Here is a 107,698-nt window from a genome sequence, read left to right on the forward strand (position 1 = left end):
GGTGGTGCGCCTCTTGGGGGTGGAGCGATATTACCTCCTGGAGTGAGAGGGGTGCGGAATGTGGGGTCCATGCTTCCTCCTTTCCCTTGGCTCCATTCTAAGGGAAGGGAGACCTTCCCGACCTAGGGCCCGTGCGCGAGGGTAGCCCCATGGGCACAAGCTGAAAGGGCTTGCCCCTGGCCTTTCCAGGACCCCCCAGTTGCGCAAGCCGCGATGGGGTGCTTCGTCCCCACCGGGCTCAACAAGCTCAGGACGTTACGCCAAGGCGAGCTCTACCAGGCGCCGCAGGAGCTCCGGGTAGGTGAGCCCCGCAGCCTCAAAGAGCCGCGGGTACATGCTGGTGGGGGTGAAGCCGGGGATGGTGTTCACCTCGTTGAGGTACACCTCCCCCTCGGCCAGGAAGAAGTCCACCCGGGCCATGCCGCGGAGGCCCAAGACCTTGTAGGCCTTAAGGGCCAGCTCCTGGATGGTTTCTTGGGTACCGGGGTCCAGGGGCGCGGGGATGAGGAGCTCAGCCCGGCCCGGGGTGTACTTGGTCTCGTAGTCGTAAAAGAGGGCCTGGTAGCGCACCTCCCCTACGGGGCTCACCTCGCCAAACACGTTGCCCAACACCCCCACCTCCAGCTCCCGCACCCCTGAAAGCGCCTTTTCCACCACCGCCTTGACGTCGTAGCGGAAGGCCTCGGCTAGGGCCTCCTCCAGCTCCGCGTAGCGCTCCACCCGGGTGATGCCGACGCTGGAGCCGGTATTGGCGGGCTTCACAAAAAAGGGCGGGTCAAAGGGGAGGAAAGGCCTTTCCCCCCGGTACAGGGCCACCCAGGGCACCACGGGTACCCCCGCCTGGGCCAGCACCCGCTTGGTAAGGTCCTTGTCCATGCAAAGGGCGCTGGCCGCCACCCCCGCCCCCACGTAGGGCTTGCCCAGGAGTTCCAAAAAGCCCTGGACCGTGCCGTCCTCCCCCCACCTTCCGTGGAGGAGGGGGAAGACCACGGTATAGCGGTTCCAGTCCACAGGCGGGGGAAAAGGGTATTCCCCGCCGGGCGCCACCCCCTGCCTCGAGGCCTCCATGGCCCTTTCCCCCAAAAGCCAGCGCCCATCTTTGGCGATCACCGCCAGCTCCGTGGGAAAGGGCATGTGCTCCAAAACCCCGCGGGCGGAAAGCAGGGAAACCTCGTGCTCGGGGCTCCTTCCCCCGGCGATGAGCAGCACTCTGGGTTCGGCCATGGCTAAAGCTTAGCCCTTTTCCCGAAGGTCCAGCCCGTTAAAGCGCCCAGCGCAGGGGGCAAGCCCTTCCTTGGCCCAGCAGAGAACCGCTTCCTTGGCCACCTCCAGGACCCTTTCCACCACCGGCCACTCCTCGGGAAGGAAGGGGGAAAGCACGTACGCCGCTCCCAGCTCGCGGCTTGGGGGCTTGCCGATCCCCAGACGCAAACGGTGGAAGGCCTCCGTGCCCAGGGCCCCGGCGATGGAGGCCACCCCCCGGTTCCCCGCCGCGCTGCCCCCGGCCTTAAAGCGCAGGCGGCCTAAGGGCAGGTCCATCTCGTCGTGCACCACCAGGAGGCGCTCCGGGGGAATATGGTAAAAGCGCACCAGCGGGGCCACCGCCTGGCCGCTCAGGTTGTAGTAGGTGAGGGGCTTGAGGAAAAGCCCCTTCTCCCCTCCCACCTCCGCCTCGGCCAGCAGGGCCTCCCCCTTCTTCCGAAACTCCAGGCCCAGCCGGTCCAGGACCATGAAGCCTAGGTTGTGCCGGGTGTTGGCGTACGGCTTTCCCGGGTTCCCCTGGCCCACCACCAAAAACATGCGCCCCTCAAAGAAGGCGGGGGGCACGGACGCACCCCCCGCCCCAAGCCGGGAGGGCTCAGGCCTCCTCTTCCTTCTTGCCCTTCTTGATGACCTCGGGCTCCGCCGGGGCCTCGAGGGCCTCCGCCGCCAACCGCTCCACGTCCTCCGGCGGCACCACGGCGGCGATGGTCTCCTCGGGGGAGATCGCCAGCTTCACCCCTTCGGGAAGCTTGAGGTCGGCGGCGTGGAGGCTATCCCCGATGCCCAAGCCGGAAACATCCACCTCGATGAACTCGGGGATGTTGCGGGGGGAAACCCGGACCAGGATGTCCCGGTGCACCTCCTGCAACACACCGCCCTCCCGCACCCCCTGGGGCGTGCCCACGAAGCGCAAGGGGATGTACATCTCCACCGGTTCGTCGGAGAGGACGTAGAAGTCCACGTGCTCGGGGCGGCGCTTGCGCTTGTCCAGGTTTACCTGGCGCACCAGGGTGGGAAGCTCCTGGCCATCCGGCAACTCCAAAACGATGACGTGGTGGATGGAGGCGTGGCGGAAGACCTTGTCAAACTCCCCCAGCTCCACGTACACCTTGCGGTTCAGCTGCTTGTTGTAGATGACGCCGGGGAGCTTTCCCGCACGGCGCAAGGCGGCGGGCTGCTCCCCCTCCCGGTACTGGGCCTTCAAACGGTACTCCATGGCTCCTCCTAAACGCAACCGCCCCCAAGGGGCACACTATGGGAAAGCTTAACACATCCCCTTGCCTTCCTTCCACCCCGTTTAGGAGAGCACCTTGTACAGGGTCACCGCCAGGATCAAGACCCCAAAGAGCTGCTTCAAGCGCTGGGAAGGCAGGTAAAGGCTGGTGAGGCGGGAACCCAGATAACTCCCCAAGGCCCCGGCCCCCACCAGGGAGAGGGTAAGGCCAAGGTCCAGCCGGGCAGTGGAAAGGTGAGGCAAAAGGGAAGAGAAGGAAGGGGGGGTCACGGCGAAGGCATTGATAGCGGCTGCCCGCTTGGGATCATGGCCGGTGAGGATCAGGGTGGGCATGAGGAGAAACCCCGGGCCCACCCCCAAAAAGCCGGAAAGCACCGAGATGGGCGCCGCCAACAATAAGGCAAGGGGAAAGTTTTCCCGGGATGCCTTGCCAGAAAGCGGCCGGAAGAGGTTATAGCCCAGGTAGGCCACCGCCCCCAGGTAAATCCACCACACATAGCGCACCTCCACCCGCTGCACCAGCCAGGCCCCCACCGGGGCAAACAAGGTGGTAACCAAGGCCAAAAGGAAGGCCTTACGCCAGTCCACCAGGCCGCTTTGAGCGAATCCGAAGACAGCAAAAAGGGCGGTCACCCCGTTAAGGAGAAGGGAAAGGGGCTGCACCTGATGGACCAGATCGGGCAGAAAGAGGCTTAAAAAAGGCACGGCGGCGAAGGCCACCCCCAGGCCCAGCATGCCGGAAACCCCCGCCAGCAAAAAGAGGCCCGAAATCACCAACAGGTTCATGTCCGCTCCCACCTTCCCGTTATGGGAATCGCCACCTTTAGGCTTTGGAACAAGGTGGAGTTTTTAAGGGTAAGCTCGTAAAGCCTTTCCAGGCGCTCAACGGGGGCAGGGCTTTCCAGGTACATAACAAAACCTATGCGGACGATCCTGGGAGGCTTGTCCTCCCGATGGGCCTCGAGGACCACCCTCGCCCCCTCCAAGGGAACCTTAGACGACTCGGCCACAAACTGGATGCCCGTAAGGAGGCAGCTTCCCAAAGCCGCCAGCAGGGTCTCCACCGGGTTAAACCCCGCCTCCATATCGGCGCGGCGGGCCCCCAGGACCAGGCTAAACCCCCGGGTCTCCGCCACCGCCCTTTGGGCATCCTGCCGCCGTACCTCCACACTGTAGGCCTGGAGCATGTTAGAAGCTATAGACCGTGGCCCCCTCGAGGGCGTAGTCCACGAAGCGGTCCCGAGCATAGGCCAGGCGAATGCCCCGGGCCTTAAAGGCCTCCTCCGCCCCCAGGGCCTTGGCGGAGTTCAAACAGGTGTACACCGGCACCCCTTGGGCCACCAGGTCATCCACCCCTTGGTTGTACTCGGCCAAGGAAGGGTCAAGAAGAGCCCGCTCGGCGGGACCGAAGATATAGACCTCCACGTCCACTCCTCGCTCCTCCTTCACCTGGCGGATGCGCTCGGCCAGGTGCACACCCGTGTTCAACGCGCTGGGCTCCCCGTGAAAAATATGGATGACCACTTTGCTCATAAAACCCTCAAAGGGTAGCTTAACCCATCTCCAGAGGACATGTGTACCTTTTCACCAGGGCTTAAATCAGGGCGCTCACCGACTGGTTGGTGTGCACGTGCTGGATGGCCTGGGCCAGGAGTTCGGCGGTGGAAAGCACGGTGTAGCCCCCGTCCTTAAGGGGAATGGTGTCGGTGAAGACCACCTCCCGGATGGCGGGGTGGGAGAGGTTCTCCCGGGCCTCCCCCACCAGGACCGGATGGGTGGCCATGACCACCATCTCCGGCAGGGCCCCCGCCTGCAACAGGGCCTCCACCCCCCGTCTTATGGTCCCCCCGGTGGAGACGATGTCGTCGATCAGCAAGGGCCTCTTCCCCGCCACCTCCCCGATCACGTAGGTGACTGCGGTCTCCTTGGGGCCGTAGCGGCGCTTGGCCAGCATGGCAAAGGGCAGGCCCAAGCGTTCGGAAAGCCTGCGGGCCTCCTCCGCCCGGCCCGCGTCCGGGGAGACCACCACGGCGTTTTCCGCGTAGCCCCTCTCCCGAAGGTAGCGGGCGAAGAGGCGCACCGCGGAGAGGTGGTCCACGGGAATGTCGAAGAAGCCCTGGATCTGGGGAGCGTGAAGGTCAATGGCGATCACCCGGTGCACCCCTACGGTTTCCAGGAGATTGGCCACCAGTTTGGCGCTCACGGGCTCGCGGCCTTGGGTCTGCTTATCCTGGCGGGCGTAGCCAAAGTAGGGGATCACGGCGTTGATGCGCCCGGCCGAGCTCCGCCTTGCGGCATCGGCCAAGAGAAGGAGCTCCATCAGGTGGTCGTTCACCGGGGGGCTGGTGGGCTGGATGAGGTACACATCATCCCCGCGCACGCTCTCCAGGAGGCGCACCCGCACCTCCCCGTCGGGGAAGCGGTCCACCACCGCCTTTCCCAAGGGAACCCCCAGGGCTTCCGCCACCCGCCGGGCCAGATCGGGGTGGGCGTTCCCCGTGAAGATCCGGATTTCCATGGACTCCTCCCCTTTCATTATGCCAAAAGGGCCTGGGCTAGGAGGCCCAGGCGCCTCGAGGCCTCCTGCAAAAAAGCCTGGAAATCCCTGGCCGCCTCCTCCCCCGCCCCATCGGTTACGGCCCGGACCAGGGCCATGGGATGGCGGAAGCGCCAGGCCACCATGAGGGCCGCGGCCCCCTCCATCTCCACCGCCTGGGCCCCGTGGAGCTGGGCCAGCCTCCGTGCTTCCTCCCTGTCCGCCAGAAACCGGTCCCCCGTGGCCACCACCCCCCGCCGGAAGGGAAAGCCCAGGGCCTGGGCCGCCCTCTCCGCCCGGGCCAAAAGCTGGGGGTCGGAGGGGAAGAAGCGCATCCCAAAGGCCGTCTCCCCGGGCTCCCGGCCAAAAGGGGTGAGGTCCACATCCCACTGCACCGCCTTCTCGGCCAAAAGGAGGTCCAGGGCACGAAGGGAGGGGTCCAAGCCCCCCGCCACCCCCAGGAAGAAGCTCTCCCTGGGGGCGAAGCGCGTGAGGACATGGGCCACCGCCGAGGCCGCCGCCACCTTCCCCACCCCGGTCTCCGCCACCAGCACCCCCTTGCCCCGGTGGAGGGGGAAGGGGGCCTCGAGGGCCTCCACCGCCCCCAAGGCCTCCCTCAAAGCTTCCGCTTCCTCGGGCTCGGCGGCGAAGAAGGCGGTCATGGCGCTAGGGGGATGGTGGGCTGGACCCTGAGGCCCGCCCTCAGGACCTTCTCCGCCCAGGCCTTGGCCCCAGGGAGGTCGTGGTCCCGGTAGTTGCCGCACTCCCGGAAGCCCGCCCCGGGCACGGGCCCCTCGTGCAGGAGGACATCCCTCAGGGCCCGCTCCAAGGCCACCAACACTTGATCCTCCTCCAGGGGGCCTTCCACCACCAGGTAAAACCCCGTGCGGCACCCCATGGGGGAGAGGTCGATGACCCCCTCCAGGTGGTCCCGCAGGTACCCCGCCAGGAGGTGCTCGAGGGTGTGCAAGGCCCCTGTGGGTAGGGCCTCCCGGTTGGGCTGGGCCAGGCGCAGGTCGTACTTTTCCACCACCCCACCCCCCAGGGGCTTTCTCCCCGCCAGCCGCACGTAGGGGGCCTTCACCTTGGTGTGGTCCAGGGCAAAGCTCTCCACCTCGGCCATGGCCCCATCCTACCCTGCTAGACTGGCCCATATGGTCCTGGTGCTGGACTTCGGCTCCCAGTACACGAGGCTCATCGCCAGAAGGCTCCGGGAGCTCCGGGCCTTCTCCCTGATCCTGCCCGGGGACACCCCCCTGGAAGAAGTCCTGAAGCACAAGCCCGAGGCCCTCATCCTCTCCGGTGGCCCCGCCAGCGTCTTTGACCCCCAGGCCCCCCGCCCCGACCCCAGGCTCCTGCGCCTCGGCCTCCCCACCCTGGGCATCTGCTACGGGATGCAGCTTCTGGCCCAGGAGCTTGGAGGCAAGGTGGAACGCGCGGGCCGGGCGGAGTACGGCAAGGCCCTCCTCACCCGCTACGCCGGCCCCCTCTTTCGGGGCCTGGAGGGGGAGGTCCAGGTCTGGATGAGCCACCAGGACGCGGTAACCGAGCTCCCCCCAGGGTGGCGGGTGGCGGCGGAAACCGAAGAGAACCCGGTGGCAGCCATAGAGGCTCCCGACGGCAGGACCTTCGCCGTCCAGTTCCACCCCGAGGTGGCCCACACCCCCAAGGGGATGCAGATCCTGGAAAACTTCCTGGAGCTTGCCGGAATCCGGCGGGACTGGACCCCGGAGCACGTCCTGGAAGACCTCCTCAAGGAGGTGCGGGAGCGGGTGGGGCAAGACCGCGTTCTGCTGGCGGTCTCCGGAGGGGTGGACTCCAGCACCCTGGCCCTCCTCCTGGCCCGGGCGGGGGTGGACCACCTGGCGGTCTTCGTGGACCACGGCCTCCTGCGCCTGGGGGAGCGGGAGGAGGTGGAAGGAGCCCTTAGGGCCCTGGGAGTGAACCTCCGGGTGGTGGACGCCAAAGAGCGCTTCCTAAAGGCCCTAAAAGGGGTGGAGGACCCGGAGGCAAAGCGCAAGATCATCGGGCGGGAGTTCGTGGAGGTCTTCAGCCAGGTGGCTCGGGAGGAGGGCCCCTTCCGCTTCCTGGCCCAGGGCACCCTCTACCCGGACGTGATCGAGTCCGCCGGCGGGCACGGGGCGGCCAAGATCAAGAGCCACCACAACGTGGGGGGCCTCCCCGAGGACCTCAAGTTTGAGCTCCTGGAGCCCTTCCGCCTCCTCTTCAAGGACGAGGTGCGGGAGCTGGCCCTGCTCCTCGGCCTGCCCGACCCCATCCGCCTGCGCCACCCCTTCCCGGGGCCGGGCCTGGCGGTGCGCATCCTGGGGGAGGTCACGGAGGAGAAGCTTTCCGTCCTGCGGCAGGCGGACGACATCTTCATCAGCCTCCTCAAGGAGTGGGGCCTCTACGGCCAGGTGGCCCAGGCCCTGGCGGTGCTGACCCCGGTGCGGAGCGTGGGGGTGGCGGGGGACGAGCGGAAGTACGGCTACGTCCTGGCCCTAAGGGCCGTCACCACCGAGGACTTCATGACCGCCGACTGGGCCAGGCTTCCCCTGGAGTTCCTGGACGAGGTGGCGAGGCGCATCCCCCGCAGGGTGCCGGAGATCGGCCGGGTGGTCTATGACCTCACCTCCAAGCCCCCGGCCACCATAGAATGGGAGTGATGGGCGAAGCCGCAAGGCGCCTCGAGCCCCTTTCCCTCGAGGCCTACCTGGAACTGGAGGCCAGGTCCCGGGTGAAGCACGAGCTGGTGGAGGGCACCCTCCACGCCATGGCCGGGGCCAGCCGAAACCACAACCTGGTGGTGAGCAACTTGCACCATCTCCTTTACCCCCTGGCCCGGCGCCGGGGCTGCCGCCTCTACGTGGCGGACATGAAGCTCAAGGTGGGGGAACGCACCGTCTACTACCCCGACCTCATGGCCGTCTGCGCCCCGCCTCCGGAAAACCCCTACTACGAGGAAGCCCCTTGCCTGGTGGTGGAGGTGCTCTCGGAGAGCACCGAAGGAGTGGACCGGCGGGAAAAGCTCTGGCGCTACCTGGCCCTGCCTTCCCTCCAGGCCTACCTTCTGGTGAGCGCCCTGGAGCGCCGGGCAGAGCTGTACTGGAAGAAAGGAGGGGAGGTCTTCTACCAGGTGCTGGAGGCGGGGGAAGTCCCCCTCCCCTGCCTGGAAGGGAGCTTCCCCTTGGAGGAGGCCTACGCCGGGGTGGACCTCGAGGGCCGCCCGGACTAAACTGGAGGGGAAAGGAGGTCAAGTATGCCCACCTTTATCGTCCTCAGCACCCTCACGGACGACGGCGCCGAAACCCTGGTGAAAAACCCCGAGCGCATCAAGGAGGTGAACCAGGAGCTGGAGCGGGACTTCGGGGTCAAGGTGGTGGCCCAGTACGCGGTCTTGGGGCCTTATGACTTCGTGAACATCGTGGAGGCAGAGGATGCCCTGGCGGTGGCCCGGGCCATGCTCCACCTCTCGGCGCGGGGCAGCGTGAAGACCACCACCCTCGAGGCCATCCCCGTGGCCGACCTCATCGCCAAGCTCAAGTAGTGGAGGTTCTGGAAACCGCCGTCTACGCCGAGGATCTGGAGAGGGCCCGGGCCTTTTACGAGGGGGTTCTGGGCCTTCCTTGCTTCCAGTTCAAGCCTCCGCGCCACGCCTTCTTCCGGGCGGGGAAGGGGGTCTTTTTGGTCTTCAACCCCCATTACACGGCAAAGGAGGAAAACCTTCCCCCCCACGGGGCCCAAGGGAGCGTCCACGTGGCCTTTAAGGTGGCGGAGGAGGAGCTTGCCTACTGGGCAGAGCGCCTCCAGGAAGCGGGCTTTCCCGTCTGGTGGGCGGACTGGCCCAGGGGGAAAAGCCTTTACACCCGCGATCCGGAAGGCAACCTGGTGGAGCTCGCCCCCGCCGCCATCTGGGGCCTAGAATGAGGCTATGGCTACCCGCTACCGCTTCGGGGTAGAAGAGTTCGAGCGCCTCTTCCAGGGGGTAAAGCACCTGGAACTCCTAAGGGGGGAGATCTACGAGATGAGCCCCATTGGTCCCAGGCATGTCTTCACCGTGGCTCGGCTGGACAAGAACCTCCAGGCCCTTTTAGGGGAGAAAGCCATCATCACCGTGCAGTCCCCCCTGCGCATCCCTCCCCACTCTGAGCCTGAACCAGACCTCTTGGTGCTGAAGCCCCCCTTAGAAGCCTACGCGGAGCGCCTTCCCGAGCCCCAGGACGTCCTCCTCCTCATCGAGGTGGCCGACACCAGCCTGGAGCACGACCGGGCCAAGCTCGCCCTCTACGCCGAGGCCGGCGTCCCCGAGGTCTGGATCGTGAACCTCCAGGAGGGCCTCCTCGAGGTCTACCGCGAACCCCAAGGCAGCCGCTACCGCCTGCGGGAGCTGGTGCCCCCTGGGGAGGCCAAAGCTCCCCTGGCCTTCCCCGACCGGCCCATCCCCTGGTCGTGAAGCGGGTGGAGCTTTTCACCGACGGGGCCTGCCTGGGCAACCCCGGGCCCGGGGGCTGGGCGGCGCTGCTACGCTACGGGGGCCGCGAGCGGCTCCTGGCGGGAGGAGCCCCCTGCACCACCAACAACCGCATGGAGCTCACCGCCCTCCTCGAGGGCCTAAGGGCCCTCAAGGAGCCCTGCGAGGTCCACCTCTTCTCCGACAGCCAGTACCTGGTGCGGGCGCTAAAGGAGTGGCTTCCCGCTTGGCAGCGGCGGGGGATGCGCAGGGCGGACGGAAAACCCGTGGAAAACCTGGACCTCTGGGAGGCCTTGCTTCTGGAGCTCGCCCGCCACCGCGTCCTCCCCACCTGGGTGCGGGGGCACGACGGCCACCCGGAGAACGAGCGGGTGGACCGGGAGGCCAGGCGGCAGGCCCAGCGGCAAAAGGCCCTGTCCCAAACCCCCTGTCCCCCCAAGGGGGCTACGCTTTTTCCCCGATAAGCAGAAAAACGTTATACTAAAGCCATGCTAGGCCAGCCCACGAGCCGCCTCGAGAGCAAGCTCCGCCCGGAGGAGCGGGAAGGTCCCGTCTACAAGGCCAATAAGGACGCCTGGGTGGCCCTGGTGCGGGACTTCAGGGAAAGCCTGGAACGGGTGCGCCAAGGGGGCGGACCCAAGGCCGTGGAGCGCCAGCACAAAAAGGGGCGCCTCACCGCCCGGGAGCGCATCGCCAAGCTCCTGGACCCAGGCACGGAGTTCCACGAGCTCATGGCCTTCGCCGGGTGGGGGATGTACGAGGAGTGGGGCGGGGCCCCGGCCGGAGGGGTCATCACCGGCCTCGGGCAGATCCAGGGCCAGACCTGGATGATCATCGCCAACGACGCCACGGTGAAGGCGGGGGCCTTCTTCCCCATCACCGCCAAGAAGGTGATCCGGGCCCAGACCATGGCCCTGGAAAACCGCATCCCCACCCTCTACCTGGTGGACTCCGCCGGGGTCTTCCTACCCCTCCAGGACGAGGTCTTCCCCGACCAGGACGACTTTGGCCGCATCTTCTACCTCAACGCCCGCATGTCCGCCCTGGGCATCCCCCAGATCTCCGCCATCATGGGGAACTGCGTGGCCGGAGGCGCCTACCTGCCGGTGATGACCGACGTCCTCATCATGACCGAGGGCAGCGGCCTCTACCTGGCAGGGCCCGCCTTGGTGAAGGCGGCCATCGGGCAGGAGGTAACGAGCGAGGAGCTGGGCGGGGCCCGCATGCACTACGAGGTCTCGGGGACCGTGGACTTCTACGAACCAAACGACGAAGCCGCCATAGAAAGGATCCGCCAGCTCATCGCCTTGTACCCGCCCCCCAGGCTCGCCCCCTGGGCAGAAGGGCGCAAGGAGCCTAAAGAACCCCTCTACCCCGCGGAGGACCTCTACGGCCTCATCGCCCCCGACGGTTCCCGCCCCTACGACCTCCGGGAGGTGATCGCCCGCCTCGTGGACGGCTCCGAGTTTCTGGAGTACAAGGGCGGGTACGGGGAGACCCTGGTCACGGGCTTCGCCCGCATCGGGGGCTTCCCCGTGGGCATCGTGGGCAACCAGCGCCTCGTGCTGAAGAAGAAGGGCCGGATTGAGGTGGGCGGGGTCATCTATGCGGAGGCCGCGGACAAGGCGGCCCGGTTCATCCTGGAGGTGAACCAGATGGGTATCCCCCTCCTCTTCCTCCAGGACGTGACGGGCTTCATGGTGGGGAAGGAGTCGGAGCAGGCGGGCATCATCCGCCGGGGGGCCAAGCTGGTGAACGCCGTTTCCAACTCCGTGGTGCCCAAGATCACCCTGATCCTGGGAGGCTCCTTCGGGGCGGGGAACTACGCCCTGGCGGGCAAGGCCTACGCCCCCAGGTTCATCTTTGCCTGGCCCAGCGCCAAGTACGCGGTGATGGGCGGGGCCCAGGCGGCCAAGACCCTCTTGGAGCTGGAGGTGGAGAAGCTGAAGCGGGAAGGCAAGGAGCCTTCGGATGAGGAGCTTAAAGAGCTCTACGAGCGCATCAAGGGCCGCTACGAGGAGACCCTGGACCCCCGCTACGCCGCCGCCCGGCTTTGGGTGGACGGCATCCTCTTCCCCCACGAAACCCGGAAGTGGCTCATCCGGGCCCTGGAGTGGGTGGCCCTGAACCCGGAGCGGGAGCCCCTCCGGGTGGGGGTGTTCCAGGTCTAAGGCCACCTCGCCCCAACAGGGTCAGGGTGGGTGCCAGGGCCAAAACAAAGAGGAGGGTCCATGGAAAAGGTGAAGTGGGTGGAATGCCCCCGGGATGCCTGGCAAGGCTTTTCCCGCTTCATCCCCACCGAGGAGAAGGTGGCTTTCCTAAAGAGGCTCCTGGAGGCGGGCTTCCGCCACCTGGACCTGACCAGCTTCGTCTCCCCCAAGTGGGTACCCCAGATGGCGGACGCGGAGGCGGTCTTGGCCGCCTTGCCGCCCCCGGAAGGGCGCACCTATTTGGCCATCGTGGCCAACGAAAAGGGCCTGGAAAGGGCGCTAAAGGCCCCAAACCTCACCCACGTGGGCTACCCCTTCTCCCTCTCGGAAACCTTCCAGCGCAAGAACACGAACCGCTCCATAGAGGACTCCTGGCCCCTGGTGGAGGCCATGGTGCGGGCGGTGGAGGGGAGGCTTGGCCTGGTGGTCTACCTCTCCATGGCCTTCGGCAACCCCTACGGGGACCCCTGGAGCCCCGAGGCCGTCCTGGAGGCCATCGGCAGGCTTAGGGAGCTGGGGGTCAAGGAGATCGCCCTGGCGGACACCTATGGGGTGGCGGAGGCCGGGCGCATCCGGGAGGTGCTCCAGCAAGCCGCGGCCCGCTTCGGAGCCGAGGGCCTGGGGGCCCACCTCCACGCCCGGCCCGAGGGGGTCTTGGAAAAGGTGGAGGCGGTCCTCGAGGCGGGGGTGCGCTGGCTGGAGGGGGCTTTGGCGGGGGTGGGGGGCTGCCCGTTTGCGGGGGACGAGCTGGTGGGCAACCTGCCCACGGAAAAGGTCCTGCCCCACCTCGAGGCCCAAGGCCTCACCACGGGGGTGGACCCGAGAGCGCTCCCCCTCTTAGCGGAGGAGGCAGCCCGGCTCCGGCTCCTCTACGGCTGAGCGCCCGAGATCATCCACGCGATTTTGTACGTCCTGGAAAACAGCATAACGGTGTCGCCGACCAGAACAGGATACCGTGGGACCCCTTGGATGTACTGGATCCACCGCAGCTTCATCTTTCCATCGCCTCCTCAGCCCGGATGGCTTTGTTGGAACCCCACCCCCCCGCTCCCCTATTGCGCACCGCGCACCCTGATGTAGAGCAAGAGCGCCGCGATGAGGGCGGTTGCCGAACCACCCAAGATCAAGAGCATTTGGACGCCGAACCTCTGGAGAACCGCACCGGCACTCAGGAACACGACCACAGGGATGACCCGTAGGGCCGCATACTGAACAGCAAAGGCCCGGCCCAGGACCTCCGAAGGCAGGGTCCGCTGCAGGATGCTGGCCGTGTAGACCGAAACCAACTCGGCCGTCAGACCGGCGAGCGCCACCGCCAGCAGCCACCCCTCCAGTCCCCCGACGAAGCCCAGGGACCCCACCAGGAAGCCGAACAGGACCGTGGCAAGTCCGGACAACCGGTGCTCGTCCATACGCCTCGCCAGTGGAGCGGCTATCAGGGTCGCAGCGATGGCCCCGAGCGCCATCGCTCCGGTGAGGAATCCATAGCCAGCGGCGCCGTGGCGCAGGACCTGTTCAGAAACAACGGGCAGGGCTATGACCAGAACCGGAATACCGACGTTGACCACCACCAGATCGGCCATGGCGAGCAAAGCCGCGCTGTGGCGGCGCAGGATACCCACCCCCCTCACGAAATCCTGCAGTACCCTTGGCCGCCGGCCCCGCACCACTAGGGATTCCCCGTCCATGCGACGGATCGGCAACAGAGCCGCCGACGCCACAGACAAGGCCGCATTCGCCATGAACGTGTACACCGGGCCTACCCAGGCTAAGAGTACGCCCGTCATAACCTTGCCAAACAGGTCGCACGCGTTGCGGCTCAACCTGAGCAGCGCGTTGGCGCGTGTCAGGTCCACCTGGTCAACGATGGTCGGGACCACAGCCCCGGCTGCGACGGTAAGAAAACTGGCGGTTACCGCATGGGCCACCACAGCAAGGTACAGGTGCCACGCCTGCAAGTTGCCCAGGAGCGACAGCCCAGCCACAGCCAGACCGAGAAGGGCCCGGAAACTTTCCGCAACGAGCATCACTTTTGTCCTTGAAGCGGCGTCCGCGTAAACACCAGCAAAGGGAGCCAGCAGCAGCGAAGGGACAACCTGGACGGCAAAGGCCAGCCCAAGTTGTAGGGCGCTGCCCGTCAGCTGAAACACCAGCCACGGGACGGCAAGGGAGAACACGTTCTCGCCAATGCGGGACGAGGTCCTGCTGAGGAAAAAGTAGGAGAAGGTGGGGTTTCGGGCGAAAAGCGCAAGCCCCAGCCTGGTCATCAAGGTGGCTATGGCTTCACGCCGTTTCATGCCGATTTCCTTATCCCAGGCTACCAGATCCCAGGCTACCAGCGAAAGAGGGTGTGCCGCTGCATCTGCCCCCCCGGGGCCGGGGGATGCGCAGAGCAACTCCTGGTTTTAACCCCTCACCGTCTCTTGCACCCAGTGGGGGCTACTCAGGGTGATCTTTGGCAAGATACTTAGCGGGGAGCCCCCACTCGGCGTGGTAGACCACCAAGAAGCGGGACCTCTCTATCGGGTCCTTGGCCTTCTTGACCCGCTGCCACAAGGCCATTAAAGGTCAGGTGGTCGGCTACGGTCATAGGCAAAGGATCCAACAAGAACGGGTATCAGGCGGCCCGCCTCAGGTAGATGCCAGGGTCGGTGGGGTTGGCGATGGCGTTCACCCGGACGAGGAGCTCCTCTGGGGGGAGGCTGAGGAGGGCGGTCATCTCCCCGGGAGAGACCACGGCCTCGTAGAACCTCCGCGCCCCCCGCTCCAGGAGGAGGGCCACCAGCTCCGAGAGGGCCGCCTCGCCCCCGGGAAAGGCCGGGCCGAAGGCGTCGGGGGTGAGGAGGTCCTTCTTGCCCCCGTGGATCACCACCGCGTAGCGGGCCTCCTCCCGCCGGTCTTGCCAGTCGGTGATGAGGTAGACCTTGGCCTCAGGAAAGCGCGCGCCCTTAAGGGCTTCCTTGAGGGCCTCGAGGGTCAGCCGGGGAGCAGCGCGCAAGCCCACGCGTTCCATGCTTCCCATCTTACGGCCGCCCCCCAGGGACAGGGGTCCTCAGCCCAGGAGCTTGCGGGCATAGATAATCTGCCCCGCATGGTGCTGGGCATGCTCCACCAGGTGGTGGAGGAGGTGGGCCCTGGGGGCCTTGAGCCCTTGGGTGCCCACGGAAACCTCCTGGGCAAGTTCCTCCTCCCTAAGCCCCCCGAAGGCGGAAAGGAGCCTGGCCCAGGCCTCCCGGAAGCGGGCCACCACCCGTTCCTTGGCCTCGGGCTCGCCCAAAAGCTCCCACTCCCGCCCCTTCTTGGCCCAGTCGGGAAGCTCCTGGGGGAAGGCGTAGGAAAGAAGCCGCAGGGAGCTTCCCGCGATGTGGCGCACCAGGCCGCCGATGGGGTTCACCCCCTCCTTGGGCCGCCACCAGAAAGCCTCCTCGCCCAGGTCAAAGGCCCACTTTTCCAGGTGGGCCTCCACCTCCTTCAGGCCCTTGATCCAGGCGGAGACCGCCGGGGGCACTCCCGGCTCCAGGGGTTCCAGAAAGGGCGCCGGCATGTTCCCATGCTACACCCCGTAAACTGACGGGCGTGGAGGCCTTGGTCCTACTGGCCCTCCTGGCCGGGGTGGCCTACTTCCTCGCCCGGCGGAGGACCCCTCCCGCCTGCCCCCGGTGTGGCCTGCCCCGGGCGTTGGCCCTGGAGGTTTCCCGCCACCGGCGCTTCTGCCCCCAGGTGGCCTTCCGCGCCTGCCCTTTTGACCCCAGGAAGGGGGTGTACCGCCAGCGGCGATGAACCCGGTGGAAGCCCATTGGCTGGCCCTCGAGGCGGGCCTCGCCGACTACCTGAGCCGAAAGGGCGTGGTCCCTTCCTGCCGGGCGGGGTGCTTCGCCTGTTGCTTCGGCCTGGTGACCCTCTCCCGCCTGGAGGGGGAGGCCCTCCTCCCCCACCTTACGGAGGCGCAAAGGGCGCGCCTTCGGGAAGAGGGCCCTAAGCGGCTGGCCCTCCTCAAGGAGGGCAAGGACGATCCCCGCTTTCCGAGTCGCTTCTTCAGGGAGCGAAGGCCCTGCCCCCTTCTGGAAGGGGGCCTCTGCGGGGTCTACCCCTTCAGGCCCCTGGCCTGCCGCGGCCTTCTCACCGCCGGGGATCCCGCCTTCTGCCAGCCGGAGGCCCAGGCCCCCGAGGGGCACTTCCTCCAGACGCCCTGGCGCATGGCCCACCGCCGCATGGAGGCGCTGTGGGAGGAGGAAGGACAGCGCTACGGCTTCGCCGTGATCGGGGAGCTTGCGGGCCTCCTCTACCTCCTCCTCGAGGGCCTGCCCGAAACGCGGAAGGAGGTGGCAGGCCTCCTGGAGGCCCTGGGCGTGCTGGGGGAGCGGTGGGGGTTCCAGGTGGTGGAATATCCCTTACCCTGATGCCACCAGGGTGGGGACCCCGATGGATGCCATCGTATGCTGAACCCTCCCCCCAGCAGGGGGCTTGGGCACCCTTTCACCGGGGCCCCCCCCCCCGGGGCCNGGCGCTCACCAGCACCAGGTCGTGGGCCTTGGCCGTGGCGGCGATCCAGAGGTCGTTGGCCCCTAGGAGCCTCCCCGCCCGCTCCAGGTCCAGGCGAAGCCAGCCGTAAGCCTCGGCCACCCGTTCGTCGATGGGCAGCACCCGCACCAAGCTGGCCAAGCGCTCCACCCGCCTTAGGTTGGCCTCCACCTTGGCGCTCTTCCTGGCCCCGTAGGAGAGTTCACCCAGGGAAACGGCGGAGATGGCCAACCGGGGCTCCCGCCAGGCCCGCTCCACCACCCGGGGATGCCCCTTGAGGTAGGCGATCCAGGCGTTGGTGTCCAAGAGGTAGAGGGTCACAGGAGGCCCTCGCGGACTTCCGGCTCCCCCTGAGGCGGACGCTCAAGCTCCCCCTCCCAGCTCCCCGCCAGGGCATAGAACTCCTCCCGGTGCGGCAGGGCGTGGCGTTCCAAAAGCTCGCGAAGGTAGGCGGAGAGACTCATTCCCCGTGCCTCCGCCTGCCGCCTCAGGGCCTCGTAGACCTCTTTGCGCAAGTAGGTGTGCACTTGGGGCATACCCTGAGTATACCTAGGCCAAATACATTGGGACCGGAAAGAGGGCGGCCCAAGAGGCCGCCTTTGGCGGAGGGGGCGGGATTCGAACCCGCGAGGCCCCTTGCGGGGCCTACCGGTTTTCGAGACCGGCCCGTTCAACCGCTCCGGCACCCCTCCCTGAGCCGGGCGAAGAAGTCCTTTAGGAGCTTAGCACACTCCCCCTCCAAGACGCCACCCCGCATCCCGCCCCCCTGGCCAAAGCGGGTGAGGGCCCCTTCCTTCAGGTTCTCCGCCCCGTAGACCACCTCCACCCCGGCCTCCCTCAGGGCGTGGTGGCACATGCGGCAGGGCTCGAGGGTCACGTAAAGCCTCCCTCCCCGCGCCCGCCTGCCCATCCGGCGCAGGAGGAGCATCTCCGCGTGGGCCGTGGGGTCTTGGGTGGCCTCCACCCGGTTGTGGTCGGCATAGACCTCCTCCCCCACCACCAGCACCGCCCCCACCGGCACCTCCCCCTCCTGGAAGGCCGCCCGGGCCTCCTCTAGGGCCAGGGCCATGAGGCGCTCCTCCTCAGGGGGCGGGAAGAGGCCCAAAACCTCCAGGACCCGCTTTCCCTCCGCCCGCACGGGCCAAAGCCCCTTGAGCTCCTTGGGCACCCCCTTCTCTGCCAGGAAGTCCAGGAGGCGCTTCCTCCCGAAGGGCCTTTCCAGGTAGTCCCCCGGCTCCGGCCGGCGGAAGCCCGGGGGCAGGGGCAGCTTGGGCTCAGGGGGGATGAGGAAGAGGGTGCCCCCCTTGCGCCTTGCGGTGTGCCCGCCCGGGAGGGCGGCAGCCTTGCCCGAAAGGGCCTCCTCCAAAAGGGCGATGAGCCTCCCCTCGGGCCTGAGGTCCAAGGCCTCCAGCACCCGCCTCAGGGCCCGCCGGCGCAGAACCGGAGGGGCCTCCAAGAGGGGCACCGCCCGGAAGGCGGGCACGAAGAAGCGGGGGTCGGGGAGGAGGCGGGCCTCGGCCTCCCCTTCCAGGTGGGCGTCCTCCGCCTCCCGCACCCCGGCGAAGCGGCAAAGGGCCTCCTTGGCCCGGGGAAAGCGCCCCTCCAGTAGGGGAAAGACCACCAGACGAAGGTAGTTCCGGTCCAGGGCCGGGTCCTGGTTGGAAGGGTCCTCCCGCCACGCTTCCCCCAGGGCCTTTAGGTACGCCCTTAACTCCTCGCGGCGAAAGGCCAAAAGGGGCCGCACCACCAGCCCCTCCTTTTCCCGGATACCCAGGCTCCGGGCCGTGCCCTGGAGGAGCTTGAGGAGCACGGTTTCCGCCTGGTCGTCCAGGGTGTGGGCGGTGAGGATGGCCTTGGCCCCCACCCCCTTGGCCACCCGGTGGAGGAAGGCGTAACGCACCTCCCGGGCCACCGCCTCCAGGTTCTCCCCCCGCCTCTCGGCGATCCTCCCCACCTCCACCCGCTCCCCGAAGAAGGGAAAGCCGAGCCGCTTCGCCAAGGCCCGCACGAAAGCCAGGTCCTCCCCGCTTTCCGGGCGCAGGGCGTGGTCCAGGTGGGCCACCACCGCCTCCCGCCCGGCCCGCCGCACCAGGTGGGCCAAGGCCACCGAGTCCCCGCCCCCGGAGACCGCCAGCACCAGGGGGTCCTTGGGAGCCAGCCGGGCGAGCCGCGCGCGAAAGGCCTCTTCCAGTTCCCCGGGAAGCGCCTCAGGCAAGCCGGGCCACCTCCGCCTTCAGGGTGGAAAGGCAACAGCGTCCCCGGGGGTTCCTCTGATCGCAGGCACAGCGCTTGGCCCTTACCCCCTCCTCCACCTGGGCCACGGGGTCCAGCCCGTGGCTTAGAGCCTCCGCCAGGCCCTCCCTGGTCCAGTCAAAGCAGTAGCAGATGAGGGAAGCCCCCTTGTCGTAGATGGGAAAGCGCACCTCCTCCAGGGTGTAAACCCCCTCCTGCCCGTAGTAGACCACGGGACAGGCGGGGTCCTGGCAGAGGTAGTGGGGGCTTTCGGGGTCCAGCCGGGCGAGGGCTTTCCCGGTGAGAAAGTTCTTCACCGTTTTCAGGGGCACCTCGAGGCCCGCCTTGCCGTCTTGCGGGCATACCATGCTTCCACTATAGCGGCGGTATCCTAACGCCATGAGGATTCGCTTCCGGGAAAACGGCCCCTACGTCCTGGACCTGCCCGAGGGAACCCCCTTCCGCCTGAACGGGGAGGAGATGCGGCTAGAAAGGGCCAAGCTGGCCCTTTGCCGCTGCGGCCACTCGGAGAGGAAGCCCTTTTGCGACGGCAGCCACAAGCGGGTGGGCTTCCAAGCGGAGGCCGGGGAGATCGTCCTTCAATAGAGGAACTCCCGGATGTCGTACCGCGCCCCCCTGAGCCCCAGGCGGCGCACGGCCCTTTGCCAGCGGCGAACCTCCCCTTCCACGTACTCCAAGGGCTCCAGCCCGAGCCGGGCGTAAGGGGTAGCGGGCTCCTCCTGGAAGGGGGAGAGGTAGACCACGTCCTCCGGACCGAGGGGAAGCTCGGCAAGGAGGCGGAGGCTCTCCCGGAAATGGGCCTCAGCGTAGGGCTTCCCCCCAGCCCCCACCATGAGGATCGCCCCCACCGAAAGCCCCGCCTCCTTCAAGGCCCGCACCAGGGAGAGGGCCTCCTTTGGGTGGCCCGGCTTGTGGAGGAGGGCCAGGAGGGAGGCGTGCCCCGTCTCTAGGCCCAGGTACACCCGCCTTAAGCCTAGGGCGCGGAGGCGCTCCCACCAGGAAGCCTCCTTCTTCAGGCCGGTGAAGAGGTCCAGAAAGCCCAGCACGGGCTCCCCAGGAAAGTGGCGCCCCACGACCTCCAGGAGGGGCAGAAGGGGCTCGGAAAGGGCTAAGGCGTTCCCGTCCGCCAGGAAGACCCCGCGCCGGAGAAGCCTCCCTCTCCCCAGAAGGGCCAGGACGTGCTCCACGTGCTCGGCAAAAGCCTCCGGGGAGCGCTTTTGGAAAGGGCGGTCCTGGTAGAAGGAACAGAAAGTACAGCGGTTCCAGGTACAGCCCGTGGTGGCCTGGAGGACCACGGAAAGGTAAGCGTCCGGAGGGAGGATGCTTATGGGCCAGATGTAGGCCAGGCGGTAGGGCGTGGGGTCCAGGAGGGCTTCCGGGATCCAGCGGAGGACCTCTTCCCGCCTCTCCCGGTCCTCCAGGTGGGCCTCCGCCAAGGCGAGGATCTCCCGGTAAACCCCAAGGGCCTCCTCTTCTGAGAGGCGCCGCCTCCGCCTCTCCCCCTCCCGGTAGCGCAGGTGCAGGCTCCCGTCCAGGGCCCGCTTGTAGGTGAGCCCCTGGCGGAAGTAGTGGTAGGGCCGCCCCTCCCGGTCCAAGGAGAGGACCCGGTCCCCCAGGGAAAGCACCGTGGCCTCAGGGCGCAGGAGCTCCACGGGCACCAGCCTACCCCAAGGGGCGTAAGCCCCGGAGCCGTGCCCTTACAATAAGGCCCGTGGCGCTTTCGGCCCTAAAGGGCCTCATCTCGCCGGAAACCTTCGCCCATCTGACCCCCCTGGGCGGCTTTGAGGCCCGGGTGTACACGGACGGGGAGCGGGTCTACAAGGTCTACCGCCCCTCCGAAGCCCACCTGGCGGCCCTCGAGGCCCGCCGCATGGCCCGGGCAGGCTTAGGAGGCTTTGTCCTGGGGGTGGAGGAGGTGGCGGGGCAGGGGGTCCTCATCACCCGGCGTTTTCCCGGAAGGCCCTTCCGCCCCGAGGCCTTCGGGCCGAAAACCCTGGCCGCCCTCTCCCACCTTTTCCTCTCCCTCCACCGCCTTCCCGAACCAGGGCACGTTTCCCGGGAAGAGCTCCTGGAGAGGCTGGAGCGTTTCGCGGAAAGCCTGTTTGACGTGCCCCAGGCCCTATCCCTGATCCAAGCCCTGAGGGGAGAGCTGGACCGGGTTGCGGGGGCGGAGAGGCGCTTTTGCCACCGGGACGCCTGGGCGGGAAACCTCCTCCTGAAGGAGCCCGGGGGAGAGGGCCCAGAGGTCTTGCTGGTGGATTGGGTGCGCTCGGGGGGCGATGACCCCGCCCGCGACCTGGCCCTCCTCAAGACGGGAAGCCTAGACCTCCTGGGGGAAGGGGCGGCCCGGGAGGCCCTCTTCCGCCTGGCCCGCTTCTACCCCAAGGAGGTGCGGGCGCGCCTGGCCTTCTACGTCCCCCTCACCTACCTCCACGACCTCCACTGGTTCCGCACCAAGGCACCCGAAGGCTTCCAAGAAGCCCTGGCGGACAAGCTTCCCCGCGCGCAAAGCTTCTTCCAGGACTGCCTTTCCCGAGGAAGCCAGACGTGTTAGGCTTTTCCGGATGAGGATCACCCTGGTGGACCATCCCCTGGTCCAGCACAAGCTGGCCCACCTAAGGGACAAGCACACCGGCGCCAAGGACTTTCGGGAACTCGCCGAGGAGCTCTCCCTCCTCATGGCCTACGAGGCCATGAGGGACCTGGAGCTCACCGAGGCCACCGTGGAAACCCCCGTGGCCCCGGCCAGGGTTAGGGTGCTCTCCGGGAAAAAGCTCGCCCTGGTGGCCATCCTCCGGGCTGGGCTCGTCATGGTGGAGGGCATCCTGAAGCTGGTGCCCCACGCCCGGGTGGGGCACATCGGCCTCTACCGCGACCCCGAGTCCCTGAAGCCCGTGCAGTACTACGCCAAGCTTCCCCCAGACATCGCCGAGAGACGGGTTTTCCTCCTGGACCCCATGCTGGCCACGGGGGGAAGCGCCAGCCTAGCCCTTTCCCTCCTTAAGGAACGGGGGGCTAAGGGGATAAAGCTCATGTGCCTCATCGCCGCCCCCGAGGGCCTGGAGCGCATCCGGAAGGGCCACCCGGACACCGAGGTGGTGGTGGCGGCCATCGACCAGCGCCTCAACGACCACGGCTACATCGTCCCTGGCCTAGGCGACGCGGGGGACCGCATCTACGGCACGAAATGACCGAGCTTCTGAAGCGCATCGGCGTGGCCGAGCCGACAGGTACGGGCTGGCTCAGCGTGGCCTTCGCCTTCCTCCTGGCCCTCTTCTTTACCTGGCGCTTCCTCCCCTACGTGCGCCGCTTCGCCCTGAAGGTGGGCTGGGCCGACCAGCCCAACGAGCGGAGGCTGAACCGGGAGCCCCTGCCCAACGCCGGGGGCCTGGCGGTTTACGCCGGGGTGGTCCTGGCCTTGGTGGTGGCCGCCTTCCTAAGGCCCATCCTGGTGGAGCAGGTCCTCATCCAAGTCCTCGCCATCCTCCTGGGGGGAGCTTGGCTGGTGCTGGTGGGCTTCATCGACGACCAGTTCGGCCTCCCCCCCCTCTTTCGCCTTTTCGTCCAGACCCTCTCGGCCCTCCTCCTCATGGCCGTGGGGGTGCGGTTTGAAGCCGCCTTCGGCACCCCTTTGGACCCCGCCTTAGGCCTCTTCCTCACCTGGCTTTGGGTGGTGGGCATCACCAACGCCCTGAACCTCATGGACGGGCTGGACGGCCTGGCGGGGGGCATCGCCTACATCAGCGCCATGAGCCTCCTCTTCGTGAGCGCCCAGTTCCCCTTCTGGGCCGCGGGCACCTTGGTCCTGGCGGCCTTAGCGGGGGCCTCCTTGGGCTTTTTGCGCCACAACCTCCACCCGAGCCGCATCATCCTGGGGGACGCGGGGGCTTACTTCCTGGGCTACACCCTGGCGGCCACCGCCCTTCTTGGCAACCTGAAGCTCACCACCTTCCTGGGCCTGTTGCCCCCGGCGCTTTTCCTCCTCCTGCCCATCCTGGACACCACCCAGGTGGTGGTGCGGAGGCTTCTCCGGGGCCAAAACCCCCTCGCCACCCCGGGCAAGGACCACATCCACCACCGCCTCCTGGCCCGGGGGCTTTCCCAGAGGCGGGTGGCCTTCGTCTTGTGGGGGCTCGCCCTCCTCTTCAACCTCTCAGCCATGGCCTACCTGGGCATGCCCCAGGAGGCCATCCTCGCCAGCCTGAGCACCACCCTGCTCGGCCTGGCCTGGGTTACCTACCGCAGGATGCGGGCCCTGGGGAAGGAGGAGTAGAATGGGTCCGTGGTCAAGCGCCTCCGCCGCTTCTCAGCTGAGGAATACCACCGCCTCGCGCAAGCGGGCGTCCTCCAGGAGGACGAGCCCGTGGAACTGATTCGGGGGGAGATCCTCGAGATGAGCCCCATCGGAAGCCGTCATGCCGCCGTGGTCAACCGCCTGGCCCGGTTCTTCATCCGCGCCCTCGAGGACGAAGCCCTCGTCAGCGTGCAAAACCCCCTCCGCCTGGGGCCCGACTCCGAACCGCAACCCGACCTGGCCCTCCTCCGGCCGAAGGAGGACGACTACGCCACCCGCCTGCCTCAAGAACAGGACGTCCTCCTCCTGGTGGAGGTGGCCGAGGCCTCCTTGGCCTATGACCTCGAGGTCAAACTCCCCCTTTACGCCTCCCACGGCATCCCCGAGGTCTGGGTGGTGGACCTGGGGCAAGGACGGGTCCGGGTCTTCCGCAACCCTAAGGGACGAGCCTACCGGGAGAGCCTGACGGCGGGCCCTGCGGACACCTTATCCCCCCTGCTCCTCCCGAACGTCGCCCTTCCCTTGGAGAAGATCCTCCTCCCATGAAGCGCGTGGTCCTCGCCTTCGGCACCCGGCCCGAGGCCACCAAGATGGCCCCTGTCTACCTGGCCCTTCAGGGGATGCCCCACCTCAAGCCCCTGGTCCTCCTCACCGGCCAGCACCGGGAGCAGCTTCGGCAGGCCCTTTCCCTCTTCGGCATCCGGGAGGACCGCAACCTGGACGTGATGCAGGAGCGCCAGGCCCTCCCCGACCTGGCGGCCCGCATCCTCCCCCAGGCGGCCCGGGCCCTCAAGGAGATGGGCGCCGACTACGTCCTGGTCCATGGGGACACCCTCACCACCTTCGCCGTGGCCTGGGCGGCCTTCCTGGAGGGCCTGCCCGTGGGCCACGTGGAGGCGGGCCTCCGGAGCGGGAGCCTCAAGGAACCCTTCCCCGAGGAGGCCAACCGCCGCCTCACCGACGTCCTCACCGACCTGGACTTCGCCCCCACCCCCTTGGCCAAGGCGAACCTCCTCCGGGAAGGCAAGGGGGAGGAGGGCATCCTGGTCACCGGCCAAACGGGGGCGGATGCGGTACTCCTGGCGGCCAAGCTGGGCCGGCTTCCCCAAGGCCTCCCCCCCGGTCCTTACGTAACCGTTACCATGCACCGCCGGGAGAACTGGCCCCTCCTCCCCGAGCTGGCCCGGGCCCTCAGGAAGGTGGCGGAAGCCTTCCCCGAACTCACCTTCGTCTACCCCGTGCACCTGAACCCCGTGGTGCGGGAGGCGGTCTTCCCCGTGCTCAAGGGGGTGGGGAACTTCGTCCTCCTGGACCCCTTGGAGTACGGCCCCATGGCGGCCCTCATGCGGGAAAGCCTCCTCCTGGTCACCGACTCCGGGGGGCTTCAGGAGGAAGGCGCCGCCCTGGGGGTGCCGGTGGTGGTGCTCAGGAACGTCACGGAAAGGCCGGAAGGCCTGGAAGCGGGCATCCTCAAGCTGGCGGGCACCGACCCCGAGCGGGTCTTCCAGGTGGTGAAGGGCCTGCTGGAAGACCACGAGGCCCTCGCCCGCATGCGCCGGGCCAAGAACCCCTACGGGGACGGCCGGGCGGGGGAGCGGGTAGCGAGGGGCGTGGCCTGGCGGCTGGGCCTTGGCCCTAGGCCCGAGGACTGGCGGCCTTAGGCCAGGAACGGAGCTGGTAAAGGCCCACGAGGAGCACCGCACTCCCCAGGGCCAAAGCCGCAGAGCGGCCACCCAAAAGCTCGAAGAGAAGCCCGGTGAGGTAGGCCCCCAAAGGCCCCGTGCCCAGCATCACCAGGCTGTAGACCGCCATCACCCGGCCCCTGAGGCGGTCGGGCACGGCAAGTTGCACCAGGGTGTTGGCGTTGATGAGCACCGAGATCATGCCAAAGCCCCCCAGAGCCAGGTAAAGGGGAACTAGGGGCGCATAGGGCAGGAAGAGGCCCAGGTGGGCCAGGGCCAAGGCAAAGACCCCGAGGAGGAGCCGGGAAGGCTTGGGCCGCCCCGTGAAGGCCATGACCAAGGCCGCCCCCAAGGCCCCCACCCCCACGCTGGACACCAGAAAGCCGTAGCCGGTGGCGGAAAGGCCCAGGACCAGCCGGGCGTAGGCCGGCACCAGGGTCTGGAAGTTCATGCCCAGGAGGCTGGCGAAGAGGACCAGGCCCACCACCCGGCGCACCAAAGGGTGCTCCAAGACGAAGCGCACCCCCTCCTGGGCCTCCCGCCACCAACGGCCGTTCCCTTCCTCGCTCCTGGGCCCCGTGGGCACGCCGCGAAGAACCAGGAGGAGGGGTAAAAAGGAGAGGGCATTGCCCAAGTAGGCTACCCCCACCCCGAAAAGGGCGATAAGGAGGCCAGCAAGGGCTGGTCCCAGGAGGCGGCTTAGGTTGAAGCCGAAGGAGTTCAAGGCGATGGCCCCGGGGTAGCGCTCCCGCCCTGCCAGCTCCACGGTGAAGCTCTGGCGCACGGGCAGGTCCATGGCGTTCAGGGCCCCGTAGAGGAAGGCAAAGGCCAGGACGTGGCCATAGCGCACCCATCCGGTGAGGATGAGGAGGGCCATGAGCATGGCCAGGAGCATCATCCCCCCTGGGTGAAGAGGAGCAGGTTCCGTTTGGGGTAGCGGTCGGCCAGCACCCCAGCGGGCAGGGAAAAGAGCAGGGAGGGAAGAAACTGAAGGGCCACCACCAGCCCAAGCCGCTCGGCGCTCCCCGTGAGGAGAAGGACCAGCCACCCCTGGGCGGCGGATTGCATCCAGGTGCCCATCTGCGAGGTGAAGAGGGCCAGCCAGTAAGCGCGGTAGCGGGGATCTCGGAGGAGGGCCAGGGCCAGCACCCCTCTATCCTACGACTGACTGACCGGTCATTACCCTTCGGGAGGCCTTCGGTCCCTATACTGAGGCATGCTCCAGCGCGGCTTTCCCCTCTTTCGGATCTTGGGGATCCCCGTGCACCTGGACCTCTCCCTGCTCCTCGTCCTGCCCCTCCTGGCCTTCCTCATTGGCAACAACCTGCCCCTCTACCTGGAGCTTTTCCGTTTGCCTCCAGATCCCGGGCTCCTGGGGGGGCCTTGGCCCTTCCTCCTGGGACTTTTGGCCGCCTTTGGGCTTTTCCTCTCCGTGCTCCTACACGAGCTGGGCCATGCCCTAGCGGCAGGCCGGCTGGGCATCGGCACCCGACGCATCACCCTCTGGCTCCTCGGGGGGGTGGCCCAGATGGAGCGCATCCCCCGGGAGCCCCTGAAGGAGCTCTGGATCGCTCTGGCAGGCCCAGCGGTGAGCTTCACCCTGGCCCTCCTCTTCCGCCTGGTCCGCACGGAGGCCGGGGCCTTGGGCTTCCTCACCCACTACCTGGCCCTGATCAACCTGATGCTGGGGCTTTTCAACCTCCTCCCCGCCCTGCCCCTGGACGGGGGGCGGGTGTACCGGGCCCTCCTCGCCCTGCGCAAGCCCTACCTCCGGGCCACCCGCCAAGCGGTGGCCCTAAGTCAAGGGGTGGCCTTGGCCCTAGGGCTTTTCGGCCTCCTGGTCTTCAACCCCTTTGTGGTCCTCATCGCCTTCTTCGTGTACATGGCCTCGAGGGCCGACGCCGAGGCTACCCTCCTGGCTCAGGCCCTCGAAGACCTCAAAGTGCGGGACCTTATGACCCCGAACCCCCTCACCGCGCCACCCCATCTGAAGGTGGAGGACGTCTTGGCCCTGGCCCTAGCGCACAAGGTGTCTGGCTTCCCCGTGGTAGACCAGGAGGGGATCTTGGGGGTAGTGGGGCTGGAGGGCCTGGAGGGGGCGGATCCCTCGGCCCCCGTGGCCCGCTACCTCCAGCCTCCCCTAGTCCTCGCTCCTGAAGACCCTGCCCTCACGGCCCTGGAGCGTATGGCCGAGCGAGGCTATTCCCGGGCTCTGGTGATAGAGGAAGGACGTCTTGTGGGCATCCTCAGCAAAACCGACCTCCTCCGGGCCTTCCAGGTGCGCCTCCTCAGCCTTGACAGGCCTACCGGGGTGGGGTAGGTTAGGGGCGCAAAAGTATACGGGAGGTGGCCATGAAGAGAATCCTTATCCTCCTAGCTTTGGCGGCCTTGGGCCTAGCCCTGGCCCAGAAGCCCAAGGTGGTCATCGGCACCGGCAGCACCGGCGGCGTCTTCTTCTACTACGGCACGGCCCTGGCCGACATCTTGAACAAGGCCGGGGTGGCCGAGGCCCAGCCGGTGCAGACCGGGGGCTCCTACGACAACCTCCAGCTCCTGCGGGACCGCACCGGGGGCGGCACCTACTACTGCGCCCTCACCACTACCGACTCCGCCTACGTGGCCTACACCGGCGAGGAACCCCGCTTCAAGGACAAGCCCGCCAAGAGCCAGCGGGTTCTCTTCTACATGTACCCTTCCTTCATCCACCTGGTAACCACGGAAAAGTCCGGCATCAAGGTGGTGCAGGACCTTAAGGGCAAGCGGGTCTCCACGGGCCAGCCCGGCTCCAGCACGGAAAACCTGGCCCTCCTGGTGCTCCAGGGGGCGGGCGTGAAGCCCGAGAGCTTCGCCAAGCGGGAGCGCCTACCCGTGGCCGAGGGGGCCAAGGCCCTGGCCGAGGGCACCCTGGACGCCTTCTTCTGGGTGGGAGGCGTGCCCACCAGCTCCATCGTGGAGCTCTCCCAGACCCTGGCCCGCAAGGGGGACCGTATCTACCTGGTGCCCATCGACCCCAAGAGCACCACCGCCCAAGTGGCCATGAAGAAGTTCCCGGGCCTAGTGGACCCCTACACCGTGCCCAAGAGCGTTTATAACACCCGCACCGATGTGCGCGGCCTGGTCACGGGCAACATCGTGGTCTGCCCGGACACCCTTCCTGCGGAGGCGGGCTACGCCATCATGAAGGCGGTGTTTGACAACCTGGACACCCTGCGCACCGCCGTGGCCGCTGCCAAGGACACCAGCCTCGAGGCCACCGCCAAGCTCTTTGGCAGGCTCCCCATCCCCTTCCACCCCGGAGCCGAGCGCTACTTGAAGGAGAAGGGCCTCATCAAGTAGGCCATGCCTGAGCCCGGGTGCCCTGGAACGCTCCAGGCCCCGGGCTCTTGTGGAGGCAAGCATGGAGCTCGAACGCCCGGTAGCCCAAACCCCCCTGGCCCGCATCGCGAACTGGATCCTGGTGTTGGGGGCGCTTTACAGCCTCTACCTGGTCCTCCACCCCTTCACCCCCCTGGCCAAGGCGGAGATCCCCATCCTGGACATTGTCCAGCTCCAGCGAAGCACCCATGTTCTCTTTCTCCTTTTAGGGGGTTATCTGGTTTCCTTTTACCTCCCCAGAAAGCGCACCCTTGGGGCTTGGGTGTACTTCCTCTTCACCCTCATCCCCCTCTACAACTTCCTCTTTCCCAGCGTCCCAGGGTTGAGCCTGCCCTTTGAGACCAAGGCGATGGGCCTCCTCTACTGGGCGGTGGCGGCCCTGCCGGCCATCCTTCCGGGCCTGAAACGCCCCGCGGACCTCCTCGCCGTCCTTCTTGCCCTCTTCCCCACCCTTTACCAACTCCGCTACTTTGAGGAGCTGGTCTACCGGGCTGTCCTTCCCGAGCCCTGGGATATGGCCATGTCCTTCGGCCTCATCATGCTGGTCCTGGGCCTGGTCTACCGCCTTCTGGGGCCGGTGATGCCGGTTTTGGTCCTCTTCTTCTTCAGCTACAACCTCTACGCCGACCTCTTCCCCGGGGCTTTCAAGGGAAGCCGCCAGGGTATCGACCTCCTCCTGGGCAAGACCTACAACGAGACCGAGGCGGGCATCTACGGCCTCATCACTGGGGTTTCCGCCAAGTACCTGGTCTACTTCACCCTGCTCTCCGGCATGATCGGGGCCCTGGGCCTGGGGAGGGTGGTGGCCAACCTGGCCTTAGCCCTGGTGGGCAAGCACCCCGCTACCCCAGGGCGGGTCACCGGTCTGGCCAGCGTGTTCATGGGGATGTTCTCCGGCTCCGGGGCCGCGGACACCCAGTTTGTGGCCGCCCTCACCAAGCCCCTCTATGAAAGGGCAGGTTATGACCGCCTGGTGGCGGCAGGCCTGGTGGCCACCGCAGGCACCATCGCCCTCATCACCCCACCGGTCATGGGTTCCATCGCCTTCATCATGGTGGAGATCCTGCAGATCCCCTACCTGAAGGTGATCGTCATGGCCCTGGGGCCGGCCCTTTTGTACCTGACCGCGGTCATCGCCTTCAACGAGTTCTACTCCCGCAAGGCGGGCTTGCCCGCGGTGGGCGCGGAGCTGGGCATGAGCCGCAGGCGCTACGCCCTGCGCTACTCCATCCTCTTCCTGCCCATCCTCCTCATCGTGGCCATGCTTTACCTGGGCTACGAGGTGCGCACCGCGGCCAGCCTGGCCCTCCTCTTCTTCATCCTCATCACCTACCTGGATCCCACCCTGCGACCCAAGGGCGCAGCCCCCATCTTCCAGGGCCTCGCCGAAGGCTTCCGCACCCTCTTGCCCATCGGCAGTGCGGTGACCGCCGCCAACCTCATCTTCGCCATGATGGTCATCAGCGGGCTTCCCTCCAAGTTCAGCCAGCTTTTGCAGCAGGTCTCCGGGGAAAGCCTCCTCCTTGCCACCCTGATCACCGCCCTCTTCAGCCTGGTCCTGGGCATGGGGGTGCCCCCCACCGCCACCTACGTGCTCACCTCGGCCCTCACCGCCCCCGCCATCATCGCCCTGGCCAAGCTAAACGGCATCCCCGACTCCGCCGCCCTCCTCGCCACCCATATGTTCCTCTTCTACTACGCCGTCCTGGCCGATGTAACCCCGCCCGTGGCCCTGTCCGCCTACGCCGCCAGCAGCGTCTTTGGCACCAACCCCCTGCAGACCGGGGTTTACGCCGCACGGGTAGCCCTTTCCAAGTACCTGGTCGGCTTCTTCTTCCTCCTCTCCTACTCGGGCACCGCCCTCCTCATCGTCCCCGTCCTGGAAAACTCCCCCCCCGCCGAAGCCTGGCCCATGATCCTGGAGCGCTTCCTCTCCGTGGCTATCGGCATCGTTTACCTCTCGGCCTCGGGGGCAGGGTACACGAGGAGGCCCTTGAAGCGCTGGGAGGCTTGGGCCTTGGGCATTCTCGCCGTGATGCTCTTCGTTCCCTTCTGGCCCCTGAACCTAGGAGCATTCCTCGCGGGGCTTTTCTTCTTCCGCAAGGGCTTGACGAAGACCAGAGGGGGAGCTTAGGGTAAAGCCGAAGGAAAGGAGGCAGGCTATGAAGAGAGCCCTTTTGGCCTTACTTTTGCTGCTGGCGTGGGGCCTGGCCCAGAAACCCAAGGTGGTGGTGGCCACCGGAGGGGTAGGGGGGGTGTACTTCTACTACGGCACTGCTTTGGCGGAGATCTGGAACAAGGCGGGAGCGGCAGAGGCCCAGGCCATCCAGACCGCAGCCTCCATCGACAACCTGCTCCTTCTGGAAAACCGCACGGGCGGGGGCACCTACTACTGCGCCACCGTGCTGCCGGATTCCGCATACCTGGCCTTCACCGGCCAGCACGACCGCTTCAAAGACAAGCCCGCCAAGAGCGCCCGCATCCTCTTCGCCATGTACCCCAACTTCCTGCATATCGTGGCCCGGGAGGGGTCGGGCATCCGGGTGATCCAGGACCTCAAGGGCAAGCGGGTGTCCACCGGGGCCCCGGGATCGGGCACCGAGGTGGAGGCCCTCTTGGTGCTCCAGGCGGCGGGGCTTTCCCCTAAGGACTTCGCCAAGCAGGAGCGCCTGGGAGCCCAGGAGAGCGCCAACGCCCTGGCAGAGGGCAACATCGACGCCTTCTTCTGGTCCGGAGGCTTGCCCACGGGGGCCATCACCGAACTCGCCGCAGGCCTGGCCCGCAAGGGGCAGCGCATCTACCTGGTGCCCCTGGACCCCAAGAGCACCGTGGTCCAGACCTTCCAAAGGCGCTTTCCTGGCCTGGCAGGCCCTGGGGTGATCCCTAAGGCCACCTACGGCGCCCGCGCCGACACCCCCACCCTCACCTTCTGGAACCTCTTCGTCTGCCCGGAAAGCCTCCCGGCGGAAGCCGCCTACGCCCTCACCAAGGCCACCTTTGAAAACCTCTCCACCCTGCGCCAGGCGGTGGCCGCCGCCCGGGATACCACCCTGGAGAACGCGGTGCGCTTCGTGGGCGGCACCATCCCCTACCACGAGGGCGCCCTGCGCTATTTCCGGGAGGTGGGGGCCCTGCGGTGAGGCCCCTCCTCGGGGGGGAACGGACCTCCCCTTGGGGGAAAGGCCCCTGGACCTGGGCAAGGGGCCCTAGCCGGCGGTGAGGGCGCGGGCTTCCCTACCCGAAGCGGCCCGGCTCCTCCTCGGGAGCTGGGCCTTTTGGCTCCTGCTGGCCCTCCTGGCCCTGGCCCGGGTGGTGGAGGTGGAGGGGGAGGGGAAACGCCACCTCCTCCTCCTCACCCCCTGGGACAGGGGACGGGTGGAGTTTGTGCACTCGGTGACGGGGAGGCCCGTGCTGCTGGAGTTCGGCCTCCCCTGGCGGTTTGCTGGTTTTCGCGCCTACGCCGATCCGGAAACGGAAGCCTACTACACCGGGGGGGAGTACGCCTGGAACCAGGCCCTGGCGGGGCAGAGGCACCGGGTCCTGGCCTATTGCTCGGAGGTGGGGGTCGTCCTGTACCTGGGGGGCGCCTGGTTCCGCGCCCAAGGGGGATGCCTGCGGGCCCGGCTCCTCTGGCCCCCCTAGCGCAGGACCTGGGGCACCACCTTCAGGGTGAGGGTGCGGCCCTGGCGCCACACCTCGAGGCTCACGGCCTCTCCCGGCTTCTTGCCGTAGAGCACCTGCCGGAGCTGGGCGATGGAGGAAAGAGGCACCCCATCGGCCTTCAGGAGCACATCCCCATCCACCCCCACCTGCAAGGCCTCACCCGTGGGAAGCTGGATGTAGGCAAAACGGCTTGGAGCCCTTAAGCCCGCCCGGGCAGCCGGGCTATTCCTCTCCACCTCCTGCACCATGAGACCAGAGGCGGGAAGCCCGTACTGCTGGCGTAGCCTTTCCGGGTAAACGGAAAGGGGAATAAGGGAAACGCCAAGCCGGGGCCGGTTTCGAATGATCTCCTCGGCGGTGAGGGTCTTGCCCGCCTTTAGCTCCGGAAGGTATTGCTTCACCAGGTTGATGGGCAGGGCAAACCCCACCCCGGCGAACTGGGCGGCCCCGAACTGGCCCGTGGGGGTGAGGATGGCGGTGTTGATGCCGATCACCTCCCCCCGGGAGTTGAGAAGGGGCCCCCCGGAGTTGCCCGGGTTGATGGCGGCGTCCGTCTGGATCACCTGGGGGACCAGGCCGGACTCGTCCCCGATGGCCCCAGGGTTTTCCCGGATGGCGGAAACGATCCCCTGGGTCACGGTGAACTCCAGGCCGAAGGGGTTCCCCATGGCAATGGCCTTCTGCCCCACCCTTATGCGGTCGGAATCCCCCAGGACCAAGGGTAGGAGCCGCTCCTTGGGAGCCTCTACCTTCAAAAGGGCCAGGTCCAGGGGTGGGGCCGCCCCCACCAGGCGGGCCCGGTACTCTTTGGGGTCGCCGTGGAACTTCACGGTGATCTGGCTGGCCCCTTCCACCACGTGGTAGTTGGTGAGGATGTGCCCTTCCTTATCAATGACAAACCCTGAGCCTGCGCCCTCCTGGGGAGGGGTCTGGAGGAAGGGGGCGAAAAACTCAAACCCCGGGGGAAGCTGGACACTCTGGGGCCGGGTCACCACCCCCACGTACACCACCCCGTCCCCGTACTTTTCCACGATCTCCACCGTGTTGCGCTCGTACTCCAAAAGCCCCCCGTCCGCGGCGGGCTGGGAAGCCTGGGGACGCTGGGTTTGGCCATTACCCAAACCCCACCAGAGCACCGCTCCGGCCATCACGGAAAGCACCAGAAAACCCAAGAAGGAACGGCCCAAGTGCATGCACCACCTCCTGCACTTACCGTACGCCCCTCGGGTTAGGTGCCGATTAGACGAAGACCACGGTCTTGTTGCCGTGGACGATGATGCGGTCTTCCAGGTGCCAACGCACCGCCCGGGCCAAGACCGTGCGTTCCAGCTCCCGCCCGAGCCTCCGCATCTCCGCCACGGAGTGGCGGTGGGATACCCTCACCACGTCCTGCTCGATGATGGGTCCTGCATCCAGCTCCTCTGTCACGTAGTGGGCGGTGGCCCCGATGAGCTTCACCCCCCGCTCGTAGGCCTGGCGGTAGGGGTCGGCCCCGGCGAAGGCAGGCAGGAAGGAGTGGTGGATGTTGAGGATGCGCATGGGGTAGCGGGCTACGAAGCTGGGGGAAAGCACCTGCATGTAGCGGGCCAGGACAACCACCTCCACCCCCTCGGCCTCGAGGAGGGCCAGGATCCTCTCCTCCGCCTCCTCCTTGCGCCCCCTTTCCACCGGCACGTGGTGGTAGGGGATGCCGAAGCGCTCCACCTCCTCCCGGTGGTCCGGGTGGTTGGAGACCACCAGGCGCAGGTCCATGGGTAGCTCCCCCACCCGGTAGCGCCAAAGGAGCTCCAAGAGGGCGTGGGCGGGCTTGGAGACCAGGATGGCCACTCGCTTCTTTTCCGAGGCGTAAGCCAGGCGCCACGCCATCTGGAAACGGCTGGCCACCACATCCTGGAAGGCCCGCTCCAGGGCCGGGCGGGACAGGTCCAGGTGGGGAGTGGTGAAGGCCAGGCGCATGAAGAAGGTGCCCCCTTCAGGGTCGGTGGAATGCTGCTGCAGATCGGTGATGTTGGCCCCGTGGGCATGGAGGAAGCCCGAAACCGCGGCCACGATGCCGGGCCGGTCCGGGCAGGTGATGAGGAGCCGCGCCTCTTCCATAGGCGCTACTATATCCCCATGGACTGGCGGACCACCGACCTATCGGACGCCCATCCCGAGGCGGAAACCCTGCCCATGGTCTTTAGAAGCTTCGGCGGCAGGTCCCGCTTCCAAGGGCGGGTGCGGACCCTGAAGGTCTTTGAGGATAACGCCCTGGTGCGCAAAGTATTGGAGCAAGAGGGCCAAGGCCAGGTGCTGGTGGTAGACGGGGAAGGCTCCCTAAGGACCGCCCTTCTGGGGGGCAACCTGGCCCGGCTGGCCTGGGAGCGAGGCTGGGCCGGGGTGGTGGTCCACGGGGCGGTGCGGGACACAGCGGAGCTCAAGGAGGTGCCCATCGGCCTCCTGGCCCTGGCCGCCACCCCCCGCAAAAGCGCCAAGGAGGGTAAGGGGGAGGTGGACGTGCCCCTCAGCCTCTTTGGGGCCCGGGTGCTTCCGGGAAGCTATCTTCTTGCCGACGAGGACGGGCTTCTTCTCCTACCCGCGCCCCCGAGCGGCGGCCAAAGCGGCGGATGAGCTCCTCCTCCTTCAGCACCAAGAAGGTGGGCCTCCCGTGGGGACAAACCCAAGGGGTTTCGCAGGCCAGAAGGGCGTCTAGGAGGGCCTGCCCCTGGGCCCCGCTCAGGGGGTGGCCCGCCTTCACCGCCGGCAAGCAGGCCAGGCGGCCCAGAAGCTCCGTCAGGCTCCTGCCCTCCCCCTTGAGGGCCTCGAGGAAGACCTGGGGAAGCAGGAGGGGGTAGGGGTGCAGGAAGGCCGGGGCGGAGAGGAGGCGAACCCGCCCCGGCCCAAAGGGCTCGTAGGCGAAGAGGGCGGAGGCTGCCTCCCCCTCCAAAAGGGCCTCCTCCTCGGGGGAAAGCTCCACCAAAACCGGGTACGGCAGGGGCTGCAGGCCCTCCTCCCTAAGGCGCCGCCGGAACTCCTCGTAGATGACCCGCTCGTGGGCCGCGTGCTGGTCCACCACGTAGAGGGCATCCCCCGCTTCCGCCAGGAGGTAGCTCTCCCGGAACTGGCCCAGGTAGCGCAGGCGGGGCAGGCCCGAAGGGGTGGGAGGGCTCAAGGGGGGAAGGGGGCTGGGCTCCGGCAGGCTCCGGGCCAGGCCGTGGCGCCGGAAGGCGCCCCGCACCGCCTCTTCCAGGGCCTCCTCCACCTCCTTGGCCACCGCCACCTCCTCCTTGCGGGCGTCCAGGCGCAGGCGGAAAAGGCTAGGCGGCAGGGAGAGGTTCACCGCCCCCACGGGGAAGTGCCCCTCGGGGAGGAGCTCTCGGTAGGCCCGGCGGAGGGCCTTAAGAAGCCCCTCGGGCCAGGCTACGGGCCGCCCGTTCACCGCCAGGAAGAGGAGGTCAGGCCGGGTGCGGGACACCTGGGGACCAGAAAGAAGCCCCCAAAGGCCCACCTCCCCCAGGGCCTCTTCCAGGGGGAAAAGCCTCTCCGAAAGCACCCGGCCGAAGGCGAGCCGGGCGGCCTCCCAAAGGCCCGCCCCGGGGAAGAGGAGCCGGGCCTCCCCCTCCACGAAAAGGGCCAAGGAGAGGCTGGGGTGGTGGAGGAGGTAGCGCCTTAGGAGCTCCAACACCCCCCGCACCTCCCGCGCCGGGTCCCTCTCCTCCCCCCGGAAGAGGCCCACCGCCTCCACCCGGGTGCCGGGGGGGGCGGGTACCTCCCGAAGCTCCAGCCTTTCCCCCTGGACCAGGAGCAGGCCCCCACCCACCTGCCCCCGGGGCCGGGAGCGCAGGCGTAGGATGGCGGCCTGGCGCAGGGCATAAAGGGCCTGGCCGCGGAAGCCCAAGGTGGCGATGCGCTCCGGGTCCTGAAGCTTGCTGGTGGCGAAGGGCTCCACCGCCAGGGGAAGCTCCTCCAGGGGGATGCCTGCGCCGTCGTCCTCCACCACCAGCCGCTCCAGCCCCCCGCCCCAAAGCTCCACCCTGACCCGCCGGGCCCCCGCGTCCAAGGCGTTCTCCAAAAGCTCCCGCACCGCGTCCCGCACCGAAAGGAGCACCTCACCCCGGGCCAAAAGGCCCCGGAGCTCCTCGGGGAGGGGGCGGATCACCCCTTCATGGTACCCAAGGGGGTGCCTAGGGCCAAGGCCTTGAGCTCGTGGAGGAGGCGGAGGGCCTCGAGGGGGGTGAGACGGTCGGGGTCCAGGGCAAGAAGCCGCTCCAACACCGCCTCCGCCGGGCCTTCCCTCCGGGCAGCCAAGGCCTGGAGCAGGGCCTTAGCCCGCTCCACCACCTCCTGGGGAAGCCCCGCCATGCGGGCCACCTCCACCCCGTAGCTCTTGGAAGCGGGCCCGGGGAGCACCTGGTGGTAGAAGGTAAGCCCCCTCTCCTCCTCCTTGGCGGCCACGTGCAGGTTCTTAAGCCGGGGCAGGGGCAAGGCGGTGAGCTCAAAGTAGTGGGTGGCGAAGAGGGCGTAGCACCGCCTTTCGTGCAGGGCCTCGGCCACGGCGGTGGCGATGGCCACCCCGTCCAGGCTGGAGGTGCCCCGGCCCACCTCGTCCAGGAGGACGAGGCTTTGCTCTGTGGCCTCCTTGAGGATCAGGGCCACCTCCTCCATCTCCACCATGAAGGTGCTCCTGCCCCCCGCCAGGTCGTCGGAGGCCCCGATGCGGGTCAGGATCCGGTCGAAGAGGGGAAGGGTAGCCTCCTCCGCGGGCACAAAGCTCCCGATCTGGGCCAGGAGGGCGATGAGGGCCGTCTGGCGCAGGTAGGTGCTCTTGCCCGCCATGTTGGGCCCCGTGACCAGGACGAGCTCGTGGGCCATCTCCAGGTCGTTGGGGACGAAGGCACTCCTGCGCTCCACCACCGGGTGCCGCCCGGCGCGGATGCGGAGGCTTTCGCCGAAGCGGGGCCGGGTGTAGCCGTAGCGCACCGCCACCTCCGCAAGGGCGGCGTAGACGTCCAGCTCCGCCAGGACCCTGGCCGCCTCCCTGAGGGCCTCCGCTTCCTTCCTGGCCCGCTCCCGCACCTCCAGGAAGACCTCCTCCTCCCGGCGGCGGATCTGGGCCTCGAGGCGGTAGAGCTCCCTTTCGCGCTCCTTGATCTCCGGCAGGGTGTAGCGCTGCCGGTCTTTGAGGGTCTGCACCGCCCGGTACTCGGGGGGCACCCGCTCGTAGTAGGGCCGGGTCACCTCCAGGTAGTAGCCGAAGACGGCGTTGTAGCCCACCTTCAGGGTGGGGATGCCGGTCCGGGCCTTTTCCCTTTCCTCCAGCTCCAGGAAGTAGGCCACCCCCTCCCCCTGGGCCCGGCGCAGGGCGTCCAGGTGGGGGTCGTACCCCTCGCGGATCAGGCCCCCTTCGGAAAGCTTCAGGGGGGGATCGTCCACCAAAGCGGCCCGGAGCTCCTCCAGAAGGCCCAAAAGGTCCGGCAGGCCCACCTCCTCCCCCAAAACGGCCCTCAGCTCGGGCAGGATCTCCAGGCTCCTGCGAAGCGCCGCCAGGTCCTTGGGGCCGGCCCGCCCCAGCTCCAGCCGGGTGGCGAGCCGCTCCAGGTCCGCCAGGCGGAAGAGGAGCCGCCGCACGCCTTCCCGCAGGGCGCCCTCCCTCACGAATCGCTCCACCTGGGAAAGCCTGGCCTCCAGGGGCCCCCGCTCCAGAAGGGGGTGGCGGAGCCAGCTTTGCAGGAGCCTGCGCCCGGGGGCGGTGCGGGTCTCGTCCAGGACCCCGAAGAGGGTGTCTTGGCCCCGGAGGGGTTCGAAGACCTCGAGGGCCCGCAAGGTGGCCTCCGGCAGGCGCATGAAGGCCCCCGGGTCGTAGAGGCGGAAGGGCCTGGGGCGGAAGCGCCCCCCCTGGGTCTCCCCCGCGTAGCGGAGCAGGGCCCCCTGGGCCCGGCGCAGGGCCAAGGGACCCTCGCCTGCGGGCTCAAAAGGCGCCTCCGAGAGCATGACGGGGAAGCGCTTCCGGAACTCCTCCACAAACTCCCCATTCTCCCGCAACTCCGGCGCCAGGAGCACCTCCGCAGGCCGGTGGCGGAAAAGCTCATCGTAGAAGGCGCTTTTGCTCTTCAAGAGCGTCCCCTTGAACTCCCCGGTGGACACGTCCAAAAAGGCCACCCCCCAACCATCCCCGGTGGCCACGGCGGCCAGGTAGTTGGCCTCCTTGGGCAGGAGGGCCTCCTGCACCAGGGTCCCAGGGGTGAGAAGCTGGGTCACTTCCCGCCGCACCAGGCCCTCCGCCTCCTCCGCAGGCTCCACCTGGTCCGCCACCGCCAGGCGGAAGCCCATCTTGAGAAGCCTTTCCGCGTAGGCGTCAAAGGCCCGGATGGGGATCCCCGCCATGGGGGTGGTGAAGTCCTTGCTGGACTTGTGGGTGAGGGCCAGGCCCAGGGCCCGGGCCAACCTCTCGGCGTCCTCGCCGAAGCACTCGTAGAAGTCCCCCACCTGGAAGAGGAGGAGGTAGTCCGGGTAGCGGTCCCGGAGCTCCACATACTGCTGGAGAAGGGGGGGCAGGGGGCCTGGGCCTTCGCCCTTGAGCATGGCCTTCATCATAACCTTCTCGTATACCCCCAGATAAGCTCGGCCAAATACGCTGATATTTATCGCAATCAATGGGACGGTACCTGAACTTGACACGGGTAAGGTGCAGCGCTTAACATGAGGCCCAATCGGTATAGGGACAAATGTCCAAAAACGCACCAACAAGGAGGGTCAGGATGGAGAAGTTGAACCGGCGCACCACGCTGAAGCTCATGGGTATGGGGGCGGCACTTCTGGCCGCAGGCGGACGGGGCTTGGCCCAACAAACCCCCACCGCCGACCAGTTGGTGAAGGGCAAAAACCCCAAGATGATCGTCCTTTCCCAGCGCCCCGTGGTGATGGAAACCCCCTATGACCTCTTGGCAAGCAACCCCGAGCGCACGCCCAAGGAAATCCTCTATATCCGCAACAACGTAGACCTCCCCGGCTACAACACCGTGGAAGGGGCCAACCTGGAGGGGTGGAAGGTGGAGGTAAGCGGCCTGGTGGACAAACCCTTCACCTTTGAGGCCAAGGAGCTCCTCTCCCTGCCCCAGCACGAGGTCACCATGGTCCTCCAGTGCTCGGGCAACGGGCGCACCCTCTATAACCCCCGCCCCTCAGGTAACCCCTGGAAGCGGGGTGGGATGGGCAACGTCACCTTCCGGGGTGTCCGCCTGAAGGACCTCCTAGCTGCCAAAGGGGTCAAGCTGGGAGAAAAGGCTTTCTACATCACCGCCCACGCCAGCCGCCAGGGCAACGCCCCCGAGTTCGTGCGCTCGGTGCCCATCCACGCCTTGGAGAACGCCCTCTTGGCCCTCTCCATGAACGGGGAGCCCCTGCCAGCGGTGCACGGGGGGCCCGTGCGCCTGGTCTTCCCCGGCTACTTTGGGGTCAACAACGTGAAGTGGGTAGAGAAGATCGAGTTCACCGAGGGAGAAAACACCACCACCGAACAGGTTCCCCGCTACCGGGTACCCACCATTCCCAACGCCGCCATCCCCTTCCTGCCGCAAGAGCCTGGGAAAACCTACCCCTACAACCTGCAGAACTCCCGCCCCAACTGGCTGGTCACCCTCAACAGCTTCATCTTTGCCCCCCTCGAGGGCCAGACGGTGGAGGGTCCCTATGTCCGCGTGGAGGGGGTCGCCTTCAACGACGGCATCGTCCCCATCGTGAGCGTGGAGGTTTCCACCAACGGCGGCCGCACCTGGCACCAGGCTCAGCTGGAACGCCAGGAGAAAAGCTTCGGCTGGATCCGCTGGCGGACCACGGTCTACCTCCGCTCCGGGGAGCACGAGATCATGGCTCGGGCTTGGGACGCCGCAGGCCGCAGCCAGCCCCTGGACGGCAACATCGCCTGGAACGAGCGGGGCTACGAGTACAGCGGGGTGATGCGGGTAAAGTTCACCGTGGCCTAAGGCTTGAGGAAGCCCCCGGAGGTCCTCCGGGGGCATACGTGTGGCGGAAACCCAAAACCTTACAGGGGTGGGGTTTAAACTCAAAGCATGAGAAAGCCTCTCTGGATACTGACTATTGCCGCGGCTAGCTTGGGGGGATACCTGGCCCTGAGCCAGTTCACCCTCCCCGAGGGCCCCGGCCAAGAGGTGGTGCTGGCCAAGTGCCAGGCTTGCCACGACATCGGCTTCGTGGCCCGCGAGCGGCTTTCGCGGGAACGCTGGGACGCCATCATCAACGAGATGGTCATACGGGGCCTGCAGGTGACCCCAGAGGAACGGGCCACCATCCTGGACTACCTGGCCACCTACCTGGGCACCGAACCGCCACCCGCCCCGCCGCCAGCCCAGGCCGCTGCCCCGAAGACCGGCGCCCAGGTCTACGCCAACTGCCAGGGGTGCCACGGACCCCAGGGCGAAGGCAACCCGCCCGCCTTCCCACCCCTCAAAGGACACGTGGAGAACCTCCTCAAGGCGGAAGGCGGCCGGGCATACCTCCTCCTGGCGGTGCTTTACGGCGTGCAAGGGGAGGTGCAGATTATGGGCCAGAACTACACGGGCATCATGCCGGGCTTCGCCTGGCTTTCCGATGACGAGCTGGCCCTGGTCCTGAACCATCTGGTGGCGTGGGGAGCCCCGGAAGGCTTTAAACCCTACACCCCCGAGGAGGTGAAGGCGGCCCGGGCCAAGGCCCTCGCCCCAGAGGAGGTTCTGAAGCTTCGGCAAGGTCTCAAGCTGCCATGAGGGGGAAGGTCGTTTCCCTCCACCTGGGGCTGGGCTCCGGTCTTCCCAAGCCCCAGGTGAAGGTTTTGGAACTGGTGGCCGGCTTCGGGGCCAAGGGGGACCGGCATGCGGGCAAGGACCCCGACCGGGCTGTCCTGGTAGCGGGCCTCCCTGCCTACGACAAGGCCAAGGAGGCGGGTATAGAACTGCCCTTGGGAGCCTTGGGGGAAAACCTCCTCCTGGACCTTGACCCCCATGCCCTACCCCCAGGTACCCGCCTAAGGATAGGGGAAGCCCTTTTGGAGTTCTCCTACGTGTGCACGGTCTGCTCCAGCCTTTCCCAGTTTGACCTGAAGCTTCCCAAGCTCCTCTACGGGGGCCGGGGGCTTTACGCCCGGGTGCTGGAAGGCGGTCTGGTGCGGGTGGGGGACCCGGTGCGCATCCTGGCCACCGCCGAATAGTCTTTCCACCAGAAGGAAGAAGGACCCCGGGGACCGGTCCCCGGGGCCTTTGCCTCTGGCCTAAACCCCCACCCGCTCGGGAACCCGGTAGGCCCAGTAGGCGGGTTTTTCCCCTTTGGGTTCGTTGAGGATCTCTATCCGCCCCTCGAGGCCCGCCTCCACCGCCTTGAGCTCCTTGAGGTAGTCCATGAAGCTCTCGGCGTCGGAAAAGCCCGTGTCCACCCGGTAGCCCTGGGCCTCCTTCAAGACGGTGAAGCCGTCCCCCCCGGCGGCGATGAAGTTGTTCACCACCACCCGGTAGGTGGCCTCGAGGTCCAGGGGCTGGTAGCCCTTCTCCGTCTTCACCTCCACCCGCACCACCCGGTCCCCGGCGGGGCGGGCCAGGTCAAAGGCGTAGCGCAGGCCGGAAACCTGCAGGAAGCGGCCCGCCGCCTGCTCCCACTGGGACACCCCGTTCTCCAGAGCCGCCTTGATCTCCTTGCCCTTCAGGTCCATGACCACCAGGGTGTTGCCGAAGGGCAGGACCTCGTAGACCTTGCCCACGGTGATGGGCCCCTTGGGGATGGAAGCCCGGATGCCGCCGCCGTTTTGCAGGGCGATCTGCACCCCGGCGTTTTTGGTCTTCCACAACATGCCGTCGGCGATGAGGTTGCCCAGGTTGCTCTCCCGCTTGCGCACGATGGCCCTTTCGCCCACCAGGTCCACCTTGGCCTCGGCGATCACCTGGCTCATAAGGGCCATCACCGGCTGGGCGTAGGCCAGGAGGGCCTCCTTGGCGAAGAAGTCCTCGGGGGAGACCTCGGGGGTCATGAAGACGGGCTCACCCTTGTAGGCCAGAAGCTCTCCCTTCTCGTTGAAGGTGACCTCCAAGAGGCCCACCACCTTCCCCCACTCCCAGGCCTGCACCACCAGGACATCCTTGCCCTCGGGGTTTTTGACCACCGTGGGGTAGGGGCCCGCCGGGGCCAGCTCCTTGTGGGGGAAGCTCCCCAAAAGGGTGTGGGAGTGGCCGCCCACGATCACCTGGGCCCCCACCAGCCTCCGGGCCAGCTTCAGGTCCTCGGCGTAGCCCAGGTGGGAGAGGACGATGATCTTGTTCACCCCCTTCCGCAGGAGCTCGTAGACCGCCTTCTGAGCGCTCTCGTAGGGGTCCAGGAAGTCCACGGTGGGCCCGGGGTTGGCGATCTCCCGGGTGTCGGGGGTGGTGAGGCCGATCACCCCCACCTTCTCCCCGCCCACCGCCACGATGGCGTAAGGGGCAAAGAGCCCCTTCAGCTTAGGCTCCCGCTCCACCCCCACGTTGGCGGCAACCACCTTGAACCGGGCTCCCTTCAAAAACTCCGCCAAGGGCCCAGGCCCCAGGTCAAACTCGTGGTTGCCCAGGGCCATTACCCGGTACAGGGCCCGGTGCATGAAGTAGCGGTCGGCCAAGCCCCGGTACTGGTTGAAGTAGAGGGTGCCCTGGAAGACGTCCCCCGCATCCAAGAAGAGGAGGTTCTTGCGGCCTGCCCGGAGGCGGTCAAAGAAGGCGATGCGCTGGGCCACGCCCCCCACCTTCACCTTCTGACCCGAAAGGGTCAGCTCTACCGGCTCCAAGTGAGCGTGGGTATCGTTGGTGTGCACCAGGGTGAGGGTGAAAGCCCCCTGGGCCCGCCCTCCTAGGCCCAGACCCATGGCTCCTAGGGCCACGCCGGTCTTCAATAACGCGCGCCGTTTCACCATAAAGACCACCAAGGCTAAGTCTATCCCACGCCCGGTCAAGGGACGGTCAAGGCCTGCTCCGGCCGCCGCAGGGGCTGATGTGAACAGACGTTCGCTTTAGGGTTGACAGCATGCATACTTTTGCCGTACACTTTGCGCAACCCGCCGGGGAAAAGTTGGGAAAACCCAGGCCGGGTTCACACAGGAGGCAAAAGATGGGGTACACCAAGGCAGAGATCCTCAAAGCGCTACAGGAGGAAAAGGTCAAGTTCCTGCGCCTGCAGATCACCGACATCCTGGGCGTGGTGAAGAACGTGGAGGTGCCGGAGTCCCAATTCGAGAAGGCCCTGGACGGGGAGATTATGTTCGACGGCTCCTCCATCGAGGGCTTCACCCGCATCGAGGAGTCGGACATGCTCCTCAAGCCGGACTACAACACCTTCGTCATCCTCCCCGAGGCCCTGGAAGACCCCGGGCGGGGCCGGGTGGCCCGGCTGATCTGCGACGTGACCTACCCCGACGGCCGCCCCTTCGAGGGGGACCCCCGGTACGTGCTGAAGCGCCAGGTGGAGCGCCTGCAGAAGCTTGGCTTTGACAACATGTATGCGGGCCCTGAGCCGGAATTTTTCCTCTTCCTGCGCACGCCTGATGGTTTGCCCACCGTGGAAACCCACGACCGGGCGGGCTACTTCGACCTGGCCCCCATTGATAAAGGGGAGGAGGCCCGTCGGGACATGGTCAACGTCTTGGTGGCCATGGGCTTTGAGATCGAGGCTGCCCACCACGAGGTGGCCCCGGGCCAGCACGAGATCGACTTCAAGTACGCCGAGGCCCTCACCACCGCGGACAACATCGCCACCTTCAAGTGGGTGGTGAAGAAGGTGGCCCTGAACCACGGCCTCCACGCCACCTTCCTGCCCAAGCCCATCCGCGGCATCAACGGCAGCGGCATGCACACCCACCTCTCCCTCTTCAAGGACGGCCAGAACGCCTTCTATGACCCCGAGGCCGAGTACCAGCTTTCCAAAACCGCCCTCCACTTCATCGCTGGCCTTCTGGAGCACGCGGAGGGCATGGTGGCCATCACCAACCCCCTGGTGAACTCCTACAAGCGCCTCACCCCTGGGTACGAAGCCCCCACCAACATCGCCTGGTCGGCAGCCAACCGCTCGGCCATGATCCGCATCCCCGCCCGCCGGGGGGTGGGCACCCGGGCGGAGCTTAGGATGCCCGACCCTTCCTCCAACCCCTACCTGGCCCTGGCGGTGATGGCGGCGGCGGCCATGGACGGCATCGAACGCAAGCTCCTGCCCCCGCCCCCCATCCAGCGGAACATCTACCAGATGAGCGTGCGGGACCGCCGCAAGCATAAGATCCGCGAGCTTCCCGGCACCCTTAGGGAGGCCCTCGAGGCCCTCAAGAAGGACCCGGTGATCCGCGAGGCCCTGGGAGAGCACGTCTACACCCACTTCCTCCAGGCCAAGCAGATGGAGTGGGACGACTACCGGGTCACGGTCCACCAGTGGGAGCTGGACCAGTACCTGGCCACATACTGAGTAGGGGTATTCGCCCCCCTGCCGCAGGGTAGGGGGGCCTGACCCACAGGTCAGGCATAAACTTTCACGGGGGCATTGACAAGGCCCGCTACCCCCCCCTTAGAATGGGGCCGCAACGCGAACGCGTGCCTTAAGGAGGTGCATATGAGGAAAATCGGCATCCTGGTAGCAGGTGTAGCCGCCCTGGGTATGGCCCTGGGCCAGGCCAACGTCATCAAGATCGCCACCCAGTCCCCCCTCTCCGGCCCCCAGGCCGCCCTGGGCGAGCAGATTAAGTTGGGGGCAGAGCTGGCGGTGGAGGAGGCCAAGGCCAAGTTCAAGGCCCTGGGCTTTGACCTGGTCCTGGTGCCCTACGATGACCAGGCCAACCCCGACGTGGGCGTGGCCAACGCCAACCGCATCATCAACGACCCCGACATCCTGGGCGTGGTGGGCCACCTGAACTCCGGCGTGGCCATCCCCTCCAGCGAGGTCTACGCCCGGGTGAACCTGGCCATGGTCTCCCCCGCCAACACCAACCCCCGGGTCACCGACCGTAGGCTCCCCAACGTGAACCGCATCTGCGGGCGGGACGACGTACAGGGGCCCGTGGGCGCCGAGTACGCCTTCAACAACCTGAAGGTGAAAAACGTCTTCATCATCCACGACAAGACCGCCTACGGCCAGGGCCTGGCAGAGGAGTTCAAGAAGCGCCTCGAGGCCCTGGGGGGCAAGGCGGTGGCCTTCGTGGGCACGGAGGAAACCTCCAACTTCGTGCCCATCATCAACCAGATCCGCGGCGCCCGGCCCACGCCTGAGCTCATCTACTTCGGCGGCATCTACAGCCAGATCGGCCCCTTCGTGAAGCAGCTCCGCGAGCGCGGCCTCAAGACCCGGCTCATGGGCGGCGACGGTCTGGACGCCAGCGAGTTCGTGCGCCTGGCAGGCAAGGAAAACGCCGCCGGCACCTTCTACACCACGGTGGCTGGCCCCGTTTCCGCCTTCCCCAAGGCCAGGGCCGTGGCCCAGCGCTTCAAACAGAAGTACGGCAAGGACATGGAGGGCTTCGGCATCTACGCCTACGACGCCGCCAACGTGATCCTTACCGCCCTGGAGAACGCCATCAAGGCCGCGGGCAACAAGAAGCCCACCCGGGAGCAGGTGGCCCAGGCGGTGCGCCAGGTCAAGATGGAGGGGCTCACCGGCACCATCGAGTTTGACGACAAGGGCGACAACAAGAAGGCCAAGTACTTCGTCATGCAGGTGGCCTCCACCGGCAACTGGGCCGACAACAAGCTGATCCGCGTCATCGAGATGGCGGCCCCAGGCGCCAAGTAGCGCCAGGGATACTCTAAAGGGGGTGGCCCCAAGGCCACCCCCTTGGTTCGGAGAAAGGAGGTAGCTTGCTGGAGCAGATCCTAACCCTGTTGCCCCAGGTGATCTTTGACGGGCTCATCCTGGGCTTCGTCTACGCCATGGTGGCCCTGGGGTACACCATGGTCTACGGCGTCTTAGAGCTCATCAACTTCGCCCACTCCGAGATCTTCATGATCGGGGCGGTGGTGGGGGTGGAGGTCTTCCGCTACCTGGCCCCTCAGGTGGAGAATGGCCTCCTCCTTCTTCTTCTCGCCCTGGTCCTGGGTGGGGCGGTGGCGGGGATCACCGCTATCCTGGTGGAGCGCTTTGCCTACCGCCCCTTGCGCAAACGGGGCACCACCAACCGGCTGGTTCCCCTCATCACCGCCATCGGGGTTTCCTTCATCCTCCAGGACCTGGTCCGCCTCATCGAGGGCCTCTGGCACAACGAGTTCTTCCTGCGCATGCGCACCGTGGAGGACCTCGAGGGCTCGGTGGAGCTCTTCGAGGGGGCCATCTTCGCCCAGAACAAGTCCTTCATCCTCATGGGCGTTTCCATCCTCATGCTGGTGGGCCTCACCTATCTGGTGAACCGCACCAAGCTGGGGGTGGCCATCCGCGCCGTGGCCCAGGACCTCTCCACCGCCAGCCTCATGGGCATTGACCCGGACCGCATCATCTCCCGCACCTTCCTCATCGGGGGTTCCCTGGGCGGGGTGGCAGGAGTGCTTTTTGCCCTGCAGTACACCACCATCACCCCGTACGTGGGCTTCCTGCCCGGCCTCAAGGCCTTCACCGCCGCCGTCTTGGGGGGCATCGGCAACATCCCCGGGGCCATGGTGGGTGGGCTGGTGCTGGGCCAGCTGGAAAACTTCTTCGGCACCTACCTGCCCATCCTGACCAACGGGAACTTCGGCACCGAGTACAAGGACGTGGTGGCCTTCTTGATCCTCATCCTCATCCTGCTCCTCAGGCCGCAAGGCCTCCTGGGGCAGGTGGTCAAGGAGAAGGTATGAGCGCCCTATCCCTCCTCCTCAGCCTGGCCTTCCTGGCCCTGGCCTTCCTGGCGCCAGGGGCCCTTGCCAACCTCTTCGGCCTGGGGGCCCTGGCGGTGGCCACCTTTGTCCGCCTCTCCCCCCAGGGGCGCACCCTAAACCTGGCCCTCCTCACCCTGGCCTTCACCCTGGGCCTCATGCGCTCAGGGAACACCTTGGGCCTCATCGGCCTGGTGGGCATCCTGGTGGCCCTCACCACCTTGCCCCGGATCCCCACCTGGGTGCGGGCCCTCCTGGGCCTAGCCATCCTCCTCCTCTCCGTACCTTTGGCGGGCTTTGCCAACACCTTCGTCTTTGAGCTGGGCATCCAGATCGGCATCTACGCGGCCATGGCCCTGGGCCTCAACGTGGTGGTGGGGATGGCGGGCCTTCTGGACCTGGGCTACGCCGCCTTCTTCGCCGTCGGAGCCTACACCTGGGCCATCTTCGGCTCCGAGCAGGCCAAGAACTTCATGCAGGGGAACTTCCCCTTGCCCGGCGAGTACATGTACCTCTTCATGGGGATCGCCATCGTCACCACCGCCCTCACCGGCCTCCTCATCGGCCTGCCCGCGCTGCGCCTCCGGGGGGACTACCTGGCCATCGTCACCCTGGGTCTGGGGGAGGTGGTGCGCATCCTGGCCAACAACCTGGACCACCCCGTCAACTTCACCAACGGCCCTCAGGGCATCACCCCTGTGCAACGCCCCCCTATCGATTGGTTCCGGGAACTTATGGCGGCCATTGGGGTGCGCCTGGACCAGACCACGGACTACCAGCTCTTCTTCTACTTCCTGGTGCTGGTGATGATCGGCCTAGTGGTGCTGGTCAACCTAAACCTGGCCAACTCCCGCTTCGGCCGGGCCTGGGTGGCCATCCGGGAGGACGAGATCGCCGCCCGCTCCATGGGCATCCCCCTCCTGCCCACCAAGCTCCTGGCCTTCATGACCGGGGCCGCCTTCTCCGGGGTGATGGGGGTCATCTTCGCCGCCCAGCGCACCTTCGTCTCGCCCGAGTCCTTCACCCTCCTGGCCTCCATCACCATCCTGGGCATGGTGATCCTGGGCGGCATGGGCTCCATCCCCGGGGCCATCCTGGGGGCCGCGGCCCTTACCATCCTCAACCTGGACATCCTCAAGACCTTCAGCGAGTTCGTGCGCACCAGCCTGCCCCAGATTCCTAGCCAGGTGGACCCCGCCAAGTACGAGCGCCTGGTCTTCGGCCTGATCCTGGTCTTGATGATGATCTTCCGCCCCGAAGGCCTCATCCCCGAAAAGCGCCACCGGGCGGAGATGGAGGAGGGAGCATGAAGGCCCTCGAGGTCACCCACGCCACCAAGCGCTTCGGGGGGCTCGTGGCGGTGAACGACGTGAGCCTTACCGTGAACCAGGGGGAAATCTTCTCCGTCATCGGTCCCAACGGGGCAGGCAAGACCACCTTCTTCAACCTCCTCACGGGCATCTACGCTCCCGACGAGGGGAGAATCCTCCTCTTCGGCAAGGACATCACCGGTTTCCCCCCAGACCGCGTGGCCAAGGAGGGGGTGGGGCGCACCTTCCAGAACATCCGCCTCTTCGGGGCCATGACCGTTCTGGAAAATCTTCTGGTGGGCATGCACATCCATATTCGCGTCCCCTACTTCCACGCGGTCTTCCGCACTCCCCTGGCCCGGCGGGAGGAGAAGAGGGCGGAGGAAGAGGCCAAGAGGCTTCTGGAGTACGTGGGCCTTCTTCACCGCAAGGACGAGCTGGCCAAAAACCTGCCCTACGGGGAGCAGCGCAAGTTGGAGATCGCCCGGGCCCTGGCCCTGAAACCCAGGCTCCTCCTCCTGGACGAGCCCGCCGCGGGCATGAACCCCAAGGAAACCGAGGAGCTGCAGGCCTTCATCCAAAAGCTGCGGGAAGAGCTCGGGGTGACCATCGTCCTCATCGAGCACGACATGCGCCTGGTGATGCGCATCTCCCACCGCATCGCCGTGCTGGAGTACGGCTCCAAGATCGCCGAGGGGACCCCGGAAGAGGTGCGTACCAACCCCAGGGTCATCGAGGCCTACCTGGGCAAGGGGGCCGCAGGGGGTGGGGCATGAGCCTCCTGGAGCTGAAGAACGTCCACACCTACTACGGCCACATCCACGCCCTGAAGGGCGTTTCCCTGAGCGTGGGCGAGGGGGAGATCGTGACCCTGATCGGTTCCAACGGGGCGGGGAAGTCCACCACCCTGCGCACCATCAGCGGGCTGGTGCGGCCTAGGCAGGGGGAGGTGCTCTTCCAGGGCAAACCCATCCACCGCCTCCCCGCCCACCAGATCGTGGCCCTGGGGGTAGGCCACGTGCCCGAGGGGCGGAAGATCTTCCCCCGCCTCACCGTGGAGGAAAACCTGGAGATCGGGGCCTACCTGGAAAACGACCGCAAGGTGGTGCAACAGCGCAAGGAGGAGGTCTTCAGCCTCTTCCCAAGGCTTTACGAGCGCCGGGCGCAGAAGGGGGGGACCCTCTCGGGGGGCGAGCAGCAGATGCTGGCCATCGGCCGGGCCCTCATGCAAAACCCCAAGATCCTCCTCATGGACGAACCCTCCATGGGCCTGGCCCCGGTCCTGGTGGACTTCATTTTTGAGATCATCCAGAAGCTCAACCGGGAGGGGCGCACCATCCTTCTGGTGGAACAAAACGCCCGCCTGGCCCTGCAGATCGCCCACCGCGGGTACGTGTTGGCCACGGGGGAGATCACCCTCTCGGGTCCTGCCCAAGAGCTGGCGCAAAACCCCGAGGTGCAGAAGGCCTACCTGGGGGAAGGTTAGACCGCCTACCCAGCCTTATACCCTATACCCAAGCTTGCGCTCCCCCATGGGAGCGCTTTATACTTGGTCCGGCACGACAAGGGGAACAACCCCGGAAAGGAGCGCTATGAAGAGAAAACTCTTACTTGGTTTTCTGGTAGCCCTGGGCCTCGGGTTGGCCCAAAAGACCCTGGTCTTCGGGTCCAACGGGGAGCCGGTGAGCCTCGAGTCGGGCAACATCACCGACGGCATCTCCATCTACGTGCAGCGGCAGATTTACGACACCCTGGTGGACTTCAAGCCGGGCTCCACCGAGGTGACCGCCGGTCTGGCCACCAGCTGGTTCAGCTCCCAAGACGGCAAGGTCTGGACCTTCCGCCTGCGTCAAGGGGTGAAGTTCCAGGACGGCACCGAGCTGGACGCGGAGGCGGTGAAGTTCAACGTGGAGCGCTGGTGGGACCCCAAGAACCCTACCCGCATTGACGCCGCCGCCCGCTACGAGATCTGGCCCGAGCTCTTCGGCGGCTTCAAGGGCGACCCTGGCTCCATCCTCAAGGAAATCCAGGTGGTGGACAAGTACACCATCCGCTTCGTCCTCACCCAACCCTTCCCCGCCTTCCCCGCCGCCATCGGCTCCGGCTACTTCGGCATCGCCAGCCCCGCGGCCATCAAGAAGGACGGGGCCAAGTACGGCTCCCCCACCGGCAGCGCCGTGGGCACCGGCCCCTTCCGCCTGGTGGAGTGGCGGCCCGGGGAGCAGGTGGTTTTGGAGAAAAACCCCACCTACTGGAAAAAGGGCTTCCCCAAGATGGACCGGGTGGTCTTCCGGGTCATCAAGGACCCCGCCGCGCGCCTGGCGGCCCTTAAGGCGGGAACCATCGACTTCACCACCGACATCCCGCCCGCCAACCTGAAGGACCTCGAGGCCGACAAGAACCTGGCCGCGGTCTTCCGCCCCTCCTTCAACGTAGGCTACCTGGCCCTGAACCCCGCCTACAAACCCCTCTCCGACCCCAAGGTGCGGCAGGCCATCGCCATGGCCATCAACAAGAAGGCCATCGTCCAAGCCTTCTGGGGCAAGCTGGGCGTCACCGACGGCCACTTCACCCCGCCCTCCATGAAGGCCTTCCAGTCCCCCAAGGTCACGGACTACGAGTTCAACCCCCAGAAGGCCAAGGCCCTCCTGGCCGAGGCCGGCTATCCCAACGGCTTTGACCTCGAGCTCTGGTACATGCCCGTCTCCCGCCCCTACTTCCCCACCCCCAAGGAGATCGCCGAGGCCATGGCTGCCGACCTTTCCGCCATCGGCATCCGGGTGAAGCTCCAGACCAAGGACTGGGCCAGCTACCTGGCGGACCGCAAGAAGGCCCCCGGGTTCCAGGCCTACATGCTGGGCTGGACCGGGGACTACGGCGATCCCCAGAACTTCTTCGACCCCCACTTCGCCTGCCCCATCGCCGACCTGTTTGACGGCACGGGGAAACCCCTCTGCGTAAAGGAGCTGGGGGATATCCTCACCAAGGCCGCCACCACCCCCAACCTGGAGGAGCGCAAGCGCCTCTACCAGCAGGCGGACGAGCTCACCTTCAGCCTGGCCCTGCGGGTGCCCATCGTACACTCCCAGCCCCTTTTGGCCAAGCGGCAAAACGTCTACGGCTGGGTACCGAGCCCCTTGGGCTCCGAGTCCTTTGAGGCCGTAGAGAAGCGCTAACCCTTTCCGCCCCGGGCCCCCTTCGGGGGGTCCGGGCTTTTTGAGGCGGACAAATGTGGAGCTATGTTCTTCGACGCCTGCTGGGCCTGGTCCCCGTCCTCTTCGGGATCACCCTTTTGGTCTTTCTGTTCCTGAAGCTCATCCCCGGCGACCCCGCCCAGGCCATTCTGGGGGAGCGGGGCACCCCGGAGCAGCTCGCCGCCCTCCGGGAAAAGCTCGGGCTCAACAAGCCCTTATACGTTCAGTACCTCACCTTTGTCAAGAACATCCTCACCGGGGACCTGGGCACCAGCGCCGTGTCCACCATTCCCGTGGCCGAGGAGTTAAAAAGGCGCTGGCCCGCCACCTTTGAGCTGGCCCTGGCCGCCATCTTGGTGGCCGTGGTCCTGGGCATCCCCATAGGCATCCTGGCGGCGGTGCGCAAAAACAGCCTCCTGGACACCCTCTCCATGAGCCTCTCCCTGGTGGGCGTTTCCATGCCCGTCTTCTGGCTGGGCCTACTCTTCGTTTACCTCTTCGCGGTGAACCTCCACTGGCTCCCCACGGGAGGACGGCTCTCCACGGACCTGGCCATCGACTTCCGCCCCATCACCGGCTTCTTGGTCCTGGATGGGCTCCTCTCCCTAAAACCCCAGGTGCTCGGGGACGCCCTCCGGCACCTCCTCCTCCCCGCCCTTACCCTGGGCACCATCCCCCTGGCCATCCTCACCCGCATCACCCGGAGCGCCATGTTGGAGGTGCTCTCCCAGGACTACGTGCGCACCGCCCGGGCCAAGGGCCTGGGTGAGAGGCAGGTCATCCTGAAGCACGCCCTCAAAAACGCCCTCCTCCCCGTGGTGACCATCGTGGGGCTCCAGTTTGGTACCCTCCTGGGCGGGGCCATCCTCACCGAAACCATTTTTTCCTGGCCCGGCATCGGCTCCTACATCTACGAGGGCATCCTGAACCGCGATTACCCCGTGGTACAGGCCGGGGTGCTGGTGGTGGCTACGGCTTTCGTCCTGGTCAACCTCCTAGTGGACCTCTCTTACGCCCTTTTGGACCCCCGCATCCAGTACCGGTGAACCCATGGAAACCCCTACCCGTCAAGCCTTAAAGCGCTTTTGGAAGTCCCCTTCCGGCAAGGTGGGGCTTCTCTTCGCCCTTTTCCTGGTACTCCTGGCGCTCTTTATCCCTATCCTGAAGCCCTACGACCCCGCCACGGACCGGGACTACCTGAACCGGCTCAAGCCCCCCACCCTGGAACACCCCTTCGGCACCGACCATCTGGGGCGGGACATCTTCACCCGGGTGCTCCATGGAAGCCGCATCTCCTTGCAGGTGGGCGTGATCTCAGTGAGCGTCGGCCTCTTCCTGGGCACCCTTCTGGGCCTCCTCGCCGGGTTTTACCGGGGAAAGACGGAGCTCTTCATCGGCTGGCTGGCCGATCTGCTCTTGGCCTTTCCGGGAACGCTTCTGGCCATTGCCATCGTGGCGGTGTCGGGACCGAGCTTGCAAAACGCCATGCTGGCCATCGGCATCGTGCAGGTGCCGGTCTACATCCGCCTGGCCCGCTCTATGGTCCTCTCCCTAAGGGAACAGGACTTCGTGCAGGCGGCCTTCGCCCTGGGGGCCAGCAACGGGCGCATCCTCTTCCGCCACATCCTCCCCGGCACCCTGGCCCCCCTGGTGGTCCAGGCCACCCTCTCCATCGGCACGGCGACCCTCGAGGCCGCCGCCTTGGGCTTCCTGGGCCTTGGCGCCCAGCCCCCCGCCCCGGAGTGGGGGGCCATGATCGCCGACAGCTTCAAGGGCGGCTACGCCATGAACGCCCCTTGGACCATGATCTTTCCCGGGCTTTTCATCATGCTCACGGTGCTGGCCTTCAACCTCCTGGGGGATGGCCTGCGGGACGCCCTGGACCCCAGAAGCCGCTAGCAAGCTCAAAGGAGCCTTAAGGCCCCGGCTCCGGCCAGGGGGTATCATGGAACCATGAGCAAAGGTTGGCTGTTCCCCTTACTCCTCCTGCCCCTTCTTGCCGCCTGCGAGGTGCTGGAAGGCTCCGGCTACCGCGTGGCCGAGGCCCAGCTCCTCTTCCCCGAGGCCACGGAGCGCTGGACCTACTTCTACGGGGAACCCCGGGAGGTGCAGCTGGGGAAAACGACCCTGCGCCTGGAAAAGGCCGCTGGCGAGAGCCTCTGGGCGGTCCCCGGAGCGCTTTGGGTGGACGGGAACCCGGTGCTGCGCGAGGTGGGGCCGGCCCTAAGGCCCCTGGCCGAGGCGGTGCGCGGGGTCCAGGGGAGCCTGGTGGAGGTGCGCACCCAGGCCAACCTCCGGGCCACCTGGCTCTACGACGGCGTGGGTTGGGTGAAGCTCACGGGAAGCCTGAAGGAAGGGGAACGCCGCGCCTTGGTCCAGCCCACGGGCTACCAGACCCCCGACCTCTACGCCTTCACCGGGCCGGAAACCCAGGTCCTCTTGCGGGAAATCCTGGCCCGGCGGGGGGGGAAGCAGGTGGCGCTCTTTGAGCTTTCCGAGCCCGTCCTGAAGCCCCTGGCCTTGGACCCTATCCCCGACGGCTACCGGGTGGGAGCCCTTCTGGTCCAGTACGGGCTTAGAGTGGAGGTGGTGACCCCGCCTCCTCCCCCCTACCGCATCCTGGACCAAGGCGCCAACGCCGCCTATCAGGAAACGGAGGCCAAGGCCTATTTGGCCAACAACCCCACCCGCTTCGCCGAGGTGTGGAACCTGGTGGTGGCCAACCGCATCCCCCGCCCCCCCGCCCCCAGCGTGGACTTCCGCAACAAGAGCGTGGCCGCCTTCTTCTGGGGGCTGAAGCCCACCGGAGGGTACAGCCTAAGCGTGGTGGGGGTTACCTATGCCGCCGGAACCGCCCGGGTGGTCCTGAACCTGCAAAGCCCCAGGCCCGGGGCCATCGTCACCCAGGCCCTCACCAGCCCCTACGTCCTCCTGGAGCTGGAGCGGGTGAGCCGGGTGGTCTTCGCCGACCCCTCGGGGCGGGTTCTGGCGGAGGCCAGGGAGTGAGGCTAAGTACCCCGTCGTGGCTTGCGCCACGACNTGCGGGTACTTGGCTTTTCCTTTATAATGCTTCTATACTGCTTCCATGGAAGAGGAAAGCCTGGGCACCCTGGCCCCGTGGGGGAAGGAAGCTCCCCTGGCCCAGGCCCGGGCCCTCCTGGAGGCGGGGCGGGAGGGGGAGGCGGAGGCCCTCCTAAAGGCCTGGAAGGGAAAGGGCCCTGAGGAGGCCGAGCGCCTGGCCCTCCTGGGCTTCGCCAAGGCCCGCCGGGGGGACCTCCAGGGGTACCGGAGGCTCGCCCTGGAGGCCGCCAGGAGGGCCCAGACCTCCTTTACCCTCTACCATCTGGGCCTCGCCTTACCCCCGCGGGAAGGGGTGGTGGCCCTGGAGGAGGCCCTCCACCGCACCCAAAGCCCTAAGGACCAAGGCCTGCTCACCCTAGCCCTGGCCCGCACGAAACGGCGCCTTGGCCGCCTGCGGGAGGCCTTGGCCCACGCCGCCCTTGCCCGCCTCAAGGCCCCGGGGGCTTTTACCACCCTGGAGTGGGCCTGGCTCACCCTCCTGGCCGAAGAGGAACCGCCCCTCCCCGACCTCCTCCGGGAGGTGGAGCCCCTGGCCCTGGAGCCGGGGCCTGGCCTCTACGCCCGCTTCCTCGTGGCCCACCTTCACCTCCTCCAGGGGGAGGAAAGGGCCGCCCGGGCCTACTGGCAGAAAGCCCTGGAGGAAGCGCCCCCCGCAGCCCTCCCCTACCTGGCCCCCGCAGGGGTGCGCCTCTTGGGCCAAGGAGCCCTTCCCCTCCTGCAAGCCGCCCGGCCCTGGGCCCAAGACCCCTATCCCAGGGCCCTGCTCCTCCTCGGGGAGGCCCTGGTGCGGGAGGATAGCCAGGGGGTGAGGGAGCTCCTCCCTTTGCTGGAAAGGGAAGGCACCGGAGAGGAGGTCTTCCGGGCCCGCCTCTTCCTGGGGGAGGAGCCCTCTTCCCTGGGGGAGGTTTCCGGGAGGGGAGGGTGGCTCCTCTGGCCCACCTCCAGGGCGAGCCCCGACCCCCACCTCCAGACCCTGGGAGAGGCCAGGCTCTTCGGGAGGCCCCTTCCCCTGCGGCAGGCAGAGCTTCTGGTCCTCCTCCTGGCCCGGCCCGAGGGGTGGAGGGGGGAGGCCCTGGCCCAAGCCCTCTACGGGGACGGGAACACCCCCGCCCTGCGCATGGAGCTCCACCGCCTACGGGAGCGGGGCCTGGTGGTGGGAAGCCGCCCCTACCGCCTGCTTTCCCCCCTAAAGGCGGACTTCCTGGAGGTGGAGGAAGCCCTGCACCAGGGGAACCTTTCCCGCGCCCTCCGCCTCTACCGGGGCCCCCTCCTGCCCAACAGCCAGGCCCCGGGGGTGGAGGAGTTGCGGTGGGAGCTGGAGGCAAGCCTGCGGAAGGCGGCCCTCAGCCAGGGAAGCCTCGAGGCCCTCTACGCTTTGGCGGAGCGGCTTAGGGATGACCTGGAGCTCTGGGAGGCTCTCCTGGAGCGCCTTTCCCCCCTGGACCCCCGGCACCCCGCGGTCCTGGCCCGGGTGGAGCGGCTCAGGCGGGAGTGGGGGCTTTAGGGGCTAAAGACCCGGACCAAACAGTGGGGACCTTGGCCGTGGGAAGCCCCCCATTCCCCCCAAACGAAGTCCAGGAGAAGCCACATGCCCTCAAAGCCCCCTAGGAAACATGGCCCCCGCATAACGCCCAAAGAGTTTTATGAGAACCCAATGAGTTACGCAGAGGTTACCTTCCCCTCTGTATCTTGATCCCAAATGGTTGGGGGAAGCCTATAGAGAAAGGCCTTGCCAGCCCGCGACCTAGAGGGGGGGTAAGCCATGCACCTTATCTTCCTTCACCAACTTAGAGCAGAGCTCCTGCTTTCCGTGCAGCAGTTGCGCGTCTACTGGTTCAACCAGCTGGCCAGCCTGGTGGCGGATACCGTCTTCTTCTTCGCCATCGCCATGGGCATCCGGGCCCTGGCCGCCGGGACAGAGGTACCGTTAAGCTTGGGCAACCTCCTCCTCCTCTACGCTGCCTTTGGAATCACCGTGGGGATGTTCCAGAGCATCGCCTTCACCCTGCACAACGAGGCCACCCGGGGCACCCTGGAACACCTGGCCTTGGCCCGGGGAGGGCTTTTGCGGCAGCTTTTCCTGCGGGCCCTGGCGGACACCTTCTTCAACGTGCTCTACAACGGGGTGGTGTTCCTCCTGCTGGTCCTCCTTCTGGGGGTGCGCCTCGAGCCCACCCCTTGGTTCCCTTTGGCCCTCCTCCCCGTGGCCCTCTCCGCCATGGGCTTCGGCTTCCTCATGGGTACCCTGGCCCTTTACTTCAAGCAGGTGATGGGCCTTTTCACCATCCTGCAGTTCCTTCTCCTCCCCTACTTCTTCACCCTCGCCGCCTGGCAGCCCTTCATGGCCTACCTCCCTTTCGCCCCGGGGGCCCACCTCCTGAAGCTGGGGCTCACGGGGGGGGCCTTTGACCCCGGGGTCTTCCTCTTGGCCCTTCTGCAGGGGGTTCTCCTCCTCTCCCTGGGGCTTTTGGCCATGGGGCGGATGTACGCCCTGGTGCGCCACAAGGGCCTTCTGGGGAGGTACTGATGCGCCTTCTGGTGCAAGGAGTCCACAAGCGCTTCGGCCCGGTGCAGGCCCTCGCCGGGGTGAGCCTGGAGCTAAGGGCGGGGGAGGTCCTGGGCCTCTTGGGCCCCAACGGGGCGGGCAAGACCACCCTGGTGAAGGTGATCCTGGGCCTCCTCCTGCCGGAGGAGGGGGAGGTCTACCTGGAGGAGGAGGGCAGGCGGCGCAGGCCCCAGGGGCACGAGTTCGGGGTCCTCCTGGAGGGGAGCCGCAACCTCTACCTCAACCTCCCCCTCCTGGCCAACGCCCTCTACTTCGGGGGGATCCGGGGGCTTAGCCCTAAGGAGGTGCGCCCCCGCTTCCTCCACTGGCTGGAGCGCTTTGGCCTGAAGGAGCGCCTCCACGCCCCTTTGGCCTCCCTCTCCCGGGGCATGCAACAGAAGGCCGCCTTGGCCCTGGCCCTCGCCCTAAGGCCCCGCTTCCTCCTCCTGGACGAGCCCACCCTGGGCCTGGACCCGGTGAGCCGGGGGGAGCTGGAGGCCATCCTCCTGAGCCTCAAGGGGGAGGGGATCGGCATCCTCCTCACCTCCCACGACCTGGCCACGGTGGAGCGGGTGAGCGACCGGGTGGCCTTCCTCCAGGGGGGAAGGCTCCTTCGGGAAGGGCCCACCCGGGCCCTCCTGCGGGAGTGGGCGGGAGAGGGGTACCTCCTCCGCCTGGCCGAGCCCGTGGCCGAGGCCCTGGCGGAGGCCCTGGGCCCGGGGTGGCTGGCGGAGGGGAAGGACCGCCTGGTCTTCCTGGGGGAGTGGGCGGCCCTCAAGGAGGCCCTGCCCCGGGTGCCCGTGGAGGTTTTGGAGATCTCCCGGGGGGAGCCCAGCCTGGAGAGCGTCTTCCTAAGGCTCTTCGGCCGGGAGGTTCCTAAGGAGCCTTCCCCTTAGGACCCCCACCAGGTACAAGGAGCCCGTGGCCAGGACGGGGAGGCCGTCCGCCCGCGCGGCCTCCACCGCGTGATGAAGGGCCTCCCAGGGCTCCTCAAAGAAGGGCCCGCCCAGCTCCGGACCCAAGGCCCCCTCCCCGGCCCGGGTGTAGCGGACGCTCCTGGCCTTGGGGAGGAGGTGGGCCAGCACCCCCCGCACGTCCTTTCGGGGGAAGGCGCCAAAGACCAGGTGGTAGGCGGCAAACTCCCGGGCCAGGGCCTGGGCCGCCGGGGGGTTGTGGGCCCCGTCCAGGTAGACCTCCACTCCCTCTACCAGGAAGCGCTCCAGCCGGCCCGGATGCCTTGCTTCCCGAAGCCCTCGGGCAATGGCCTCCTCGGGAAAGCCCAGGAGCCTCAGGGCCGCCGCCGCCAGCCGGGCGTTTGCTTCCTGGAAGGCCCCCTTCAGGGCGGGGGGCGCGGGGAGGGCGAAGAGGGGGTCTTCCGGGTCCAGGAGGTGGAGGGGGCACCCCCGCGCCGCCGCCACCCGCCGGGCCACCTCCAGGCCCACCCCTTCCGCCCCGGTGACCACGGGGACCCCGGGGCGGAAGGCCCCCGCCTTCTCCCAGGCCACGGCCTCGAGGCTCCCCCCTAAGGCCTCCAGGTGGTCCTCCCCCACGTGGGTCAGCACGGTGAGGACCACGTGGGAAAGGGCGTTGGTGGCGTCCTTCTCCCCCCCCACCCCCGCCTCCACCGCCGCCAGGGCCACCCCCTCCTCCCGGAAGTGCCGGAAGGCCAAGGCGGTGGCCAGGTCAAAAAACCCCGGGGGCTCGGGCCAGCTTTGCCCCTGGGCCCAGGCCACGAAGCGCGCCACCGCCGCCTCGGGGATGAGGCCTCGGTGGGTGCGGATCCTCTCCCGGAAGTCCAGGAGGTGGGGGCTGGTGTAGGCCCCGAAGGGGAGGCCCTGGGCGCGGAAGGCGGCCTCGAGGTAGGCCACCACGCTCCCCTTGCCGTTGGTGCCCAGGACGTGCACCGCTTGAAAGCTCTCCTCCGGATGCCCCAGGCGCTCCAGAAGGGCCCGCACCCGCCCCAGGCCCCGCGCCCCTTGGCGGCGCTGGGCGAAAAGCCAGTCCAAAGCCTCCCGGTAGCCCATCAGCTTTCCGCGTACTGCAGGCGGTAGAGGGTGGCGTAGTAGCCCCCCTTCCGCAGGAGGTCCTCGTGGGTGCCCTCCTCCACCAAACGCCCCTTGCGGAAGACCAGGATGCGGTCCACCCGGCGGATGGTGGAGAGGCGGTGGGCGATGATCACCGAGGTCCTCCCCTCCATGGCCTTATAGAGGGCTTCCTGAAGCCTCCTTTCCGTTTCCGAGTCCACGTTGGCCGTGGCCTCGTCCAGGATGAGGAGGATGTCGGGGCTGGCCAGGAGGGCCCGCACCAGGGCCAGAAGCTGCTTCTCCCCCGTGGAAAGCCCCGCCCCCCTTTCCCCCACCCGGGTGTGGTAGCCCTGGGGAAGGCGCAAAATGGCCTCGTGCACCCCCAGGAAACGGGCTACCTCCTCCACCTTTTCCTGGGGGATGGTCTCGTCAAAAAGGCGCAGGTTGTCCAGGATGGTCCCGGAGAAGAGGAAGGGGTCCTGGAGGACGATGCCCACGTGCCGCCTCAAGTCCTCCTGGCGGTAGCGGCGCACGTCCTCCCCGTCCAGGAGCACCTGGCCCCTTTGCGGGTCGTAGAAGCGGGCGATGAGGCTCACCACGCTGGTCTTGCCCGCCCCCGTGGCCCCCACCAGGGCCACCTTCTCCCCCGGGGCGATGCGGAAGGAAACGCCCTTGAGCACCCAGTCCTTCTCCGAGGGCTCCACCCCCTTGGGGGTGTAGGCCAGCCACACGTCCCTAAACTCCACCTCTCCCCGGAAGCGAAGGATGGGCTTGGGGTCCTCGGGGTCTTTCAGCTCTTCTTCTGCGTCTAAGACGCCGAAGATGCGCTCGGCGCTGGCCATGGCCCCCTGGAAGAGGTTGAACTTGTCGGAGAGGTCCTGCAGGGGCTGGAAAAGCTGGCGGGTGTAGTCCACGAAGGCCACCAGAAGCCCCAAGGAGGCCGCCCCCCGCACCACCTCGCCCCCGCCGTAGAAGAGAAGGCTGGCCACCGCGAAGTCCCCCAAAAAGCCCACCACCGGGAAGAAGAGGGCGAACCAGCGCACGATCTCCACCCAGGCCTTGAGGAGGTCCTGGCTCATGCGGTCAAACCGGGCCTCCCGCTCCTTCTCCTTCACAAAAAGCTGGATGGTTTCCACCCCGGAAAGGTTCTCCTGGAGGGCGGCATTGAGGCGGGCCAGCCTTAGGCGCATCTCCCGGTAGGCGGTGCGCATGCCGTTCCGCACCCAGGCCGTAACCCAGAGGAGCACAGGCACCACCAGGAGTACCACCAGGGTGAGCTTGGGGCTCAAGGCCAGCATGAAGGCCAGGAGGCCGAAGATGGTGAAGAAGTCGGCGATGACCCCCACCAGCCCCCCGGTGATGAACTGGTTGATGGCGTCCACGTCGGAGGTAACCCGGGTCATGAGGCGGCCCACGGGGTTCCGGTCGTAGTACCCCGGGTGCAGGCGCATGAGCTTGGCGAACAGGGCGCTCCTAAGGTCAAAGAGCACCCTTTGCCCCACCCACTGGATGAGGTAGGTCTGGCCGTAGGTGGCGGCGAAGTTCACGAAGCGCACCAAGAGGAAGCCCAGGCTCACCCAAAGGAGGAGGGCGAAGCGCTCGGCAAGGGGCTTGGCCTCCTTGGGCACCAGGGCCCCGTCGATGGCCCACTTGAAGAAGAGCGGGGTGGCGGCGGCGGTGAGGGTGGTGAGGAGGAGGAAGAGAAGGGCGAGCCCCACCTGGAGGCGGTAGGGCCTCACGTACTGCAGGATGCGGGCGAAGAGCACCCGGTCGAAGGCCTTGCTGTAGGCGTCCTCGTGCATCACCCCTCCACCTCCCGCTCCATGCGCTGGATGCGGTCCAGCTCCGCGTAGAGGCCCCCGGCTTCCAAAAGGCTCTCATGGGTGCCCTCCTCCACGATCCTCCCCCCGTCCAGGACGATGATCCAGTCGGCGTGGCGCAGGGTGGCGGTGCGGTGGGAGATGAGGAACGTGGTCTGGCGGCCGAGGACGCCCTTCAGGCCCTGGAGGATGCGGGCCTCGGTTTCGGTGTCCACGGCGCTCAAGGCATCGTCCAGGATGAGGATCTTGGGGCGTTTGGCCAGGGCGCGGGCCAGGGCCACCCGCTGGCGCTGCCCCCCGGAGAGGGTAACCCCACGCTCCCCCAAGAGGGTTTCGTAGCCCTTGGGAAAGGCGAGGATCTCCTCGTGGATGCCGGCGAGCCTGGCCGCCCACTCCACCCGCTCCCGGTCCGGCGCTTCCAAGCCGAAGGCGATGTTCTCGAAAAGGGTCTCGCTGAAGAGGAAGGGCTCCTGCGGGGCCACCCCCACCGCCTGCCGTAGAGCCGAGAGGGGGATGCGCCGGACGGAATACCCCCCCACAAAAACCTCCCCCTCCGTGGGGTCCAAAAGGCGGGGGATAAGGGCGGTGAGGAGGCTCTTGCCCGCCCCCGTGCGCCCGGTGATCCCCAGGGTCATGCCCTCGGGCACGGTGAGGGTGATGTCCTTAAGGAGCCAGCGCCCCTCCTGCCAAAGCCCCACCCCCACGAAGCGCACCTCCCCGGAGAGGTCCTCCGCCTTCAGGGGCAGGGGGTCTTCGTCGCGAAGGGCGGGCTCTTGGTCCAAAAGCTCCAAGAGGCGCTTCAGGCTGGTAAAGCCCCGCTGGTACATGGCCATCACCCAGCCCAGGCCCAGGATGGGCCAGGTGAGCTGGGCCAGGTAGGCGTTGAACTGCACCAGCTGGCCCACGGAAAGCTGCCCCTCCACCACCATCCTGCCCCCCACCCAAAGGACGAGGAGGAAGGCGAAGCCCATGAGTAAGCCCAATAGGGCGTGCATGGGCCCCTCCACCTTGGCCAGGGCCAGGCTCTTGCCCATGTAGGCCCGGTTCAGGCTCTGGAAGCGGGTGAGCATGCGGCCCTCCAGGGCGTACCCCTTCACCACCCGGATGCCGCTGAAGGCCTCCTGGGCCAGGGTGCTGATCTGGTCAAAGGCCTCCTGGGCCTCGCGGTAGCGGCGGTCGATGAGCCGGAGGAGGTAGAACATCACCCCGCCGATCAGGGGAAGGACCAGGGTCAGGTAGAAGGCCAGGCGGGCGTTTACCATATACATGGAGAGAAACGCCAAAAGCACCAGGAAGGAGAGGCGGCTCCCCATCATGATCCCCGGACCCACCATCTCCCGCACCGCGGAGAGGTCGGTGTTCAGGCGGTTCATGAGGTCGCCCACCCGGGTCTTTTGGTAAAAGCTCCGGTCCAGACGGAGCAGATGGTGGAAGAGGGCCTTCCTGAGGTCGTACTCCACCTGGCGGCTGGCCACCACCGCCAGGCGGCGCATGAAGAAGGAGAGGAGGGCGCTCACCCCGGCGGAGAGCACCAAAAAAAGGGCGTAGCGCCCATAGGGCCCCCCGTGCCCCACCGCGTCCACCCCCAGGCGCAGGAAGTAGGGGGTCAGCACAAAAAAGAAGATGGACAGGAGACCCACCAAAACGCCTAAGGTGTACCGGACCCAGTACGGGGCCAGGTAGGGCAGGAGGCGACGGAGAAGAACTGACCGACCGGTCATGCCCTAAAGTCTACCCCAACCCCGACCGCTGAAGGGGGGCTGGAGCACATCTCCTAAGGATTCGCACGCAAAGGTTGCCCCATCGGCCATAGCCGAAGCGGCGTGCTCATGGCCTCTTTGGGGCCCCCGTGGTGGCGCAAGCCACGACGGGGTGCTTAGGCCCCCTGGAGCTCCCGCTTAAGCTCCTTCACCGCCCCGCTCCAATCCTCCCCCAGGACCACCAGGCGGTGGGGCTTGCTGAGCTTCCTGGCGGCCTTGCGCAGCAGGCCGGGGATGGGCGGGCAAGCGTAGGAAACCACCAAGAGAAGCCCCCTCACCCGGCCCAGGCGGTGGAGGTAGTGGAGCATGCCCACCAGTTCCCGGTCGGTGGGAAGGTCCATGGGAAGGAGCCTATCCCCTTCCTCCCTGAGCTTCTCCGGGGGCAGGTCGGGGAAGTAGGGGATGAGCCCCTCCTGAGCCAAGGCCTCCTCCACCGCCTTGCGGAAGGATTCGTCCTCGAGGAGGTAGGGCTGGGCCACCACCCCCACGCTTCCCTGGGGGGTCTTGAGGGGTGGAAGGGGCTTCAAAAGCCCCCGCACCCGGTCCAGGGCCCGCCCCACCACCATGGGGTTTTGCGTGAGGAGGTGCCCCACCTCCGCCGCCCGGCCCAGGGTTTTGTCGGAGAGTTCGGCGGGCACCTTCAGCACCGGGGGAAGGCCTGGGAAGTAGCGGTGGAGGGTGGCCTCGAGGTCCAAAAGCCAAGGGCAAGCCCCCCCGCCCCGCTCCGACTCCACCCCCCCTTGGAGGTCGGGAAGGAGCAGGTAGTCCACCCCTTGGGCCTTCAGGGCCTCCACCTGGGCCAAAAGGCCCTGGACGGGCAGGCAGTAGGGCGGGCGCAGGTCGGGCACCACCTGCGCCCGCACCACCTCCACCTCGAGGGCCTTCAGGTAGGCCTCCCAGAACCCCAGATACCGGCGGGAAAGGAAGCCTTCGAGGACGCCCACGCGCATACGCCCTATCCTACGCCAAGGGCCTTTAAAAAGGCCAGAAGCACCTCCCGCCCCTCCCAAAGGCTTTGGGGAAGCACCCATTCCTCCGGGGTGTGGGCCCCACCCCCCCGGTACACCCCCAGGGCCAAGGCGGGGATGCCCCGTTCGATGGCGGCGCTGGCATCGGTGGAACCCGGCTGGAACTGGGGCCTTTCTCCGATCTTGGCCAGCGCCACCTCCGCCGCTTGCAGAAGCCTGGGCGTGGCGGTGCTCCCCGCAGGCCTCCTTCCCAGGACCTCCAGGGAAACCCCCACCCCGTGGAACCGGGCCGCCTCCTCCAGAACCTCCTGGGCCTTGTGGTAGAGGGTGCGAAGGGCCCCCTCCTCCAAAGCGCGGATCTCCAGCAGGGCCGAGGCCTCCTTGGGTATGGCGTTTACCGCCTCGCCCCCCCGGAGACCGCTGGCGTTCAGGCTAGCCTCACCCCCCACCTCCTTGAAAAGGGTGTGCAACCGGGAAAGCCCCTCCGCTAGGGCAAACACGGGATTGGGGGTCCCCCTGTCCCCCCAGGCGTGGCCCCCCCGACCCAGAAAGGTGATTCGGAAACGGACCGAGCCTAAAGCCCGGTCCACCACCCCCGGCAGGTACCCATCCACCGCCACCACCACCTCAGGAGCCAGGGTTTCCACCAGGGCCCGGGCCCCCTTGAGGTTCCCCAGACCCTCCTCCCCCACGGTGAAGCCCCGCACCACCCCGGGCATCTCCGGTAAGGAGAGGAGGACCGCCACCCCGCCCGAGTTGTCCCCTACCCCCGGCCCGTAGAGCCGCCCTCCCGCCCGCCGAAGGGGGGCCGGGGGAAGCACGGTGTCCAGATGGGCCAGGAGGAGCACCCGCCCCTCCCCGGCCCAAACGTTGCCCAGGCCATCCCGCTGCGCTTTGGGCAGGCGGGAGGCCACGTAAGCCCCCCGGGCCTCCTCCCCGGCCAGGGGAGCCAGCTCCAGGAGCAACCGCACCGGGTCCACTACTCTTCCGGCTCAGGCTGGGCCAGCCCCTCGCGAATGGCGTAGAGGGCCGCCTGGGTGCGGTTGTTCAGGTGAAGCTTCTGGAAAATCTCGGAAAGGCGGTTGCGCACGGTCTTTTCAGAAAGCTGGAGCTCGGCGGCGATCTCCAGGTTGGTGTAGCCTTGGGCCACCAGCTTGAGGATCTGGATCTCCCTCTCGGAAAGCTCCGCATGGAGGGGGGCGCTGGACTCCTTTTTGGCCCGGAAATCCTGGATGATGCGCCCGGCCAGCTCCGCGTCCAAAAGCACCTCCCCCGCGTGCACCCGGCGGATGGCCCCGATGAGCTCGCTGGCGTCCGTGTCCTTGAGAAGGTAGCCCCTGGCCCCCGCCTTCACCGCCTCAAACACGTAGGCGTCCTGGCGGTACATGGTGAGGATGATCACCTTGGCCTCCGGCCACTCCTTGAGGATGGCCTGGGTGGCCTGCACCCCGTCCAGGTTCGGCATCTGGATGTCCATGAGGATCACGTCCGGCTTGGCCTCGAGGGCATGCCTTAATGCCTCCCAACCGTCCTTGGCCTCCCCCACCACCCGAAAATCCCCTTCCGCCTCCAAAAGGCTTTTGAGCCCCTGGCGGAAGAGGGCATGGTCGTCCGCTAACAGTACCCGAATCACCCCTCCATCTTAGCGCTGGTGGGCTTGGTGTAGGGTGAAAGGGTGAAGGTTCTCACCGTGGAGAAGCTGGTGCCGGGGGGCTATGGCCTCGCCCGCACCGAGGAAGGAACCGTCCTCATCAAGGGGGCCCTGCCGGGGGAGGTGGTGCGGGGAAAACCTGTGCGCCGCAAGGGAACCCTTTTCCTGGAGGAGGTGGAGGTGCTCACCCCCCCCCCCCCCCCCCCCCCCCCCCCCCCCCCCCCCCCCCCCCCCCCCCCCCCCCCCCCCCCCAANTCCCGCCGACCTGCCCCTGGCCTACGAAAGCCAGCTTCCCCTGAAGGAGGGCCTGGTGCAAGACGCCCTCATGCGCATCGCTAGGCTTCCCTTCCCCTTGGCCCCCATCCACCCCTCCCCCAGGCCCCTGGGCTACCGCACCGCCGCCCAGTACGCCCGCCACCCCCTGGGAGGCCTGGCCTACCGCCTCCCGGAAAGCCACGCCCTGGTGCGGGTGGAGGAGGATCCCCTGGTGGCCGAGCCCTTGGCCTGGGCCCTGAGGGTCCTTTCCACCTGGCCCCTGCCCGTGGAGGAGGTGGCCTTAAGGGGAAGCCTCCTGGAAGGGAGGGTTCTCCTCGGGCTCATCGGGGGAAGCCCCGAGGCCCTGAAGCGCCCCGCCAAGGCCCTGGTGCGGGAGGGCTTCGCCGGGGTGGTCTGGGCCGAGCCCTCGGAGAAGGGCCGCTTCCGGGGAAGGGTGAGGCCCCTTTATGGCGAAAGAACCCTCCTGGAGCGCTTTGGCCCCCTCACCGCCAGCGTGAGCGTGGAGAGCTTCAGCCAGGTGAACCCCTTGGCGGCGGGGGAGCTTCTGGAAGAGGCCCAAGGGCTGGTGCAAGGAGGCGGGCGGGCCTTAGAGCTCTATGCGGGCAGCGGTCTCCTCTCCCTCCTCCTCGCCCCCCGCTACGGGGAGGTGGTGGCGGTGGAGATCAGCAAGGAGGCGGTGCGCCGGGGCGAGGCGGACCGGAAGCGGCTGGGCGTGGAAAACGTGCGCTTCCACCGCGGGGACGCCAAGGAAGCGGCCCAGCTCGGGGCCTTTGACCTGGTGGTCCTGGACCCGCCCCGGTCCGGCCTCTCCCCGGAGGTGCGCCGCTACCTCCTGGAATCGCGCCCCCGGGAGGTCCTCTACATCGCCTGCGACCCCGCCACCTGGGCCCGGGACGTGGGGGAGCTCTCCCGGGGAGGCTATGAGCTGGCCTTCGCCCGCCCCTACGACTTCTTCCCCTTCACCCACCACGTGGAGGTGCTCTCCCTTCTGCGCCTAGGGTAGGGGAAGGCCGGAGAAGAAGGGCGCAGGGTCCACGGGCACCCCCCTAAGGCGCACCTCCAGGTGCAGGTGGGGGCCCGTGGAAAGCCCCGTGCTCCCCAAACGCCCCAGCACCTGCCCAGGCCGCACCTCCTCCCCCACCCGCACCTGCCGTGAAGCAAGGTGCCAGTACCCGGTGCAAAGCCCCATCCCGTGGGCTACCACCACCGCCTCCCCCCGCACCTTGAGCCTTTCCGAGAGGACCACTACCCCCGCGGCCACCGCCCGCACCGGGGTGCCCAGGGGAGCGGCGAAGTCCAGGCCCTCGTGGTAGGAGGTGAAGAGGGTGCCGTACCGGCGGCGGGTGCCGAAGGCGCTGGTGGTGCGCCCCCCCTCGAGGGGGCGGACGAAAGCCCCCCAGAAGCGGAGGGGCCCTTCCTGGGAGCAGGCGGCCACCACCCGCTCCCGCTCCGCCTTCAGGCCGGGGTCCTGGAGGAGGCCCTCCAAGGTAGGGGAAAGGGCGAGGGTTTCCTGGCCGTACCCCCCGGGGACCACCCGCAGGGGAAGAACCACCTCCTCCCCCTCCAGGTGCAGGCGCAAGGGGTACTCCCCTGGCCCCTGCAAGGCCCCCACCGCCAGGAGGGCCCAAAGCCCCTCCTCCCCGGGCCAAAGGGGGTAGCGCACCCCCAAGAACTCCGCCCACCCCTCCCGGTAGCCAGCCACCCGCAGGCCGAAGGCCCGTCCCTGGACCGGGGGCGCATACCAGAGCCTCCCCCTGGGCAGGGGTACCTCCTCCCCCGGGCGCACCCGCAAGACCTGCCCCGCCCGGATGCGGTTGGGGTCGGAAAGCCCGTTGAGGCGGGCCAGGGCCTCCACCGTGGTGCCGTAGCGGCGGGCGATGGAAAAAAGCGTCTCCCCGGGGGCTACGGTGTGGGTCTGGGCCAGGGCGGAAAGGGCCAAAAGCCAAAGGGCCAGCAGCCAGCGCATGGGCTTATCCTAGGGGGAAAGGAGCCCCTATGGTGCTGATCCTGAACGGTCCCAACCTGAACCTCCTGGGCCAGCGGGAGCCGGAGGTGTACGGCCGGACAACCCTAGAGGAGCTCGAGGCCCTCTGCGAGGCCTGGGGAGCGGAACTGGGCCTGGGGATGGCCTTCCGCCAGACCAACTACGAGGGCCAGCTCATCGAGTGGGTGCAGCAGGCCCACCGGGAGGGGTTTTTGGCCATCGTGCTCAACCCCGGGGCCCTCACCCACTACTCCTACGCCCTCCTGGACGCCATCAGGGCCCAGCCCCTCCCCGTGGTGGAGGTGCACCTCACCAACCTCCACGCCCGGGAGCCCTTCCGCCAGCACTCGGTGACGGCGGGAGCCTGCCGAGGGCTCATCTCCGGCTTCGGCCCCCTCTCCTACAAGCTGGCCCTCACCTACCTGGCGGAGGTCTTGGAGGTGGGGCCACCCTAACTGCCGCAGCGCTATAGTGGCTATCCGAAAGGATAGCGAGGGGTTTGCTATACTGATAAGAGGCGTCTCAACGCCCCGAGGAGCGCTATGTCCCAGGTTCTGCCCGTAGAGATCACCGAGGAGCTAAAACAGAGTTTCATCAACTACGCCATGTCCGTCATCGTGGACCGGGCCCTCCCAGACGTGCGGGATGGGCTGAAGCCGGTCCAGCGGCGCATCCTCTATGGTGCCCACCAGGAGGGGGTGCTCCCGAGCCGCAAGCACGTGAAGAGCGCCAAGATCGTAGGCGAGGTCATGGGCAAGTACCACCCCCACGGGGATGCGGCCATCTACGACGCCCTCGCCCGTCTGGCCCAGCCCTGGAACCTGCGCTACCCCCTCATGGACGGCCAGGGGAACTTCGGCTCCATCGATGGCGACCCTCCCGCCGCCCAGCGCTACACCGAGGCCCGCCTCTCCCCCCTAGGGGCGGAGATGCTCCTGGACATCGACAAGGAAACCGTAGACTTCCGCCCCAACTACGACGGCTCCCTCAAGGAGCCCGAGGTGCTCCCCGCCGCCATCCCCAACCTCCTGGTGAACGGCGCCAGCGGCATCGCCGTGGGCATGGCCACCAGCCTCCCGCCCCACAACCTCAAGGAGGTGGTGGACGCCCTGGTGGCCATGATCGACAACCCGGGGATCACCCTGGAAGAGGTCATGCGCCACCTCCCGGGCCCCGACTTCCCCACCGGGGGAAGGCTCTCCAAGAGGGGGATCCGGGAGGCCTACGCCACGGGCCGGGGAAGCCTCAAGGTCCGGGCCAAGGTGCGCATAGAGGAAAAGGGCCAGCGCCCCATGCTGGTGGTCACGGAGATCCCCTACCAGGTCAACAAGGCGAGCCTCATTGCCCAGATCGCCGCCCTGGTCAAGGCCAAGAAGATCGAGGACATCGTGGCCCTACGGGACGAGTCCGACCGCCAGGGCCTAAGGATCGCCATCGAGCTCAAGCGGGGGGCCAACCCCCAGGTGGTCCTGAACCAGCTCTACAAGCACACCGCCCTGCAGACCTCCTTCACGGTGAACCTCCTGGCCATCGCCCACGGGGAGCCCAAGGTTCTCCCCCTCCTGGAGCTCATGCGCCACTACCTGGACCACCGCAAGGAGGTGGTGCGGCGCCGGAGCCTCTTTGAACTCAAGAAGGCCCAGGAGCGGGCCCACGTGCTGGAAGGCCTCCTCATCGCCCTGGACCACATCGACGAGGTCATCGCCCTCATCCGCGCCTCCGAGGACGCAACCCAGGCGCGCCAAGGGCTCATGGAGCGCTTCGGCCTCTCCGAGGTCCAGGCCCAGGCCATCCTGGACATGCGCCTGCAGCGCCTGGTAGCCCTGGAGCGGGAGAAGCTCTTGGAGGAGTACCGGGGGCTCATGGAGGAGATCGCCCGGCTCAAGGCCATCCTCGAGGACGAGACCCGCCTCTGGGGCGAGGTGAAAAGGGACCTCCTGCGGGTGAAGGAGAAGTACGGGGACGAGCGGCGCACCCTCATCACCGAGTTTGAGGAGAGCTTCAACCCCGAAGACCTCATCGAGGACGAGCCCATGGTCATCACCCTCACCGCCCAGGGCTTCCTGAAGCGCCTCCCCCTGGAAAGCTACCGGGCCCAGGGGAGGGGGGGTAAAGGCCTGGTGGCGGGGAAGACGAAGGAGGAGGACCAGGCCACCGAGGTCTTCGTGGCCGACGCCCACGACGATCTCCTCCTCTTCACCAACCGGGGCCGGGTGTACCGCCTCAAGGTCTACGACCTCCCGGAGATGGGCCGCCAGGCCCGGGGGGTGCACGTGAAGACCCTCCTGCCCCTCACGGAGGAGGAAGAGGTGGCCGCCCTCCTCTCCGTGCGGGGCTTGGACGGGGAGGGCTACCTGGTCTTCGTCACCGAGCGGGGCCTGGTGAAGCGCACCGCCCTAAGGGAGTACCAGAACCTGGGCGCCGCCGGCCTCATCGCCATAAGGCTCCAGGAGGGAGACCGCCTCATCGGGGTGGCCCTCTCCGACCCCGAGGACGAGGCCCTCCTGGCCACCCAGGAAGGCCAAGCCATCCGCTTCCCCCTGGAGGAGGTGCGGGCCACCGGTCGGGACAGCCAGGGGGTGGTGGGCATCCGCTTCAAGCGGCCAGGGGACCGGGTGGTCTCCCTGGTGACAGTGAAGCCAGGGGAAATGGTGGACCTTCTCTCCGTGAGCACCCGGGGCTACGGCAAGCGCACCCCCCTCGCCGAGTACCCCCTGCAGGGCCGAGGGGGCATGGGGGTGATCACCTACGCCGTTTCCATGAAGGTGGGCCGGCTGGCCGCCCTCCTCAAGGTCCGGGGGACGGAAGACCTGTTGGTGCTCTCCAAGAAGGGGCTCGCCATCCGCACCCCCGTGGCGGAGATCCGCCAGTACTCCCGGGCCACCGCCGGGGTCAAGGTGATGAACCTCCCTGAAGACGACGAGGTGGCCAGCGCCTTCGCCGTGGAGGAGGAAAAGTAGATGGAGGAGGTGGTCCTCATCACCGCACCCAGCGAGGAGGTGGGCCGTACCCTGGCCAAGGCCCTGGTGGAGGAGCGCCTGGCCGCCTGCGTGAACCTGGTGCCGGGCCTCACCTCCGTCTACCGCTGGCAGGGGGAGGTGGTGGAGGACAGGGAGGTGCTCCTCATCGTCAAGACCACCACCTTCGCCTTCCCGAGGCTGAAGGAGCGGGTGCTCGCTCTCCACCCCTACTCGGTGCCCGAGATCCTCGCCCTCCCCATCGCCGAGGGGCACGGCCCCTACCTGGACTGGCTCCGGGAGAACGTGGGATGACGGAGGACATGCTGGACTTCCTCCGGTCCCTGCACCGGGCGGGGGCCCGCTTCCTGGTCATCGGGGGCTATGCCCTGGCCTTCCTGGGCCGTCCCCGGTTCACCAAGGACCTGGACCTCTGGGTGGACGCCCAGGAGGCGGACAAGGTTCTCGCCGCCATCCGGGATTTCTTCGGCGGGGATGATCTGGGGCTAAAGGAAGAGGATCTGGCCACCCCAGGGGTGGTCCAGCTGGGCTACGCCCCCAACCGCATCGACTTGGTCATCCTGGAAACCCCACCCTTCGGGGAGGCCTTCGCCCGGGCCCTGGAGCGGGAGGTGGGCGGCGTGAAGGTTTACGTGGTCCACCCCGAGGACCTGAAGGCCCTGAAACGGGCTTTCGGTCGGCCTGTGGACCTCCGCGACCTGGAGGAGCTATGAGGACCATCCGGCCCGTGGCCCGGCGCTTTCCCTTGGACCTCCCCCCCGACGACCGCCGGGAGTGGGCGAAGGTGCCGCTGGAAGAACGCCTGCGCGCGGTCTGGGAGATGGCCCTCTTCTGGGCGGAGCTGGAACGGGAGGCGGCCAAGGCGCGGGGCGAAGAGCCGGAGGTGGCCACCGAGCGCCTCCTCCCCGTGGCCCGGAGGCGCCCCCTGGGGAAAGGGTAGCCCCGACAGCATTTTTGCAACCCTAAGGTTTACAAAATGCCCGGGGCCGTGCTAGCCTGGGGGCAAGGAGGCATGCCATGACCCAGGCCCGCGAAACCGTGAGCTTCAAGCCCGGTGAGGTGATCCTTTACCCAGGTGTCCCCGGACCCAGGGACCGGGTCTTTCGCGTCCTCCAGGGCTTGGTGCGCCTCGAGGCGGTGGACGAGGAAGGCAACGCCCTCACCCTGCGCCTGGTGCGCCCCGGCGGGTACTTTGGCGAGGAGGCCCTCTCCGGCCAGGAACGGCGCTACTTCGCCGAGGCGGTCACCGAGGTGGTGGCCGAGGTCTTGCCCAAAGACCCCCACCCGGAGGACGCACGGGAGGTCTTGGCCAGCCTCTCCCAAGCCCTGGCCGAGGCCTACCGCCGCATCGAGCGCCTGGCCACGCAAAGGCTCAAGAACCGCATGGCCGCCGCCCTTCTGGAGCTGGCGGAAACCCCCTTGGCCAAGGAAGAGGAGGGGCAGCTGGTCCTCCGGGCCACCCACGACGAGCTGGCGGCGGCGGTGGGCAGCGTGCGGGAAACCGTCACCAAGGTCATCGGGGAACTGGCCCGGGAGGGGTACATCCGCTCGGGCTACGGCAAGATTGTCCTCAAGGACATCAAGGGCCTTATGGGGCTGGCCCAAAGCCGGGGCGACGGACGCTAAGCACCCGCACGCAAAGGTGCCCCATCGGCCAAGACCAAAGCGGCTTACTTATCGCCTCTTTGGGCCCCCGTCGTGGCTTGCGCCACGACGGGGTGCTTAGGACGGACGAAAGACGGCGGCTCTATCCCCTAAACTGGTACCCATGCGGCTGCGCCAACGGCTGTTCAGCGGCCTCATCACCCTCCTACCCCTTTTGGTTACCCTCTACTTTCTGGGGTGGGTCTATACCTATTCCGGGGGATACATCCAGGGCTTCCTCCGCCTCCTGGGCCTCGAGGTGCCCCGGACCTACCAGGTGGCGCTTCCCTTCGTAGGCCTCCTTCTGGCCCTCACCCTCGTCTACTTGGTCGGCGTTCTGGCGGAGAACTACCTGGGCCGGAGGCTCATCCACTCCCTGGAGCGCTCCCTCTTGCTCCTGCCCATTGTCCGCGACATCTACAAGGCGGTGCAGCAGATCGCCCACACCCTCTTCGGGCAGAAGGAGGTGAAGTTCAGCCGGGCAGCGGTCATCGAGTACCCTAGGAAGGGGCTTTACACCCTTTGCTTCGTGGTCCAGCCTGTGGGGCATCGCCTGCCTCCCCTGCCCGAGGGGTATACCGCCGTCTTGGTCCCCACCAGCCCGGTGCCCGCCAGCGGCATGGTGATCCTGGTGCCCAGCGAGGAGGTCATCCCCTTGGAGATCAGCGTGGAAGAAGCCCTGAAGTACGTGGTCTCCGCGGGCTTCCTCCTGCCAGAGAAACCTTCAGAGCCCTTAACCTCCCTCCCACAAAGGGCCTAGAGCCCCCTCTAGAATGGGAAGATGATGCGCCCCCTTGCCCTCCTTGTCCTCCTGGGCCTGGCCCTGGCGGCCCTGCCCCCCCTGCTCGGACCCAGCCTGCCCCCGGGCACGGAGCTCAGGCTCCTCTCCCAGGACCTGCGCACCCTCCACGGGGCCTGGCGGGTGGAGGGGAAAAGGCTACTCCCCCTTTCTCCCCCCGTGCCCCCCAAGGTGGGCCAGGAGGTGCAGCTCCTCCTGGTCCTTCCCGGGGAAAGGCCCCGCCCCTTCCCCGGGGTGGCCGACCGGGGGGACGTGCTCTTGGTGCAAGACCGGGAGCGGGTGAGCCTCCTCAAGCTCCTCAAGGAGGTCTACGGCCTCACCCCTCCGGAAAGGCTCTGGCCATGAAGCGCATTCTGCTGATTGAGGACGACCCCGAGGTCGCCCGCCTGGTGGAGCTGGAGCTCAAGGAGGCGGGCTTCCAGGTGGACTGGGCCAAAAGCGGCATGGAAGGCCTGGTCAAGCACCGCGAACGGAAGCCTGATCTGGTAGTCCTGGACCTCGGCCTCCCCGACCTGGACGGGGCCGAGGTGGCCCGGCGCATCCGCGCCACCGACGACACCCCCATCCTGGTCCTCACCGCTCAGGACGCGGTGGAGCGCAAGGTCGGCCTGCTTTCCGACGGGGCCGACGACTACCTGGTGAAGCCCTTCCACCCCGCGGAGCTTCTGGCCCGCATTCAGGTCCAGCTCCGCCACCGGGAGGGGAGCGAGGTCCTAAGCGTGGGCAGGCTGGAGCTTTACCCCAAGCGGCGGCAGGTCTTCTTTGGGGAAGAGGAGGTGCGGCTCTCCCCCAAGGAGTTTGAGCTCCTCCACCTCCTCATGAGCCGTCCAGGAAGGGTTTTCCCCCGCCAGGAAATAGAGGAAAAGGTGTGGGGCAAGCCCCTGGGCCGGGACTCCAACGTCCTGGATGTGCACGTGGCCAACCTCCGGGCCAAGCTGCGGGAGGCGGGGGCCTACGGCTACCTGCGCACGGTGCGGGGCCTGGGCTACGCGGTGCGCCCCGGAAGGGGTGAGGAAGACACCTAGCCTAGCCCATGTCCTTCCGGTTTAGACTCTTCCTCTCCTTCAGCCTGCTCTGGCTCCTTTTCCTGGTGGGGGCCTTGTACCTGGCGGGTAGGGGGGTGGAAAAGGCCTTGAGGGGCCACCTCGAGGCCACCCTCTTGGAGGACGCAAAGCGGGCGGCGGAGGCTTACCGCAAGGGCCAGACGGGCACCCTCCTCACCACCGGCGGGGTCTACCTGCACCTCTACGCGGAAGACGGGGTGCCTTTGCTCCTCACCCGGGAGGACCACCGCCTGCCCCAGGAAGCCCTCCGCGGAGTAGGGGAAACCCCCAAGGCCTCGTGGCAGAAGGGCTTCGCCGCCGCCTTGGCGCGCACCCCTTTGGGCCTCCTCGCCCTCACCCAGGACACCGCTTCCATTGAGCTGGCCCTTTCCGCCCTGCGCCAAGCCCTCCTGGAGGCCTTCTTCCTCCTCTTCCCCCTAGGGGTCCTCCTGGTCTACCTCACCGCCCGCCTGGCGGCCTCGCCCCTGGAACGGGCGGCCCGGGAGATCGCGGGGCGAAGCCCCGAGCGCCTGGACCCCGTGCCCCTCCGCCTCCCCAAGGACGAGTTCGGTCGCATGGTGGAGGCGGTGAATGGCCTCCTCATGGCCCTCAAGGAGGCCAAGGAGAAGGAGCAGGCTTTCTTGGCCGAGGCCAGCCACGAGCTCAGAACCCCCCTCACCGTCCTCCTGGGCCACCTGGACCGCCTAGGGCGGAACCCTTTGGACCGGGAAGCCCTGGCCACCGCCCGCACCACTGCCGAGAGGATGCGCCGCCTAGTGGAGGACCTCCTGGCCTTGGCCCGGGGGGAGGCGGAGCGCACCCTGAACCCCCACATCGTGGACCTGAAGGCTCTGGCGGAAGAGGCCGCCAAGGAGTACGGGGTGGCCTTCCAGGGGGAGGCCCTCGAGGTCTTGGGGGATCCCGACCGCCTCCTGCAGATGCTCCGTAACCTCATTGCCAACGGGGTGCGGGCCGCAGGGAAGGAGGGGGTGGAGGTGCGCCTCCTGCGGGAAGGCCCCTATGCCCTTTTGGCGGTGGAAGACCGCGGCCCCGGCATCCCCCAAGACCTCCTCCCCCACCTCTTCCAGCGCTTCGCCCGCGGACCGGGAGGGGGCACAGGGCTCGGATTGGCCATCGCCCAGGCCATCGCCCGGGCCCACGGGGGGGAGATCCTCGTGGAAAGCCGCCCCGGCCGCACGGTCTTCCGGGTGCGCCTGCCCCTCCTTGCGTGGGAGGAAGAGGAGGCCTAGACCCCCTTCCAGGCAGAACCTCGGGGTATGCTAAGGCGCAAATGCGCGTGGCCCTCTTCATCACCTGCCTGGCGGACCAGTTCTACGCGGAGGCCGGGGTGGCGGCGGTCAGGCTCCTCCGGGCCCTGGGGGTGGAGGTGGATTTCCCCGAAGGCCAGACCTGCTGCGGCCAGCCCGCCTTCAACGCCGGCCACTGGGGCGAGGCCAGGGCCCTGGCCCGGCGCACTATAGATATTTTCCAAGACGCAGAGTACGTGGTCTTGCCCTCGGGGAGCTGCACCAGCATGGTAAAAAACCACTACCCCGAGCTCCTTCCCGGGAACAGGGAAGCCCTAGCCCTCTCAGGAAAGACCTATGAACTCTCGCAATTCTTGGTGCAGGTCCTGGGGGTGGAAAAGCTGGGGGAAGGGCTTAAGGGCAGGCGGGTGGCCTACCACCACGGCTGCCACGCCCTGAGGGAGCTTGGGGTGAAGGAGGAGCCCCTCCTCCTGCTGCAAAACGCCGGGGCCGAGCTCCTCCCCTGGGAGGCGGCGGAGGAGTGCTGCGGCTTTGGAGGGCTCTTCTCCGTGAAGCTCCCCGAGGTCTCCCTAGCCATGGCCAGCCGCAAGGTGGCCACCTTGCCCCAGGCGGAGGTCCTCACCTCCACGGACGCAGGCTGCCTCTTGCACCTGGCAGGCAGGTTGGGCCGGCTGGGAAGGCCCTTACGGGTGGCCCCCCTAGCCACCCTGCTCTGGGAGGCGTATGCGGGTCAAAGCTAAGCTCTACCCCAAGGAAGCGGCAAGGCTCCTCCAGGAGAAGCCCTCAGTGCGGGCCTCCGTCACTGGGGCCACCCTCCACTTTGAACGGAACCGCCTCCGGGCCTACGGCGAGATCGACGCCGAGGCCTGGCGCGAGCGGGCCAGGCGCATCAAGGACCACGTGCTCACCCACCTGGACCACTACCTGGAGCTGGCGGAAAAGCGGCTTCGGGAAAATGGGGTGCAGGTCCACTGGGCCGAGGGGCCGGAGGAGGCCCACCGGCTCCTGCGGGAAGTGGTGGCCCGGCACGGGGTGAAGCGGGCGGTGAAGGCTAAGAGCATGCTCACCGAAGAGCTTGGGGTGAACCCCCTCCTGGAGTCCCTGGGGGTAGAGGTATACGAGACCGACCTGGGGGAGTACCTCATCCAGCTCCTGGGGGAACCCCCAAGCCACATCGTGGGCCCGGCCATCCACCTCTCCCTACCGGAGATCCAAAGGCTCTTCCACGACCGCTTCGGCACCCCCCTGGACGCCGCTCCCGAGGCCCTGGCCCAGGTGGCGAGAGGGGTCTTGAGGGAGGCCTTCCTCACCGCGGAACTGGGCATCAGCGGGGCCAACTTTCTGGTGGCGGAGACGGGCACCTTGGCCGTCATGGAGAACGAGGGGAACATCAGGCTTTCCACCAGCCTCCCCCGGGTCCACGTGGCCTTCGTGGGGATTGAGAAGCTCCTTCCCCGCTTCCAGGACCTGGCCCTCTTCCTTCCCCTCACCGCACGGGCGGCCACGGGGCAACGCCTGGCCACCTTTGTTTCCCTCATCCAAGGCTCCGCCCAGCCGGGGGAGGAAGGCCCTGAGGAGGTGCACGTGGTCCTGGTGGACCACGGGCGCACCGCCCTTCTGGCGGACCCTGAGGCCTGGGAGGTGCTAAGGTGCGTGCGCTGCGGGGCCTGCCTCAACGCCTGCCCCGTCTACCGCCAGACGGGGGGCCACCCCTACGGCTACGTCTACTCGGGCCCCATCGGGGCGGTGCTGGACCCCGGGCTTTTGGGCCTGGAGGAGGCCCACCCCCTTCCCCATGCCTCCACCCTCTGCGGGGCCTGCCAGGAGGCTTGTCCGGTGAAGATCCCCATTCCCAAGCTCCTCCTCGCCTGGCGGCACCGGGCGGTGGAGCAGGGCCTGGCCCCCACCTGGGAGAAGGGGGCCATGCGGGCCTTCGCCCAGGTGATGGGCAGCCCCGCCCTCTACCGCCTCTTCTCCAAGGCCCTAAGGGGCCTTCCCCTACCCCAGGCCCTCCAGGATCACCTCCCCCTGCTCCGGGCTTGGACGGAAGGGCGGGGGCCCCTCAAGCCCAGCCCCAGGCCCTTCCACGAGCTGTGGCGGGAGATCAAGGAGGAAACCCATGGAGGTTAGAGCCCGAATCCTCGCCCGCATCCGCAAGGCCCTGAAGGAGCGCCCCAAGGCCCTTCTTCCCGAACACCCCCACCTGCGCCTTGGGGAAGAACCCCTGGACCTCTTCCTGAGGCGCCTGGCCGAGAACGGGGCCGAGGGCCACCTCCTGAACCAGGAAGGAGCGGTGGGGCTCCTGAAGGAGCTGGCCCACGGCCTCCCCGGGGTGGCCTACGGTAAGGGGGTACCCACCTCCTTCCGCCTTTTCCCCGAGCTTCCCCCGGAGGCGGCACCCCTCGGGGTTTCCTGGGCGCTTTTCGCCGTGGCGGAGACCTGCACCCTAGCCCTCTCCTCCGAGGACGGGCGAAAGGCCCAGCTCCTTCCCCCCACCCACCTGGTCCTGGTGGAGCGGGAGCGGGTCTACTCCACCCTTTTGGAGGCTTTCTCCGAACAGAAGGCCCTTCCCAGCGCTTTGGGCCTCCACTCCGGTCCCTCCAAGAGCGCGGACATCGGCCAGGTGATGGTGAAGGGGGTCCATGGGCCCGGAAGGCTGGTGGTGGCCGTCCTCACCTGAGGTCGTAGGCCGAAGGCGGGGCGAGGCGGCGCAGGTTGAGGCGCCACCCCCCTTCCTCCCGCACCAGGGGAGGCCACCACACGAAGTTGGCCCGCCCGGCGATGGCTTCCTGGGGCACGGGACCGAAGGTGCGGGAGTCCTCCGAGCCGCCTAAGGTGCGGTTGTCCCCCATGACGAAGTAGTAGCCCTTCTTCAGGCGGATGCGCCCCACCTCGCAGGCCTCCGTGAGGCGGCTTCTCCCCAGAACGTCGGGCGAAGGGGGAAGGAGCATCTCCTTGAGGGGCTTGAGGTAGGCGGGGAGAAGCTCCACGGGGAAATCCCCCTGCTGGGTGATGATGCGGGTCATGCGCCCGTCCTTGTAGCAGACCCCGGGAAAGGAGTCGGGCCAGGGGGAGATGTGGTCGGTGATGTGGGTTTCGGAAAGGGGCACACCGTTCACGTGCACCACCCCCCGCTCCACATAGACCTCATCCCCAGGAACCGCCACGATGCGCTTGATGAAGAAGGCGCGGAAGCTGAAGCCCAAGACGGGGAAGCGGGCCGTGGCGTAGGGGGTGCCCTCTGGGGGCTTCAGGATGGCGATCTCCCCCCGCCGCCACTCCGAAAGGCCAAAGCGCACCAGCCAGGTCTCCCACTTGGGCACCAGGACCCGCTCCCCGTTCTTCAGGGTGGGGAACATGCTCTGCCCCACCACCCCCACGGTGGTGAAGACGAAGGTGGTGACCAGAAAGGCCACCAGAAGAGCCTCCCCCACCTGCCGGAACCACTCCTTGAAAAGATACTCCCAAAAAGCCTTCATACCCCTCCTACTCTACCCGCTAACACCTGCTTGGCCGCCTGGCGACCCGCCTCCACGATTTCCTCCAGGCGGCGAAAGTCCTCGAGGCCCACCCCGGGAAGGCTGGGCCGCACGTACACCTCGGGGGCGTACAGGGTGAGGCGCACCGACGTGAGGTGAAGCTGCATGAGGTCCACAGCCCGGCGGGCCAGGGCTAAGAGCCCCTTTGGGGTTCCGTCCGCCGTGCGCTCGGGGGTCACGTCCACCGCGTAGACCTCTGTGGCCCCGAGGAGCCTGGCTGCGTCCACGGGCAGGTTGTCCAACACCCCGCCGTCAAAGAGGAGCCGCCCCTCCCGCTCCACGGGGGCCAGGAGGCCGGGGTAGGCCGCAGAGGCCAAAACGGCGCTGGGGAGGTCCCCCTGCGTGAGGAAAAGGAGCCTCCCCGAAACCACGTCCACCGCAGTGACCGCCAGGGGACGTTCGAGGTCGGCAAAGCTTGGGGGCAGGTGCTCCGCCAAAAAGTCCTTTAGCTTCCTGCGGGAAAAAATGCCTTCCCGGGGAGAAAGTCCCAAGAGGCCAAGCCAGGGGGTTTTGCGGGCGATGGCCAGCATCTCCTCCGGGGTCTTCCCCGCGGCGAAGAGGGCCCCCACGATGGCGCCCATGCTGCTACCCGCCACCACCTGGAAGTCCAACCCCGCCTCCAGGAAGACCTCGAGGGCCCCAATATGGGCAAGCCCCCTGGCCCCACCGCCGGAAAGCGCCAAGCCGCGCACGGGAAAATCCTAACGGCTTCCGGGTGAAAGAGGTGAGGGACGGGTATAGTGAAGGCGGTGAGCCTGGCCGGGAAAACCCTCCGCCAAAGGTACCGGGTGGTGCGCCCCTTGGGGCAGGGAGCCCTGGCCACCGTCTACCTGGCCTTTGACCGCTTCGGCACCCCCTACGCCCTCAAGCTCTTCCCCAAGGGGGCCGAGGCCAGGCGCAACCGGGAGTTCTGGGTGGGCCAGCGCCTCGCCCACCCCAACCTGAACCCGGTGCTGGAAAGCCTGGACCTGGACGAAGGCCCAGCCCTCCTCCTGGCCTACGCCCCGGGAGAGGAGATGGGCCGCTGGATGCTCCGCCGTCCCGGACGGGAGCGAGCCCTCTTCGTCTTCCGCCAGCTCCTCCAGGCCCTCGCCCACATGCACGGCAAGGGCCTCGTGCACCGGGACGTGAAGCCGGAAAACATCATCGTGGCAGGCACAGACGAGGCCCGGCTGGTGGACTTTGACCTGTCGGGGCCCGCCCTGGAAGCCTTCAAGAAGCCCCTGCGGGTGGGCACCCTCCCCTACCTGGCCCCGGAGCAGGTCCTGGGGCAAAGCCCCGGCCCCGAAGCGGACGTGTACGCCGCGGGGGTCATCCTCTACTGGATCCTGGCCGGGGAGCATCCCTTTGTGGGAGAGCCGGAAGAGGTCCTCCTGGGGCATCTGCGGGGGGAGGTACCCCCCATCCCGGGCCTCGAGGCCCCAGTGGAAGCCTTCCTCAGGCGGCTTTTGGCCAAGCGCCCCGAGGAGCGCTTCCCCAGCGCAGAGGCCGCCCTCGAGGCCCTTCCCTTTTAGACCCCTAGCGGGCGTAGGCCCCGTTGGCCAAAAAGGTGAGCACCCCCGCCAAAAGCCCTTGGGCCACCTTTTCCCGGTAGGCGGGGTCGGCCAGGTTCCGCCCCTCCACCGGGTGGTCCCCAAACCCGATCTCCACCAGCACCGCGGGCACCTTGGCGTAGCGCAGAACAAAGAAATCCCCCGGAAAAGCCCCCCGGTAAGGGCTGCCGGTGGTCTGGGAGAGGTGGCGGCCCAGGGTTTCCGCTAGACGCTGGCCGTAGCGCTGGTTGGCCTGGGCTACGATGTCCGAAAGGATGCGTTCCGCCACACTCTGGGCCTCCTGGGTGAGGCGCTTGCCCAGCTCTCCTCCCCCGTTCTCCCGGATCACCTGGGCCAGGACTCGAGGGTCCTGAGCCCGACCGAAGTAAAAAACCTCCACCCCGCGGGCGGTGCGGGTGGAAGAGGCGTTCACATGTATGGAAACAAAGAGGTTCACTTGGGAACTGTCGGCCAACGAAGCCCGACGGGAAAGGTCCTCTCGCTTGTCCGGGGATAGGTGCACATCCCGGTCCCGCGTGAGGCGCACCTCAATCCCCTCCTTCTCCAGGAGGCGCTTGAGGCGCAGGGCTACGTCCAGCACCACCTCCTTCTCCACCACGTACCCCACCATGCCCGGGTCCACCCCACCGTGCCCAGGGTCCAGGAGGACCACGGGTTTGGGGGGCTTGGGGGTGCGGTTGCGGGGCGGGTCGGGAGGGGACGGAGAGGCCGGCTTGCTGGGGGTCTGGGGGGCCTTACGCAAAGCCAGGTCCACCACCAAGCGCTCAGGGTCCGAGTAGCGGTGTGTGGAAACCTCCACCGACCCCTTGAGGCGCACCAGCACCCGGACCTGTCCCCCCTCAGGAACCGTTTGCACCGAGGCCACCTCGGGGGAACCCACCACCTGATCCAGGGAAGAGGCGCTGACCCCACGGAACACCAGGGTCAAAAGCCCGTTCTCCTGGGTAAGGGTGTAGGGCACCTCCTTGCTGGGCAGGTCAAAGACCAAGCGGGTGAAGCCCTCATGAACGCCCACCCGGGGAAAGGCGTAAGCCAGGCTCCATACCAACCCGAATAAGAGGGCCAACCCTCGCATCTAAGGCCATTCTAGCGGTACCCGTGAGGGCTTGGTAAAATCCAGCTCATGACGAAGAAGGTCGTGGTCTACAACCTGGTGGGGCACCGCTTCCTGGGGATGAACGAGCAGGGGGACAAGGTCATGATCGACGGGGACCAGCCCGCCACCGGGCCCCGCCCCATGGAGCTCCTCCTCATGGCCCTAGGGGCCTGCACCGCCTACGACGTGGTGGACATCATGCGCAAGAAGAAGCAGCCCCTGGCCCGCTACCGGGTGGAGGTGGAGGGGGTGCGGGCGGAAACCCACCCCAAGCGCTACACCCACATCACCATCACCCACATCGCCTCCGGTCCTGGGGTTACGCTGGAAGCCCTGGAGCGGGCCGTTCACCTCTCCCACACCAAGTACTGCTCCGTTTCCGCCAACCTGAACGCCGAGATCACCACCAAGGTGGTGCTGGAGCCCTGGGAAGGGGATACGCCCGAAGGGGCTTAGACCATGCTGCTAGCGGTTGACATCGGCAACACCTCCACCGCCTTGGGCGTCTTCGCCGGTGAGGACCTGGTGGCCCACTTCCGCATCCACACTGACCGGATGCGTATGGAAAGCGAGTACCGGGTCCTCCTGAAAAACCTCTTCTCCCTAGACGGCCTGCCCGCCCCCAAGGCCGCGTTGCTTTCCAGCGTGGTGCCTCCGGTGGAGCGGGAGATGAAGGAGGCCATAGAGAAGCTCTTCGGCGTAAGGGCCCAGGTGGTGGACGCGGAAGCCACGGGGCTGGAGGTCCTCATCGACAACCCCAAGGAGGCCGGGGCCGACCGCCTGGTGAACGCCGTGGGCGCCCTGGCCTACGAAAGCCCCACGGGCCGCTACATCGTGGTGGACTTCGGCACCGCCACCACCTTTGACCTGGTGGAGGCCCCAGGCCGCTATCTGGGCGGGGCCATCACCATCGGCCCCCAGACCGCCGCCGACGCCCTCGCCGCCCGCACCGCCAAGCTCCCCCGCATCGACCTGGTCCCGCCCAAAGGCGTGGTGGGCAAGAACACCCTGGACGCCCTCCGCTCCGGTCTGGTCTTGGGCTACGCCGCCTTGGTAGAAGGCATGGTGCGCCGCTTTAAGGAAGAGGCGGGAGAAGCCCTGGTCATCGCCACCGGCGGCTTTGCGGCCACCCTCAAAGATCTCTGCCCTTCCTTTGACGTGGTGGACGAGGACCTGACCCTGAAGGGGCTTCTTCGCATCCACCGGGCTCGAGGGTGAACCAGTACACGTACCGCCCCTCCTCGGGCAAAAGCCTGTAGGAGACGCCTACCACCCGGTAAAGGCCCAGGTCCTGCCAAAGCCCCGGCTTCTCCCGCAAGAAAACGCGGAGGGCCTTTCCTTCGGCGTAAGCCCGAAGAAGGCGCAGGTTGCCCCCTAGGGGCTCCTGGTGGCCCCGCTTCCCCTCCCCCATGTAGACGATGCGCCCATCGGGAAGCAAGCGGTTTTTATAGCCCGACTCCCCCCGGTCCACCAGAAGGCTCCGTTCCCCGATCCCCCTTCGGGTGCGGTGAACGGCGAAGACCTCGCTCCAGCTCAAGCTTGACACTTCCCCTTCCCCCGGCTATTATCCTAAGTGCCCGGTCGGACGCCCCCGACCCGGCAACAACCCAAGGCCCCGTGGTGTAGTTGGTTAACACACCCGCCTGTCACGTGGGAGATCGCGGGTTCGAGTCCCGTCGGGGCCGCCACGCCGAGGTAGCTCAGTTGGTAGAGCATGCGACTGAAAATCGCAGTGTCGGCGGTTCGATTCCGCCCCTCGGCACCACAGCACAAGCTAGCCGCTCCCTCTAGGAGCGGTTTTTTTTCTTGACCCTTTTGTCAAACCCGCATCTTTGCTAGACTGCCCCTGAAGGGGGTGGGAACCTGACGCAAACCGCCACATTCCGGGTGCGTATTTGGGGCGAAGGGTGTTTGCAGGAAACATTTGCCAGGATTTGCCCGTGAATTTTGGGGTTGAGTTTCAGCGGATCCATTTGGAAAGCCGCGTTGGGCGTCTTTGCCCTGCGGCTTTTCGCGTTTGCTTCTACTAGAGAAGATTCCCCAACCCGGTAGGTTCCCCCCTTGCCAGAAGCCCTACCCAGCTGGCCGGTGGTGTGCTAAGCTGGGTAGTAATAATCTGACCTATTCCATATATTTGTGAGCCAGTTGGCACTTTTTATCGTGGTGATACCTATTCTTCTCCTCTTGACAGTATTAACCCACCCCCCTAAAGTGAAAGACAAGCAAACGGGGCCGAACCCCCGGAAGCGGAAGAAAAGGAGGGATGAAGATGAAGAAGCTGATCGCTAAGGTTCTGGCGCTTCTCGGCTCTCTGGTGGCTCTGGGGTTGGCGGCTGGGGCCAGCGCGCACTGGCAGTAAAAACGGCCACAAGTTGGCCGTTTTTTCTTTTGGATCCCCTTTTCCAGGGGACCTTGTGCTATGCTTAGGCCGGTATGCTCCAAAAGCTCCGCCGCCTGGAACTCCCCCCGCCCCGGGTGCTGGCCTTTATCCTTGGGGTTTTTGCCAGCTTTTTAGTGCTGGAAGGCTACCTCATCGCCCGCCACGGGTTCCGCCTCCCCCCACCCGGGCTGGGCTGGTTTGACCTCCTCTTCTGGGCGGCCCTGGTCTTCTGGAGCGTGCGGGTGGAGATCCGCCTGCCCCTAAGCGCCAGCATGAGCCACCTCTTCCTCTTCGCCTTGGCGCTAGTGGCCCTCACACCCCTCTGGTTTGCCCCCCTTTGGGTTTTTCTCTTCCAATACAGCGGCAACACCTGGTACAAACAGCTCTTCAACCGCTCCCAAGACGCCTTGGCCACCCTAGCCGCCGCCCTGGTCTGGCAGTTTTTCCAGAGCAACCCTCTCTACCTGGGGACGCTCAACTTAAGCGCTGGGGTAGGCGTGGGGCTGGGAGCGGTGATGTTCTTCATCGTGAACATGGGTCTGGTCACCCTTATCATCCACCTAGCCAATGGCACCCCCTTACGGGAAGTCTGGAAAAAGAACTTTGGTTGGCTCGCCGCTAGCTACTTCCTCCTCTCCCCCGTGGCCCTCCTCCTGGCCCGAGCCTACGAGATCCCCCTCCTCGGCGGCTGGGGGGGCTGGACGGTCCTCCTTTTCCTGGTTCCCCTCTACTACAGCCGCTTCTACTGGGACGAGAAAGTGCGCCTGGAGCAGGCCTTTGACGCCACCTTGGAAGTGCTGATGCACGCCCTGGAAGCCAAGGAGCCGGAAACCCGCATGCACTCCGAGCGCGTGGCGGACATCGCCAAAGACCTGGCCCGGGCCCGCTACGGGGACGAGGCCAAGGCCATGGAGATCTACCGGGCGGCCCGCCTGCACGACATCGGCAAAATCGGCATCCCCGAGGCCCTTCTCCTCAAGCCCGACAAGCTCACGCCCAAGGAGTACGAGGTGGTGCAAAGCCACACCACCTTGGGCGCCCAGCTCCTGAAGCCCGCGGAGAAGGTGGCCTTCGGCCCCGTGGTTTACAACGTGATCCTCCACCACCACGAGCGCTGGGACGGGCGGGGCTACCCCAAGCGCCTCGCCGGACACGAAATCCCGGAGGAGGCCCGCATCGTGGGCCTGGCCGACGCCTATGAGGCCATGACCGCAGGCCGCCCTTACCGCAAGGCCAAGTCCTCGGAGGAAGCCTTGCAGGAGGTTCAGGACCTCTCCGGTATCCAGTTTGACCCCAGGCTGGTGGAGCTTTTCACCCAGCTTTGGCACCAGAACCCCCTGTGGCGCGACCGCCAAGCCTACCTGGAAGCGAAGGAGGGATCGGTATCACGCTCTACCTTGTCGCAGCCCTATTCGGCCTCGGCCTCGCCCTCGCCCTCGGAGCCAGGCCAAGAGACCTCGGAAGCATAGAGCTCAAGGCCCCCTGGGCCTTCCTCCTGGCGGCGCTGGCAGAGGGTGGCCTGGCGTACGGCACCTACCGGGGCCTCTTTCAACCCGAGTGGGCGGGTCCCCTGGCCAAGTTGCTGGTGCTGGTCCTGGTGGGCTACGGCCTCTACCAGAACCGCCACCTAAAGAGCCTCTACCTGGTGGTGCTCGGCCTCGGCCTGAACACCATGGTCATCGTGGCCAACAGCGGCCACATGCCCGTCAGCCTCTCCGCCCTGAAGCGGGCGGGGGTGGAAGGCTGGGAGGACATCCTCAAGACCCGGAGCGATGCCGTCCACAGCCTCCTGGACGAGTACACCCGCCTGCCCTTCCTGGGAGATGTCATCCCCCTGCCTCCTCTGGGCAAGGCGGTCAGCCTTGGGGACCTCTTCATCCTGGCGGGCATAGCCGGGGTGGTGGTGGAAGGAGCCCTCAGGGTAGGGGGAAGGCGGCTTCCCCTGCGCCAAGCAGCCCTGAGGGTGCTGGCCTTCCTCTTGTTGGTCTTCCTCTTACTTGCCCTTCGCCCTTGAGCCCAACACCCCCGTGGCCTGGTGTAGTGTATATTCCCAAGAGGGGAACTTACCCCTAAGTCCGGAGGCAACATGGCGTATCGCATCTGCTTGATAGAAGGAGACGGCATCGGCCACGAGGTGGTCCCCGCGGCCCGGAAGGTGCTGGAAGCCACAGGGCTGCCTTTGGAGTTTGTGGAGGCCGAAGCGGGCTGGGAAACCTTTGAGCGACGAGGCACCTCCGTCCCCGAGGAAACCGTAGAGAAAATCCTTTCCTGCCACGCCACCCTTTTCGGCGCCGCCACCAGCCCCACGAGAAAGGTGCCAGGATTCTTTGGGGCCATCCGCTACCTGCGCCGGAGGCTGGACCTTTACGCCAACGTCCGCCCTGCCAAGAGCCGCCCCGTCCCAGGAAGCCGTCCTGGGGTGGACCTCGTCATCGTGCGGGAGAACACGGAAGGCCTTTACGTGGAGCAGGAGCGGCGCTACCTGGACGTGGCCATCGCCGACGCGGTGATCTCCAAGAAGGCCAGCGAGCGCATCGGCCGCGTGGCCTTGAAGATCGCGGAAAGCCGCCCCCGCAAGACCCTGCACATCGCCCACAAGGCCAACGTTCTTCCCGTGACCCAGGGGCTCTTCTTGGACACGGTGCGAGAGGCGGCCAAAGACTATCCCCTGGTGAACGTCCAGGACATCATCGTGGACAACTGTGCCATGCAGCTGGTGATGCGCCCTGAGCGGTTCGACGTGATCGTCACCACCAACCTCCTCGGGGACATCCTCTCGGACCTCACGGCCGGGCTCGTGGGCGGGCTTGGCCTGGCCCCTTCGGCCAACATCGGGGACACCACCGCTGTGTTTGAGCCGGTGCATGGCTCCGCCCCCGACATCGCCGGCAAGGGCATCGCCAACCCCACAGCCACCATCCTCTCCGCCGCCATGATGCTGGACTACCTGGGGGAAAAGGAGGCCGCGAGGAAGGTGGAGCAAGCGGTGGACACCGTTTTGGCCAACGGGCCCCGCACCCCGGACCTCGAGGGCAATGCCAGCACCCAGGCCTTCACCGAAGCGGTGGTGCAGGCCCTGCGCGCCCTTTAGCTCAAGCTTCTGGCCCGCCCTCCCTGGCTTGTAAGGGAGGGCTTTGGGTTTTGACGCAAGCCATCTGGGGTAAGGTGAGGCTAGAGCACTTCAGGGCCCTTCCCTTTCCAAGGCCCGAATGGTATACACTACGGACAGGTTCGTTATGGCTCAGGGCGCGTTTCCCCCTTCAGGTTAGCGAGGAGGTTCAGTGTTCTCTGGTTTCAGCAGACTATTCCAACCGCGCGTGGAAGCCCTCGGGCTGGAGATCGGTGCCTCCAGCTTGAAGCTGGTGGAGCTTTCCGGCCACCCCCCGGCCCTGCGCGCCATGGCCGTCCGGCCCACGCCGCCGGGGATGCTGGCGGAAGGGGTAGTTACTGAACCCGCCGCCTTGGCCCAGGAGTTAAGGGAGCTTCTCGCCGAAGCCCGCACCCGAAAGCGCTATGTGGTGACCGCTGTACCCAACCCCAGCGTTATCCTGCGCACCATCCAGGTGCCCAAGATGCCCCTCAAGGAGATGGAGGAGGCCGTGCGCTGGGAAGCCGAGCGGTACATCCCTTTCCCCATAGACGAGGTGGTGCTGGACTTCGCCCCCCTGGACCCCTTGGCCGAGGTGGCCGAGGGGGAGCAGGTGGAGGTGATGGTGGGGGCCGCCCGGCAGGAAGCGGTGGCCTCCATAATCGAGGCCCTAAAGGGTGCGGGCCTCACCCCCGTGGTCCTGGACGTCAAGCCCTTCGCCGGCCTCTACCCCTTGGAGGAAACCTTAACCAAGGATCCGGATCACGTGGCGGTGGCCATTGAGATCGGTGCGGAAAGCACCAGCCTGGTCCTCACGCGGGGCGATCGGCCTTTGGCGGTGCGGGTGCTTACCCTTTCGGGCAAAGACTTCACCGAGGCCATCGGCAAGAGCTTTGGCCTGGACTTCCTCACCGCCGAGGAGGTAAAGCGCACTTATGGCCTCGCCACCATCCCCACTGAGGACGAGGAGCTTCTTCTGGACTTCGACGCCGAGAGGGAGCGGTACAGCCCCGCCAAGATTTACGACGCCATCCGCCCGGTCCTGGTGGAGCTCACCCAGGAAATCCGGCGCAGCCTGGAGTTCTTCCGGGTGCAGCTGGGAGACGTGCAGCCGGAAACGGGCTACCTTTATGGCGGGGGGAGCCGCCTGCGGGGCCTAGCCACCCTGCTCACCGACACCCTGGGGGTCAACTTTGTCGCCCCCGATCCCTGGCAGGGGATCCAGGTGGACCCCAAGCGGTTTGACCTGGAGAAGCTTGGGGAACAGGGCCCCGAGCTGATGGTGCCCCTGGGCCTGGCGCTGAGGGGGGTGAACCCGCTTGATTAGGCTTAACCTCCTGCCCAAGAACCTGCGCCGCCGCGTGGAGCCCGGCTGGTGGCGGCTGGCCGCCGCGGCCTTGGCCCTGGTGGTCTTCCTGGCCTTGGGTTTCCTCCACTACACCGCTTCCACCGAGCTTGCCCTAGCCAAGCAAGAGCGGGACGCCTTAAAGGCAGAGGTGGAAGCCCTGAGGCCTTTTATCCAGGAGCAAAATCGGCTCCAGCAAGAGCGGAAGACCCTCGAGGCCCTCCTGGCTATCCGGGAGGGGTTGCGTAAAAACTTTGTGCCCTGGTCGGAGTACCTGGCCGCCTTCATCCGCCAGATCCCCCAGGAAGGGGGGCGCTTCCCCGTGGCCCTGCGCTCGGTGGGCGCCCGCGCCCTCTCGGAGGAGGAGGCCAGCCAGCAGGCGCAAACGGGCGTCTTTGACGGGAAGAAGGTGCGGGTGGAGTTCACCCTGCAAGGGGAGGCCCTGAACCAAGGGGCCCTGGTGCGCTTCATCCAGGCCTTCGAGGCCTCTCCCCGCTTCGGCATCGAGTTCCAGGGCGCCTCTTTGGACCAGAACCGCGGGCTTTACACCTTCAGCGCTCGGATAGGCGTGGTGGGAGGTGAGGCCGATGTTCGCTAGGCTTGGACAGCGGGAGTGGGCCCTGATCGCCATCGCCCTCACCCTGGCGGTGGCCCTCCTCTGGTACTTCCTCCTCATCGTTCCCTTGCGGCAGGAAACGGAGCAGGTGCGCCAGGAAATAGCCCAGCTGGTCCCCCAACGGGATAGGGGCCGCCAGGCCCAGCGGGCCCTGCCGGAGCTAAGGGCCACCATCGCCGAGCTACAAGCCGAGCGCCAGGCGTTCCTTAGGGCCTTGCCCAAGGAAGAAAGGCTCGCCCAGGTGCTGAACGAGATCCTGGGCGAGGCAGTGCGGAGCGGCGTGACGGTGCGCTCCTTCACCCGTTCCCCCGCCTCAGCCCCGGTGCCGGAGGTGCGGGCGGTGAACCTGGCCCTTTCCCTCGAGGCCCCCTTCCCGGAAACCTACGCCTACCTAAGGCGGCTAGAGGGCCTTTCCCGCTTCAGCTCCCTGTCGGGCATCAACCTGAGCGTCCAGGGCCAGGACCTTAACCCCCTCCTCTCCACCAGCCTCACCCTGACCCTGTACATGCTGGCCAAGGACCTGGAGACCAATCCGGCTTCCCCCGCCACCCCTAGCCCTCAAGAACAAGGAGGTGGGCAGTGAAGGCAACTTGGGAACGCCTCGCCTCCTGGTGGCGTAGCCTGCCCCAGTCCACCAAGCTCCTCCTAGCGGGCCTCCTCCTGGTGAGCGCGGTGACCTTGTGGTACGTGGGCTTCTACCTACCCAGCCAAACCGCGGCCGTCGTTCAGACCCCGCCCACCCCCACCATGGCACCAGAAAGCCCGCAGGCCATCGAGGCACCCCCCATTCCCCCCCTGGCGGAACCCGCCCCCGAGGTCCCGGCCCAACCCCCAGCCTCACAACCCACAGCCACCCCGCCCGTCCCCAAGGAGGAAACCAGGAAGTCCACGCCTCTGCCCGTACCTCAGGCCTCCCGGGAAACCCCTCCGCCTAACCCCTTCGTCCCCCTGGTGGTGGAAACTCCGGCTCCTGTGGCCATGCCTACCCCTTCCCCCGCACCCACGCCCCAGCCGGTGCCCACCGGGGCTCCTGTGCGGGTTACCTCCGGTACCCCCCTGCCCACGCCCAGTACACCGCCCACGACCCGGCCCCTTCCTGGAACCTCGGGGGCCCTGCCCGCACCCAAAGTGCTGACTCCTGCACCCAAGGCCGAGGTGCCTCAAACCCAGACGGAACCGCAGGTAGCCCTCACGCCCCCGGTGGGCTTGGTGGAGTCCCCCCTGCCCCAAGAGAATCAGACCTCAGTGACCCCACCGCAAACCCCACCGCCTCCCCCCAGCCCCAAAACCCCCCTCGAGGCCCTGGTGGAGGAACGCGGGCTTAAGCTCTCCGGCACCCTCTTAGGCCCGGTAAGCGTGGCCATCCTGGAGAGCAAGGAGGGTTACCTGGTGCTTCCCGCGGGTAGCCCCATCCCGGGAAGCGAAGCCGTGGTGCGCAGGATAGAGGGCGACCGCGTGGTGCTGGCGCTAAAGGACGAAACCCTAGAGATCGCTCTGGCGAACTCGCAGGCTGGAGGTGGGCAATGACCTGGACGCATACCTGGAAATCCCTGATCAAGCCGCTGATTGGGGCCGCCGTGGCCCTGAGCCTTCCCGTGTTGGCGGGAAGCCTCCCCCAGGAGCCCCGCTTCGACGCCAAAGTGGACCTCAAGGTCTCCGAAAGCCAGGTGCGGGCGGGGCTGACCCTGCCTTTGGATGTGGTCCTGGAGGCCCTGGCGAGGAGCGTGGGCCTCCAGCCCCTCGTCTACCGGGCCTACGACGCCTCCGGCGACCCCGCCAAGGCCCAGCCCCCCTTGCCCAATGTGAAGCTGGACTTCCAGGGCAAGCCCTTCCGGGAGGTCTGGGATCTCCTTTTCGCCACGTACGGCACCCAGTTCAACCTGGACTACCTCTTCCTGCCTCCGGACGTGGTGGTGGTGGCCCCCACCCAGGTGATCACCGCCTTGGTGGACGCCCCAAGCCGCACCGGGGCAGCGGAGCGCAGGCCCTACCTGGTGGCCATCCCCGAGATCGCCTACCGACGCACGGAAACCGATGCCCAGGGCCAGGCCCGCACCGTGGTGAATATAGATGGGGCCAAGGCCTGGGTGCAAAACGATCTCCTGCCCTTCCTTTCCCGGGAAGCCAGCGGGCTTAGCGTGAACTGGATCGTGGTGGAGGAAGGGGGCAAACTCAGGGCCCTACTCTCTGTCCTGGCCACCCCAGAACAGCACATTCGCTTCTCGGACATCCTCCAGCGGGCAGGGATTGATTTCCGCCCGTTGCCCGCCTTAGCTTTGCCCAAGCCCCAGGTGGAGCGAACCTATACCCTCGCCCACGCCACCTTCCCCGAACTCCTGGCTTTCCTCCAAGCCCAAGTACCAGGAGCCCAGATCGCCGTGGTCCCCACCGACCCCAAGCGGGCCCTGGTGCGGGCCACCGAGGAGGACCACGCCCGCATCGCCGAACTCCTCAAGACTGCGGACGTGCCCAAGCCTACTCCCACCCTGCGACGGGTCTACGCCCTGCAAAACCTCACCTTCCCTGAGGTCCAGGAAAGGCTTAAGCTCCTCCTGGAGCGTGAGCTTTCCCAAGCCCGCCTGGAGACTGTGCCCGGCAATCCCAAGGCCCTTCTCCTGGAAGCCCCAGAGGCCGACCACGCCCTCTTCGCCGAGATCCTGAAGGCCGCCGACGTGGTGCCCCAGATAGCCCCACCCGCTCAGGAAACCACCCTCCGCAGGCTCTACCCCTTGCGCTTCGCCGACGCCGAGAAGGTAGCCCCCTTCCTGGCCAAGGAGGTGCCGGGAATCGTGGTGCAGACCGTGCCGGGGCAACCCGTCCTCTCCGTGCGGGGCACGGAGAAACAGCTTGCCGAGGTGGAAAGCCTCTTGGCCCAAATCGACCAGGCCCCTGAGCAAGGCCCCCCGGTGTTCCAGCGCTCCTACCAGCTCTCCAACGCCAAGGCCGCCGACTTGGCCAAAGTCCTCCAGGAGGCCTTGCAGGCCCGGCAGGCCCAGGGCCAGGCCCAACCCCAAGCCCCCACCCGCCAGGCCACGGTGGTGGCGGACGAGCGCACCAACACCCTGATCGTCACCGGCACGCAGGAGGACCTGGCCCTGGTGGAGGGCCTCATCCCTAGGCTGGACCAGGCGGTGCCCCAGGTGAACCTCAGGGTGCGCATCCAGGAGGTGCAGTCCAACCTGAGCCGCAACCTGGGCATCAAGTGGAACACCGTGGCCGGAGGCAACGTGGTGGCCAGCGTCCTGGACTCGGGGCTTTCCCTCATCTTCGACAGCACCCGTAGCCTGGCCGCCTTGAACATCCTGGCCACCCTCGAGGCCCTCCAGCGCCAGGGCCTCTCCCGGGCGCTAAGGGACGTGAACCAGACCGTCCTCAACAACCAGACCGCCCGCCTCCAGTCCGGCGAGACCTTCCTCATCCGCCGGGTAGTGGGGGACCGGGTGGAGCGGGTGCCCTTCGACATCGGCATCATCGTGGAGGTTACCCCCCAGATCACCGCCGACGGCCAGATCCTCCTCAACATCAAGGCCGAGGTTTCCGGCAACGTGCAGCGCAACCCTGTGGACGGGGACGTGGATCGCTTTACCAAGCAGGTGGTGACCACCACCCTAAGGGTGCGGGACGGGCAGACAGTGGTCCTGGGGGGCCTCACCTCCCAGGAGAACAACCAAACCCAGCAGGGGGTGCCCCTCCTTATGGACATCCCCCTCATCGGGGAGCTCTTCAAGCAGCGCACCAGCGAAAGCACCGACCGGGAGCTTCTGGTGGTCATCACCGCCGACATCCTGAAGGAAGCCGCAAGCCGCTAGAGAAAGCCCCCGGCGAGGGGGGGGGCCNACAATGTCCCCATGAGGTTCCTGACTGCAGGCGAGTCTCATGGCCCCGAGCTTCTGGCGATCATCGAGGGCCTACCCGCCGGCATCCCCCTCACCGAGGAGGACATCAACCCCTGGCTGGAACGGCGCCAAAAGGGGTACGGGCGGGGGCGGCGCATGGTGATAGAAACCGACCGGGTGGAGTTCCGCGCCGGGGTCAGGGCCGGGCGCACCACGGGGGCACCGGTGGCCCTGGCCATCCGGAACGCCGACCACCGCAACTGGGTGGAGATCATGGACCCCGCCCCGGGGAACGAACCCCGCAAAAAAGCCCTCACCGCCGCCCGCCCCGGCCACGCCGACCTTTCGGGGGGCATCAAGTACGGCCACAAGGACCTAAGGGACGTGCTGGAGCGGGCCAGCGCCCGGGAAACCGCCATGCGGGTGGCGGTGGGAGCGGTGGCCCTGAAGTTCCTTTCCCTCCTGGGGGTGGAAGGGGTGGGGTACGTGCCGGGGATGGCGGGGGTCTGGGCCCAGGTGCCCTTCGCCTGGGACCTCGTGCCCCGCATCGAGGCGAGCCCTTTGCGCATGACCGACCCCGAGGCCGAAGCCGAGGCCATCAACCGCATCGACCAGGCCAAGGCGGAAGGGGACACCCTGGGCGGGGTGATCGAGGCCCGCTTCCGGGGCCTGGTGCCGGGCCTGGGGAGCCACGTGCACTGGGACCGGAAGCTGGATGGCCGTCTGGCCCAGATGGCCCTCTCCATCCCCGCGGTCAAGGGGGTGGAGATCGGCCCCGCCTTTGAAAACGCCATGCGCCGGGGCTCGGAGGTGCACGACGCCATCTACTGGAGCCCGGAACGGGGGTTTTACCGCAAGACCAACCGGGCGGGGGGCCTCGAGGGGGGCATGACCACGGGGGAGGAGCTGGTGGTGCGCGCCGCCCTCAAGCCCATCGCTACCTTAATGAAACCCCTTCCTACCGTGGACGTGGTGAGCCACGAGCCCGCCGATGCCGCCCGGGAGCGCTCCGACGTCACCGCTGTTCCGGCGGCCAGCGTGATCCTCTGCGCCCTTTCCGCCATCGTCCTGGCCCAGGCCTACCTGGAGAAGTTCGGCGGGGACACCATGGAAGAAATCCAGGAGCGGGTGGAGCGGTACAAAGCCCGCGTCCTCGCCTACTGAAGCCTTGCCGGGTTAGGATAGGCCAATGGCCCGCCTCGAGGTGCCCCGCCCCGCCACCTTCGTGAGCCTCACCGGCTTCATGGGGGTGGGGAAAAGCCGCATTGGCCGGGAGCTGGCCCGCGCCCTCATGCTCCACTTCATCGACCTGGACCGCTACATCGAACGGCGCACCGGCCTCTCCATCCCCGACATCTTCCGCCACCTGGGGGAGGAGGCTTTCCGGCGCATGGAGAAGGAGGCGGTGCGGGAACTGGTCGCCAAGGACTTTCTGGTCCTCTCCCTGGGCGGGGGCACCTTCGTGGACCCGGAAAACCGGGCCCTGCTCCTGCAACGGGGCCCCGTGGTGGCCCTCTGGGCCAGCCCGGAAACCATCCTGGAGCGGGCCACCCGCAAGCCGGGGGAAAGGCCCCTTTTACAGGTGGAAAACCCCTTGGAGCGCATAAGGACCCTCCTCGAGGCCCGCAGACCCATCTACCAGGAGGCCCACGTGCACGTATCCACGGACGGCAGGAAGGTGGAGGAAGTGGTGGAGGAAGTGGTGGAGAAGCTCTGGCGCTATGCAGAGGCTAAGCGTCCGTAAGCCCTCTCCTTACCCCATCGCCATCGGCGAGGGGGTGCTGGCCCAAGTGGAGGTGCCCCAGGGCCCCAAGGCCCTCCTTTACGACCGCAAGGTGGAGGGCTTCGCCCTGGAGGTGGCCGAGGCCCTAAAGGTGCCCCACCGCCTGGGGCTGGAAGGGGGGGAGGGGGCCAAGACCCTGGAGGTCTACGGCCGGATCCTCTCCTTCCTGGCCCAAAGGGGCTTGCCCCGGAACACCACCCTGCTGGTGGTGGGCGGGGGCACCCTCACCGACCTGGGAGGCTTTGTGGCCGCCACCTACCTGAGGGGCATCCCCTACCTCTCCTTCCCCACCACCACGCTGAGCGTGGTGGACGCCAGCGTGGGGGGCAAGACCGGCCTCAACCTCCCCGAGGGGAAGAACCTGGTGGGGGCCTTCCACTTCCCCCAAGGGGTCTACGCGGAGCTCAGGGCCCTCAAGACCCTTCCCCCTTTCACCTTCAAGGAGGGCCTGGTGGAAGCCTTCAAGCACGGCCTCATCTCCGGGGACGAGGGGCTTTTAGAGGTGGAGGGCCTCACCCCGGAAAGCCCCAGGCTGGAGGCCTACCTGGCCCAGGCGGTGGCGGTGAAGGTGGCCATCACCGAGCGGGACCCCCTGGAAAGGGGGGAGCGTAGGCTTTTGAACCTGGGCCATACCCTGGGCCACGCCCTGGAAGCCGCCACCCACCACGCCCTCCCCCACGGGGCGGCGGTGGCCTACGGCCTCCTCTACGCCGCCCTTTTGGGCAGGGCCTTGGGGGGGGAGGACCTGGTCCCCCTCATCCAGCGCCTCCTCCGCTGGCTCGCCCCGCCTCCCTTGCCCCGGCTGGTCTGGGAGGACCTTCTTCCCTACCTGGCCCGGGACAAGAAAAAGGTCTCGGAAAGCCTGCACTGGGTGGTGCCCCTGGCCCCGGGGCGCCTCGAGGTCCGCCCCCTGCCGGAAGCCCTGCTGCGGGAAGCCTACGGGGCGTGGCAGGCCGAACTGGAGGCGGCAGGACTCGTCCGCCCCTAAAGCCCCAAACCCACGGGCCGCAACACCCCAGCCTTGGCCTTGCCGAAGTCCAGGGGAAAGGCCCCCAGGGGCGTTTGCAAGGCCACCAGGGCCAGGGACAGGTCCTCCCCCTCCCACCCCACCCCCTCCCCGGTGGCGAAGGCCAGGGCCCGGGGGTCTTCCGGAAGCAGGAAAACCTGGGGGAGCTTGGGCCAGGGAAGGGTCGCCCCGAAGGCCAGGGCCAGGGCCTTGGCCGGGCGGAAACGGCCCTTTTGCACCCGGCCCAGGTAGAGCCCGGGAGCGGGGGCCCTGAGGCCGGAAAGGGAAGGAAGCTCCTCCGGCACCAGGTACAGGTGGCCCGCGCGCTCCCAGATGGGCCCTTCCAGGTCTAGACCCGCCTCTTCCAGGAAACCCGCAAGGGCCTTGCGGGCCTCCTGGCTCAAGGAGGGAAGGCGCTCTTTAGGGGGCGTGCCCCAGCTACCCCCCTCCTTGCGGAAGCGGGCCAGGAAATGGCCCTCCCCCTCGAGGCGATGAGGCCAGAGGCGGGCGGTCTTCCTTAGCTCGGGGTTTCCATCCCCCCACTCCGGCACCCCGGGGGCGAAGAGGGGGTGGAAGCGGGCGTCCTCCAGGTGAAACTCGGGGTGCTCCCTCAGGAACTGGGCCACCACCCCCTCGTTCTCCTCGGGGGCAAAGGTGCAGGTGGAGTAGACCAAGACCCCCCCCGGACCCACCAGGCGGGCGGCCTGGGCCAGGAGGGCCTTCTGCACCTCGCTGGCCCTTTTGGGCGCTCCAGGCCCCCAGTGCCGGATGGCCTCCGGGTCCTTGCGGAACATCCCCTCCCCAGAGCAGGGGGCATCCAGGAGCACCCGGTGGAAGTAGGGGCCGAAGGCCTCGGCCAAGGCCCTGGGTGGGGCCTGAAGCACCCCTAGGCAGGCCCCCCAGCGCTCCACGTTCTCCATAAGGCCCCGCACCCTCCTGCTGTCCACCTCGTTGGCCAGCAAAAGGCCCCGCCCCCCCATGCGGGCCAGGAGATGGGTGGTCTTCCCCCCAGGGGCAGCCGCCAGGTCCAAAACCCGCTCTCCAGGTTGAGGGTCCACAAGCACCCCCACGGCCTGGGCGCTTGGCTCCTGGATGTAGTAAAGCCCGGCGTAGAAGAAAGGGTGAGGACCGGGACGGGCCTCCTTTGGGTAGTAGAACCCCTCTGGGCACCACGGGATGGGCCTCAAGGGCCAGGGAGCGATCCTTGTAAAGTCTTCCGGCGTTATCTTAAGGGTGTTCACCCTAAGGCCATAGCTCCTTTCCCCTTCCGTAAGGGACCTGAGGAAAAGGGGAAACTCATCCCCCAAAAGCTCCGCCATGCGGGAGAGGAAGGCCTTGGGCAACACCGGAGTACCCTAGCACAACCAACCCCCCGGGCACAAGCCGAAGGCCCCCTAGAATGGGGCCATGAACCGAGGAGGGCAGAAACCGGGATTTCCCCCTCAGGATGCCGCGGCAGGAAGCTGGCCGGAAAGCCCCCGGGGGCGGGGGGCGTGCGTCCGCCCTGACCCCCAATGATCCGGGCCCTGGGCGCCGACCTGGTGGAGATCGCCCGGGTGCGGAGGCTCCTCGCCCGCCATGGGGAGCGCGCTTTGAGGCGGCTTTTCGCGGAGGAGGAAGTGGCCTACGCCCTCCGCCACCAGGACCCCGTCCCCAGCCTGGCCGCCCGCCTGGCCGCCAAGGAGGCCTTCCAAAAGTGCTGGCCGGAAAGCCTCTCCTGGAAGGAGGTCTGGGTGGGGATGGAGGGGAAAAGGCCGGTTTTGCGCTTTGCTCCCCGGGTAAAGGCCCGCCTCGAGGCGGAAAACCTTTTCGCCCACCTCTCCCTAAGCCACGAGAAAAGCCACGCCCTGGCGGTGGTAGTGCTGGAGGCTAGGGGACCAGCCGGAGGATGAGGGCGTAGCTGTAAGTCCCTCCCCTGCCCGCCGCCAAAGCTCCCTGGACCATGTTCCAAAGGACCAGGACCAGGAGAGCCACGGCCAAGGGCACCGCCACCACGAGCCCCACCACGGTGATGGCCAAAAGGAAAAGACCGAGGCCGTAAAGGGTGTAGCTGATCTGCCCGTTTAAGGACTCCTTGGCGTGAGCCTGCACAAAGGAGCTTTTAGGACCCCAAACCAAGATAGCCAGGGGTAGGAGGATCTGGCCTATGAGGATGAAGTACCCCACCAAGGGAGCCAGGTGGGCCACCGCCGCCCAGGTGCGCTCTGCATCCGTCAAGGGGGTGGGTTGCTCCATAAAACCAGTTTACCAAAGAAGGAAAACCTGAGGCTCCCGCTTGCCTAGGCCACCCCCTCCACCTCGTCCCGGATGCGGATGGGTCCTTGTTTTTCCGGCCTAAGGCCCACCTTGTCCTGGTAGAAGGCCCGGATCTCGGCGAAGTCCCGCCTTATGTCCCCCGTGGGCCAGAGGTAGCCCCCGATGCCCACCTCCTTGCGCCGGAAGTCGGCGTAGCCCAGGGCGATGGGTACCCCCGCTTTCAGGGCCATGTAGTAAAACCCCGTGCGCCAGTAGGGGGCCTGGCTCCGGGTGCCCTCCGGGGTGATGAGGATGGCGATCTCCTCCTCCCGCTGGAAGATGGCCGCCACCTGGTCCACCAGGTTATTCTTGCGGGAGCGGTCCACGGGAATGCCCCCGAGGAGGCGGAGAAGCCAGCCCAAGGGCGGACGGAAAAGCTCCTTCTTGCCCAGCCACCTGGCCCGGATGCCTAAGGCCCAAAGGGCCAGAAGGCCCACGAAGAAGTCCCAGTTGGAAGTGTGGGGCGCCCCGATGAGCACGTACTTCTTGCTGGGAGGCTCGGGCATGTGGTAGCGCCAGCCCAGCCCGCGAAGAACCAAGCCTGCGAGGATGCGCATAACCTCGCCAGTATACCCCCTGTGGTACACTAGAAGGAAGGTGGGGTGGGGTCATCCCACCCCTCTTTTCTGGGGTGAAGATGCACAAGGTCGTGATCGTGGGAAGGCCCAACGTGGGCAAGTCCAGCCTGTTCAACCGCCTCCTGGGGAAAAGGAGCGCGGTGGTGGCCGATGTGCCCGGGGTCACCCGCGACCTCAAGGAGGGCGTGGTGGAAACGGACCAGGGCCGCTTCCTCCTGGTGGACACCGGGGGGCTCTGGTCCGGAGACAAGTGGGAGCGGAAGATCCAGGAAAAGGTGGACCGGGCCCTGGAGGACGCCGAGGTGGTTCTCTTCGCTGTGGACGGCCGCTCCGAGCTCACCCAGGCGGATTACGAGGTGGCGGAGTACCTACGCCGCAAGGGCAAGCCCGTGATCCTGGTGGCCACCAAGGTGGACGACCCTAAGCACGAACACTACCTGGGCCCCCTCTATGCCCTGGGGTTCGGCGACCCCATCCCCACCTCCAGCGAGCACGCCCGGGGCCTCGAGGACCTCCTGGAGGCCATCTGGAAGAAGCTCCCCGTGCGCCACATTGAGTCCGAGCCCGAGGTGGTGGCCATCAAGCTGGCCCTCGTGGGGCGGCCCAACGCCGGGAAGAGCAGCCTCCTCAACGCCATCCTGGGGGAGGAGCGGGTCATCGTTTCCGAAGAGCCCGGCACCACTCGGGACGCCATCGACGTGGCTTTTTCCTTCCGGGGGCAAAACTTCGTCCTGGTGGACACCGCCGGCATCCGCAAGCGCCCCGAGACCCTGGTGGAAGAGCTGGCCATAAAGCGGAGCCTCCGCGCCATCGAGGAGGCGGATGTGGTCCTCCTGGTGGTGGATCCCTTCCAGGTGGGGGACCGGGAACTGAAGCTGGCCAACCACGCCCAGGAAGCCGGCAAGCCCGTGCTCCTGGTGATCACCAAGTGGGACCTGGTGCGCAAGGAAGAGGCCCCCAAGGTGCGGCGTGAACTCAAGGACAAGCTCGCCCACTTCGAGCACCTGCCCCGGGTGTACACCTCCGCCTTCACCCGGCAAAACCTGGACAAGATCTTCGCCGAAGCGGTGCGCCTTTACGAGCTCAACCACACCCGCATCCCCACCGCCGAGCTCAACCGCTGGCTTTCCGTCTGGACGGCCAAGGTCCAGCTCCCCAACTTCAAGGGCAAGCCCCTCAAGATCCTCTACGCCACCCAAGCCGAGGTGGCCCCGCCCACCTTCGTGTTCTTCGTGAACCGCCCGGAGTTCGTCACCCGGGCCTTTGAGAACTACCTGAAAAACCGCATCGGTGAGGACCTGGGCCTAAAGGAGGTGCCCTTCCGCCTGATCTTCCGCGGACGTCGGGAAGAAGGCTAGGGGCGGCTTTCCCGGCGCGCGGAAGCCAAGAGGCCTGCGTCCACCATAAACTCCACCACCACCCCTAAAAAGCGCCTTCCATCTAGAAGAAGCATAAGAAAGGCCCAGATGACTGCTTCCCAAAAGGCCTCCGGGGCCAGTTTATGGGCGTAGTAGAAAGGGGCGAAGGTAGCCGGTACTTGCAGGAGCATGGCAAGGCTTTTCTTGGGATAGCGAAGGAGGAGGACCAGACTCCCCACCGCCCAACTCCAGGCGAAACCTTCCGGCACCAGCCCCGCCCCGACCAGATAGGCCAGGCCTGCCCAGGCAAGCCCGGCATCCACGGGATAATCCCAGGCCGCCAGGGGCGAAGGCCGCCTCGAGGCCCGGGCCAGTACCCCGTCCAATACATCCAGGGTCCAACCCAGGAGCAAAAGGCGCACCACCCCGGCCAGGGCCTCGGGTCCATCCCCCACCCGGAGGAGAACCAGGGCCACCACCCCACCCCTGGCCAAGGTGGCGAGATCAGCGAGAAGCCGGAGTATTCGCGTCGTTCCCATGCACAAGCGCCTGCAATCCCTCTATCGCCCCCATTCTTAAGGAGAGGTGGGCCAAGGGGGTGAGGGGTGTGGGTTCGGGGTTCACCTCAATCAGGTAGGCCCCTGAAGCGTAAGCGATGCGCCCCAGGGAGGCAGCGGGCTCCACCTCGGCGCTGGTGCCCACCACCAAGGCCACATCCGCCTGGGCAAAGGCCTTTTCCGCCTTCTCCCAAGCCCCCTCAGGTAAGAACTCCCCAAACCAGACCACGTCGGGCCGGGCCCTATGCCCACAAAGGGGACAGAAGGGTGGAGGGGTGAAAGGGTCGGGGAGCAAGAACCGATGCCCGCACGCCTCACAGCGGGCCCGGAGGAGGTTGCCGTGAAGCTCCACTAGGTTCCGGCTCCCCGCCAGGGCGTGGAGGCCGTCCACGTTCTGGGTAACCAGGAGGAACTCCCCCCCTCGCGCCAAAACCTCCTCCTCCAAGCGCACCAGGGCCAGGTGGGCCGGGTTGGGAAGGGCCTCCCGCACCTTGGCGATGCGCCAGGCGTACCAGGCCCAAACCTTCTCCGGGTTCCGGGCGTAGGCCTCCGGGGTGGCGTAATCCAGGGGGTTAAACTCCTTCCAAAGCCCCTCCGCATCCCGGAAGGTGGGAATCCCCGAGGGCTTGGAGATGCCCGCTCCGGTGAGGACCGCCACCCGTTGCGCCGCCTGCAGGCGGGCGCGGGCTTCCTCCAGCCGCTCCATAAGGCCATGGTAACGCAGAAGGTATCCTGGAAGCCATGAGGCTCTTCACCCCCGAGGCCATGCGGGAAGCGGACCGCAAGGCAGCCGAGATGGGCTACCCCAGCCTCCTCCTCATGGAGTGGGCGGGGTGGAAGGCGGCGAGGGTCTACCGGGAGCTTTTTGGCCAACGCCCCGCCGTGGTCCTGGCGGGCAAGGGAAATAACGGCGGCGACGGCCTGGTCCTGGCCCGGCACCTCCTCTTGGAAGGTGTAGCCGTGCGGGTCTACGCCGCGGAGGGGCAGGAGGGGGACGCCCTCTTGGCCCGGCAGGCCCTCGAGGCCCACGGGCTGGACCTGCGCCCCCTGGAGGAAGCCGCCTGGGGGCCGGGCGAGGTGCTGGTGGACGCCCTTTTCGGCACCGGGCTGAAGGGGCCCCTGGGGGGCCTTTACGCCGGGCTGGTGGACCGGGTGAACGCCTCCGGCCTCCCCGTCCTGGCCCTGGACCTGCCCTCGGGGCTTCCCTACGCCCCCCACGTGCGGGCCACGGCCACCGTGGCCTTCGCCGCCCTCAAAACCCCCCACCTCCTCCTGCGGGAGGCTTGCGGCCGGCTCTTCCTGGCGGAGATCGGCCTCCCCCGGCACCTCCTGGAGCGGGAGGACCTGCCCGAGGTGGCCACCCCGGAGGCCCTCCTGCCCCTCCTGCCCCAGCGCCCCCTCACCGCCCACAAGGGGAGCGTGGGCCGGGTGGGGGTCTTGGGGGGGTTTCGGGGGGAGGGGCTCCGCTACGCCGGGGCCCCGGTCCTGGCCGCCTTGGGCGCCTACCGCATGGGGGCGGGGCTGGTGCACCTGGTGGCCCCGGAAGGCACCCCCCTGGAGCCCCTCGAGGCCGTCTTCCACCCCGTGGAAGCCCCCGCCCTCCCGTCCATGCGGGTGGAGGCCCTGGCGGTGGGGATGGGCGGGGGGCCTTGGGGGCGGGAGTGGGCGTTGGCAGCCCTTCAGGCCCAGCTACCCACGGTGCTGGACGCCGACGCCCTCCAGCCCGAGGTGGTGGAGGCCTACCGCAAGGCCGGAGTCAAAGCCGTCCTAACCCCCCACGCAGGGGAAGCGGGCAGGCTCCTCGGGAAGGCCCCCGAGGAGGTGGCCCAAGACCCCCTGGCCTCGGCCCAGGCCCTGGCGGGGGCCACGGGGCAGGTGGTGGTGCTGAAGGGCAACCCCACGGTGGTGGCGGAAGGCAGCCGCCTCTCCGTGAACCCCACGGGCAACCCCGCCCTGGCCACCGGAGGCACGGGGGACGTGCTCGCAGGGGCCATCGCCGCCCTTTTGGCAGCTGGCCTTGCCCCCTTTGACGCCGCAAGGCTTGGGGTCTACCTCCACGGCCTCGCCGGGGACTTGCTGGCGGCGGAAAAGGGGGTTGGGCTTTTAGCCCACGAGGTGGCGGAGGCCCTCCCCCGGGCCAGGGAAGCCCTGGTGCGAGGGCAAAGCCCCCTGCCCTTCGCCTGGGTGTAACCCCGGAGCAGAGGGCCCAGCCCAAGGGCAAAGGCCACTTCAGAGGTCGGGCACCTGCTGAGAGCGACCCGTCGGCGGGTACCCGGGGCGAAACAGGAAGAGGGCCAAAAGGACGCCCGCGACGAAGGGATCGGCCACCGCCCCCTCTACCCGACGAGCCAGCTCCTCAGGGAACACGAGGCCAAGGCCAAAGTAGAGGACGGCGAGGGCAAGCAAAGGGACTTCTTCTTGTCAACACCCCAGGAAAGCCCCTGGTATGCTGGGGGCGGTATAGGCCGTATGGAACGCAAAGCCCGCCTCTATGTCCCCGCCACCCTGGCCAACCTGGGCTCGGGGTTTGACGCCCTAGGGGTAGCCTTGGACCTCTACCTGGAGGTGGAAGCCGAACCCGCAAGGGGGGACGCTTTTTTCTACGAGGGCGAAGGCTTCGTGGAGGGGACGGACAACCTCATCCACCAGGGTTACCGGGCGGGGATGCGGGCCTTGGGCCTCCCGCCTGAACCCTTGCGCATCCGGGCCTTCAACCCCATCCCCCTGGCCCGAGGGATGGGAAGCTCCTCGGCAGCCCTGGTGGCGGGGGTGGCCTTGGCGGACTGGTTCGCTGGCGGCAGACTTGGACGGGATGGGGTTTTTCGGGTAGCCGCCAGCCTGGAAGGCCACCCCGACAACGCGGCCCCCGCGGTTTACGGCGGCTTCGTGGCCGCCCTGGCCAACCCACCTCTGGCCATCCCCCTGCCTAAGCCCCAGGGGCTGCGGTTCGTCCTGGGGGTGCCGCCCTACGAGGTGCCCACCCCCCTAGCCCGGGCGGCCCTGCCGGAGAGCGTTCCCCTGCAGGACGCGGTCTTCAACCTGGCCCGGAGCGCCCTCTGGCCCGCGGCCCTTTGTTCGGGAAGGTTAGAGGCCCTCAGGGAAGCCTGTCGCGACCGCCTGCACCAGCCCCATCGGGCCCACCTGATGCCAGGGGTGCTGGAGGCCCTGGAGCGGGCCCTGGAGGCCGGGGCCGCGGCAGCCTTCGTGGGCGGGGCCGGGCCCACCCTGGCGGCTTTGGTGCGGGAGGGGGCGGAGAGGGAGGTGGCCCAGGCCCTCGAGGACTACCGGGGACAAGGGCGTACGCTAGTGTTGAACATCGGGGAGGGATACTTCTGGAAGGAAACCTGAACACCATCCCCCTTGCAGAGCTCCTGGAGCTCATCCACACCAGCCGCCGCTCGGGCGTCTTGGAAGTGAAGGTGGACTACCTGCCCCTCGCCCTGCGCTTCGCCGCCGGGGAGGTGGTGGGGGCAGCCATCCTGGACTGGGAGGGGCTGGAAGCCCTCTTCACCTTTCCCCTTCATCCCCAGGAGGGTCCCTTCCGCTTCCAGCCCGGCCCTGCTCCCCAGGAAAAGCCCCTCATGCCCTTTTCCGCCCTCCTGGGGGAGTGGGCCCGGGTCAACGACGAGTGGGACCGCTTCCGCACCCTGGTGGACTCCCCCAGCCGGGTCCTCGAGGCCATCCGCCCCAAACCGCCCCTAGAAGTTTTTCAGGGTGGCAAGAGCGTGCGGGCCGCGGCTAAAGCCTGGGGGGTGCCCCTCCTCATCGCTATGGAAAGGGCCTACATGGGGGTCAGGGAGGGGGACCTCTACCCCTTGCGCCGCTATGCCTGGTACGCCCTGCGCATCAAGTACCAGGGCCGAAGGGGCAAGACCCTCGAGGAGTTCGGCCAATTGCAGGCCCTACTGGACGGAACCCGCAACCTGGGGGAGGTGATCGCCGCAGGGGTTCCCCTGGACCTGGTGCGCCGCTACCTGGTCCAGGCCCTTTCCTCCGGAGAGCTCGCCCCCCCAGGCCGGGGCTGGCTCCTTCGGGACCTCACCTGGGAGCTGGAAAAGGCGGAGGGCGCCTGAACCGGCGCCCCCTTGCGGCAATGGCCCTTGTTTTACTTCTTCTTGCGGGGACGGTACTTGCCGAAGCTTCCCCGCCAGATTTTGCCCCTACGGGTACGACGGTCGCCCTTGCCCATCCTGGCCTCCTTTAGGCGCTCACCGCGGACAGGAGCTTCTGCACCTTGCGCATCAGCCGGGACTTCCTGCGGGCGGCGGCGTTCTTGTGCAGGGTGGAGCCCTTGGCCGCCTTGTCGATCAGGCTCTCGGCCTTGCGCATGATCTTCAAAGCCTCCTCGGCCTTACCCTCCTGGGCCAGAAGCACCGCCTTCTTGCTGAGGGTCTTGATCGCCGACTTCTTGGCCTTGTTGCGGAGCCGACGCTTCAAAGACTGCCGGTGCCGCTTCAAAGCGGAAAGGTTCCTCTTGGGCTTCTTCTGCGCCATCGTTCTCCCCTTCGTGCCCCTTAGGGGCAGACCAGGCCTAAGTGTAGCACACCCCGCCCTAAGGGGCAAACTTGGTGGCCACCCAGTCGTAGCGCACCTGGCCCTTGGCCTCCACCAGCTGGAAGCGGAGAAGGTACTCCCCTGCACTCACGGGAAAGCGCACTTCCTCCTGGAAACGCCCGGAAAAAGCCCGCTCCCCTACGGGGCGGCCGTCTTTGAAAAGGGCCACGGAAAGCCTTCCCTCCTGCAAGCTTCCCGCCACCTTCACCTTCACCACATCGTAAAGCCCACTGACCCGCAAAGGGTACTCGGCCTGGCCGCTGTAGTTCCAGTACAACACCGGGAGGAAGGGCGGGTAGCCCACCGCCAGCCCGTAGCGCTCCGCGTACCAGTACACGCCTAAGGCCACGAGGACAAGGAGGAGCAGGCTCCGCATTGCCTTAAGTATACTTGGGCTCATGGCGGACCCCAAAGGGCTTTCCCCGGAAGAGTCCCTGGCCCTCCTCAAACGGGGGGCCGAGGAGATCATCCCCGAGGAGGAATTGCTGGAAAAGCTTCGGGAAGGTAGGCCCCTCGTGGTCAAGCTGGGGGCTGACCCCACGCGGCCCGACCTGCACCTGGGCCACGCGGTGGTCCTGCGCAAGATGCGCCAGTTCCAGGAGCTGGGGCACAAGGTGATCCTCATCATCGGGGACTTCACCGGGATGATCGGCGACCCTTCGGGGCGGAGCAAAACCCGCCCGCCCCTGACCCTCGAGGAAACCCGGGAAAACGCCAAGACCTACGTGGAGCAGGCGGGCAAAATCCTCAGGCAGGAGCCCTACCTCTTTGAGCTCCGCTACAATTCCGAGTGGCTGGAAAAGCTCACCTTCAAAGAGGTGGTGCGCCTCACCTCCCTCATGACCGTGGCCCAGATGCTGGAACGGGAGGACTTCAAGCGGCGCTACGAGGAGGGCGTGCCCATCTCCCTGCACGAGTTCCTCTACCCTTTCGCCCAGGCCTACGACTCCGTGGCCATCCGGGCCGACGTGGAGATGGGGGGCACGGACCAAAGGTTCAACCTCCTGGTGGGCCGGGAGGTGCAACGGGCCTACGGGCAGACCCCCCAGGTGGCCTTCCTCATGCCCCTCTTGGTGGGCCTGGACGGGCGGGAGAAGATGAGCAAGAGCCTGGACAACTACATCGGGGTGGCCGAGCCCCCCGAGGTGATGTTCAAGAAGCTCATGCGGGTGCCCGATGCCCTTTTGGAGGGCTACTTCCGCCTCCTCACCGATCTGGAGGAGGGCGAGATCCAGACCCTCCTCAAAGCAGGCCCCGTCCCCGCCCACCGGGTCCTGGCCCGTCTTCTCACCGCCGCCTACGCCCTGCCCACCATCCCCGCCCGCATCGACCGGGTCTTTTATGAAAGCCTGGGCTACGCCTGGGAGGCCTTGGGCAAGGACAAGGAGGCGGGGCCGGAAGCCGTGCGCCAGGCGGAGGCCCGCTACGACCAGGTGGCCAAGGGGGGAATCCCCGAGGACCTCCCCGAGGTGGTCATCCCCCCTTCCGAGCTGAAGGAGGGGCGCATCTGGGTGGCGAGGCTCTTCACCCTGGCGGGCCTCACCCCCTCCAACGCCGAGGCCCGAAGGCTCATCGGAAACCGGGGCCTGCGCATCGACGGGGAGCTGGTGGAAGACCCCGGTCTGGAGGTGGAGCTCTCCCGCCCCCTGGTCTTGCAGCGGGGCAAGGACCGCTTCGTGCGGGTCCGCCTGGAAGACTAAGCACCCGCACGCAAAGGTCGCCCCATCGGCAGAAGCCAAAGCGGCTTGCTTATGGCCTCTTTGGGGCCCCCGTCGTGCCGCAAGCCACGACGGGGTACTTAGGCACCCTCCATGGGCCTGAGGGGCACCTCGTGCCCGGTGGCGTAAAGGGTATCCCCCTCCAGGGCCAGCCGCAGGCGGGGCAGGGGGTAGCGGGGAGGGCCGTAAATGGCCTTCCCGGCCTCCAGGGGGTCAAAGGCCCCGAAGTGGCAGGGACAGCCCAGGAAGGGCCGCTCGTAGCGGAAGTTGTAGAGGATGGAAGCCGCCTCAGGGTCCGGCACGTAGTTCACGGTACACCCCTGGTGGGTGCAGATGCGGCTTAGGGCCAGGTAGTGCTCCTCCCCCAGGGAAAGCCCTCCCAAAACCGGCTCGGGCAGGCGGAGGAGAAAAGCCTTCAAGGGCCCTAAGGCCAAGGGATACTGAAAGGGCTTGGCCTGCCAGACCCCAAGCTCCCCCCGCCGGGCCACGGCCACCCTTGGCCCCTCCTTCCAAATGGGCTCTCCCACCCCGGGCCTCGGGCGGAAGCGGAGGTTGTAGGTGCGCACCCCAAACCAGGCGAAGAAGCCCCCGGCCACGGCCACGGGCACGTAGAAGAAGAGGTCACGCCGCCTCATAGCCCGGAAAGGTAGTCCAGAAGAGCCCTCAGCTCCTCCTCCCCCAAGGACACCGCGGGCATCTGCCCCCGGCCCTTGAGCACGATCTCCTTCACCGCTTCCGGGGTCTTCAGGATGGGGTTGCCTTTGAGCTTGGGCCCAATCCCCCCCTGGGCCTCCGCGCCGTGGCAGACGGCACAACGGGCTTGGTAGACCGTTTGCCCATCCCCGCCGCCCTGGGCCTGGGCGCGGGCCATGGCGATGAGGCCCTCCACCCTTTCCCTGGCCTCCCCGCCCGCCTCCAGGTACCGCTCCCAGGCGGCGATGGCCTCCTGCGCCTGGCCCTTCTGGAAGTAGATGTTCCCCAGGAAGAGCCACCCCTCGGCGGCCTTGGGGTCGGCGTGCTGGGCGATCTGCAGGAACATCTCCGCCTCCTCCAGCCTCCCGCCCATGAAGAGGAGAATCCCCACCCGGCGCACCGCCTCCACGTTCCTGGGGTCCTTTTTCAACACCTCCAGGTAGGCCTCCGCCGCCTGGTCAAAGGCCTGAAGCTCGTAGGCCCGCCTTCCCCAGGCCAGAAGGTCCTCCACCGCCCCCGTCCGTTTGGCCTTGTGCTGAAGGGCCTTGAGCTCCCGGGCCTCCGCCCTTTGCGTCACCGTGGTTTCCCCAGGAAGCCTGGGCAGGGTGTAGCGCCAAAGCCCCACCCCCAGGAGGACCACCACCCCTAGGGCCAGGGCCACGGGCAGGGGGTTGAAGGGGCGGGGCTCGGGGGGGCGCCAGCCCTCCAGGGCCCTTTCCAGCTCCACCACCCGGGCTAGGGCCAGCTTCTTCTCCTCCCCCTCGAGGTTCTTTACCTCCTCCCTCAGGACCTCGAGCTCCTTGAGGAGCTCCTCCCGTCTAGGGGGTTCGGGAAAGGGCTCCTTGAGTCCCCAGAGGGGCCTTAAAGCGAGGAAGAGCCCCAGTAGGAAAAGGGCCAGGAAGATCAGGGTGGCCATCATGTGGGAGGCTCCTTTAGGCGGCGCTCCGCCTCCTCCAGAAGCTCAGGAGGCAAGGGTTTCTTGGGCCGGAAGTAGGCGAAAAGCCCCAGGCCCAAAAGGGCAAGACCCAAAACCGGAAGCACCCAGACCC

General features: G+C 67.2%; 116 protein-coding genes, 3 tRNA genes and 2 pseudogenes (1 of these 121 cut by a window edge). 74 read left to right on the forward strand and 47 right to left on the reverse strand.

Annotated elements, in window-relative coordinates; translation table 11 throughout:
• Window positions 1–255: 255 nt before the first annotated feature.
• The 9 genes from ddl to L1088_RS02855 form a co-directional block, all read right to left on the reverse strand.
• Window positions 256–1,224 (reverse strand): D-alanine--D-alanine ligase, encoded by a 969-nt coding sequence (gene ddl, locus L1088_RS02815; protein ID WP_234553635.1) that lies wholly within the window; start codon window positions 1,222–1,224, stop codon window positions 256–258.
• Between the two features lie 9 nt (window positions 1,225–1,233).
• A complete protein-coding gene (gene pth, locus L1088_RS02820) occupies window positions 1,234–1,800 on the reverse strand; it encodes an aminoacyl-tRNA hydrolase (protein WP_234553767.1) in 567 nt (188 codons plus the stop codon).
• A gap of 58 nt (window positions 1,801–1,858) precedes the next feature.
• Window positions 1,859–2,479 (reverse strand): 50S ribosomal protein L25, encoded by a 621-nt coding sequence (locus L1088_RS02825; protein WP_234553636.1) that lies wholly within the window; start codon window positions 2,477–2,479, stop codon window positions 1,859–1,861.
• A gap of 81 nt (window positions 2,480–2,560) precedes the next feature.
• On the reverse strand, window positions 2,561–3,283 hold the full coding sequence (locus L1088_RS02830) for a sulfite exporter TauE/SafE family protein (RefSeq protein WP_234553637.1): 723 nt from the start codon (window positions 3,281–3,283) through the stop codon (window positions 2,561–2,563).
• Complete coding sequence (locus tag L1088_RS02835) at window positions 3,280–3,684, reverse strand: OsmC family protein (RefSeq protein ID WP_234553638.1); 405 nt, start codon at window positions 3,682–3,684, stop codon at window positions 3,280–3,282. Before L1088_RS02835 ends, L1088_RS02830 begins: the two co-directional genes overlap by 4 nt.
• Window position 3,685: 1 nt before the next feature.
• Window positions 3,686–4,030: a hypothetical protein gene (locus L1088_RS02840; RefSeq protein WP_234553639.1), complete on the reverse strand. Its 345-nt coding sequence runs from the start codon at window positions 4,028–4,030 to the stop codon at window positions 3,686–3,688.
• Between the two features lie 61 nt (window positions 4,031–4,091).
• Entirely contained in the window at window positions 4,092–5,015 is a 924-nt protein-coding gene (locus tag L1088_RS02845; RefSeq protein ID WP_234553640.1) for a ribose-phosphate diphosphokinase, read from the reverse strand.
• A 17-nt stretch (window positions 5,016–5,032) separates the two neighbouring features.
• Window positions 5,033–5,695 (reverse strand): 5'-methylthioadenosine/S-adenosylhomocysteine nucleosidase, encoded by a 663-nt coding sequence (mtnN, locus tag L1088_RS02850; RefSeq protein ID WP_234553641.1) that lies wholly within the window; start codon window positions 5,693–5,695, stop codon window positions 5,033–5,035.
• Complete coding sequence (locus tag L1088_RS02855; RefSeq protein WP_234553642.1) at window positions 5,692–6,156, reverse strand: S-ribosylhomocysteine lyase; 465 nt, start codon at window positions 6,154–6,156, stop codon at window positions 5,692–5,694. Before L1088_RS02855 ends, mtnN begins: the two co-directional genes overlap by 4 nt.
• A 31-nt stretch (window positions 6,157–6,187) precedes the next feature.
• On the opposite strand from L1088_RS02855, the gene guaA reads away from it, so the two are divergent.
• From guaA to L1088_RS02895, 8 genes are read left to right on the forward strand one after another with little or no spacing between them, the layout of a single operon-like run.
• Window positions 6,188–7,699: a glutamine-hydrolyzing GMP synthase gene (gene guaA / locus L1088_RS02860; protein WP_234553643.1), complete on the forward strand. Its 1,512-nt coding sequence runs from the start codon at window positions 6,188–6,190 to the stop codon at window positions 7,697–7,699.
• Window positions 7,699–8,268 carry a Uma2 family endonuclease gene (locus tag L1088_RS02865; RefSeq protein WP_234553644.1) on the forward strand — a complete coding sequence of 190 codons (570 nt, stop codon included), beginning with the start codon at window positions 7,699–7,701 and terminating at the stop codon, window positions 8,266–8,268. The genes guaA and L1088_RS02865 overlap by 1 nt, the downstream gene beginning before the upstream one ends.
• Before the next feature lie 24 nt (window positions 8,269–8,292).
• Window positions 8,293–8,580, forward strand: a complete 288-nt coding sequence (locus tag L1088_RS02870; RefSeq protein WP_038041720.1) for a glutamine synthetase/cystathionine beta-lyase binding protein — start codon at window positions 8,293–8,295, stop codon at window positions 8,578–8,580.
• Window positions 8,580–8,960, forward strand: coding sequence for a VOC family protein (locus tag L1088_RS02875; protein WP_234553645.1), 381 nt, complete (start codon window positions 8,580–8,582; stop codon window positions 8,958–8,960). Before L1088_RS02870 ends, L1088_RS02875 begins: the two co-directional genes overlap by 1 nt.
• Window positions 8,961–8,964: 4 nt before the next feature.
• Window positions 8,965–9,486: a Uma2 family endonuclease gene (locus L1088_RS02880; protein WP_234553646.1), complete on the forward strand. Its 522-nt coding sequence runs from the start codon at window positions 8,965–8,967 to the stop codon at window positions 9,484–9,486.
• Window positions 9,483–9,968 (forward strand): ribonuclease HI, encoded by a 486-nt coding sequence (rnhA, locus tag L1088_RS02885; RefSeq protein ID WP_234553647.1) that lies wholly within the window; start codon window positions 9,483–9,485, stop codon window positions 9,966–9,968. The genes L1088_RS02880 and rnhA overlap by 4 nt, the downstream gene beginning before the upstream one ends.
• 24 nt (window positions 9,969–9,992) lie before the next feature.
• The gene (locus L1088_RS02890) at window positions 9,993–11,675 is read left to right on the forward strand and encodes an acyl-CoA carboxylase subunit beta (protein WP_234553648.1); all 1,683 of its coding nucleotides are present in this window, start codon (window positions 9,993–9,995) and stop codon (window positions 11,673–11,675) included.
• 60 nt (window positions 11,676–11,735) lie between these two features.
• A complete protein-coding gene (locus L1088_RS02895; RefSeq protein WP_234553649.1) occupies window positions 11,736–12,593 on the forward strand; it encodes a hydroxymethylglutaryl-CoA lyase in 858 nt (285 codons plus the stop codon).
• Window positions 12,594–12,766: 173 nt separating this feature from the next.
• Here the strand turns inward: L1088_RS02895 and L1088_RS02900 are convergent, their stop codons facing one another.
• The 3 genes from L1088_RS02900 to L1088_RS02910 all read right to left on the reverse strand — a co-directional run bounded on the left by L1088_RS02900 (window position 12,767) and on the right by L1088_RS02910 (window position 15,258).
• Window positions 12,767–14,011 carry an MFS transporter gene (locus tag L1088_RS02900; RefSeq protein ID WP_234553650.1) on the reverse strand — a complete coding sequence of 415 codons (1,245 nt, stop codon included), beginning with the start codon at window positions 14,009–14,011 and terminating at the stop codon, window positions 12,767–12,769.
• Between the two features lie 320 nt (window positions 14,012–14,331).
• Complete coding sequence (locus tag L1088_RS02905) at window positions 14,332–14,727, reverse strand: DUF3197 domain-containing protein (RefSeq protein ID WP_234553651.1); 396 nt, start codon at window positions 14,725–14,727, stop codon at window positions 14,332–14,334.
• Between the two features lie 39 nt (window positions 14,728–14,766).
• Complete coding sequence (locus L1088_RS02910; RefSeq protein ID WP_234553652.1) at window positions 14,767–15,258, reverse strand: DinB family protein; 492 nt, start codon at window positions 15,256–15,258, stop codon at window positions 14,767–14,769.
• A gap of 32 nt (window positions 15,259–15,290) precedes the next feature.
• On the opposite strand from L1088_RS02910, the gene L1088_RS02915 reads away from it, so the two are divergent.
• Window positions 15,291–15,494, forward strand: a complete 204-nt coding sequence (locus tag L1088_RS02915) for a hypothetical protein (protein ID WP_038041708.1) — start codon at window positions 15,291–15,293, stop codon at window positions 15,492–15,494.
• Entirely contained in the window at window positions 15,491–16,114 is a 624-nt protein-coding gene (locus L1088_RS02920; protein WP_234553653.1) for a YkgJ family cysteine cluster protein, read from the forward strand. Before L1088_RS02915 ends, L1088_RS02920 begins: the two co-directional genes overlap by 4 nt.
• A 76-nt stretch (window positions 16,115–16,190) precedes the next feature.
• Here the strand turns inward: L1088_RS02920 and L1088_RS02925 are convergent, their stop codons facing one another.
• The 5 genes from L1088_RS02925 to L1088_RS02945 form a co-directional block, all read right to left on the reverse strand.
• Window positions 16,191–16,556: a type II toxin-antitoxin system VapC family toxin gene (locus L1088_RS02925; protein ID WP_234553654.1), complete on the reverse strand. Its 366-nt coding sequence runs from the start codon at window positions 16,554–16,556 to the stop codon at window positions 16,191–16,193.
• The gene (locus L1088_RS02930; RefSeq protein WP_038041702.1) at window positions 16,553–16,771 is read right to left on the reverse strand and encodes a hypothetical protein; all 219 of its coding nucleotides are present in this window, start codon (window positions 16,769–16,771) and stop codon (window positions 16,553–16,555) included. Before L1088_RS02930 ends, L1088_RS02925 begins: the two co-directional genes overlap by 4 nt.
• Before the next feature lie 64 nt (window positions 16,772–16,835).
• A tRNA-Ser gene (locus L1088_RS02935) sits at window positions 16,836–16,927 on the reverse strand.
• Window positions 16,906–18,450, reverse strand: coding sequence for a tRNA lysidine(34) synthetase TilS (gene tilS / locus L1088_RS02940; protein ID WP_438948058.1), 1,545 nt, complete (start codon window positions 18,448–18,450; stop codon window positions 16,906–16,908). Before tilS ends, L1088_RS02935 begins: the two co-directional genes overlap by 22 nt.
• On the reverse strand, window positions 18,443–18,835 hold the full coding sequence (locus tag L1088_RS02945; RefSeq protein WP_135260775.1) for a copper chaperone Copz family protein: 393 nt from the start codon (window positions 18,833–18,835) through the stop codon (window positions 18,443–18,445). Before L1088_RS02945 ends, tilS begins: the two co-directional genes overlap by 8 nt.
• A gap of 31 nt (window positions 18,836–18,866) precedes the next feature.
• On the opposite strand from L1088_RS02945, the gene L1088_RS02950 reads away from it, so the two are divergent.
• Entirely contained in the window at window positions 18,867–19,073 is a 207-nt protein-coding gene (locus L1088_RS02950; protein WP_234553655.1) for a CDGSH iron-sulfur domain-containing protein, read from the forward strand.
• Here L1088_RS02950 and L1088_RS02955 read toward each other — a convergent pair.
• Window positions 19,067–20,140: a radical SAM protein gene (locus tag L1088_RS02955; RefSeq protein ID WP_234553656.1), complete on the reverse strand. Its 1,074-nt coding sequence runs from the start codon at window positions 20,138–20,140 to the stop codon at window positions 19,067–19,069. The two genes, L1088_RS02950 and L1088_RS02955, sit on opposite strands and share 7 nt — an antisense overlap.
• Before the next feature lie 59 nt (window positions 20,141–20,199).
• Between L1088_RS02955 and L1088_RS02960 the strand changes: the two genes are divergently transcribed.
• From L1088_RS02960 to wecB, 5 genes are read left to right on the forward strand one after another with little or no spacing between them, the layout of a single operon-like run.
• A complete protein-coding gene (locus L1088_RS02960) occupies window positions 20,200–21,042 on the forward strand; it encodes a phosphotransferase family protein (protein WP_234553657.1) in 843 nt (280 codons plus the stop codon).
• Between the two features lie 10 nt (window positions 21,043–21,052).
• Window positions 21,053–21,679, forward strand: a complete 627-nt coding sequence (upp, locus tag L1088_RS02965; protein ID WP_234553658.1) for a uracil phosphoribosyltransferase — start codon at window positions 21,053–21,055, stop codon at window positions 21,677–21,679.
• Window positions 21,676–22,761 (forward strand): MraY family glycosyltransferase, encoded by a 1,086-nt coding sequence (locus L1088_RS02970; protein ID WP_234553659.1) that lies wholly within the window; start codon window positions 21,676–21,678, stop codon window positions 22,759–22,761. The genes upp and L1088_RS02970 overlap by 4 nt, the downstream gene beginning before the upstream one ends.
• A 9-nt stretch (window positions 22,762–22,770) precedes the next feature.
• On the forward strand, window positions 22,771–23,328 hold the full coding sequence (locus tag L1088_RS02975) for a Uma2 family endonuclease (RefSeq protein WP_234553660.1): 558 nt from the start codon (window positions 22,771–22,773) through the stop codon (window positions 23,326–23,328).
• Window positions 23,325–24,443: a non-hydrolyzing UDP-N-acetylglucosamine 2-epimerase gene (wecB, locus tag L1088_RS02980; protein WP_234553661.1), complete on the forward strand. Its 1,119-nt coding sequence runs from the start codon at window positions 23,325–23,327 to the stop codon at window positions 24,441–24,443. The genes L1088_RS02975 and wecB overlap by 4 nt, the downstream gene beginning before the upstream one ends.
• Here wecB and L1088_RS02985 read toward each other — a convergent pair.
• Window positions 24,418–25,613 (reverse strand): annotated as a pseudogene (locus L1088_RS02985) (MFS transporter). The gene wecB and the pseudogene L1088_RS02985 sit on opposite strands and share 26 nt — an antisense overlap.
• A gap of 67 nt (window positions 25,614–25,680) precedes the next feature.
• On the opposite strand from L1088_RS02985, the gene L1088_RS02990 reads away from it, so the two are divergent.
• The 5 genes from L1088_RS02990 (at window position 25,681) to L1088_RS03010 (ending at window position 31,481) form a co-directional block, all read left to right on the forward strand.
• The gene (locus tag L1088_RS02990; protein ID WP_234553662.1) at window positions 25,681–26,784 is read left to right on the forward strand and encodes a CBS domain-containing protein; all 1,104 of its coding nucleotides are present in this window, start codon (window positions 25,681–25,683) and stop codon (window positions 26,782–26,784) included.
• A 32-nt stretch (window positions 26,785–26,816) separates the two neighbouring features.
• On the forward strand, window positions 26,817–27,800 hold the full coding sequence (locus tag L1088_RS02995) for a TAXI family TRAP transporter solute-binding subunit (protein WP_234553663.1): 984 nt from the start codon (window positions 26,817–26,819) through the stop codon (window positions 27,798–27,800).
• A gap of 61 nt (window positions 27,801–27,861) precedes the next feature.
• A complete protein-coding gene (locus L1088_RS03000) occupies window positions 27,862–29,973 on the forward strand; it encodes a TRAP transporter permease (protein ID WP_234553664.1) in 2,112 nt (703 codons plus the stop codon).
• 28 nt (window positions 29,974–30,001) lie between these two features.
• Complete coding sequence (locus tag L1088_RS03005) at window positions 30,002–30,979, forward strand: TAXI family TRAP transporter solute-binding subunit (protein WP_234553665.1); 978 nt, start codon at window positions 30,002–30,004, stop codon at window positions 30,977–30,979.
• A 142-nt stretch (window positions 30,980–31,121) separates the two neighbouring features.
• The gene (locus L1088_RS03010; RefSeq protein WP_234553769.1) at window positions 31,122–31,481 is read left to right on the forward strand and encodes a hypothetical protein; all 360 of its coding nucleotides are present in this window, start codon (window positions 31,122–31,124) and stop codon (window positions 31,479–31,481) included.
• Here the strand turns inward: L1088_RS03010 and L1088_RS03015 are convergent.
• Complete coding sequence (locus L1088_RS03015) at window positions 31,478–32,695, reverse strand: S1C family serine protease (RefSeq protein WP_234553666.1); 1,218 nt, start codon at window positions 32,693–32,695, stop codon at window positions 31,478–31,480. The genes L1088_RS03010 and L1088_RS03015 overlap by 4 nt on opposite strands.
• A 46-nt stretch (window positions 32,696–32,741) precedes the next feature.
• Window positions 32,742–33,599, reverse strand: a complete 858-nt coding sequence (gene purU / locus L1088_RS03020; RefSeq protein ID WP_234553667.1) for a formyltetrahydrofolate deformylase — start codon at window positions 33,597–33,599, stop codon at window positions 32,742–32,744.
• 18 nt (window positions 33,600–33,617) lie between these two features.
• Between purU and rraA the strand changes: the two genes are divergently transcribed.
• Window positions 33,618–34,112 (forward strand): ribonuclease E activity regulator RraA, encoded by a 495-nt coding sequence (rraA, locus tag L1088_RS03025; RefSeq protein WP_234553668.1) that lies wholly within the window; start codon window positions 33,618–33,620, stop codon window positions 34,110–34,112.
• Here the strand turns inward: rraA and mutL are convergent.
• Together mutL and mutS are read right to left on the reverse strand one after the other, a co-directional pair.
• Entirely contained in the window at window positions 34,006–35,640 is a 1,635-nt protein-coding gene (mutL, locus tag L1088_RS03030; protein WP_234553669.1) for a DNA mismatch repair endonuclease MutL, read from the reverse strand. The two genes, rraA and mutL, sit on opposite strands and share 107 nt — an antisense overlap.
• Window positions 35,637–38,072 carry a DNA mismatch repair protein MutS gene (gene mutS, locus L1088_RS03035; RefSeq protein ID WP_234553770.1) on the reverse strand — a complete coding sequence of 812 codons (2,436 nt, stop codon included), beginning with the start codon at window positions 38,070–38,072 and terminating at the stop codon, window positions 35,637–35,639. The genes mutL and mutS overlap by 4 nt, the downstream gene beginning before the upstream one ends.
• 167 nt (window positions 38,073–38,239) lie before the next feature.
• Between mutS and L1088_RS03040 the strand changes: the two genes are divergently transcribed.
• The 3 genes from L1088_RS03040 (at window position 38,240) to L1088_RS03050 (ending at window position 40,683) form a co-directional block, all read left to right on the forward strand.
• Complete coding sequence (locus L1088_RS03040) at window positions 38,240–39,463, forward strand: sulfite oxidase (RefSeq protein ID WP_234553670.1); 1,224 nt, start codon at window positions 38,240–38,242, stop codon at window positions 39,461–39,463.
• A gap of 87 nt (window positions 39,464–39,550) precedes the next feature.
• A complete protein-coding gene (locus L1088_RS03045; protein WP_038040119.1) occupies window positions 39,551–40,243 on the forward strand; it encodes a c-type cytochrome in 693 nt (230 codons plus the stop codon).
• Window positions 40,240–40,683 (forward strand): MOSC domain-containing protein, encoded by a 444-nt coding sequence (locus tag L1088_RS03050; RefSeq protein WP_234553671.1) that lies wholly within the window; start codon window positions 40,240–40,242, stop codon window positions 40,681–40,683. Before L1088_RS03045 ends, L1088_RS03050 begins: the two co-directional genes overlap by 4 nt.
• Window positions 40,684–40,743: 60 nt before the next feature.
• On the opposite strand, the gene L1088_RS03055 is transcribed toward L1088_RS03050, so the two are convergent.
• Window positions 40,744–42,402: a bifunctional metallophosphatase/5'-nucleotidase gene (locus tag L1088_RS03055; RefSeq protein WP_234553771.1), complete on the reverse strand. Its 1,659-nt coding sequence runs from the start codon at window positions 42,400–42,402 to the stop codon at window positions 40,744–40,746.
• Window positions 42,403–42,599: 197 nt separating this feature from the next.
• On the opposite strand from L1088_RS03055, the gene L1088_RS03060 reads away from it, so the two are divergent.
• The 13 genes from L1088_RS03060 (at window position 42,600) to L1088_RS03120 (ending at window position 57,335) form a co-directional block, all read left to right on the forward strand.
• On the forward strand, window positions 42,600–43,940 hold the full coding sequence (locus L1088_RS03060) for a glutamine synthetase family protein (protein WP_234553672.1): 1,341 nt from the start codon (window positions 42,600–42,602) through the stop codon (window positions 43,938–43,940).
• Window positions 43,941–44,084: 144 nt separating this feature from the next.
• The gene (locus L1088_RS03065) at window positions 44,085–45,257 is read left to right on the forward strand and encodes a branched-chain amino acid ABC transporter substrate-binding protein (protein WP_234553673.1); all 1,173 of its coding nucleotides are present in this window, start codon (window positions 44,085–44,087) and stop codon (window positions 45,255–45,257) included.
• Between the two features lie 65 nt (window positions 45,258–45,322).
• Window positions 45,323–46,291, forward strand: a complete 969-nt coding sequence (locus tag L1088_RS03070) for a branched-chain amino acid ABC transporter permease (RefSeq protein WP_234553674.1) — start codon at window positions 45,323–45,325, stop codon at window positions 46,289–46,291.
• Window positions 46,288–47,619, forward strand: coding sequence for a branched-chain amino acid ABC transporter permease (locus L1088_RS03075; protein WP_234553675.1), 1,332 nt, complete (start codon window positions 46,288–46,290; stop codon window positions 47,617–47,619). Before L1088_RS03070 ends, L1088_RS03075 begins: the two co-directional genes overlap by 4 nt.
• Complete coding sequence (locus L1088_RS03080) at window positions 47,616–48,395, forward strand: ABC transporter ATP-binding protein (protein WP_234553676.1); 780 nt, start codon at window positions 47,616–47,618, stop codon at window positions 48,393–48,395. Before L1088_RS03075 ends, L1088_RS03080 begins: the two co-directional genes overlap by 4 nt.
• Window positions 48,392–49,105, forward strand: a complete 714-nt coding sequence (locus L1088_RS03085) for an ABC transporter ATP-binding protein (RefSeq protein ID WP_234553677.1) — start codon at window positions 48,392–48,394, stop codon at window positions 49,103–49,105. Before L1088_RS03080 ends, L1088_RS03085 begins: the two co-directional genes overlap by 4 nt.
• Window positions 49,106–49,211: 106 nt before the next feature.
• Window positions 49,212–50,795: an ABC transporter substrate-binding protein gene (locus L1088_RS03090; protein ID WP_234553678.1), complete on the forward strand. Its 1,584-nt coding sequence runs from the start codon at window positions 49,212–49,214 to the stop codon at window positions 50,793–50,795.
• 53 nt (window positions 50,796–50,848) lie between these two features.
• Window positions 50,849–51,859: an ABC transporter permease gene (locus L1088_RS03095; protein ID WP_234553679.1), complete on the forward strand. Its 1,011-nt coding sequence runs from the start codon at window positions 50,849–50,851 to the stop codon at window positions 51,857–51,859.
• Between the two features lie 4 nt (window positions 51,860–51,863).
• Window positions 51,864–52,712: an ABC transporter permease gene (locus tag L1088_RS03100; protein WP_234553680.1), complete on the forward strand. Its 849-nt coding sequence runs from the start codon at window positions 51,864–51,866 to the stop codon at window positions 52,710–52,712.
• Window positions 52,713–52,766: 54 nt separating this feature from the next.
• On the forward strand, window positions 52,767–53,819 hold the full coding sequence (locus tag L1088_RS03105) for a protease complex subunit PrcB family protein (RefSeq protein WP_234553681.1): 1,053 nt from the start codon (window positions 52,767–52,769) through the stop codon (window positions 53,817–53,819).
• Between the two features lie 79 nt (window positions 53,820–53,898).
• Window positions 53,899–55,398 carry a hypothetical protein gene (locus L1088_RS03110; protein ID WP_234553682.1) on the forward strand — a complete coding sequence of 500 codons (1,500 nt, stop codon included), beginning with the start codon at window positions 53,899–53,901 and terminating at the stop codon, window positions 55,396–55,398.
• A 258-nt stretch (window positions 55,399–55,656) separates the two neighbouring features.
• Window positions 55,657–56,421 (forward strand): ABC transporter, encoded by a 765-nt coding sequence (locus tag L1088_RS03115; RefSeq protein ID WP_234553683.1) that lies wholly within the window; start codon window positions 55,657–55,659, stop codon window positions 56,419–56,421.
• A complete protein-coding gene (locus L1088_RS03120; RefSeq protein ID WP_234553684.1) occupies window positions 56,421–57,335 on the forward strand; it encodes an ABC transporter ATP-binding protein in 915 nt (304 codons plus the stop codon). The genes L1088_RS03115 and L1088_RS03120 overlap by 1 nt, the downstream gene beginning before the upstream one ends.
• Here L1088_RS03120 and L1088_RS03125 read toward each other — a convergent pair.
• The 6 genes from L1088_RS03125 to L1088_RS03150 all read right to left on the reverse strand — a co-directional run bounded on the left by L1088_RS03125 (window position 57,291) and on the right by L1088_RS03150 (window position 64,644).
• The gene (locus L1088_RS03125; RefSeq protein ID WP_234553685.1) at window positions 57,291–58,463 is read right to left on the reverse strand and encodes a bifunctional folylpolyglutamate synthase/dihydrofolate synthase; all 1,173 of its coding nucleotides are present in this window, start codon (window positions 58,461–58,463) and stop codon (window positions 57,291–57,293) included. The two genes, L1088_RS03120 and L1088_RS03125, sit on opposite strands and share 45 nt — an antisense overlap.
• Window positions 58,463–60,265 (reverse strand): ABC transporter ATP-binding protein, encoded by a 1,803-nt coding sequence (locus tag L1088_RS03130; RefSeq protein WP_234553686.1) that lies wholly within the window; start codon window positions 60,263–60,265, stop codon window positions 58,463–58,465. The genes L1088_RS03125 and L1088_RS03130 overlap by 1 nt, the downstream gene beginning before the upstream one ends.
• Window positions 60,265–62,004 carry an ABC transporter ATP-binding protein gene (locus tag L1088_RS03135; protein WP_234553687.1) on the reverse strand — a complete coding sequence of 580 codons (1,740 nt, stop codon included), beginning with the start codon at window positions 62,002–62,004 and terminating at the stop codon, window positions 60,265–60,267. Before L1088_RS03135 ends, L1088_RS03130 begins: the two co-directional genes overlap by 1 nt.
• A 155-nt stretch (window positions 62,005–62,159) precedes the next feature.
• Window positions 62,160–62,993, reverse strand: coding sequence for a hypothetical protein (locus tag L1088_RS03140; protein ID WP_234553688.1), 834 nt, complete (start codon window positions 62,991–62,993; stop codon window positions 62,160–62,162).
• 5 nt (window positions 62,994–62,998) lie between these two features.
• The gene (locus L1088_RS03145) at window positions 62,999–63,991 is read right to left on the reverse strand and encodes a M20/M25/M40 family metallo-hydrolase (protein ID WP_234553689.1); all 993 of its coding nucleotides are present in this window, start codon (window positions 63,989–63,991) and stop codon (window positions 62,999–63,001) included.
• A complete protein-coding gene (locus L1088_RS03150; RefSeq protein WP_234553690.1) occupies window positions 63,991–64,644 on the reverse strand; it encodes a response regulator transcription factor in 654 nt (217 codons plus the stop codon). Before L1088_RS03150 ends, L1088_RS03145 begins: the two co-directional genes overlap by 1 nt.
• Before the next feature lie 42 nt (window positions 64,645–64,686).
• On the opposite strand from L1088_RS03150, the pseudogene L1088_RS03160 reads away from it, so the two are divergent.
• A pseudogene (locus L1088_RS03160) lies at window positions 64,687–65,941 on the forward strand (class I SAM-dependent RNA methyltransferase).
• On the opposite strand, the gene L1088_RS03165 reads toward L1088_RS03160, so the two are convergent.
• The gene (locus tag L1088_RS03165; RefSeq protein ID WP_234553692.1) at window positions 65,933–66,904 is read right to left on the reverse strand and encodes a LysM peptidoglycan-binding domain-containing M23 family metallopeptidase; all 972 of its coding nucleotides are present in this window, start codon (window positions 66,902–66,904) and stop codon (window positions 65,933–65,935) included. The pseudogene L1088_RS03160 and the gene L1088_RS03165 sit on opposite strands and share 9 nt — an antisense overlap.
• 29 nt (window positions 66,905–66,933) lie before the next feature.
• Between L1088_RS03165 and aroQ the strand changes: the two genes are divergently transcribed.
• The 13 genes from aroQ (at window position 66,934) to L1088_RS03230 (ending at window position 77,334) form a co-directional block, all read left to right on the forward strand.
• Window positions 66,934–67,377 (forward strand): type II 3-dehydroquinate dehydratase, encoded by a 444-nt coding sequence (gene aroQ / locus L1088_RS03170; RefSeq protein ID WP_234553693.1) that lies wholly within the window; start codon window positions 66,934–66,936, stop codon window positions 67,375–67,377.
• Between the two features lie 87 nt (window positions 67,378–67,464).
• The gene (gyrA, locus tag L1088_RS03175; protein WP_234553694.1) at window positions 67,465–69,882 is read left to right on the forward strand and encodes a DNA gyrase subunit A; all 2,418 of its coding nucleotides are present in this window, start codon (window positions 67,465–67,467) and stop codon (window positions 69,880–69,882) included.
• On the forward strand, window positions 69,883–70,194 hold the full coding sequence (gene cutA, locus L1088_RS03180) for a divalent-cation tolerance protein CutA (protein ID WP_038047671.1): 312 nt from the start codon (window positions 69,883–69,885) through the stop codon (window positions 70,192–70,194).
• Window positions 70,191–70,613, forward strand: coding sequence for a nucleotidyl transferase AbiEii/AbiGii toxin family protein (locus tag L1088_RS03185; RefSeq protein ID WP_038047672.1), 423 nt, complete (start codon window positions 70,191–70,193; stop codon window positions 70,611–70,613). Before cutA ends, L1088_RS03185 begins: the two co-directional genes overlap by 4 nt.
• A complete protein-coding gene (locus L1088_RS03190) occupies window positions 70,610–70,840 on the forward strand; it encodes a hypothetical protein (RefSeq protein ID WP_234553695.1) in 231 nt (76 codons plus the stop codon). Before L1088_RS03185 ends, L1088_RS03190 begins: the two co-directional genes overlap by 4 nt.
• A 77-nt stretch (window positions 70,841–70,917) precedes the next feature.
• A complete protein-coding gene (locus L1088_RS03195; protein WP_234553696.1) occupies window positions 70,918–71,526 on the forward strand; it encodes a helix-turn-helix domain-containing protein in 609 nt (202 codons plus the stop codon).
• 142 nt (window positions 71,527–71,668) lie between these two features.
• Entirely contained in the window at window positions 71,669–72,304 is a 636-nt protein-coding gene (locus L1088_RS03200; protein WP_038047679.1) for a DUF502 domain-containing protein, read from the forward strand.
• A gap of 21 nt (window positions 72,305–72,325) precedes the next feature.
• Window positions 72,326–72,688: a hypothetical protein gene (locus L1088_RS03205; RefSeq protein WP_234553697.1), complete on the forward strand. Its 363-nt coding sequence runs from the start codon at window positions 72,326–72,328 to the stop codon at window positions 72,686–72,688.
• Window positions 72,685–73,368, forward strand: coding sequence for a response regulator transcription factor (locus L1088_RS03210; RefSeq protein WP_234553698.1), 684 nt, complete (start codon window positions 72,685–72,687; stop codon window positions 73,366–73,368). The genes L1088_RS03205 and L1088_RS03210 overlap by 4 nt, the downstream gene beginning before the upstream one ends.
• 8 nt (window positions 73,369–73,376) lie before the next feature.
• Window positions 73,377–74,636, forward strand: coding sequence for a sensor histidine kinase (locus tag L1088_RS03215; RefSeq protein WP_234553699.1), 1,260 nt, complete (start codon window positions 73,377–73,379; stop codon window positions 74,634–74,636).
• Between the two features lie 41 nt (window positions 74,637–74,677).
• Complete coding sequence (locus tag L1088_RS03220; protein WP_234553700.1) at window positions 74,678–75,394, forward strand: (Fe-S)-binding protein; 717 nt, start codon at window positions 74,678–74,680, stop codon at window positions 75,392–75,394.
• Window positions 75,378–76,784, forward strand: coding sequence for a LutB/LldF family L-lactate oxidation iron-sulfur protein (locus L1088_RS03225; protein ID WP_234553701.1), 1,407 nt, complete (start codon window positions 75,378–75,380; stop codon window positions 76,782–76,784). Before L1088_RS03220 ends, L1088_RS03225 begins: the two co-directional genes overlap by 17 nt.
• The gene (locus L1088_RS03230) at window positions 76,774–77,334 is read left to right on the forward strand and encodes a LutC/YkgG family protein (protein WP_234553702.1); all 561 of its coding nucleotides are present in this window, start codon (window positions 76,774–76,776) and stop codon (window positions 77,332–77,334) included. Before L1088_RS03225 ends, L1088_RS03230 begins: the two co-directional genes overlap by 11 nt.
• Here the strand turns inward: L1088_RS03230 and lepB are convergent.
• On the reverse strand, window positions 77,327–78,133 hold the full coding sequence (lepB, locus tag L1088_RS03235; protein ID WP_234553703.1) for a signal peptidase I: 807 nt from the start codon (window positions 78,131–78,133) through the stop codon (window positions 77,327–77,329). The two genes, L1088_RS03230 and lepB, sit on opposite strands and share 8 nt — an antisense overlap.
• The gene (locus L1088_RS03240; protein ID WP_234553704.1) at window positions 78,130–78,885 is read right to left on the reverse strand and encodes a patatin-like phospholipase family protein; all 756 of its coding nucleotides are present in this window, start codon (window positions 78,883–78,885) and stop codon (window positions 78,130–78,132) included. The genes lepB and L1088_RS03240 overlap by 4 nt, the downstream gene beginning before the upstream one ends.
• Before the next feature lie 48 nt (window positions 78,886–78,933).
• Here L1088_RS03240 and L1088_RS03245 point away from each other — a divergent pair, with 48 nt between their 5' ends.
• Window positions 78,934–79,707, forward strand: coding sequence for a serine/threonine-protein kinase (locus L1088_RS03245; RefSeq protein WP_234553705.1), 774 nt, complete (start codon window positions 78,934–78,936; stop codon window positions 79,705–79,707).
• A 4-nt stretch (window positions 79,708–79,711) separates the two neighbouring features.
• On the opposite strand, the gene L1088_RS03250 is transcribed toward L1088_RS03245, so the two are convergent.
• Complete coding sequence (locus L1088_RS03250) at window positions 79,712–80,821, reverse strand: N-acetylmuramoyl-L-alanine amidase family protein (protein WP_234553706.1); 1,110 nt, start codon at window positions 80,819–80,821, stop codon at window positions 79,712–79,714.
• Window positions 80,822–80,869: 48 nt separating this feature from the next.
• Here L1088_RS03250 and L1088_RS03255 point away from each other — a divergent pair, with 48 nt between their 5' ends.
• Together L1088_RS03255 and L1088_RS03260 are read left to right on the forward strand one after the other, a co-directional pair.
• On the forward strand, window positions 80,870–81,298 hold the full coding sequence (locus L1088_RS03255; RefSeq protein WP_038047706.1) for an OsmC family protein: 429 nt from the start codon (window positions 80,870–80,872) through the stop codon (window positions 81,296–81,298).
• A gap of 3 nt (window positions 81,299–81,301) precedes the next feature.
• Window positions 81,302–82,060: a type III pantothenate kinase gene (locus L1088_RS03260; protein WP_038047709.1), complete on the forward strand. Its 759-nt coding sequence runs from the start codon at window positions 81,302–81,304 to the stop codon at window positions 82,058–82,060.
• Here the strand turns inward: L1088_RS03260 and L1088_RS03265 are convergent.
• Window positions 81,975–82,388 carry an SRA domain-containing endonuclease gene (locus tag L1088_RS03265; RefSeq protein WP_234553707.1) on the reverse strand — a complete coding sequence of 138 codons (414 nt, stop codon included), beginning with the start codon at window positions 82,386–82,388 and terminating at the stop codon, window positions 81,975–81,977. The genes L1088_RS03260 and L1088_RS03265 overlap by 86 nt on opposite strands.
• 65 nt (window positions 82,389–82,453) lie before the next feature.
• Between L1088_RS03265 and L1088_RS03270 the strand changes: the two genes are divergently transcribed.
• The 13 genes from L1088_RS03270 (at window position 82,454) to L1088_RS03330 (ending at window position 94,878) form a co-directional block, all read left to right on the forward strand.
• Window positions 82,454–82,530: transfer RNA gene (locus L1088_RS03270), tRNA-Asp, on the forward strand.
• 1 nt (window position 82,531) lies between these two features.
• Window positions 82,532–82,607 (forward strand) — tRNA-Phe (locus tag L1088_RS03275).
• A gap of 668 nt (window positions 82,608–83,275) precedes the next feature.
• Entirely contained in the window at window positions 83,276–84,691 is a 1,416-nt protein-coding gene (locus tag L1088_RS03280) for an HD-GYP domain-containing protein (RefSeq protein ID WP_234553708.1), read from the forward strand.
• Between the two features lie 50 nt (window positions 84,692–84,741).
• A complete protein-coding gene (locus L1088_RS03285; protein ID WP_234553772.1) occupies window positions 84,742–85,236 on the forward strand; it encodes a DUF5317 domain-containing protein in 495 nt (164 codons plus the stop codon).
• Between the two features lie 72 nt (window positions 85,237–85,308).
• Window positions 85,309–86,313, forward strand: coding sequence for a homoisocitrate dehydrogenase (locus L1088_RS03290; protein ID WP_234553709.1), 1,005 nt, complete (start codon window positions 85,309–85,311; stop codon window positions 86,311–86,313).
• 190 nt (window positions 86,314–86,503) lie between these two features.
• Window positions 86,504–87,637, forward strand: coding sequence for a type IV pilus assembly protein PilM (pilM, locus tag L1088_RS03295; protein WP_234553710.1), 1,134 nt, complete (start codon window positions 86,504–86,506; stop codon window positions 87,635–87,637).
• Window positions 87,630–88,253, forward strand: a complete 624-nt coding sequence (locus L1088_RS03300) for a flagellar protein FliT (RefSeq protein ID WP_234553711.1) — start codon at window positions 87,630–87,632, stop codon at window positions 88,251–88,253. The genes pilM and L1088_RS03300 overlap by 8 nt, the downstream gene beginning before the upstream one ends.
• On the forward strand, window positions 88,243–88,854 hold the full coding sequence (locus L1088_RS03305) for a type IV pilus inner membrane component PilO (protein ID WP_234553712.1): 612 nt from the start codon (window positions 88,243–88,245) through the stop codon (window positions 88,852–88,854). The genes L1088_RS03300 and L1088_RS03305 overlap by 11 nt, the downstream gene beginning before the upstream one ends.
• Complete coding sequence (locus L1088_RS03310) at window positions 88,851–89,798, forward strand: competence protein (RefSeq protein ID WP_234553713.1); 948 nt, start codon at window positions 88,851–88,853, stop codon at window positions 89,796–89,798. The genes L1088_RS03305 and L1088_RS03310 overlap by 4 nt, the downstream gene beginning before the upstream one ends.
• The gene (locus tag L1088_RS03315; protein ID WP_234553714.1) at window positions 89,795–92,080 is read left to right on the forward strand and encodes a secretin GspD/PilQ domain-containing protein; all 2,286 of its coding nucleotides are present in this window, start codon (window positions 89,795–89,797) and stop codon (window positions 92,078–92,080) included. The genes L1088_RS03310 and L1088_RS03315 overlap by 4 nt, the downstream gene beginning before the upstream one ends.
• Before the next feature lie 39 nt (window positions 92,081–92,119).
• Window positions 92,120–93,271 carry a chorismate synthase gene (gene aroC / locus L1088_RS03320; RefSeq protein ID WP_234553715.1) on the forward strand — a complete coding sequence of 384 codons (1,152 nt, stop codon included), beginning with the start codon at window positions 92,120–92,122 and terminating at the stop codon, window positions 93,269–93,271.
• Window positions 93,272–93,296: 25 nt separating this feature from the next.
• Entirely contained in the window at window positions 93,297–93,851 is a 555-nt protein-coding gene (locus L1088_RS03325) for a shikimate kinase (RefSeq protein ID WP_234553716.1), read from the forward strand.
• A complete protein-coding gene (locus tag L1088_RS03330) occupies window positions 93,829–94,878 on the forward strand; it encodes a 3-dehydroquinate synthase (protein ID WP_234553717.1) in 1,050 nt (349 codons plus the stop codon). Before L1088_RS03325 ends, L1088_RS03330 begins: the two co-directional genes overlap by 23 nt.
• Here L1088_RS03330 and rsmF read toward each other — a convergent pair.
• Complete coding sequence (rsmF, locus tag L1088_RS03335; protein ID WP_234553718.1) at window positions 94,875–96,242, reverse strand: 16S rRNA (cytosine(1407)-C(5))-methyltransferase RsmF; 1,368 nt, start codon at window positions 96,240–96,242, stop codon at window positions 94,875–94,877. The two genes, L1088_RS03330 and rsmF, sit on opposite strands and share 4 nt — an antisense overlap.
• Window positions 96,243–96,410: 168 nt before the next feature.
• Between rsmF and acpS the strand changes: the two genes are divergently transcribed.
• The gene (acpS, locus tag L1088_RS03340; protein WP_234553719.1) at window positions 96,411–96,788 is read left to right on the forward strand and encodes a holo-ACP synthase; all 378 of its coding nucleotides are present in this window, start codon (window positions 96,411–96,413) and stop codon (window positions 96,786–96,788) included.
• Here the strand turns inward: acpS and L1088_RS03345 are convergent.
• Window positions 96,766–97,131 carry a DUF4870 domain-containing protein gene (locus L1088_RS03345; protein WP_038041464.1) on the reverse strand — a complete coding sequence of 122 codons (366 nt, stop codon included), beginning with the start codon at window positions 97,129–97,131 and terminating at the stop codon, window positions 96,766–96,768. The genes acpS and L1088_RS03345 overlap by 23 nt on opposite strands.
• 44 nt (window positions 97,132–97,175) lie before the next feature.
• Window positions 97,176–97,748 carry a lysophospholipid acyltransferase family protein gene (locus L1088_RS03350; protein ID WP_038041462.1) on the reverse strand — a complete coding sequence of 191 codons (573 nt, stop codon included), beginning with the start codon at window positions 97,746–97,748 and terminating at the stop codon, window positions 97,176–97,178.
• 80 nt (window positions 97,749–97,828) lie between these two features.
• Between L1088_RS03350 and der the strand changes: the two genes are divergently transcribed.
• Window positions 97,829–99,127 (forward strand): ribosome biogenesis GTPase Der, encoded by a 1,299-nt coding sequence (gene der, locus L1088_RS03355; RefSeq protein ID WP_234553720.1) that lies wholly within the window; start codon window positions 97,829–97,831, stop codon window positions 99,125–99,127.
• Here the strand turns inward: der and L1088_RS03360 are convergent.
• Together L1088_RS03360 and L1088_RS03365 are read right to left on the reverse strand one after the other, a co-directional pair.
• On the reverse strand, window positions 99,124–99,666 hold the full coding sequence (locus tag L1088_RS03360; protein WP_234553721.1) for a hypothetical protein: 543 nt from the start codon (window positions 99,664–99,666) through the stop codon (window positions 99,124–99,126). The two genes, der and L1088_RS03360, sit on opposite strands and share 4 nt — an antisense overlap.
• On the reverse strand, window positions 99,632–100,390 hold the full coding sequence (locus L1088_RS03365) for an SIR2 family NAD-dependent protein deacylase (protein WP_234553722.1): 759 nt from the start codon (window positions 100,388–100,390) through the stop codon (window positions 99,632–99,634). Before L1088_RS03365 ends, L1088_RS03360 begins: the two co-directional genes overlap by 35 nt.
• A 35-nt stretch (window positions 100,391–100,425) precedes the next feature.
• Here L1088_RS03365 and L1088_RS03370 point away from each other — a divergent pair, with 35 nt between their 5' ends.
• Window positions 100,426–101,874, forward strand: a complete 1,449-nt coding sequence (locus L1088_RS03370; RefSeq protein ID WP_234553723.1) for an NAD(P)H-hydrate dehydratase — start codon at window positions 100,426–100,428, stop codon at window positions 101,872–101,874.
• 39 nt (window positions 101,875–101,913) lie between these two features.
• Here L1088_RS03370 and L1088_RS03375 read toward each other — a convergent pair whose 3' ends face one another.
• Entirely contained in the window at window positions 101,914–102,090 is a 177-nt protein-coding gene (locus tag L1088_RS03375) for a hypothetical protein (protein ID WP_167816950.1), read from the reverse strand.
• Window positions 102,091–102,153: 63 nt separating this feature from the next.
• Between L1088_RS03375 and thrB the strand changes: the two genes are divergently transcribed.
• Window positions 102,154–103,032 (forward strand): homoserine kinase, encoded by an 879-nt coding sequence (gene thrB / locus L1088_RS03380; protein WP_234553724.1) that lies wholly within the window; start codon window positions 102,154–102,156, stop codon window positions 103,030–103,032.
• Window positions 103,017–103,757 carry a DUF4388 domain-containing protein gene (locus tag L1088_RS03385; protein ID WP_038049589.1) on the forward strand — a complete coding sequence of 247 codons (741 nt, stop codon included), beginning with the start codon at window positions 103,017–103,019 and terminating at the stop codon, window positions 103,755–103,757. Before thrB ends, L1088_RS03385 begins: the two co-directional genes overlap by 16 nt.
• A gap of 32 nt (window positions 103,758–103,789) precedes the next feature.
• Here L1088_RS03385 and L1088_RS03390 read toward each other — a convergent pair whose 3' ends face one another.
• Genes L1088_RS03390 through L1088_RS03400 form a run of 3 tightly spaced genes read right to left on the reverse strand, consistent with a single transcriptional unit; the run spans window position 103,790 to window position 104,614 of the window.
• Window positions 103,790–103,873, reverse strand: coding sequence for a 30S ribosomal protein THX (locus L1088_RS03390; protein ID WP_038047758.1), 84 nt, complete (start codon window positions 103,871–103,873; stop codon window positions 103,790–103,792).
• Window positions 103,874–103,884: 11 nt separating this feature from the next.
• The gene (gene rpsT / locus L1088_RS03395) at window positions 103,885–104,178 is read right to left on the reverse strand and encodes a 30S ribosomal protein S20 (protein ID WP_038047760.1); all 294 of its coding nucleotides are present in this window, start codon (window positions 104,176–104,178) and stop codon (window positions 103,885–103,887) included.
• A gap of 58 nt (window positions 104,179–104,236) precedes the next feature.
• A complete protein-coding gene (locus tag L1088_RS03400; protein WP_038047762.1) occupies window positions 104,237–104,614 on the reverse strand; it encodes a hypothetical protein in 378 nt (125 codons plus the stop codon).
• A 22-nt stretch (window positions 104,615–104,636) separates the two neighbouring features.
• Here L1088_RS03400 and tyrS point away from each other — a divergent pair, with 22 nt between their 5' ends.
• A complete protein-coding gene (gene tyrS / locus L1088_RS03405; RefSeq protein ID WP_234553725.1) occupies window positions 104,637–105,938 on the forward strand; it encodes a tyrosine--tRNA ligase in 1,302 nt (433 codons plus the stop codon).
• A gap of 98 nt (window positions 105,939–106,036) precedes the next feature.
• Here tyrS and L1088_RS03410 read toward each other — a convergent pair whose 3' ends face one another.
• The 3 genes in view from L1088_RS03410 to L1088_RS03420 are tightly spaced (each overlapping or abutting the next) and all read right to left on the reverse strand, a layout consistent with a single transcriptional unit that may run on beyond the window.
• The gene (locus L1088_RS03410) at window positions 106,037–106,591 is read right to left on the reverse strand and encodes a QcrA and Rieske domain-containing protein (protein WP_038047766.1); all 555 of its coding nucleotides are present in this window, start codon (window positions 106,589–106,591) and stop codon (window positions 106,037–106,039) included.
• Window positions 106,588–107,568, reverse strand: coding sequence for a c-type cytochrome (locus L1088_RS03415; protein ID WP_234553726.1), 981 nt, complete (start codon window positions 107,566–107,568; stop codon window positions 106,588–106,590). Before L1088_RS03415 ends, L1088_RS03410 begins: the two co-directional genes overlap by 4 nt.
• Window positions 107,565–107,698, reverse strand: the 3' portion of a protein-coding gene (locus L1088_RS03420; RefSeq protein WP_038047771.1) for a cytochrome c-type biogenesis protein. It continues 295 nt past the right edge of the window; 134 of the gene's 429 nt are visible here — the last part of the coding sequence; its start codon lies off the right edge, out of view; the stop codon is at window positions 107,565–107,567. Before L1088_RS03420 ends, L1088_RS03415 begins: the two co-directional genes overlap by 4 nt.

The organism is Thermus caliditerrae, assembly GCF_021462525.1.
GTDB lineage: Bacteria > Deinococcota > Deinococci > Deinococcales > Thermaceae > Thermus > Thermus caliditerrae.

What these genes read in the sequence shown, in the direction of transcription:
- ddl (WP_234553635.1), bottom strand. Translation starts at nt 1,224, where the DNA reads ATGGCCGAACCCAGAGTGCTGCTCATCGCCGGGGGAAGGAGCCCCGAG.
- pth (WP_234553767.1), bottom strand. Translation starts at nt 1,800, where the DNA reads ATGTTTTTGGTGGTGGGCCAGGGGAACCCGGGAAAGCCGTACGCCAAC.
- L1088_RS02825 (WP_234553636.1), bottom strand. Translation starts at nt 2,479, where the DNA reads ATGGAGTACCGTTTGAAGGCCCAGTACCGGGAGGGGGAGCAGCCCGCC.
- L1088_RS02830 (WP_234553637.1), bottom strand. Translation starts at nt 3,283, where the DNA reads ATGAACCTGTTGGTGATTTCGGGCCTCTTTTTGCTGGCGGGGGTTTCC.
- L1088_RS02835 (WP_234553638.1), bottom strand. Translation starts at nt 3,684, where the DNA reads ATGCTCCAGGCCTACAGTGTGGAGGTACGGCGGCAGGATGCCCAAAGG.
- L1088_RS02840 (WP_234553639.1), bottom strand. Translation starts at nt 4,030, where the DNA reads ATGAGCAAAGTGGTCATCCATATTTTTCACGGGGAGCCCAGCGCGTTG.
- L1088_RS02845 (WP_234553640.1), bottom strand. Translation starts at nt 5,015, where the DNA reads ATGGAAATCCGGATCTTCACGGGGAACGCCCACCCCGATCTGGCCCGG.
- mtnN (WP_234553641.1), bottom strand. Translation starts at nt 5,695, where the DNA reads ATGACCGCCTTCTTCGCCGCCGAGCCCGAGGAAGCGGAAGCTTTGAGG.
- L1088_RS02855 (WP_234553642.1), bottom strand. Translation starts at nt 6,156, where the DNA reads ATGGCCGAGGTGGAGAGCTTTGCCCTGGACCACACCAAGGTGAAGGCC.
- guaA (WP_234553643.1), top strand. Translation starts at nt 6,188, where the DNA reads ATGGTCCTGGTGCTGGACTTCGGCTCCCAGTACACGAGGCTCATCGCC.
- L1088_RS02865 (WP_234553644.1), top strand. Translation starts at nt 7,699, where the DNA reads ATGGGCGAAGCCGCAAGGCGCCTCGAGCCCCTTTCCCTCGAGGCCTAC.
- L1088_RS02870 (WP_038041720.1), top strand. Translation starts at nt 8,293, where the DNA reads ATGCCCACCTTTATCGTCCTCAGCACCCTCACGGACGACGGCGCCGAA.
- L1088_RS02880 (WP_234553646.1), top strand. Translation starts at nt 8,965, where the DNA reads ATGGCTACCCGCTACCGCTTCGGGGTAGAAGAGTTCGAGCGCCTCTTC.
- L1088_RS02890 (WP_234553648.1), top strand. Translation starts at nt 9,993, where the DNA reads ATGCTAGGCCAGCCCACGAGCCGCCTCGAGAGCAAGCTCCGCCCGGAG.
- L1088_RS02895 (WP_234553649.1), top strand. Translation starts at nt 11,736, where the DNA reads ATGGAAAAGGTGAAGTGGGTGGAATGCCCCCGGGATGCCTGGCAAGGC.
- L1088_RS02900 (WP_234553650.1), bottom strand. Translation starts at nt 14,011, where the DNA reads ATGAAACGGCGTGAAGCCATAGCCACCTTGATGACCAGGCTGGGGCTT.
- L1088_RS02905 (WP_234553651.1), bottom strand. Translation starts at nt 14,727, where the DNA reads ATGGAACGCGTGGGCTTGCGCGCTGCTCCCCGGCTGACCCTCGAGGCC.
- L1088_RS02910 (WP_234553652.1), bottom strand. Translation starts at nt 15,258, where the DNA reads ATGCCGGCGCCCTTTCTGGAACCCCTGGAGCCGGGAGTGCCCCCGGCG.
- L1088_RS02920 (WP_234553653.1), top strand. Translation starts at nt 15,491, where the DNA reads ATGAACCCGGTGGAAGCCCATTGGCTGGCCCTCGAGGCGGGCCTCGCC.
- L1088_RS02930 (WP_038041702.1), bottom strand. Translation starts at nt 16,771, where the DNA reads ATGCCCCAAGTGCACACCTACTTGCGCAAAGAGGTCTACGAGGCCCTG.
- L1088_RS02945 (WP_135260775.1), bottom strand. Translation starts at nt 18,835, where the DNA reads ATGGTATGCCCGCAAGACGGCAAGGCGGGCCTCGAGGTGCCCCTGAAA.
- L1088_RS02950 (WP_234553655.1), top strand. Translation starts at nt 18,867, where the DNA reads ATGAGGATTCGCTTCCGGGAAAACGGCCCCTACGTCCTGGACCTGCCC.
- upp (WP_234553658.1), top strand. Translation starts at nt 21,053, where the DNA reads ATGAGGATCACCCTGGTGGACCATCCCCTGGTCCAGCACAAGCTGGCC.
- L1088_RS02970 (WP_234553659.1), top strand. Translation starts at nt 21,676, where the DNA reads ATGACCGAGCTTCTGAAGCGCATCGGCGTGGCCGAGCCGACAGGTACG.
- wecB (WP_234553661.1), top strand. Translation starts at nt 23,325, where the DNA reads ATGAAGCGCGTGGTCCTCGCCTTCGGCACCCGGCCCGAGGCCACCAAG.
- L1088_RS02990 (WP_234553662.1), top strand. Translation starts at nt 25,681, where the DNA reads ATGCTCCAGCGCGGCTTTCCCCTCTTTCGGATCTTGGGGATCCCCGTG.
- L1088_RS02995 (WP_234553663.1), top strand. Translation starts at nt 26,817, where the DNA reads ATGAAGAGAATCCTTATCCTCCTAGCTTTGGCGGCCTTGGGCCTAGCC.
- L1088_RS03000 (WP_234553664.1), top strand. Translation starts at nt 27,862, where the DNA reads ATGGAGCTCGAACGCCCGGTAGCCCAAACCCCCCTGGCCCGCATCGCG.
- L1088_RS03005 (WP_234553665.1), top strand. Translation starts at nt 30,002, where the DNA reads ATGAAGAGAGCCCTTTTGGCCTTACTTTTGCTGCTGGCGTGGGGCCTG.
- L1088_RS03015 (WP_234553666.1), bottom strand. Translation starts at nt 32,695, where the DNA reads ATGCACTTGGGCCGTTCCTTCTTGGGTTTTCTGGTGCTTTCCGTGATG.
- purU (WP_234553667.1), bottom strand. Translation starts at nt 33,599, where the DNA reads ATGGAAGAGGCGCGGCTCCTCATCACCTGCCCGGACCGGCCCGGCATC.
- rraA (WP_234553668.1), top strand. Translation starts at nt 33,618, where the DNA reads ATGGACTGGCGGACCACCGACCTATCGGACGCCCATCCCGAGGCGGAA.
- mutS (WP_234553770.1), bottom strand. Translation starts at nt 38,072, where the DNA reads ATGAAGGCCATGCTCAAGGGCGAAGGCCCAGGCCCCCTGCCCCCCCTT.
- L1088_RS03040 (WP_234553670.1), top strand. Translation starts at nt 38,240, where the DNA reads ATGGAGAAGTTGAACCGGCGCACCACGCTGAAGCTCATGGGTATGGGG.
- L1088_RS03045 (WP_038040119.1), top strand. Translation starts at nt 39,551, where the DNA reads ATGAGAAAGCCTCTCTGGATACTGACTATTGCCGCGGCTAGCTTGGGG.
- L1088_RS03050 (WP_234553671.1), top strand. Translation starts at nt 40,240, where the DNA reads ATGAGGGGGAAGGTCGTTTCCCTCCACCTGGGGCTGGGCTCCGGTCTT.
- L1088_RS03060 (WP_234553672.1), top strand. Translation starts at nt 42,600, where the DNA reads ATGGGGTACACCAAGGCAGAGATCCTCAAAGCGCTACAGGAGGAAAAG.
- L1088_RS03065 (WP_234553673.1), top strand. Translation starts at nt 44,085, where the DNA reads ATGAGGAAAATCGGCATCCTGGTAGCAGGTGTAGCCGCCCTGGGTATG.
- L1088_RS03075 (WP_234553675.1), top strand. Translation starts at nt 46,288, where the DNA reads ATGAGCGCCCTATCCCTCCTCCTCAGCCTGGCCTTCCTGGCCCTGGCC.
- L1088_RS03080 (WP_234553676.1), top strand. Translation starts at nt 47,616, where the DNA reads ATGAAGGCCCTCGAGGTCACCCACGCCACCAAGCGCTTCGGGGGGCTC.
- L1088_RS03085 (WP_234553677.1), top strand. Translation starts at nt 48,392, where the DNA reads ATGAGCCTCCTGGAGCTGAAGAACGTCCACACCTACTACGGCCACATC.
- L1088_RS03090 (WP_234553678.1), top strand. Translation starts at nt 49,212, where the DNA reads ATGAAGAGAAAACTCTTACTTGGTTTTCTGGTAGCCCTGGGCCTCGGG.
- L1088_RS03095 (WP_234553679.1), top strand. Translation starts at nt 50,849, where the DNA reads ATGTGGAGCTATGTTCTTCGACGCCTGCTGGGCCTGGTCCCCGTCCTC.
- L1088_RS03100 (WP_234553680.1), top strand. Translation starts at nt 51,864, where the DNA reads ATGGAAACCCCTACCCGTCAAGCCTTAAAGCGCTTTTGGAAGTCCCCT.
- L1088_RS03105 (WP_234553681.1), top strand. Translation starts at nt 52,767, where the DNA reads ATGAGCAAAGGTTGGCTGTTCCCCTTACTCCTCCTGCCCCTTCTTGCC.
- L1088_RS03110 (WP_234553682.1), top strand. Translation starts at nt 53,899, where the DNA reads ATGGAAGAGGAAAGCCTGGGCACCCTGGCCCCGTGGGGGAAGGAAGCT.
- L1088_RS03115 (WP_234553683.1), top strand. Translation starts at nt 55,657, where the DNA reads ATGCACCTTATCTTCCTTCACCAACTTAGAGCAGAGCTCCTGCTTTCC.
- L1088_RS03120 (WP_234553684.1), top strand. Translation starts at nt 56,421, where the DNA reads ATGCGCCTTCTGGTGCAAGGAGTCCACAAGCGCTTCGGCCCGGTGCAG.
- L1088_RS03125 (WP_234553685.1), bottom strand. Translation starts at nt 58,463, where the DNA reads ATGGGCTACCGGGAGGCTTTGGACTGGCTTTTCGCCCAGCGCCGCCAA.
- L1088_RS03130 (WP_234553686.1), bottom strand. Translation starts at nt 60,265, where the DNA reads ATGCACGAGGACGCCTACAGCAAGGCCTTCGACCGGGTGCTCTTCGCC.
- L1088_RS03135 (WP_234553687.1), bottom strand. Translation starts at nt 62,004, where the DNA reads ATGACCGGTCGGTCAGTTCTTCTCCGTCGCCTCCTGCCCTACCTGGCC.
- L1088_RS03140 (WP_234553688.1), bottom strand. Translation starts at nt 62,993, where the DNA reads ATGCGCGTGGGCGTCCTCGAAGGCTTCCTTTCCCGCCGGTATCTGGGG.
- L1088_RS03165 (WP_234553692.1), bottom strand. Translation starts at nt 66,904, where the DNA reads ATGCGCTGGCTGCTGGCCCTTTGGCTTTTGGCCCTTTCCGCCCTGGCC.
- aroQ (WP_234553693.1), top strand. Translation starts at nt 66,934, where the DNA reads ATGGTGCTGATCCTGAACGGTCCCAACCTGAACCTCCTGGGCCAGCGG.
- gyrA (WP_234553694.1), top strand. Translation starts at nt 67,465, where the DNA reads ATGTCCCAGGTTCTGCCCGTAGAGATCACCGAGGAGCTAAAACAGAGT.
- cutA (WP_038047671.1), top strand. Translation starts at nt 69,883, where the DNA reads ATGGAGGAGGTGGTCCTCATCACCGCACCCAGCGAGGAGGTGGGCCGT.
- L1088_RS03185 (WP_038047672.1), top strand. Translation starts at nt 70,191, where the DNA reads ATGACGGAGGACATGCTGGACTTCCTCCGGTCCCTGCACCGGGCGGGG.
- L1088_RS03190 (WP_234553695.1), top strand. Translation starts at nt 70,610, where the DNA reads ATGAGGACCATCCGGCCCGTGGCCCGGCGCTTTCCCTTGGACCTCCCC.
- L1088_RS03195 (WP_234553696.1), top strand. Translation starts at nt 70,918, where the DNA reads ATGACCCAGGCCCGCGAAACCGTGAGCTTCAAGCCCGGTGAGGTGATC.
- L1088_RS03200 (WP_038047679.1), top strand. Translation starts at nt 71,669, where the DNA reads ATGCGGCTGCGCCAACGGCTGTTCAGCGGCCTCATCACCCTCCTACCC.
- L1088_RS03205 (WP_234553697.1), top strand. Translation starts at nt 72,326, where the DNA reads ATGATGCGCCCCCTTGCCCTCCTTGTCCTCCTGGGCCTGGCCCTGGCG.
- L1088_RS03210 (WP_234553698.1), top strand. Translation starts at nt 72,685, where the DNA reads ATGAAGCGCATTCTGCTGATTGAGGACGACCCCGAGGTCGCCCGCCTG.
- L1088_RS03215 (WP_234553699.1), top strand. Translation starts at nt 73,377, where the DNA reads ATGTCCTTCCGGTTTAGACTCTTCCTCTCCTTCAGCCTGCTCTGGCTC.
- L1088_RS03220 (WP_234553700.1), top strand. Translation starts at nt 74,678, where the DNA reads ATGCGCGTGGCCCTCTTCATCACCTGCCTGGCGGACCAGTTCTACGCG.
- L1088_RS03225 (WP_234553701.1), top strand. Translation starts at nt 75,378, where the DNA reads ATGCGGGTCAAAGCTAAGCTCTACCCCAAGGAAGCGGCAAGGCTCCTC.
- L1088_RS03230 (WP_234553702.1), top strand. Translation starts at nt 76,774, where the DNA reads ATGGAGGTTAGAGCCCGAATCCTCGCCCGCATCCGCAAGGCCCTGAAG.
- lepB (WP_234553703.1), bottom strand. Translation starts at nt 78,133, where the DNA reads ATGAAGGCTTTTTGGGAGTATCTTTTCAAGGAGTGGTTCCGGCAGGTG.
- L1088_RS03250 (WP_234553706.1), bottom strand. Translation starts at nt 80,821, where the DNA reads ATGCGAGGGTTGGCCCTCTTATTCGGGTTGGTATGGAGCCTGGCTTAC.
- L1088_RS03255 (WP_038047706.1), top strand. Translation starts at nt 80,870, where the DNA reads ATGACGAAGAAGGTCGTGGTCTACAACCTGGTGGGGCACCGCTTCCTG.
- L1088_RS03260 (WP_038047709.1), top strand. Translation starts at nt 81,302, where the DNA reads ATGCTGCTAGCGGTTGACATCGGCAACACCTCCACCGCCTTGGGCGTC.
- L1088_RS03280 (WP_234553708.1), top strand. Translation starts at nt 83,276, where the DNA reads ATGCTCCAAAAGCTCCGCCGCCTGGAACTCCCCCCGCCCCGGGTGCTG.
- L1088_RS03290 (WP_234553709.1), top strand. Translation starts at nt 85,309, where the DNA reads ATGGCGTATCGCATCTGCTTGATAGAAGGAGACGGCATCGGCCACGAG.
- L1088_RS03305 (WP_234553712.1), top strand. Translation starts at nt 88,243, where the DNA reads ATGTTCGCTAGGCTTGGACAGCGGGAGTGGGCCCTGATCGCCATCGCC.
- L1088_RS03315 (WP_234553714.1), top strand. Translation starts at nt 89,795, where the DNA reads ATGACCTGGACGCATACCTGGAAATCCCTGATCAAGCCGCTGATTGGG.
- aroC (WP_234553715.1), top strand. Translation starts at nt 92,120, where the DNA reads ATGAGGTTCCTGACTGCAGGCGAGTCTCATGGCCCCGAGCTTCTGGCG.
- L1088_RS03325 (WP_234553716.1), top strand. Translation starts at nt 93,297, where the DNA reads ATGGCCCGCCTCGAGGTGCCCCGCCCCGCCACCTTCGTGAGCCTCACC.
- L1088_RS03330 (WP_234553717.1), top strand. Translation starts at nt 93,829, where the DNA reads ATGCAGAGGCTAAGCGTCCGTAAGCCCTCTCCTTACCCCATCGCCATC.
- acpS (WP_234553719.1), top strand. Translation starts at nt 96,411, where the DNA reads ATGATCCGGGCCCTGGGCGCCGACCTGGTGGAGATCGCCCGGGTGCGG.
- L1088_RS03345 (WP_038041464.1), bottom strand. Translation starts at nt 97,131, where the DNA reads ATGGAGCAACCCACCCCCTTGACGGATGCAGAGCGCACCTGGGCGGCG.
- L1088_RS03350 (WP_038041462.1), bottom strand. Translation starts at nt 97,748, where the DNA reads ATGCGCATCCTCGCAGGCTTGGTTCTTCGCGGGCTGGGCTGGCGCTAC.
- der (WP_234553720.1), top strand. Translation starts at nt 97,829, where the DNA reads ATGCACAAGGTCGTGATCGTGGGAAGGCCCAACGTGGGCAAGTCCAGC.
- L1088_RS03360 (WP_234553721.1), bottom strand. Translation starts at nt 99,666, where the DNA reads ATGGGAACGACGCGAATACTCCGGCTTCTCGCTGATCTCGCCACCTTG.
- L1088_RS03365 (WP_234553722.1), bottom strand. Translation starts at nt 100,390, where the DNA reads ATGGAGCGGCTGGAGGAAGCCCGCGCCCGCCTGCAGGCGGCGCAACGG.
- L1088_RS03370 (WP_234553723.1), top strand. Translation starts at nt 100,426, where the DNA reads ATGAGGCTCTTCACCCCCGAGGCCATGCGGGAAGCGGACCGCAAGGCA.
- thrB (WP_234553724.1), top strand. Translation starts at nt 102,154, where the DNA reads ATGGAACGCAAAGCCCGCCTCTATGTCCCCGCCACCCTGGCCAACCTG.
- L1088_RS03390 (WP_038047758.1), bottom strand. Translation starts at nt 103,873, where the DNA reads ATGGGCAAGGGCGACCGTCGTACCCGTAGGGGCAAAATCTGGCGGGGA.
- rpsT (WP_038047760.1), bottom strand. Translation starts at nt 104,178, where the DNA reads ATGGCGCAGAAGAAGCCCAAGAGGAACCTTTCCGCTTTGAAGCGGCAC.
- L1088_RS03400 (WP_038047762.1), bottom strand. Translation starts at nt 104,614, where the DNA reads ATGCGGAGCCTGCTCCTCCTTGTCCTCGTGGCCTTAGGCGTGTACTGG.
- tyrS (WP_234553725.1), top strand. Translation starts at nt 104,637, where the DNA reads ATGGCGGACCCCAAAGGGCTTTCCCCGGAAGAGTCCCTGGCCCTCCTC.
- L1088_RS03410 (WP_038047766.1), bottom strand. Translation starts at nt 106,591, where the DNA reads ATGAGGCGGCGTGACCTCTTCTTCTACGTGCCCGTGGCCGTGGCCGGG.
- L1088_RS03415 (WP_234553726.1), bottom strand. Translation starts at nt 107,568, where the DNA reads ATGATGGCCACCCTGATCTTCCTGGCCCTTTTCCTACTGGGGCTCTTC.